113 protein-coding genes and 1 other RNA gene (2 of these 114 only partly in view) are annotated in these 115343 nt (G+C 33.6%); 62 read left to right on the top strand and 52 right to left on the bottom strand.

Annotation, left to right across the window (positions count from 1 at the left end):
• Positions 1 to 443, bottom strand: the 5' end (the start) of a protein-coding gene (locus tag GQ40_RS17365; protein WP_081990158.1) for an adenylate kinase. It extends 667 nt beyond the left edge of the window; 443 of the gene's 1110 nt are visible here — the first part of the coding sequence; the start codon lies at positions 441 to 443; its stop codon lies beyond the left edge, outside the window.
• 163 nt (positions 444 to 606) lie between these two features.
• Here GQ40_RS17365 and GQ40_RS01910 point away from each other — a divergent pair, with 163 nt between their 5' ends.
• The 13 genes from GQ40_RS01910 (at position 607) to GQ40_RS01850 (ending at position 9472) form a co-directional block, all read left to right on the top strand.
• On the top strand, positions 607 to 1764 hold the full coding sequence (locus GQ40_RS01910; RefSeq protein WP_047545253.1) for a 5-(carboxyamino)imidazole ribonucleotide synthase: 1158 nt from the start codon (positions 607 to 609) through the stop codon (positions 1762 to 1764).
• A 2-nt stretch (positions 1765 to 1766) separates the two neighbouring features.
• Positions 1767 to 2249, top strand: a complete 483-nt coding sequence (purE, locus tag GQ40_RS01905) for a 5-(carboxyamino)imidazole ribonucleotide mutase (RefSeq protein ID WP_047545251.1) — start codon at positions 1767 to 1769, stop codon at positions 2247 to 2249.
• A gap of 215 nt (positions 2250 to 2464) precedes the next feature.
• On the top strand, positions 2465 to 4501 hold the full coding sequence (locus tag GQ40_RS01900) for a M3 family metallopeptidase (protein ID WP_047545249.1): 2037 nt from the start codon (positions 2465 to 2467) through the stop codon (positions 4499 to 4501).
• A gap of 109 nt (positions 4502 to 4610) precedes the next feature.
• Positions 4611 to 5114 carry a GbsR/MarR family transcriptional regulator gene (locus tag GQ40_RS01895; RefSeq protein ID WP_047545247.1) on the top strand — a complete coding sequence of 168 codons (504 nt, stop codon included), beginning with the start codon at positions 4611 to 4613 and terminating at the stop codon, positions 5112 to 5114.
• 55 nt (positions 5115 to 5169) lie between these two features.
• The gene (locus GQ40_RS01890; protein ID WP_047545245.1) at positions 5170 to 5448 is read left to right on the top strand and encodes a hypothetical protein; all 279 of its coding nucleotides are present in this window, start codon (positions 5170 to 5172) and stop codon (positions 5446 to 5448) included.
• 42 nt (positions 5449 to 5490) lie between these two features.
• Positions 5491 to 5835, top strand: coding sequence for a hypothetical protein (locus GQ40_RS01885; RefSeq protein ID WP_047545243.1), 345 nt, complete (start codon positions 5491 to 5493; stop codon positions 5833 to 5835).
• Positions 5835 to 6197 (top strand): hypothetical protein, encoded by a 363-nt coding sequence (locus GQ40_RS01880; protein WP_047545242.1) that lies wholly within the window; start codon positions 5835 to 5837, stop codon positions 6195 to 6197. Before GQ40_RS01885 ends, GQ40_RS01880 begins: the two co-directional genes overlap by 1 nt.
• Positions 6198 to 6200: 3 nt before the next feature.
• Positions 6201 to 6611 (top strand): hypothetical protein, encoded by a 411-nt coding sequence (locus tag GQ40_RS01875; RefSeq protein WP_047545240.1) that lies wholly within the window; start codon positions 6201 to 6203, stop codon positions 6609 to 6611.
• 37 nt (positions 6612 to 6648) lie between these two features.
• Complete coding sequence (locus tag GQ40_RS01870; protein WP_156115499.1) at positions 6649 to 6996, top strand: hypothetical protein; 348 nt, start codon at positions 6649 to 6651, stop codon at positions 6994 to 6996.
• Between the two features lie 5 nt (positions 6997 to 7001).
• Positions 7002 to 7901 (top strand): TIGR01777 family oxidoreductase, encoded by a 900-nt coding sequence (locus tag GQ40_RS01865; RefSeq protein WP_047551272.1) that lies wholly within the window; start codon positions 7002 to 7004, stop codon positions 7899 to 7901.
• A gap of 4 nt (positions 7902 to 7905) precedes the next feature.
• The gene (locus GQ40_RS01860; protein WP_047545236.1) at positions 7906 to 8604 is read left to right on the top strand and encodes a YqjF family protein; all 699 of its coding nucleotides are present in this window, start codon (positions 7906 to 7908) and stop codon (positions 8602 to 8604) included.
• Between the two features lie 61 nt (positions 8605 to 8665).
• On the top strand, positions 8666 to 9217 hold the full coding sequence (locus tag GQ40_RS01855) for a sigma-70 family RNA polymerase sigma factor (RefSeq protein WP_047545234.1): 552 nt from the start codon (positions 8666 to 8668) through the stop codon (positions 9215 to 9217).
• 3 nt (positions 9218 to 9220) lie between these two features.
• On the top strand, positions 9221 to 9472 hold the full coding sequence (locus GQ40_RS01850; protein ID WP_047545232.1) for a hypothetical protein: 252 nt from the start codon (positions 9221 to 9223) through the stop codon (positions 9470 to 9472).
• On the opposite strand, the gene GQ40_RS01845 is transcribed toward GQ40_RS01850, so the two are convergent.
• Positions 9455 to 10288: a membrane protein gene (locus GQ40_RS01845; RefSeq protein ID WP_047545230.1), complete on the bottom strand. Its 834-nt coding sequence runs from the start codon at positions 10286 to 10288 to the stop codon at positions 9455 to 9457. The genes GQ40_RS01850 and GQ40_RS01845 overlap by 18 nt on opposite strands.
• A 121-nt stretch (positions 10289 to 10409) precedes the next feature.
• Between GQ40_RS01845 and gcvP the strand changes: the two genes are divergently transcribed.
• The 4 genes from gcvP (at position 10410) to GQ40_RS01825 (ending at position 16203) form a co-directional block, all read left to right on the top strand.
• Positions 10410 to 13262, top strand: a complete 2853-nt coding sequence (gene gcvP / locus GQ40_RS01840; protein WP_047545228.1) for an aminomethyl-transferring glycine dehydrogenase — start codon at positions 10410 to 10412, stop codon at positions 13260 to 13262.
• Positions 13263 to 13370: 108 nt separating this feature from the next.
• Positions 13371 to 14429 (top strand): 3-oxoacyl-ACP synthase III family protein, encoded by a 1059-nt coding sequence (locus tag GQ40_RS01835; RefSeq protein WP_047545226.1) that lies wholly within the window; start codon positions 13371 to 13373, stop codon positions 14427 to 14429.
• An 11-nt stretch (positions 14430 to 14440) separates the two neighbouring features.
• Entirely contained in the window at positions 14441 to 15340 is a 900-nt protein-coding gene (locus tag GQ40_RS01830) for an FkbM family methyltransferase (protein WP_081990157.1), read from the top strand.
• A gap of 5 nt (positions 15341 to 15345) precedes the next feature.
• Entirely contained in the window at positions 15346 to 16203 is an 858-nt protein-coding gene (locus tag GQ40_RS01825) for a glycosyltransferase family 2 protein (protein ID WP_047545221.1), read from the top strand.
• Positions 16204 to 16253: 50 nt separating this feature from the next.
• Here GQ40_RS01825 and GQ40_RS01820 read toward each other — a convergent pair whose 3' ends face one another.
• Together GQ40_RS01820 and pafA are read right to left on the bottom strand one after the other, a co-directional pair.
• Positions 16254 to 17063, bottom strand: a complete 810-nt coding sequence (locus tag GQ40_RS01820) for a DNA/RNA non-specific endonuclease (protein ID WP_047545220.1) — start codon at positions 17061 to 17063, stop codon at positions 16254 to 16256.
• A complete protein-coding gene (gene pafA, locus GQ40_RS01815; protein WP_047545218.1) occupies positions 17056 to 18729 on the bottom strand; it encodes an alkaline phosphatase PafA in 1674 nt (557 codons plus the stop codon). Before pafA ends, GQ40_RS01820 begins: the two co-directional genes overlap by 8 nt.
• Positions 18730 to 18840: 111 nt before the next feature.
• Between pafA and GQ40_RS01810 the strand changes: the two genes are divergently transcribed.
• Both GQ40_RS01810 and GQ40_RS01805 read left to right on the top strand, forming a co-directional pair.
• Positions 18841 to 19578 carry an MlaE family ABC transporter permease gene (locus tag GQ40_RS01810; protein WP_047545216.1) on the top strand — a complete coding sequence of 246 codons (738 nt, stop codon included), beginning with the start codon at positions 18841 to 18843 and terminating at the stop codon, positions 19576 to 19578.
• On the top strand, positions 19578 to 20345 hold the full coding sequence (locus GQ40_RS01805) for an ABC transporter ATP-binding protein (protein ID WP_047545214.1): 768 nt from the start codon (positions 19578 to 19580) through the stop codon (positions 20343 to 20345). Before GQ40_RS01810 ends, GQ40_RS01805 begins: the two co-directional genes overlap by 1 nt.
• Position 20346: 1 nt before the next feature.
• Here GQ40_RS01805 and GQ40_RS01800 read toward each other — a convergent pair whose 3' ends face one another.
• The 7 genes from GQ40_RS01800 to GQ40_RS01770 all read right to left on the bottom strand — a co-directional run bounded on the left by GQ40_RS01800 (position 20347) and on the right by GQ40_RS01770 (position 31392).
• Complete coding sequence (locus GQ40_RS01800) at positions 20347 to 21825, bottom strand: DUF389 domain-containing protein (protein ID WP_047545212.1); 1479 nt, start codon at positions 21823 to 21825, stop codon at positions 20347 to 20349.
• Positions 21826 to 21828: 3 nt separating this feature from the next.
• The gene (locus GQ40_RS01795) at positions 21829 to 22908 is read right to left on the bottom strand and encodes a mannose-1-phosphate guanylyltransferase (protein WP_047545209.1); all 1080 of its coding nucleotides are present in this window, start codon (positions 22906 to 22908) and stop codon (positions 21829 to 21831) included.
• A 1-nt stretch (position 22909) separates the two neighbouring features.
• Positions 22910 to 23509, bottom strand: coding sequence for a SprT-like domain-containing protein (locus GQ40_RS01790; protein WP_047545207.1), 600 nt, complete (start codon positions 23507 to 23509; stop codon positions 22910 to 22912).
• A gap of 29 nt (positions 23510 to 23538) precedes the next feature.
• Positions 23539 to 24555: a bestrophin family protein gene (locus GQ40_RS01785; protein WP_047545205.1), complete on the bottom strand. Its 1017-nt coding sequence runs from the start codon at positions 24553 to 24555 to the stop codon at positions 23539 to 23541.
• Positions 24556 to 24573: 18 nt separating this feature from the next.
• Positions 24574 to 28611 carry an FG-GAP-like repeat-containing protein gene (locus GQ40_RS01780; RefSeq protein WP_052184111.1) on the bottom strand — a complete coding sequence of 1346 codons (4038 nt, stop codon included), beginning with the start codon at positions 28609 to 28611 and terminating at the stop codon, positions 24574 to 24576.
• Between the two features lie 294 nt (positions 28612 to 28905).
• The gene (locus tag GQ40_RS01775) at positions 28906 to 29886 is read right to left on the bottom strand and encodes a PLP-dependent cysteine synthase family protein (protein ID WP_047545203.1); all 981 of its coding nucleotides are present in this window, start codon (positions 29884 to 29886) and stop codon (positions 28906 to 28908) included.
• Positions 29887 to 30153: 267 nt separating this feature from the next.
• Positions 30154 to 31392, bottom strand: a complete 1239-nt coding sequence (locus tag GQ40_RS01770; protein ID WP_047545201.1) for an ABC transporter permease — start codon at positions 31390 to 31392, stop codon at positions 30154 to 30156.
• A gap of 9 nt (positions 31393 to 31401) precedes the next feature.
• Here GQ40_RS01770 and GQ40_RS01765 point away from each other — a divergent pair, with 9 nt between their 5' ends.
• On the top strand, positions 31402 to 32712 hold the full coding sequence (locus tag GQ40_RS01765; RefSeq protein ID WP_047545199.1) for an exo-beta-N-acetylmuramidase NamZ domain-containing protein: 1311 nt from the start codon (positions 31402 to 31404) through the stop codon (positions 32710 to 32712).
• An 84-nt stretch (positions 32713 to 32796) separates the two neighbouring features.
• Here GQ40_RS01765 and GQ40_RS01760 read toward each other — a convergent pair whose 3' ends face one another.
• The 6 genes from GQ40_RS01760 to GQ40_RS01735 all read right to left on the bottom strand — a co-directional run bounded on the left by GQ40_RS01760 (position 32797) and on the right by GQ40_RS01735 (position 37448).
• Positions 32797 to 33192, bottom strand: coding sequence for a hypothetical protein (locus tag GQ40_RS01760; protein ID WP_047545197.1), 396 nt, complete (start codon positions 33190 to 33192; stop codon positions 32797 to 32799).
• 154 nt (positions 33193 to 33346) lie between these two features.
• On the bottom strand, positions 33347 to 33997 hold the full coding sequence (locus GQ40_RS01755; protein WP_156115498.1) for a hypothetical protein: 651 nt from the start codon (positions 33995 to 33997) through the stop codon (positions 33347 to 33349).
• 305 nt (positions 33998 to 34302) lie between these two features.
• Positions 34303 to 35166, bottom strand: a complete 864-nt coding sequence (locus GQ40_RS01750) for a glycerophosphodiester phosphodiesterase family protein (RefSeq protein WP_047545193.1) — start codon at positions 35164 to 35166, stop codon at positions 34303 to 34305.
• On the bottom strand, positions 35166 to 36005 hold the full coding sequence (locus GQ40_RS01745; RefSeq protein WP_047545192.1) for a sterol desaturase family protein: 840 nt from the start codon (positions 36003 to 36005) through the stop codon (positions 35166 to 35168). Before GQ40_RS01745 ends, GQ40_RS01750 begins: the two co-directional genes overlap by 1 nt.
• 33 nt (positions 36006 to 36038) lie before the next feature.
• Positions 36039 to 36944: a hypothetical protein gene (locus GQ40_RS01740; RefSeq protein WP_156115497.1), complete on the bottom strand. Its 906-nt coding sequence runs from the start codon at positions 36942 to 36944 to the stop codon at positions 36039 to 36041.
• Between the two features lie 9 nt (positions 36945 to 36953).
• Entirely contained in the window at positions 36954 to 37448 is a 495-nt protein-coding gene (locus tag GQ40_RS01735) for a YkgJ family cysteine cluster protein (RefSeq protein WP_047545189.1), read from the bottom strand.
• A 56-nt stretch (positions 37449 to 37504) separates the two neighbouring features.
• Between GQ40_RS01735 and GQ40_RS01730 the strand changes: the two genes are divergently transcribed.
• Positions 37505 to 38206, top strand: a complete 702-nt coding sequence (locus tag GQ40_RS01730; RefSeq protein ID WP_047551267.1) for a class I SAM-dependent methyltransferase — start codon at positions 37505 to 37507, stop codon at positions 38204 to 38206.
• Between the two features lie 59 nt (positions 38207 to 38265).
• Here GQ40_RS01730 and GQ40_RS01725 read toward each other — a convergent pair whose 3' ends face one another.
• From GQ40_RS01725 to GQ40_RS01705, 5 genes are all read right to left on the bottom strand, one after another.
• Positions 38266 to 38943, bottom strand: coding sequence for a hypothetical protein (locus GQ40_RS01725; RefSeq protein ID WP_047545187.1), 678 nt, complete (start codon positions 38941 to 38943; stop codon positions 38266 to 38268).
• A gap of 15 nt (positions 38944 to 38958) precedes the next feature.
• Entirely contained in the window at positions 38959 to 40596 is a 1638-nt protein-coding gene (locus GQ40_RS01720; RefSeq protein WP_047545185.1) for an amidohydrolase, read from the bottom strand.
• Positions 40597 to 40712: 116 nt separating this feature from the next.
• On the bottom strand, positions 40713 to 42431 hold the full coding sequence (locus tag GQ40_RS01715) for a TonB-dependent receptor (protein ID WP_047545183.1): 1719 nt from the start codon (positions 42429 to 42431) through the stop codon (positions 40713 to 40715).
• 23 nt (positions 42432 to 42454) lie between these two features.
• Positions 42455 to 42994 (bottom strand): gliding motility-associated C-terminal domain-containing protein, encoded by a 540-nt coding sequence (locus GQ40_RS01710; protein WP_047545180.1) that lies wholly within the window; start codon positions 42992 to 42994, stop codon positions 42455 to 42457.
• A gap of 52 nt (positions 42995 to 43046) precedes the next feature.
• Positions 43047 to 46067, bottom strand: a complete 3021-nt coding sequence (locus GQ40_RS01705) for a tetratricopeptide repeat protein (RefSeq protein WP_047545177.1) — start codon at positions 46065 to 46067, stop codon at positions 43047 to 43049.
• Positions 46068 to 46381: 314 nt separating this feature from the next.
• Between GQ40_RS01705 and GQ40_RS01700 the strand changes: the two genes are divergently transcribed.
• The 3 genes from GQ40_RS01700 (at position 46382) to GQ40_RS01690 (ending at position 49102) form a co-directional block, all read left to right on the top strand.
• On the top strand, positions 46382 to 47065 hold the full coding sequence (locus GQ40_RS01700) for a cell division ATP-binding protein FtsE (protein ID WP_047545176.1): 684 nt from the start codon (positions 46382 to 46384) through the stop codon (positions 47063 to 47065).
• 229 nt (positions 47066 to 47294) lie between these two features.
• On the top strand, positions 47295 to 48185 hold the full coding sequence (locus GQ40_RS01695) for a glycosyltransferase family 2 protein (RefSeq protein ID WP_047545174.1): 891 nt from the start codon (positions 47295 to 47297) through the stop codon (positions 48183 to 48185).
• On the top strand, positions 48182 to 49102 hold the full coding sequence (locus tag GQ40_RS01690; protein ID WP_047545172.1) for a glycosyltransferase family 2 protein: 921 nt from the start codon (positions 48182 to 48184) through the stop codon (positions 49100 to 49102). Before GQ40_RS01695 ends, GQ40_RS01690 begins: the two co-directional genes overlap by 4 nt.
• Here GQ40_RS01690 and GQ40_RS01685 read toward each other — a convergent pair.
• Together GQ40_RS01685 and GQ40_RS01680 are read right to left on the bottom strand one after the other, a co-directional pair.
• Positions 49090 to 49476, bottom strand: coding sequence for a sugar 3,4-ketoisomerase (locus tag GQ40_RS01685; protein ID WP_047545170.1), 387 nt, complete (start codon positions 49474 to 49476; stop codon positions 49090 to 49092). The two genes, GQ40_RS01690 and GQ40_RS01685, sit on opposite strands and share 13 nt — an antisense overlap.
• Positions 49466 to 50266: a hypothetical protein gene (locus GQ40_RS01680; RefSeq protein WP_047545169.1), complete on the bottom strand. Its 801-nt coding sequence runs from the start codon at positions 50264 to 50266 to the stop codon at positions 49466 to 49468. Before GQ40_RS01680 ends, GQ40_RS01685 begins: the two co-directional genes overlap by 11 nt.
• Before the next feature lie 91 nt (positions 50267 to 50357).
• Here GQ40_RS01680 and GQ40_RS01675 point away from each other — a divergent pair, with 91 nt between their 5' ends.
• A complete protein-coding gene (locus GQ40_RS01675) occupies positions 50358 to 51497 on the top strand; it encodes a glycosyltransferase (protein ID WP_047545167.1) in 1140 nt (379 codons plus the stop codon).
• On the top strand, positions 51485 to 52432 hold the full coding sequence (locus tag GQ40_RS01670) for a sulfotransferase domain-containing protein (RefSeq protein ID WP_047545165.1): 948 nt from the start codon (positions 51485 to 51487) through the stop codon (positions 52430 to 52432). The genes GQ40_RS01675 and GQ40_RS01670 overlap by 13 nt, the downstream gene beginning before the upstream one ends.
• A 67-nt stretch (positions 52433 to 52499) precedes the next feature.
• Here GQ40_RS01670 and GQ40_RS01665 read toward each other — a convergent pair whose 3' ends face one another.
• From GQ40_RS01665 to typA, 8 genes are all read right to left on the bottom strand, one after another.
• Positions 52500 to 53966, bottom strand: coding sequence for an oligosaccharide flippase family protein (locus tag GQ40_RS01665; RefSeq protein WP_047545163.1), 1467 nt, complete (start codon positions 53964 to 53966; stop codon positions 52500 to 52502).
• Positions 53967 to 53981: 15 nt separating this feature from the next.
• A complete protein-coding gene (locus GQ40_RS01660; RefSeq protein ID WP_231565531.1) occupies positions 53982 to 55280 on the bottom strand; it encodes an O-antigen translocase in 1299 nt (432 codons plus the stop codon).
• A gap of 9 nt (positions 55281 to 55289) precedes the next feature.
• The gene (locus GQ40_RS01655) at positions 55290 to 56393 is read right to left on the bottom strand and encodes a DegT/DnrJ/EryC1/StrS family aminotransferase (protein WP_047545159.1); all 1104 of its coding nucleotides are present in this window, start codon (positions 56391 to 56393) and stop codon (positions 55290 to 55292) included.
• Positions 56390 to 57262, bottom strand: coding sequence for a GNAT family N-acetyltransferase (locus GQ40_RS01650; protein WP_231565530.1), 873 nt, complete (start codon positions 57260 to 57262; stop codon positions 56390 to 56392). Before GQ40_RS01650 ends, GQ40_RS01655 begins: the two co-directional genes overlap by 4 nt.
• Positions 57263 to 57464: 202 nt before the next feature.
• A complete protein-coding gene (locus GQ40_RS01645) occupies positions 57465 to 58943 on the bottom strand; it encodes a sulfatase-like hydrolase/transferase (protein WP_047545155.1) in 1479 nt (492 codons plus the stop codon).
• The gene (locus tag GQ40_RS01640; protein WP_047545154.1) at positions 58940 to 60325 is read right to left on the bottom strand and encodes a hypothetical protein; all 1386 of its coding nucleotides are present in this window, start codon (positions 60323 to 60325) and stop codon (positions 58940 to 58942) included. Before GQ40_RS01640 ends, GQ40_RS01645 begins: the two co-directional genes overlap by 4 nt.
• A complete protein-coding gene (locus GQ40_RS01635; RefSeq protein WP_231565529.1) occupies positions 60309 to 60524 on the bottom strand; it encodes a hypothetical protein in 216 nt (71 codons plus the stop codon). Before GQ40_RS01635 ends, GQ40_RS01640 begins: the two co-directional genes overlap by 17 nt.
• An 85-nt stretch (positions 60525 to 60609) precedes the next feature.
• Positions 60610 to 62409, bottom strand: a complete 1800-nt coding sequence (typA, locus tag GQ40_RS01630; RefSeq protein WP_047545153.1) for a translational GTPase TypA — start codon at positions 62407 to 62409, stop codon at positions 60610 to 60612.
• A 279-nt stretch (positions 62410 to 62688) separates the two neighbouring features.
• On the opposite strand from typA, the gene GQ40_RS01625 reads away from it, so the two are divergent.
• The 3 genes from GQ40_RS01625 (at position 62689) to GQ40_RS01615 (ending at position 64481) form a co-directional block, all read left to right on the top strand.
• A complete protein-coding gene (locus GQ40_RS01625) occupies positions 62689 to 63048 on the top strand; it encodes a hypothetical protein (protein ID WP_047545152.1) in 360 nt (119 codons plus the stop codon).
• A 38-nt stretch (positions 63049 to 63086) separates the two neighbouring features.
• Positions 63087 to 63908, top strand: a complete 822-nt coding sequence (gene kdsA / locus GQ40_RS01620; RefSeq protein ID WP_047545150.1) for a 3-deoxy-8-phosphooctulonate synthase — start codon at positions 63087 to 63089, stop codon at positions 63906 to 63908.
• Between the two features lie 99 nt (positions 63909 to 64007).
• On the top strand, positions 64008 to 64481 hold the full coding sequence (locus tag GQ40_RS01615) for a GNAT family N-acetyltransferase (protein WP_052184109.1): 474 nt from the start codon (positions 64008 to 64010) through the stop codon (positions 64479 to 64481).
• 76 nt (positions 64482 to 64557) lie between these two features.
• Here the strand turns inward: GQ40_RS01615 and GQ40_RS01610 are convergent, their stop codons facing one another.
• Positions 64558 to 64917, bottom strand: a complete 360-nt coding sequence (locus GQ40_RS01610; RefSeq protein WP_047545149.1) for a DUF1801 domain-containing protein — start codon at positions 64915 to 64917, stop codon at positions 64558 to 64560.
• 30 nt (positions 64918 to 64947) lie between these two features.
• Between GQ40_RS01610 and GQ40_RS01605 the strand changes: the two genes are divergently transcribed.
• The 11 genes from GQ40_RS01605 (at position 64948) to GQ40_RS01550 (ending at position 73014) form a co-directional block, all read left to right on the top strand.
• Complete coding sequence (locus GQ40_RS01605) at positions 64948 to 65925, top strand: transglutaminase domain-containing protein (RefSeq protein ID WP_047545148.1); 978 nt, start codon at positions 64948 to 64950, stop codon at positions 65923 to 65925.
• 62 nt (positions 65926 to 65987) lie between these two features.
• The gene (locus GQ40_RS01600; protein ID WP_047545147.1) at positions 65988 to 66614 is read left to right on the top strand and encodes a hypothetical protein; all 627 of its coding nucleotides are present in this window, start codon (positions 65988 to 65990) and stop codon (positions 66612 to 66614) included.
• Between the two features lie 295 nt (positions 66615 to 66909).
• Positions 66910 to 67203: a winged helix-turn-helix domain-containing protein gene (locus GQ40_RS01590; RefSeq protein WP_047545144.1), complete on the top strand. Its 294-nt coding sequence runs from the start codon at positions 66910 to 66912 to the stop codon at positions 67201 to 67203.
• A gap of 62 nt (positions 67204 to 67265) precedes the next feature.
• The gene (locus GQ40_RS01585; protein ID WP_047545143.1) at positions 67266 to 68030 is read left to right on the top strand and encodes an oxygenase MpaB family protein; all 765 of its coding nucleotides are present in this window, start codon (positions 67266 to 67268) and stop codon (positions 68028 to 68030) included.
• Between the two features lie 55 nt (positions 68031 to 68085).
• Positions 68086 to 69483 (top strand): DUF4173 domain-containing protein, encoded by a 1398-nt coding sequence (locus tag GQ40_RS01580; protein ID WP_047545142.1) that lies wholly within the window; start codon positions 68086 to 68088, stop codon positions 69481 to 69483.
• Positions 69458 to 69859 (top strand): hypothetical protein, encoded by a 402-nt coding sequence (locus GQ40_RS01575; RefSeq protein ID WP_156115496.1) that lies wholly within the window; start codon positions 69458 to 69460, stop codon positions 69857 to 69859. The genes GQ40_RS01580 and GQ40_RS01575 overlap by 26 nt, the downstream gene beginning before the upstream one ends.
• Positions 69856 to 70353 carry a Coq4 family protein gene (locus GQ40_RS01570; RefSeq protein WP_047545139.1) on the top strand — a complete coding sequence of 166 codons (498 nt, stop codon included), beginning with the start codon at positions 69856 to 69858 and terminating at the stop codon, positions 70351 to 70353. Before GQ40_RS01575 ends, GQ40_RS01570 begins: the two co-directional genes overlap by 4 nt.
• A 277-nt stretch (positions 70354 to 70630) precedes the next feature.
• On the top strand, positions 70631 to 71278 hold the full coding sequence (locus GQ40_RS01565; RefSeq protein WP_047545138.1) for a vancomycin high temperature exclusion protein: 648 nt from the start codon (positions 70631 to 70633) through the stop codon (positions 71276 to 71278).
• Positions 71275 to 71658, top strand: coding sequence for a DUF2809 domain-containing protein (locus tag GQ40_RS01560; protein WP_047545137.1), 384 nt, complete (start codon positions 71275 to 71277; stop codon positions 71656 to 71658). The genes GQ40_RS01565 and GQ40_RS01560 overlap by 4 nt, the downstream gene beginning before the upstream one ends.
• The gene (locus GQ40_RS01555) at positions 71646 to 72302 is read left to right on the top strand and encodes a DUF1361 domain-containing protein (RefSeq protein ID WP_047545136.1); all 657 of its coding nucleotides are present in this window, start codon (positions 71646 to 71648) and stop codon (positions 72300 to 72302) included. The genes GQ40_RS01560 and GQ40_RS01555 overlap by 13 nt, the downstream gene beginning before the upstream one ends.
• Before the next feature lie 4 nt (positions 72303 to 72306).
• Positions 72307 to 73014, top strand: coding sequence for a hypothetical protein (locus tag GQ40_RS01550; RefSeq protein ID WP_047545134.1), 708 nt, complete (start codon positions 72307 to 72309; stop codon positions 73012 to 73014).
• On the opposite strand, the gene GQ40_RS01545 is transcribed toward GQ40_RS01550, so the two are convergent.
• Positions 73015 to 74220, bottom strand: coding sequence for an NAD(P)-dependent oxidoreductase (locus GQ40_RS01545; protein WP_047545133.1), 1206 nt, complete (start codon positions 74218 to 74220; stop codon positions 73015 to 73017).
• 92 nt (positions 74221 to 74312) lie between these two features.
• A complete protein-coding gene (locus GQ40_RS01540) occupies positions 74313 to 74525 on the bottom strand; it encodes a DUF2945 domain-containing protein (RefSeq protein WP_047545132.1) in 213 nt (70 codons plus the stop codon).
• Between the two features lie 146 nt (positions 74526 to 74671).
• Between GQ40_RS01540 and GQ40_RS01535 the strand changes: the two genes are divergently transcribed.
• From GQ40_RS01535 to uxuA, 5 genes are all read left to right on the top strand, one after another.
• Positions 74672 to 75448, top strand: a complete 777-nt coding sequence (locus GQ40_RS01535) for a DUF1206 domain-containing protein (protein WP_047545130.1) — start codon at positions 74672 to 74674, stop codon at positions 75446 to 75448.
• 209 nt (positions 75449 to 75657) lie between these two features.
• Positions 75658 to 76053, top strand: a transfer-messenger RNA (tmRNA) gene (gene ssrA / locus GQ40_RS17360).
• A 279-nt stretch (positions 76054 to 76332) separates the two neighbouring features.
• Positions 76333 to 76923, top strand: coding sequence for a CIA30 family protein (locus GQ40_RS01525; protein WP_081990154.1), 591 nt, complete (start codon positions 76333 to 76335; stop codon positions 76921 to 76923).
• Between the two features lie 124 nt (positions 76924 to 77047).
• A complete protein-coding gene (locus tag GQ40_RS01520; protein ID WP_047545128.1) occupies positions 77048 to 77875 on the top strand; it encodes an SDR family oxidoreductase in 828 nt (275 codons plus the stop codon).
• Positions 77876 to 77884: 9 nt separating this feature from the next.
• A complete protein-coding gene (gene uxuA, locus GQ40_RS01515; RefSeq protein ID WP_047545127.1) occupies positions 77885 to 79081 on the top strand; it encodes a mannonate dehydratase in 1197 nt (398 codons plus the stop codon).
• A 461-nt stretch (positions 79082 to 79542) separates the two neighbouring features.
• Here the strand turns inward: uxuA and GQ40_RS17355 are convergent, their stop codons facing one another.
• The 9 genes from GQ40_RS17355 to GQ40_RS01475 form a co-directional block, all read right to left on the bottom strand.
• Positions 79543 to 79710 carry a T9SS type A sorting domain-containing protein gene (locus GQ40_RS17355; RefSeq protein WP_081990153.1) on the bottom strand — a complete coding sequence of 56 codons (168 nt, stop codon included), beginning with the start codon at positions 79708 to 79710 and terminating at the stop codon, positions 79543 to 79545.
• 55 nt (positions 79711 to 79765) lie between these two features.
• The gene (locus tag GQ40_RS01510) at positions 79766 to 82735 is read right to left on the bottom strand and encodes an Ig-like domain-containing protein (protein WP_052184107.1); all 2970 of its coding nucleotides are present in this window, start codon (positions 82733 to 82735) and stop codon (positions 79766 to 79768) included.
• Positions 82736 to 82798: 63 nt separating this feature from the next.
• A complete protein-coding gene (locus tag GQ40_RS01505) occupies positions 82799 to 83614 on the bottom strand; it encodes a T9SS type A sorting domain-containing protein (protein WP_081990152.1) in 816 nt (271 codons plus the stop codon).
• 20 nt (positions 83615 to 83634) lie between these two features.
• Complete coding sequence (locus GQ40_RS01500; protein WP_047545124.1) at positions 83635 to 85134, bottom strand: glycoside hydrolase family 30 protein; 1500 nt, start codon at positions 85132 to 85134, stop codon at positions 83635 to 83637.
• Positions 85135 to 85146: 12 nt separating this feature from the next.
• Entirely contained in the window at positions 85147 to 86586 is a 1440-nt protein-coding gene (locus GQ40_RS01495) for a glycoside hydrolase family 30 protein (protein ID WP_047545121.1), read from the bottom strand.
• Between the two features lie 24 nt (positions 86587 to 86610).
• Complete coding sequence (locus GQ40_RS01490; RefSeq protein ID WP_047545119.1) at positions 86611 to 88335, bottom strand: SusE domain-containing protein; 1725 nt, start codon at positions 88333 to 88335, stop codon at positions 86611 to 86613.
• A 12-nt stretch (positions 88336 to 88347) separates the two neighbouring features.
• Positions 88348 to 89823 carry a RagB/SusD family nutrient uptake outer membrane protein gene (locus GQ40_RS01485; RefSeq protein ID WP_047545117.1) on the bottom strand — a complete coding sequence of 492 codons (1476 nt, stop codon included), beginning with the start codon at positions 89821 to 89823 and terminating at the stop codon, positions 88348 to 88350.
• A gap of 10 nt (positions 89824 to 89833) precedes the next feature.
• A complete protein-coding gene (locus tag GQ40_RS01480; RefSeq protein WP_047545115.1) occupies positions 89834 to 92785 on the bottom strand; it encodes a SusC/RagA family TonB-linked outer membrane protein in 2952 nt (983 codons plus the stop codon).
• 265 nt (positions 92786 to 93050) lie between these two features.
• Positions 93051 to 94682, bottom strand: a complete 1632-nt coding sequence (locus GQ40_RS01475; RefSeq protein ID WP_156115494.1) for a DUF6377 domain-containing protein — start codon at positions 94680 to 94682, stop codon at positions 93051 to 93053.
• Between the two features lie 456 nt (positions 94683 to 95138).
• Between GQ40_RS01475 and GQ40_RS17525 the strand changes: the two genes are divergently transcribed.
• A complete protein-coding gene (locus GQ40_RS17525; protein WP_156115493.1) occupies positions 95139 to 95291 on the top strand; it encodes a hypothetical protein in 153 nt (50 codons plus the stop codon).
• A gap of 20 nt (positions 95292 to 95311) precedes the next feature.
• A complete protein-coding gene (locus tag GQ40_RS17850; protein ID WP_262501125.1) occupies positions 95312 to 95446 on the top strand; it encodes a hypothetical protein in 135 nt (44 codons plus the stop codon).
• Between the two features lie 199 nt (positions 95447 to 95645).
• Here GQ40_RS17850 and GQ40_RS01470 read toward each other — a convergent pair whose 3' ends face one another.
• Both GQ40_RS01470 and GQ40_RS01465 read right to left on the bottom strand, forming a co-directional pair.
• The gene (locus GQ40_RS01470; RefSeq protein WP_047545111.1) at positions 95646 to 96128 is read right to left on the bottom strand and encodes a hypothetical protein; all 483 of its coding nucleotides are present in this window, start codon (positions 96126 to 96128) and stop codon (positions 95646 to 95648) included.
• 100 nt (positions 96129 to 96228) lie between these two features.
• Positions 96229 to 98544: a transglycosylase domain-containing protein gene (locus GQ40_RS01465; protein ID WP_047545109.1), complete on the bottom strand. Its 2316-nt coding sequence runs from the start codon at positions 98542 to 98544 to the stop codon at positions 96229 to 96231.
• 242 nt (positions 98545 to 98786) lie between these two features.
• Here GQ40_RS01465 and GQ40_RS01460 point away from each other — a divergent pair, with 242 nt between their 5' ends.
• From GQ40_RS01460 to msrA, 4 genes are all read left to right on the top strand, one after another.
• Entirely contained in the window at positions 98787 to 99317 is a 531-nt protein-coding gene (locus GQ40_RS01460) for a lipid-binding SYLF domain-containing protein (RefSeq protein WP_047545107.1), read from the top strand.
• Between the two features lie 118 nt (positions 99318 to 99435).
• On the top strand, positions 99436 to 99675 hold the full coding sequence (locus tag GQ40_RS01455) for a hypothetical protein (RefSeq protein WP_156115492.1): 240 nt from the start codon (positions 99436 to 99438) through the stop codon (positions 99673 to 99675).
• Between the two features lie 123 nt (positions 99676 to 99798).
• Entirely contained in the window at positions 99799 to 100260 is a 462-nt protein-coding gene (gene msrB / locus GQ40_RS01450; RefSeq protein ID WP_047545103.1) for a peptide-methionine (R)-S-oxide reductase MsrB, read from the top strand.
• The gene (gene msrA, locus GQ40_RS01445; protein WP_047545101.1) at positions 100260 to 100823 is read left to right on the top strand and encodes a peptide-methionine (S)-S-oxide reductase MsrA; all 564 of its coding nucleotides are present in this window, start codon (positions 100260 to 100262) and stop codon (positions 100821 to 100823) included. Before msrB ends, msrA begins: the two co-directional genes overlap by 1 nt.
• A 49-nt stretch (positions 100824 to 100872) precedes the next feature.
• Here the strand turns inward: msrA and GQ40_RS01440 are convergent, their stop codons facing one another.
• The 6 genes from GQ40_RS01440 to GQ40_RS01415 all read right to left on the bottom strand — a co-directional run bounded on the left by GQ40_RS01440 (position 100873) and on the right by GQ40_RS01415 (position 106210).
• Positions 100873 to 101718, bottom strand: a complete 846-nt coding sequence (locus GQ40_RS01440; RefSeq protein WP_047545099.1) for a hypothetical protein — start codon at positions 101716 to 101718, stop codon at positions 100873 to 100875.
• Positions 101719 to 101723: 5 nt separating this feature from the next.
• Entirely contained in the window at positions 101724 to 104090 is a 2367-nt protein-coding gene (locus GQ40_RS01435; protein ID WP_047545097.1) for a protein-disulfide reductase DsbD family protein, read from the bottom strand.
• A gap of 132 nt (positions 104091 to 104222) precedes the next feature.
• A complete protein-coding gene (locus GQ40_RS01430; protein ID WP_047545095.1) occupies positions 104223 to 104621 on the bottom strand; it encodes a rhodanese-like domain-containing protein in 399 nt (132 codons plus the stop codon).
• 18 nt (positions 104622 to 104639) lie between these two features.
• Positions 104640 to 104948 carry a rhodanese-like domain-containing protein gene (locus tag GQ40_RS01425; RefSeq protein ID WP_047545093.1) on the bottom strand — a complete coding sequence of 103 codons (309 nt, stop codon included), beginning with the start codon at positions 104946 to 104948 and terminating at the stop codon, positions 104640 to 104642.
• A 122-nt stretch (positions 104949 to 105070) separates the two neighbouring features.
• Positions 105071 to 105679 carry a thioredoxin family protein gene (locus GQ40_RS01420; protein WP_047545091.1) on the bottom strand — a complete coding sequence of 203 codons (609 nt, stop codon included), beginning with the start codon at positions 105677 to 105679 and terminating at the stop codon, positions 105071 to 105073.
• Between the two features lie 6 nt (positions 105680 to 105685).
• Positions 105686 to 106210, bottom strand: coding sequence for a TlpA family protein disulfide reductase (locus tag GQ40_RS01415; RefSeq protein ID WP_047545089.1), 525 nt, complete (start codon positions 106208 to 106210; stop codon positions 105686 to 105688).
• Positions 106211 to 106312: 102 nt separating this feature from the next.
• Between GQ40_RS01415 and GQ40_RS01410 the strand changes: the two genes are divergently transcribed.
• The 11 genes from GQ40_RS01410 to GQ40_RS01360 all read left to right on the top strand — a co-directional run.
• Positions 106313 to 106765 (top strand): MarR family winged helix-turn-helix transcriptional regulator, encoded by a 453-nt coding sequence (locus tag GQ40_RS01410; protein ID WP_047545087.1) that lies wholly within the window; start codon positions 106313 to 106315, stop codon positions 106763 to 106765.
• 29 nt (positions 106766 to 106794) lie between these two features.
• Complete coding sequence (locus GQ40_RS01405) at positions 106795 to 107367, top strand: YceI family protein (protein ID WP_047545085.1); 573 nt, start codon at positions 106795 to 106797, stop codon at positions 107365 to 107367.
• 331 nt (positions 107368 to 107698) lie between these two features.
• Positions 107699 to 109099: an anthranilate synthase component I family protein gene (locus GQ40_RS01400; protein ID WP_047545083.1), complete on the top strand. Its 1401-nt coding sequence runs from the start codon at positions 107699 to 107701 to the stop codon at positions 109097 to 109099.
• Between the two features lie 274 nt (positions 109100 to 109373).
• Positions 109374 to 109937 carry an anthranilate synthase component II gene (locus GQ40_RS01395; RefSeq protein WP_047545081.1) on the top strand — a complete coding sequence of 188 codons (564 nt, stop codon included), beginning with the start codon at positions 109374 to 109376 and terminating at the stop codon, positions 109935 to 109937.
• 85 nt (positions 109938 to 110022) lie between these two features.
• Positions 110023 to 111015 carry an anthranilate phosphoribosyltransferase gene (gene trpD / locus GQ40_RS01390; protein WP_047545079.1) on the top strand — a complete coding sequence of 331 codons (993 nt, stop codon included), beginning with the start codon at positions 110023 to 110025 and terminating at the stop codon, positions 111013 to 111015.
• Positions 111016 to 111084: 69 nt separating this feature from the next.
• Complete coding sequence (gene trpC / locus GQ40_RS01385; protein ID WP_047545077.1) at positions 111085 to 111867, top strand: indole-3-glycerol phosphate synthase TrpC; 783 nt, start codon at positions 111085 to 111087, stop codon at positions 111865 to 111867.
• Positions 111868 to 111886: 19 nt separating this feature from the next.
• Positions 111887 to 112540 carry a phosphoribosylanthranilate isomerase gene (locus GQ40_RS01380; protein ID WP_047545075.1) on the top strand — a complete coding sequence of 218 codons (654 nt, stop codon included), beginning with the start codon at positions 111887 to 111889 and terminating at the stop codon, positions 112538 to 112540.
• Positions 112541 to 112611: 71 nt separating this feature from the next.
• Positions 112612 to 113793: a tryptophan synthase subunit beta gene (gene trpB / locus GQ40_RS01375; protein WP_047545073.1), complete on the top strand. Its 1182-nt coding sequence runs from the start codon at positions 112612 to 112614 to the stop codon at positions 113791 to 113793.
• A gap of 94 nt (positions 113794 to 113887) precedes the next feature.
• Entirely contained in the window at positions 113888 to 114652 is a 765-nt protein-coding gene (gene trpA / locus GQ40_RS01370; protein ID WP_047545071.1) for a tryptophan synthase subunit alpha, read from the top strand.
• A 39-nt stretch (positions 114653 to 114691) separates the two neighbouring features.
• On the top strand, positions 114692 to 115099 hold the full coding sequence (locus GQ40_RS01365; protein WP_047545069.1) for a DUF805 domain-containing protein: 408 nt from the start codon (positions 114692 to 114694) through the stop codon (positions 115097 to 115099).
• Positions 115100 to 115213: 114 nt separating this feature from the next.
• Positions 115214 to 115343 carry the 5' end (the start) of a DUF805 domain-containing protein gene (locus tag GQ40_RS01360; protein WP_047545066.1) on the top strand. The gene runs 284 nt beyond the window's last position, so the window shows 130 of its 414 coding nt (coding positions 1-130); the start codon lies at positions 115214 to 115216; the stop codon falls past the right edge of the window.

Raw genomic sequence — 115343 nt, 5'->3', positions numbered from 1 at the left:
TCAATCCCAACATAATGTAATTTATAATCTTTTTTATACGCTTCTGGCTTGTAAAACAAAGTCGCTATTTTTAGTTCGTCGACATTTTCGTTCTCAAAAATACGATGGACTTCTTCTAACGTTTTTCCCGAATCTATGATATCTTCAAGAATCACCACTTTTCTACCTGTAAGATCCTGAGTCAATCCAATCAATCTTTGAATATCCTCTGTTGATTTCAAACCTTCATAGGATGCCAATTTAATAAATGTGACTTCACAGGGTTTAGGGTATTTTTTTACAAAATCACTCACAAACATAAATGAGCCATTTAAAATACCTACAAATACAGGAATCTCATCTTTTAAATCTGCCACAATCTCATCAACCAAACGTTGCACCGTTTTATCAACTTCCTGTTCAGAAATAAAAGGTTTAAAATATAAATCGTGTAGTTTAATCACCTGTTTTTGGTTTTAAAAAGCCAAAGATAAGCATTTGATTTACGTTTGCCGATTTTCGAATTATGATTTTAGAATATTGTTTTATAATTAGTGTATTTTTGTCTGGTAAATATCTAAATTTTTGCAAAAAAGCGTTTTAGAAACGTCCAATCTTATTTGATACATGAAAAATTATTTCTCCTCAAATTTTAAACTTGGCATTCTTGGTGGTGGTCAACTTGGTAAAATGATGTTGTACACCACCCGACAGTTTGATATTACGACCCACGTTATGGATGCAAGCGATGAAGCACCATGCAAAATTGCGTGCAATCAATTTACATTGGGCGACTTGATGGATTTTGACGTGGTTTATAACTTCGGGAAGCAAGTAGACCTGCTCACCTTTGAGATTGAAAATGTTAATGTGGATGCGCTTGAAAGACTTGAAAAAGAAGGCATAAAAGTTTATCCTTCATCAAAGAACCTTCGCATTATTCAAAATAAAGCCACACAAAAATTATTTTATAGAGATCACGATATCCCAACCTCAAACTTTACGCGTTTTGCTTATCTATCGGAAATTGAAGATGCTTTAGAAAATGGCGGACTGCAATTTCCGTTCGTTTGGAAAGCTGCCCAATTTGGTTACGATGGCAATGGAGTAAAAATGGTAAGGCAATTATCAGATTTAGAAAACCTTCCGAAAGGCGAATGTATTGCAGAGGATTTGGTTGCTTTTAAAAATGAACTGGCAGTAATCGTGGCGAGAAACCCAAGTGGTGAGGTTAAAACGTATCCGGTCGTAGAAATGGAATTTCATCCAGAAGCCAATCAAGTAGAGTATGTGATCTGTCCTGCCCGTATTGACCAAGCTGTTGCTGAAAAAGCAAAACTTGTGGCTCTTAAAGTTTCCGAAGCATTTAAACACGTGGGACTTTTAGCTGTAGAAATGTTTCAAACCGAAAGTGACGAGATCTTAGTAAATGAAGTCGCACCAAGACCTCATAATTCTGGGCATCAAACTATTGAAGCCAGCTATACCTCCCAATTTGAGCAACACATTAGAGCAATCATGAATCTTCCTTTAGGAAAAACCGAAAGCACTGTTGGTGGAATAATGGTTAATCTTGTTGGCGCAGAAGGTCATACAGGTGATGTTATTTATGAGAATATTGAAAAAATTATGCAATTAGAGGGTGTAAAACCACATATCTACGGAAAAAAACAAACACGACCATTTCGTAAAATGGGACATGTCACCATCGTAAATACCGATATTAATGAGGCTCGAAGAATTGCAGAAGAGGTAAAGAAAACAATTAAAGTTATAAGTAAATAATTATGAATAAAGTAGCAGTAATCATGGGAAGCAAAAGTGATCTTCCTGTTATGCAAGAAGCCATAGACATACTAAAAGAATTTGAGATTGAAGTTGAAGTCGATATCGTATCGGCACATCGTACTCCAGAAAAATTATTCGATTTTAGTAAAAATGCACACACTAGAGGCATCAAGGTCATCATTGCAGGTGCAGGAGGTGCAGCACATTTACCAGGCATGGTAGCTTCTTTATCGCCACTACCCGTCATAGGTGTTCCTGTAAAAAGCAGCAATTCTATAGATGGCTGGGATTCTATACTCTCAATTTTACAAATGCCCGGAGGTGTACCGGTTGCAACAGTAGCTTTAAATGGTGCCAAAAATGCTGGTATTTTAGCTACTCAAATTATTGCATCTTCAAATGAGAATGTTCTAAAAACAATCATCAACTATAAAGAAAGCTTAAAAACAAAAGTGATAGAGTCTGCCAAAGATTTAAACTAAAAAAGATTTAAACTAAATAAAATAAGCCTCGCTTTTACACGAGGCTTAAGAGCTATTAATCAATGTTATTAACTTTTGTAGATAACAAGCCAATAACTTTGCAAAGTTAGAGAATATTAACAGACTTAATTCTTAAGGTTTCGTTAATCATTTTTCAAGTATTTCAACTATTCTTAAATTGAATCTATTCACGATTTAAAACTTCAAAAAATAAAATGAATATTCTAAATTCAAAATTCAAAACACCCTACCATACAGCACCTTTTTCAAAAATAAAAGATGAAGATTATATGCCTGCTTTTTTAGAAGCGATTGAAAAAGCAAGAGCAGAAATTGATGCGATTACTTCTTCTTCGGAAAAGCCAACGTTCCAAAATACAATTGAATCCCTGGATTTTTCGGGAGAAGAACTGGACCGACTCTCGAGCATTTTTTTTAATTTAAATAGTGCCGAAACGAATGATACCATTCAAAAAATAGCGCAAGAGGTTTCTCCTTTACTTTCTGAATTCAGCAATGACATTACGCTCAATGAGGACCTTTTCAAACGTGTCAAAACGGTTTATGATCAAAAATCAAGTCTAGACTTAACGACAGAACAAAAGACGCTTCTAGATAAAAAATACAAAGGCTTTTCAAGAAATGGTGCTAATCTTTCCGAAGAAAAGAAAACCAGACTTAGAGAGATCGACAAACAATTGAGTCAATTGAAACTCAAATTTGGCGAGAATGTTTTAGCTGAAACCAACAAATTTGAAATGCATCTCACCAACGAAGAAGATCTTGCTGGACTACCAGAAGGTGCTAAGGAAGCTGCACAACAATTAGCAGAATCTAAAGATAAAACCGGTTGGTTGATTACTTTAGATTATCCTAGCTATATCCCGTTTATGACCTATGCCGAAAATCGTGAGTTAAGAAAAAAACTTTCCATTGCTGCAGGTGCAAAGGCGTTTAAAGATGACAAATTAGACAATAAGGATAATGTTTTGCAAATTGCAAAACTACGTCATGAACGTGCCAATTTGCTAGGCTACAAAACGCATGCACATTTTGTTTTAGAAGAGCGAATGGCAAAAACACCAGATGCTGTTGAGAATTTCTTGAACGAACTTTTAGAAAAAGCAAAGCCTGCTGCAAAAAATGAGTTTGAAGATCTGGAGCAATTTGCAAAAGACTTGGATGGCATTGAACAACTGCAAAAATGGGACGGTTCTTATTATGCCGAAAAACTGAAACAAAAAATGTTCAGTTTAGATGATGAGCAGTTGAAACCGTATTTCAAATTGGAGAATGTAATTGATGGTGCTTTTACAATTGCAGAACGCCTGTATGATTTGAAATTTGAAGAAATTGATACGATTGATAAATATCATAAAGATGTTTTAACCTATAAAGTGACCGATACAAAAGGTGAACTGGTTTCAATTTTCTATGCCGACTTTTTTCCTCGAGCTGGAAAAAGAAATGGTGCCTGGATGACGGTTTACAAACCACAATATATTAAAAATGAAGTTAATGATAGACCACATATTTCTATTGTTTGTAACTTTACAAAACCAACCAAAACAAAGCCTTCACTCCTAACCTTTAACGAGGTGACAACATTGTTTCATGAGTTTGGTCATGCATTACATGGTATGCTTGCCAATACAACCTACCCTAGTTTATCGGGAACAAGTGTATTTTGGGATTTTGTTGAATTACCATCACAAGTTTTAGAAAATTGGTGTTACGAGAGAGAAGCTTTAGAGTTATTTGCTACCCACTATGAGACTGGAGAAGTGATCCCAATGGAACTTATTGAGAAGATAAAAGCTTCCGCAACATTTCATGAAGGGATGCAAACGTTAAGACAAATTAGTTTTGGGCTTTTAGATATGTCGTGGCATGGCCAAGATCCCAGTTTAATTAAAGATGTAAAAGCACATGAGTTACAGGCTTTTGAAAACACTAAGCTTTATCCTGATGTTGCTGAAAATTGCATGAGCACCTCCTTTTCGCATATTTTTCAAGGTGGATACAGTTCTGGTTATTACAGTTATAAATGGGCGGAAGTTTTAGATGCAGATGCTTTTGAGTACTTCTTAGAAGAAGGCGTGTTTAGTAAAGACGTTGCTAAAAGATTTAAAGACAATGTACTCTCACAAGGTGGTATTGAAGATCCAATGGTATTGTATAAACGTTTTAGAGGAAAAGAGCCAAGACCAGATGCCTTGTTAAAGCGTGCTGGGTTGATGGAGAAATCATAATGATTAAAACCGAAGTTTAAATTCTTCGGTTTTATTTTTAAAATAAACTTTCAATAATTATTGAAAGTTTAAAATATTTAATATATTTGTCATGTAAAACAAAACGAACGTGAATTACGAAGAAGCTAAAATAAAATTTGTGAGTACTTGGGGAAGCTTAGGTACACTTTGGGGAATCAATAAAGCGATGGCTCAAATACAAGCGTTGCTTTTTATCTCTACACAGCCATTATCTATGGAAGATATTATGGAAGATTTAAAAATTTCTCGTGGTAATACGAGTATGAATTTGCGTCAGTTAATGGATTGGGGAATTGTGACCAAAGAAATCATTCCTGGTGAACGAAAAGAATATTTTACTACGGAAAAAGACGTTCAAGAATTAGCAAGAGTGATTGCTAAAGAGCGTAGTCGTAGAGAAATCCAACCTGTCATAAAAGTTTTAAAAGAAGTGTCTTCTATTAAAGATGACGGAACAGAAAAAACCAAAGAACTCATTAAACAAACCAAAGCACTTCACGATTTAACCGAAACTGCAGATGATATGATTAACAAACTCGTTAACCAAAAACAAAACTGGATCACTAAGTCTTTATTAAAACTTATAAAATAAAAAAATTTAGAAAATACTTTCAATATTTTCTGAAAGTTCTATAATAACACAAATTATGAAAAATCTATTACAAATCTCAAAAGTCACTAATATCATCGCACTCCTGTTCTTAATCTGGCTAGGTTATGGATTAATGTTCACAGGAGCTCTTCAAGTTTTAGCAGCAGTGTTGTTTGTGATCGCATTTCCGAGGGAAAAATTAATCTACCTCTATTTTGCAATTGTTGGTTTATTTTTTCTCATCTGGCAAGGCAACCCTTTTGGATGGCAGTTTGCTATAATAGTTGGCTTGATGATTTTATTAACCTACACGATTCACACCAAAAAAATTTAAAACTTACTTTCAATATTTTCTGAAAGTTTAAAATAACAAATAATGAACGCATTGTACAACATTAATAAAGTCTTATTTATAATTACTCTAGTATTATACCTCACTGTAGTATTTGGAATGGTGTCTCAAGTAATTCTTGGAGGATTTCAAATAATAACTGCTCTGATTCTGTTTTTATCTTGGAAAAAACTGTCTGCAAAAACAAAAAAGAAATTAAGCCTTTATTGGATTATCATTATAATTTATGGCATTTGCTGGATATTCTGGTTACATAAATGGGATTCTTTCAATGAAATTCTAATCACTATTATAACTATAATGGTTATCCCTATGTCAATTGCTGGATACTTTATATATATAATTGATCCTATAAAACACATCAAATAATGAACTACAACATCCTCACCTATTGCATTTACCTACCAATCATCGCTGTGATAATGGTAAAAGTAGGTTGGATGTTCTACACACATGGAGAAGTGTTTCTGCTTCATCTATATAAAAATGATGAAACCATTGTAAAACCTATCAACAATCTTTTGCTCATTGGCTATTACCTCACAAATCTTGGTTACGCAATTATCACGCTTGCCTATTGGGAAATCGTCAACAATCCAACCGAAATGTTGAGTACATTAAGCGAACATTTGGGCATCATCATACTTGGCTTAGCTATTTTACATTACAACAACGTGCTTTGCCTTAACTATCTCGTAAAATCAAAATTTTTAAAACAATCTAAATCTTAAATCATGGAAAATTCTAAAATCATCATCGGTTACTTCATTTATTTACCCCTCGTAATTGCACTTACAATCTACGTATCTAAAATGCTCTTTAAAAACGGAAAGTACTTTATGCTAGATATCTTTAAAGGCAAAGAAGATATCGCTTTGGCAACTAATAAACTCTTTGAGATTGGATTCTATCTCATCAATATTGGTTGGGCTTTACTCATACTCAAGATTGGATATTATAGCACTTCGGAAATGAGCACACAAACACTAATCGAGATATTAAGCAAGAAAATTGGAGGTTTCTCTATCTATTTGGGCGTAATGCTATTTATCAACTTATTCTTCTTTTTTAGAGGACGTCGCAAATCTAGACAGAGTTTAAAAACTGTAAATACTCCAGTTTATAATGTTAGGAATGAGCAGTAATTAGGTTACCAAAAACAAAAAAATAAAAATGCTTATTATGAAAAGCGCAAGAAGAAGTCTTTATGAACTAAACCGAAATCTAATAATATTCAACGCTATCCTATTTCTAAAAGTTTACTTTGGGATGATATTTCTAGTTGTTTTGGGATGTTTTCAGCTCATTTCAAGCATTACTATCGTTCAGGAAATCAAAAGTCTAACTACAAAATCTAAACGATTATTCATAATATATGCAGGAACTACACTAAGTTATTTTGTAATAATTTTTACAACAGATATTTTGAATCTTTCAAATGATTTTATCCCATTGCTATTCTGGCTAATAATTCTTGTGTCACTAGCATTTTTACACTTATACATCACCTATTTAATTCAAAAACAATGAAAAAAATGAAAACAATAACTATAGCTGGAGGCAGCGGATTTTTAGGACAAGTCCTTAAAGACTATTTCACAAAAAAAGGAGATACCGTTTACATCTTGACCCGAACTCCAAAACAAGAAAATGACATCTATTGGAATGCTAAGGATTTGGAAGATTGGACCACCATTCTCGAGCAAACCGATGTACTTATTAATCTTACCGGGAAATCTGTAGATTGCAGATATTCCGAAGAAAACAAAAAGCTAATTCTTGATTCACGTATCGACTCTACCCATGCTTTGGGATTGGCAATCAATCTTTGTGAGCATCCACCAAAAGTGTGGTTCAACTCCTCTACCGCGACCATTTACAGGCATTCAACCGACAAGAAAATGACTGAGGCTGCGGGAGAAATTGGTGATGACTTTTCTATGAACATCGCAAAATCCTGGGAAAAGGCATTTTACTCAATCACAAATCCCAAAACCAGAAAAATCGCACTGAGAACCTCAATCGTCATGGGAAAAGATGGTGGAGCAACCGAGCCTTTAAAAAATCTGGTTAAATTTGGCCTTGGAGGAAAACAAGCCTCAGGAAACCAAAAAGTAAGTTGGATTCATGAACTCGATTTTGCGAGAGCAATTGAGTTTTTAATCGAAAATGAGCAGTTAGATGGCAATTTTAATTTGGCGGTACCTCACCCGACGGATAATAAAACGCTCATGAAATCTTTGAGAAAAGTGATGCATGTTCCCTTTGGGATGTCACACCCAAAATGGCTCATCAAATTCGGTGCAAAACTTATTGGTACAGAACCAGAACTAGTTTTAAAAAGCAGAAATGTAATTCCAGAACGCTTATTAAATAACGAATTTAAATTCATACATACCGACATAGAAATAGCACTTGACGACTTAATACATTAACATTATGACATTTTTAAAAGCCTACTGGAAAAACCTAATCCTTATCAATTACGAAGTTGATCCAGCAATACTTGCTCCATACGTTCCGCTAGGTACAGAATTAGACAGTTACAATGGTAAATGCTTTGTGAGTATCGTTGGTTTCCTCTTTATGGATACGAAAGTTTTAGGCATTAAATTGCTAAACCATGTCAATTTTGAAGAGGTCAACCTTAGATTTTACGTTAAAAGAAATGGAGAACGTGGTGTGGTTTTTATTAAAGAAATAGTCCCTAAACCGCTCATCACCTTAGTTGCAAATTCGTTGTATCATGAACATTATTTTACTGCGGAAATGAAACATCTTTGGACAGAAAACGAACACTCCAAACATTTTGAATACCAATGGAAATTAGGAAACAACTGGCAATCTATTGCTGTTACGACAGAAAAGGAATTTATTGAGATTAAAGAAAATTCCGAAGAACAATTTATTACAGAGCATTATTACGGTTATACAAAACACAAATCAAAAACCTTTGAATACGAAGTTGTCCATCCTTCTTGGCGACAATTAAAAGTCAAGGATTACAAAATAAACATAGATTTTGATGGTAATTATGGATCATCATTTAAAAGTTTGCAAAATGCGAAGCCATCATCTGTTATTTTAGCCGAAGGGTCAGTTGCCAGCGTAAAAAACAAAAAAACCATACACAGGTAAAAGGTTAGATAAAATCATTTTTTTACATTATTTTTGATAGAATTTTTTTCAGAAAAAGAAAATGCCAAAACACACCATCGACCCAAATCAGTGGATAAAACTATATTCCGATTATCTTTTTAACTACACGATTACTCGTGTTAGTGATAGAGATATTGCACAAGATTTGATTCAAGATACGTTTATTGCAGGTTTAAAATCGATGAAGAATTTTAAGGGTGAAGCTAGTGAGCGCACCTGGCTCATTTCGATATTAAAAAGAAAAATTATTGATCATTATCGTAAAATAAACTCTAAAAAAGGCAAAGCCGAAGTTAGAATGAGCTACAATAATGATGAGAGTGAAGGCGATTGGCTGGAAGAACGCGTTTCAGATCCCTATGATAAAACTGCAGAAGACAACCTAGAAAACACAGAACTTGGTCTTGCCATACATGACTGTTTGGATAAGCTTCCAACAAAACAGGCTCAAGTTTTTAAAATGAAAACCCTATTGGATTATGAAACAGAAGCCATTTGTAATGAATTAAATATTACTGCGTCTAACTTATGGGTAATTATCCATAGGGCGAGAGTTGCTATGGCAAGTTGCATGGAAAAAAACTGGTTTTAAGTTATGAGTAAAATGAGATTAATATGTCAAGATGCAGAGCATATATGTGACAAAAATCAATATAAGGAAGCAGGCTTTTGGGAAAAAGTAAAACTCACCATACACTTAATTTACTGTCGTGCCTGTCAAAAATACACAAGCAGAAATAATAAACTTACCAAATTAGTTACAAATCCCAAAGTTGAAGTAATGCCTGTCACCGCTAAGGAAAAACTTAATGCTGCTTTTCAAAAGGAATTAGCCAATCAACAATAATATACCCAACCAAATTACAGGTAAACCTTCTACCCAAAACGCACTGTAATATTTATCTTGCTTCTTTTTAGAAAACACTAAAAACAATAGTGTAACGACCAAAATTACCGAAGAGCCTAGAAGATAATTTAAATTGACCTCATCTTTAAAAAACTCCAAAAAGTAAAATACAAACAGCAAAATCAAGCCAAGTATTTTAGTTTGTCTTACTCCTATTTTCTGCGGAATTGTCGCCAGTTTTAAACTATCATAATTCAAATCCCTTATTTCAAAAGGAAGCATTAAAACCAATACAAATAAAAACCGTTGAGCGAACGTTAAGATCACATCATCTGTGATATCATAATTTTGGTTTGCCAAAGGAAGAATCACTGTCACACCACTCCAAACTAAAGCGATGATGTACACCTTAAGTCCGCTAATGCTTCTCAAATTTTTTTGTTTATCCAGAAAAATTGCTCTTGGTAAAATAGGTATGGCATATAAAAAAGTAACTATAGAAAAAATGCCAATATAAAAGATAGTGTCTTCTTGCAGTTTAATTAAAAAATAGCAGAGTGAGATAAAACAAAATAAAGAGAAAATTTGAGTGATTCTAAGCCAACTGCTCAAACTGCGATGATGAAATTTTGCCAAACCAAAATACTTTACAAAATTATAACCTGTTATTGATGCAAAAAAGACAAATAATAAAATGTACTTATCAAACTTTAGATCAAATTCCAAAAGACTTATCCATGACAAGGCAACAACCGATAAAGCCACGTGAATACTACTATCTATATAGAAATCAAAGATGGATTTGATTGTTCTCATGTTACAAAAATAATTAAACTGTTAATAACCATTCTAAATGGTTGAAAAGTTTCATTTTCGTTAACAAAAAAAGGACAATAATTCATTAATTTTGCAAATTCAAACGCAACACATATTTTTGATGAATACAGCAGATTTTTCACTACGTCACATAGGTCCGAGAGAAGCGGATCAAAAATTAATGCTTGATGCCATTGGCGTTGATAGTTTAGAACAACTTATTTCTGAAACTATCCCAAATGACATCCGTTTAAAAAAAGATTTAGATCTAGATGCTGCCATCAGTGAATTTGAGTATTCGTCGCATATAAACGAATTATCAAAGCTCAACAAAATCTATAAGACTTATATTGGTTTAGGTTATCATCCTACCATTTTACCAGCAGTCATCCAACGTAATATTCTAGAAAATCCAGGCTGGTACACAGCTTATACACCTTATCAAGCAGAAATTGCACAAGGTAGACTGGAAGCGTTATTGAATTTCCAAACCATGGTCATCGACCTAACAGGGATGGAAATAGCAAACGCATCTCTGCTTGACGAAAGTACAGCAGCTGCAGAAGCTATGGGAATGCTTTTTGCGGTTAGAACACGTGAACAAAAGAAAGATAATGTAAATAAGTTTTTTGTTTCAGATTTAGTTCTACCACAAACTATTGATTTATTAGAAACTAGAGCAAATCCAATTGGTATAGAGTTAATCATTGGTAATGAAAAAGAATACAATTTATCTAATGAGTATTTTGGAGCACTGTTACAATATCCTGGAAAAAACGGTCAAATTACAGACATAAAATCATTCATCGAAAAAGCAAATGCAGAAGACATAAAAGTAGCAGTTGCAGCAGATATTTTAAGTTTGATCAAACTCGAAGCTCCTGGTAAATTTGGGGCAGACGTTGTTGTTGGCACAACGCAACGCTTTGGAATTCCAATGGGATATGGTGGTCCTCATGCAGCATATTTTGCAACTAAAGAAGCGTATAAGCGTGATGTACCTGGACGTATTATCGGCGTAACAAAAGACGTCAATGATAATCGTGCGTTACGTATGGCACTTCAAACGAGAGAGCAACATATTAAACGTGATAAAGCAACCTCTAATATTTGTACTGCCCAAGTACTTCTAGCTGTCATGGCTGGAATGTATGCGGTATATCATGGACCTAAAGGTTTAAATTTTATTGCAGACAAGGTTAAAGATTCAGCTTCTACTCTAGTCAAAGCTTTAGAGAAGCTAGAATTAGAACAAGTAAATTCTCATTATTTTGATACTATTCAAATTAAAGCAGATGCTGTAAAAACAAAATATGAAGCTGAAAAAAGGGAAGTTAATTTCCATTACCCAGATACAAATACGGTAACTATTTCAATTAATGAAACGACTTCAATTTCAGATTTAAATGAAATTATTGACATTTTTGAAAGTGTAACCGAACTTAGAACAGATCGTATTGAAACGATTTCATCAAATACAACAATTCCGAAGCACTTAAAACGTGAATCCGAATTTCTAACTGTTGATGTATTTAATACCTACCATTCTGAAACTGAATTGATGCGTTACATTAAATCTTTAGAACGTAAAGATTTAGCATTAAACCATTCAATGATCTCATTAGGCTCATGTACAATGAAACTAAATGCAGCTGCAGAAATGTTGCCATTAAGTATGCCAAATTGGGGAAGCATTCACCCGTTTGCTCCAGTAGACCAACCTATTGGTTACAAATTAATGCTTAATGCTTTAGAAAATCAACTTACTGAAATTACGGGCTTTTCAGCAACATCCTTACAACCAAACTCTGGAGCTCAAGGAGAGTTTGCTGGATTAATGGTCATCAAGGCCTATCACGAATCTCGTGGAGATCACCATCGTAATATTTGCTTAATTCCATCTTCTGCCCACGGTACAAATCCTGCAAGTGCAGTGATGGCTGGAATGAAAGTCGTGGTAACAAAAGCATCTGAAAATGGAAATATTGATGTCGATGATTTAAGAGAAAAAGCAGAATTGCATAAAGACAACCTATCTGCTTTAATGGTGACTTACCCATCAACTCATGGTGTTTACGAATCTGCAATTAAAGAAATAACACAGCTTATTCATGATAATGGCGGTCAAGTTTATATGGATGGAGCAAACATGAACGCGCAAGTAGGATTAACCAATCCAGGAAACATTGGTGCAGATGTTTGCCATTTAAATTTACATAAAACATTCGCAATTCCTCATGGAGGTGGTGGACCAGGAGTTGGGCCAATTTGCGTTGCAAAACAACTAGTCCCGTTTTTACCAGGCAATCCAATCATAAAAACTGGTGGTCATCAATCTATCTCAGCAATTTCTGCAGCACCTTATGGTTCTGCTTTGGCTTGCTTGATTTCTTATGGTTACATAAGAATGTTAGGTTACAGAGGTCTTAAAAAAGCAACCGAAGTTGCCATATTAAACGCTAACTATATTAAAGAGCGTTTAAAAGATCATTATCCAACGTTATATTCCGGAGAAAAAGGAAGAGCAGCTCACGAAATGATTATTGACTGTCGTAACTTTAAAGCAAATGGCATTGAAGTTGTTGATATCGCAAAACGATTAATGGACTATGGTTTCCATGCACCTACAGTGTCGTTTCCAGTTGCAGGAACTATGATGATTGAACCTACGGAAAGTGAAAGCAAACAAGAAATGGATCGCTTTTGTGACGCCATGATTTCCATTAAACAAGAGATTGACGAGACTTCAAAAGAAGATGAAAACAACCTCCTAAAAAATGCACCACATACATTAGAAATGATTACTAATGACGATTGGTCATTGCCTTACACGAGACAACAAGCTGCATTTCCGTTAGATTTTGTTAGAGATAATAAATTTTGGCCTAGTGTAAGACGAGTTGACGATGCGTATGGAGACAGAAACCTGATCTGTACATGTGCTCCAATAGAAGCATACATGGAAGAAGCCTAATTTTAAGTTTTTTGAACATCGTAAAAATTGTGTATTCAAAAATTAACATTTCATTAAATGTTAGTATATTGCCATGTTTGATTATGTCTTAAAAGGAAACCCTAATTTATGAGTGTTAAAATAACTGGTACAGGAAGCTTTATCCCTAGTGTTATAGAAAAGAATGAAAATTTTTATAATCACGAATTTTTAAATGCAGATGGCTCAACGATAAATAGCTCAAATGAGGTTATTGTTGACAAATTTAAAGCCATTACCGGTATCCAGGAAAGACGATATATTAAGGAAGAACTATTAAATTCTGACATTGCTTTTTTTGCTGCGGAAAAAGCTATCCAAGACGCAAAAATCGATAAAGAAACCCTAGATTACATTATTGTAGCTCACAATTATGGAGATGTAAAACATGATTCCGAACAGAGCGATACTGTACCAAGCATTGCTTCAAGAGTAAAACATCTTTTAAGAATCGCAAATCCAAAATGTGTAGGATACGATCTTCTCTTTGGATGTCCAGGTTGGATCGAAGGTGTCATACAAGCTAAAGCGTTTATAAATTCTGGTATTGCAAAACGCTGTTTGGTTATTGGTACCGAAACTTTGTCGCGCGTGGTCGATAAACATGATCGTGACTCTATGATTTACAGTGATGGCGCAGGAGCAGTTATCGTAGAAGAATCTTCAGAAGATGGCGGAATCATTACGCACGAAACCGCAACTTTCGCCCTTGATGAAGCGCATTTTATTTTCTTCGGAAAAACAAACCATCCAGAAATCACAGACCAACGTCGATATATTAAAATGTACGGTCGTAAAATCTATGAATTTGCGTTGACCAATGTGCCATTAGCCCTAAAAACCTGTTTAGAAAAAAGTGATTACAACATACATGACGTCAAGAAAATATTGATTCACCAAGCCAACGAAAAAATGGACGAAGCCATTGTAAAGCGTTTTTACAAACTTCATGGTTTACCAATGCCAGAAGGCGTTATGCCAATGACCATTAACTTACTTGGTAACTCTAGTGTTGCCACCATACCAACCTTATATGATATGATTTTAAAAGGCCAACTTGAAAATCAAGAAATCAAAAAAGGAGATGTTATTTTATTTGCTAGTGTTGGTGCAGGTATGAACATTAATGCTATTGTTTATAAGCAGTAAATCATAACGTATTGCAACTACTATATAGAATTATCTACAATCCTATTTTTAATTTTTTTCTTCGGAATTTAAACAAATTCATATCTCCTGTTTTGCCCAATAAAATAAAGATTCCGCCATCTGGAATTTTAAAATTAAAAACCAACTCGGGATTAATTAAATTGGCAACAAACCAAACAAGCTATCTCACACAACTATTGTTTTGGAACGGGTATAAACAATTTGAGTATTCTGAACTTTTCGAAGAGCTTTCTAAAAATACCAACAGCTTTTTAGACATTGGATCAAACATTGGCTATTATTCATTACTTGGGGTGAAATCTAATCCCAAAATGAAAGTTTTTGCCTTTGAGCCAGCATACGGTCCAAAATATTTTTTGACCAAAAACATAGAGCTAAATAACTTCTCTAAACAGATAAAGCCAATTGATTTAGCACTTTCAAACACCACAGGTAAAATTGATTTTTATGAAGTAGAAAGTTTAAAATACAAATACATAACGCATAATTTAGCTGGAGAAGGAAATGCGGGAACTAAAAAAACCTCTCGTAATTTCATTAAAAACACAGTTAAGGCAGATACACTTAAAAATTTTATTGAACAAAATGATATCAAGCAAATCGATTTAATAAAAATAGATACGGAAGGTACTGAAGTTGATATCTTAAAATCTGGCAAAGAATACATCCAACAATTTCAGCCTATAATTATTTGTGAAACATTGTTCAATGCTATTGAAGATCAATTAGAAGATTTTTTTGATGAACTCAATTATGATTTCTACAATCATGATGACGCTGGATTAAGAAAAGTAAAAACCATCAAACGTAATCAGGATGACGGTATCCGTAATTGTTTTTTTGTTCCTAAATCTAAAACAAAATTAATATCTAAATTTGTTCAAAACTAAAACTGTTGAACTTCTACATCATTATTCCTGCGCATAACGAAGCAGATTGTATCGCCAAAACCTTAGAGTCTTTGGCAAATCAATCTTTGCCCGCAAAACAGATTGTAGTTGTGAACGATAATTCCAGTGATGACACAACACAGGTTGTATTAGAATTTTCAGCTAAATATTCAAGCATTTCCCTTGTTGAAAATATCTCTTCAAATGCACATCTTCCAGGATCAAAGATCATCAATGCGTTTTATAAGGGTCTGGAAATTCTAGACCAAGACTATGATGTGATTTGCAAGTTTGATGCAGATTTGATATTTCCGAAGCATTATTTAAAACAATTAGCTTCTCATTTTCAAAATAACGAGCGCTTGGGAATGGCTGCTGGTTTTTGTTACATCGAAAAAAACAACGAATGGGTTTTAGAAAATCTCACGCGTAAAGACCACATTCGAGGTGCATTGAAAACCTACCGAAAACAGTGCTTTTTAGAGATAGGAAAATTGAAACCATCTATGGGTTGGGATACGGTTGATGAGTTGTTGGCCAAATACTACGATTGGGAATTATTGACCGATGAATCCCTTAAAGTCAAACACTTAAAACCAACAGGCGCAAGCTATAACAAAGCCTCTAAATACCTCCAAGGTGAAGCGATGTATAAAATGCGCTATGGGTTTTTGATTACGCTAATTTCCGCAGTAAAACTGGCTTTTAAAAAGAAAAGCTTTACACTATTTCGTAATTATATGTCTGGTTACTTTAGAGCAAAAAATCAAGGTATTGAACCTTTAGTTACTGAAGAACAGGGTGTTTTTATTAGGAAGTTGCGCTGGGATGGGATGAAAGGGAAATTGAAAAAATCTGATTAAAACCACTTTGGTGATGAGACCCTGAAACGAGTTCAGGGTGACGATTCGTGTTAATTAAAACTCCAACCTTTATAATCACTAGACGCTTCCAGTTCGTCTTCCAGAACGTCATCCAGTTCCGCAAAAAAGTCGATACCTGTTAGCTTTTCAATGTCATCAACAGACACTACAAATTTATACAAAGGTTGATTGGAATCTTGGTGTGGCAATAAAAAGGCAATCATTTTGGTTTTACCAGTGTTGGCATCAATCAAAACCTTATAAAATTGTTTGGGTACGCTTACCTCCTCTTCACCAATTGTTTTCATATCTCCGTTTAAAACACCTCCTGTGATCACAAATACGCCATCGTACTTACTTGCCCAGTAGCGTACTTTCTGCTCAAGCGTGTTCCAAATACCTGCATTAAAATCATGTTCTTGCGGACTAATATTACTGGTCAAAAATGTTTCATCATGAGCAAATTGACTATATCTTCTATCTCCTGCGGGACATAAGTGCCCACGATCATATCCAGATTGTTTATAATTGCGCCAATGGGCTGCTCCTGTTTTTACTGCATTATCTACTTCAAAATATGGTCTTTTAAAATTGGAGTTTGATAGATGGGATTTTTTTAATTCGTAAGCCACCCATTCTGCTTGTTCGTGAGGTTCACTGTATGAAAGAGAATAACCTTCGTGATGCACTATTTGACCGGTTGTGCTGGTTGGTAGAAAATATTCGTTGGTATCTGTTTTAGGGTTTTCTCCTTGTTGGACGATTGCTTCAGATTCTTCGATTTTCAAAAAGTTTTCGTAACCAAAAATCCCAACTATTAAAACAATGGCAATTATGGAATAGATTGTTTTTTTAGTCATTTTTATCTATCACAAATCCTAATGGTTGTCCTGTCGCAGCATTTGGAAAACTAATTCCTAATAATGCTGAAATGGTAGGAGCTATATCTGGAATGACTGTTTTATCGTAGGTCTCTCCATGATTGATCCCTTTTCCGAAGAACAAAAGAGGAACGTGCGTGTCGTAATTTAATCCGCTACCATGCGTAGAACCTGTTTTTCCGTAGGAAATATAAGCAGGATCTGCAACCAAAATGATATCTCCAGAGCGTTTTTGGTTGTAACCATTTTGCAATAGTGATTCAATACCAGTCGTAAAATCGGTCGTGGTCATCGTATGCGCAGAAAATACTTTTTCTACGTGTTTGTAACCAATCAACTCATTGACCATCGATTCTTGAACGTCGTTTATATTAAGACCTATGCTGTCTATGTACCTTCTGTTTAAGAAAATTTGATCGTTACTAATATTTTCGATTAGGTCTGATGATTTAAATTTTGCATTTAGATAATCTGTAAAACGAGTTCGGGTCTCGGTGTTGTTTAAATATCCCGAAGGTACTTTCATAGATTGTAAATAGGCAGGCACTTCTATTGCACCGTGATCTGCAGTTAGAAAAACTGTGTAATTAACTTTACCAACTTGGGCGTCTAAAAACTCAAAAAAACGTTCCAAATCCTTATCTAGCCTAATATAGGTGTCTTCAATTTCTTTAGAGCTTACGCCAAAATTATGGCCTACATAATCGGTTGCCGAAAAACTAACGGTTAGCAAATCTGTAATATTGTCTTCTCCCAGCTGCTCATTTTTTATGGCTTCTATAGCAAAATCTGTAGTTAGAGAGTTTCCGTAGGCAGTAGCTTTAAGGATATCGAAGCCTCGATTATCATCTTTGAGTTTTGCTAAATCATATGGAAATGTTGCTTTTTCCTTGCCTTTAAATCCGCCTTCGAAGAGGTTTTCGTCGTTTCCACTTTCAGTATATGTTGAAATATCATAATAGGTATCCCAAACTTTTAGGTAAGATTCTGCAACTCCTGAAGCATTAAAATCTAATACCCATTTTGGCAATTCTTCCATATAATATGTGCTAGTTATCCAAGCACCTTCATCCATACCATGAAACCAATATGCTGCGTTAGCTGTGTGGCCAGCTGGCAAGATTGCACCTCTATCCTTTAATGAAATACCAATTGTCTTTCCTTTCATTTGGGTGAACAATCTATTCTCATCACCAAAGGTGGTCGTTTTCATTCTTTTTGGTGACATTTTACCAGCATCATTGGTTGTTCCAACAGATTGTACGCTATCATCCTGAGCACAATATACCATTTCTTTAATTTCTTTGTCATACCAATTGTTACCAATAATGCCATGGTATTTTGGCGTTGTACCTGTATAAACTGAGGTATGGCCAGGACCTGTATACGTTGGGATATAATTAAAATGATTGTTTTTACAATTAAACCCTTCTTTGATCATGCGCTTAAAACCGCCATCTCCATATTTACTATCAAATCTCGTTAGATAATCATAACGCATTTGATCAACCACAATGCCAACCACCAATTTAGGATTGTTATTATCGTATTGAAATTCTTTGTTTTTTTCTTTGGAAACTTGATTTTGCGCTGTGCAAGACGTTACTATTAGAAACACAAAAAGGAGATTAATTATAACTTTCATAAGAGTTGTTATTTTATAGTTTCAAAAATACAGATTTTTGTTTAGCATCTTTTAACCTTAACATTAAAAAAGTCTCTGTAATTATTTACTTTTACGCTAACAAATTTTACTATGTCGTACCTTCATAATATTGGTGTCTATTTTTTAATGATTGCCGAAATGTTTCGCAAACCAACTAAATGGTCTGTGATGCGTAGACTCATATTAAAAGATATTGATGATCTAATTATAGGATCATTAGGCATTGTTGCTTTTATTTCCTTTTTTGTTGGAGGCGTTGTCACCATACAAACTGCGTTGAACATAAGCAACCCGCTAATCCCTAAATATCTTATTGGGTTTGCAACGAGACAATCTATAATATTAGAATTCGCACCTACTTTTATTTCTATTATTATGGCAGGAAAAGTGGGTTCATTTATAACATCAAGCATTGGTACTATGCGAGTTACAGAGCAAATTGATGCTTTGGAAGTTATGGGTATCAACTCTTTAAATTATCTTGTGTTTCCAAAATTTATAGCGCTCATGCTCTACCCATTTGTAATTTCGATTGCTATGTTTTTGGGAATTCTAGGTGGAATGGCTGCGGTTGTATTTGGTGGATTTGGAACTTTAGAAGATTTTATCACAGGTATTCAAATTGATTTTATTCCCTTTCATATCGTATATGCCTTTATTAAAACATTTGTTTTTGCATTTATACTTGCTACGATCCCATCCTACTTTGGATTTTATTTGAAGGGCGGAGCACTTGAAGTTGGTAAAGCCAGTACGACATCATTTGTTTGGACCAGTGTTGCGATTATCTTAATCAATTACATTTTAACCCAACTTTTATTAAGCTAATGATTGAAGTAAATAATATACATAAATCGTTTGGAGATGCGCATATCTTAAAAGGCGTTTCTACAACTTTTGAAAAAGGCAAAACGAGTTTAGTAATAGGACAAAGTGGATCTGGCAAAACAGTTTTTCTTAAATGTCTTTTGGGACTTTTTAAGCCAGAAGAAGGAGAAATTCTCTATGACAACAAAGCCTACTCTAGTCTTACAGATGACCAAAAGCGTAATCTAAGAGCAGAGATGGGCATGGTATTTCAAGGTAGTGCGTTATTTGATTCTATGACAATTATTGAAAATGTGATGTTTCCGCTTCGGATGTTTACAAAACAAAGTAAAAGTGAAATGAAGGACAGAGCAGATTTTGTTCTTAACCGCGTCAATCTATCTGATGCACATTTTAAAATGCCAAGCGAAGCCTCTGGAGGTATGCAAAAACGTGTTGCAATTGCAAGAGCCATCGTAAACAAACCTAAATATTTATTTTGCGATGAACCAAACTCTGGTTTAGATCCAAAAACCGCAATGGTTATTGATAATTTAATTCAGGAAATTACTCAAGAATATGAAATCACTACCATTATAAATTCTCATGACATGAACTCCGTTATGGAAATTGGACAAAAAATTGTGTTTTTGAAAGACGGACTCAAAGAATGGGAAGGTTCTAAAGAAAACATCTTTAAAACCGACAATGACGCTGTTACTAATTTCGTGTACTCTTCAGAATTATTTAAAAAAGTACGTCAAGCCTATTTGGATGAAAAAGGTTAATTTATTCAATTACAAGTGTATCTAACTTTAATTTATCTTTAAACCATAAGCGTAACTTTCTTAAGTCTTTTTGTTTTTGCTCTTTAGTTGTTAAAGAATCTACCCAATTAAAAGAAAATATATCTAAGGTATCTATTTTTGAAAAATTTGAAGTAATCCTTTTCGAGTAAGAAACAGCTTTTAGATTTTCATAATTTATTTTTGCCTCTCTTACTAAATCTTCAAAAGGAATTTGATCTCGTTCTAATCGAGATAATCTGGTCACTGTCTTTTCTAAATAAGCAATTTTTTCACCTTGAGATAACAAATCTATAGAGTCGCGAGTTCGTAACTCTTCCATATATTCAAGATTATTAATTGCTCTATTTTTAACCTGATTAACAAACAGCTTTGAATTTTTAAGTGCTGCATAATCTTTAAAACGCGATTCTAATAAAAGTCTTGTTCCTTCTGAAATTTCATCATTTCCAAAAGGAATCAACTCAATAAATGATTCTCCGTTTGGTTCGTAATTTATAGTTGCATTCTTTTCAATATATCCAGAATTAGGGAGTGCTTTCAATTCATTTTCAACAAATGACTTTGCATCTATTTCAAATCTGCTTTCCCTTAAAACATCAACAAACGTAAAACTTGCAGGAATCATAACTATTATCGCAACCAAAGAAGCCAATCTTGCAATTCGTTTTCTTTTAGCAGAGTTTGCATATTTAAGCATAGGAAAACGCAAAATCTTCAATACTAAAAATGTTGCCAAGGCGATAAAAATGGTATTGATAGTAAACAAATACATTGCCTGACCAAAATACTCCCAATTCGCTTTTGCCAAACCATAGCCAGCTGTACATAACGGTGGCATTAATGCTGTGGCAATTGCTACACCAAAAATAACAGAGGCAATAGTTCCTTTTTTAGTGCGCGCGATAATTAGGGCGAGACCACCAAAAAAGGCTATTAGAACATCTCTAATATCTGGTTTTACTCGACCTAAAAGCTCCGAAGTATCCTCACTTAAAGGGAAAAATCTAAAAAACAAAAACGCTGTTAATAAACTTAGAATAATCATGATCAACAAGTTTATTAGTGATCGCTTAAGTGTATCTATGTCATTAATAGCTATTGACAAACCAACCCCTAATATTGGTCCCATTAGCGGAGAAATTAACATCGCTCCAATAACCACTGCAGTAGAGTTTGCATTTAAACCAATGGAAGCTACAAAAATTGAACACACTAGAATCCAAGCTGTTGCGCCTTTAAAAGGGATGTCATTTTTGATTGCCAATATGGTAGCGTCACGATCTGTATCATCCCTAAAATCGAGAAGCTCATTCATGAAAGTCGTGAAACTTTTCCACAGGCCTTTGGCATCCTTCTTTACCGCTTCTTTTTTTTCATTAACAGCACCCTCTTTATTCATCTCATTGGTTATTTGAGACTGCTCTTCTTCAGAAAAATTAAATTTATTTTCGTCGCTCATATATTAACCGTAATGCTCTCCATAAGTATCTTTCACCTTTTGGAGTACTTTTTTAATGTCTTGTTCTTTTGTCTTGGGAAAGATAAGTAAAACTTCATCTTTATCTACTATAATATAATCATTGAGGCCATCAACAACAACAACCTTCTTACCTTTGGTTCTTATCATATTACCCGAACTATCCTCAGTCAAAGTTTGGGCATTGACTACCGCATTTCCGCTAGAATCTTTATCTAACTTATCGTATAAACTTCCCCAAGTACCTAGATCATTCCAGTCAAAAGTTGCAGGAATAACATACACATTTTGAGATGGCTCCATAATGGCATAATCTACAGACACATTTTCTGCTTTTGGATAATTCTCTTTTATAAAATCATCCTCTTGATTGGTATTATAGGCCTCAATCCCAGACCCGAACAACTCGTAGAGTTTTGGTTGGTTATTTTTAAATGCCTTTAAAACACTGTTAACGCTCCACATAAATATCCCAGCATTCCATAAAAAATTACCTTGCTCAATAAATGACTTGGCAGTTTCGTAATCTGGTTTTTCCCTAAATTGATTAACTGGTTTAATATTTTCTTCGGAAGTTTTATCAAACTCAATATACCCATAACCAGTATTTGGAAACGTTGGTGTAATCCCTAAAGTCATCAAAGCATCATTTTCTGCACAAAAATCAAATGCCTGCTGTACATTATTGGTAAAAGATTTTTCATCCTCAATCCAATGGTCACTTGGTGCAACAATCATAACAGCATCCTTATTTTCTTTCTGGATTTTCATCGCTGCATACAAAATACAAGGTGCAGTATTACGCATTGCAGGTTCTAAGACGACTTGTCGCTTAGTCACCTCTGGTAATTGTTCAAATACCAAATCGTTGTAACGCTCATTAGTTAAAATGAATATGTTTTCCTTCGGAATTATATTTGCAAGTCTATTAAACGTCTTTTGAATCAACGTATCTCCAGTTCCCAGCATATCGTGAAATTGCTTTGGAAAATCCTGTGTACTCACTGGCCAAAATCTTGACCCAACTCCTCCAGCCATTAAAATGGCATAATAATTCTTGTTCATTTTACGTATTTAATAATTCAACTTCTGCATTGGGATTGAACAAATAAGTTCTTCCCGTTTTTAGTTCTATACATTCAAAACGCTTGACACGTTTGTCTCCCATTTTAAATATTTTCCCGTTGTATAATTTAAAATCCTTTCCCTTCGGAATTTCAAAAATATAGGTTTTATCGTTAGGTTCATCAAATTGTTTTAAAGCTAATGCCAAATTTGCATCACTATCACTACTTGCTTTTGGGTTTTTAAAGTGTTTTGCCAATATTGGCAAAACTTCCGAAGGAAAAATTTCAGGATTAATAAATGGCAACATTAAATGCTGAAATGTGCGTTTCCATTCTATACCGTGAGGTTTTATGGACCTTCCGTAAATTTTATAAGCTTCAAAATGTGCTATCTCGTGGACTAATGTAATTAAAAACCGATAGTGATTTAAATTGGAATTTATGGTGATTTGATGATTTCCGTTAGGTAAACGCCTATAATCTCCATGGCGTGTCTTACGCTCATTTTTTATCTTAACGCTTAACTTATCATGATCTAAAAGTGCATTCACATTTGTGATCGCTGCTGCAGGAATGTAGGTTTCAAGGGTACTTGGCATAGGGCTTAATAAAATGCAAATCTACGGGTTTAATACAAAATATTGTCTTTTGGTTTCTCATTTTCCGGTAGATTTTCTTCATCTAAGATATCTCTTAAATCAATTTCGATGGTTTTACACAATGCAGTCATTGGCACATCGTTGATTCTACCTTCAAATGGGTCTTCACTATTATCTCCAATAATTTCCATAGTGGTAAAAATCCAAGAAATCAATACTGAAAAAGGTATCATTAAAAACATATACATATTTTCAATACCATCAACATTTGTAATTGAATTATCCTCAAAAACATCTAAAAGTCCAAAAGGTAAAAGCAATACAAAGATCCAAGTGAAGATTTTAGAAAAATAACCGTATTGTCTAGGAAACGGTGTGTTTTTTATACGCTCACACATCCCTTGTAAATTATAAAATTCTTCTAAACAGGATTGCAATTGGTCTTCTTGAAACCCATCTATGTAATCTTTTATTTTATAGGCCTTAAGATCTAAAGCCTGATTTTTTACAAGGTGAGTTGCGGGATTTACCCGTTTCTCTAAGTCACTAAATTCTTCGTTTGGAATTAACCCAATGGCAGCATTACAAGACGGGTTGCGCTCACCATGCTTATCAAAAAGTGACTCTACTGCTCTATTCTCTTTTATTGCCCAAGATTTTGGTTGTCTTAATTGAACGCGTAATGCGTTAATCCATGCGATATGTCTGTAAATTAATTTGGTGTGAATCTCATGATTGAGCTTCTCGTCATTGGTCTCCACAAAACTAATCACTTGTATTGCCCAAGTACGACTATAATTGACGATGCCTCCCCAAATTTTGCGAGCTTCCCAAAACCGATCATAACTTTGGCTATTTTTAAAACCGATGTAAAACGCAACTGCAATACCAATAATACTCAAAGGCTGAAATGGAATATTTATAAAGTCCATACCCAAATAATGATAAATATAAAAGATCAATGTGGCATAGACTGTGAAAATAATTAGATTTTTCCAAGCATACCGCAATATAAGTCCCCAACCAATATTTCTTTTTATGTACATTTCAAAATATTTTAATTATTAGTTTCCTGTTATTGTAAGCAGTTTTGAGTTTTCATTGATATTCAAAAAATACAACCCAGTTGCAGTTCCTTGAGGGATTACAAGTTTTGTAACACTCCCAAATTGATTGAAATCTTGCTCTAAAATATTCACTTTACGACCTCTAATATCAAACACGGTAATCACATCATCAACTGTTGTATTTGTAATAAATATTTCATTATTGGTCACTGGGTTTGGATATACAATTTGCTCAGCAGTTTCTTGAACGGTTATATTTCCGAAGAAATAAGGAACCGCAAACGAAAACGCATCGTTAGCCACTTTCTCACCAATTAATCGACCAGGAATATCATCTGCCGGCGGATGAATGCCTCCCCAAATTCTAGACAAACTCGTTTGATCTGAAGCATCACGATAGGTTGCCCATTGCAGTTTCACATCTACGGAAGGTCCTTGCTCAAACACTAAAAAGTCATTTTGCCTGGCAGTAAATTCTCCCAATCCACCTGGAAAAAACGGACTACCCGTTATTTTTGTCAATACTTCGGAAGCTGCGCGTGAAAATGTTGAATGTCCAGAAACAAAACCAGCAAATGGTGGTGTTACAAATGTTGGTCGTTGGTATGGCCACCAATTTTCGGCGAGAATCCATCCTACTCCTGCAACATCTGTACTTTCGTTTGTGATGTAATCTGGACCCCTCCAAGTGTATAATTTTATCTTTCCGAAGTTAATCCCTTCTTCACCAATAAGTGCATCACCCTCTCCAACAACCTCAACGAAACCGTCAACCAAAGGGATGCCTGCCACGTGATAGTTATCTAAAGTTGAATCTGTACTTTGACCTAATAGTGCCATATTTCTAATTGCTGAAATTGGCCTCAAATAATCATACCATCCTTTTACACTCCATGCTGAAATTGCGGAATCATGCATCGCACCTCCCAAGATAAAATACGCTTTTACGTCCCACTCCAGTTCATCTAACGTATCGCCTTCGCCCTCAAATTTCTTTTCTAATTGCGGGTGATCATTTACATAGTTCAATATTGTAAACCAATGTCCTGGAGGTGTTTCAGAATCTGGACCATCTGCCCAAAATTCTGCTAAAACTCTTGTATAATCCCCTCTAGGAACCATTTGAGGTTGATAAGCTTGACCTGTAACTGGATTAACTGGGTGTCCCTGACCAATGTCACCACCTTCTATTATATTATAGAAATTTGGATAGTCGTTATAGCTTGTTGGAAATTCACTAATAGTTGTATTACCAATACTAGCAGGTGAAATATCCCACATCACATTATCACTTGGGTCTAGATGGGATCCCCAAATAGATACCATAGAAAATCCTTGTTTATAGGCTGCGCTTGAGTCATCTTCCGAAGACAGATTTAAATATGGAGGATTACCAGGATCGTTATATACTTTAAACGAATTGCCATCTCTAGAATAGGTTAATAGATCATCATCGGTCATGGCAAACGGATGTACATTTCCCCACTCTGGACTTAAAAAGGCTATGGATGAACCCTCTATTAAATTACCACTTTGATCAATGTAAGTATCCAAACTAAGCGGTTGCCAACGGTTGGGATCTAACATTAGGTCTACAGTTGGAACTGCTGGTCCCAAAGGTGGATTCACAGAAGCGTAATACTCATTATTGAATAAATCGAGTTCTCTTGATCCGTCACCATTTCCGTAGGTGATTAACGTTTGTGCTACATAATTTCCTAATGCAGCAGCATTTCCAAATTGGTATAATGTGGATACTGCAAAAGTGGTGTCATAACCTAATTGCTGCATTATCAAATCAAAAAGTTGCTGCGATTCTTCAGCATTTGGAGAATTTTGAAAACGATAGGATAACAAGCGATACATGGCGTAGCTTATGGCTTTCTTTCGGGAATCCTCTATGCTTTCTACTGGTGTGAATTCTAATAATTCCGTAGAAAAATTATTTACCGTATTACCAATGAGATAAGGTTTGGCGACTTCATCATAAATTGCCCAAATGTCATACATCGCAACACTAGAATGGAACAAATTACGTGCATGAACGGTTGGTCTCGCAAAATCGTTTCTTATGGCGTGAAGTAAAACTTCGTTCCAAAGTCTTGCGATAGACACATCATCTGGTAATTGTGCAGCGCTCAATGCTACTGTAAATTGCTGTTCTTCGCTAAAACAACTGCCATTATTTTCTCTTACGGTAATTGTTCCTGCTTCGTTTAATCCCCATTTTATGGTTACGGTAGCTTCGTTTTGTCCGCTAATTATCTCACCTCCTACAACCGTCCAATTAGCTGTAGATCCTGGAGCAATTGGGTAATTATAATCTTCTACTGCTAGAAAGCCTGAACTTGTTGCTCCAGAAATAGAATTGGCATCTAGGTATGAACAACTTCCATCTTCTAATGTTGCGTCTGGATTATAGGTACATGAAAAAGGATCTGTACAACCATATATTTTTTGACTTGGCTCAATATCCTGAACTGAAAAACCTTGACCTTCTATCGCTAAAATGGTTGTGTTTTCTTCAAGACCTTGGTGGATTTCTACCAAGCCCGAAGGCCATTTGATTTCCAGTTCTAAAATTTCAATATCGTTTGAGAGTCCAAAATGCGAAGGCTTTAAGCTTTGCGATAAAAACCCAACACCTGTATGATGTCTTACATATGCTCGCTCGGTCGTTCTTAAGGTTAAGGTTGTACCAATAGCATCTCTATTTGAAATTGTGCCTTGAAGCTTGACCTTAAACCAATTTAAACTACTTTCCTCATCAAAATTGAGCAATTTATTCTCGTATAAAATCGATTGCTGGTCTGAGTTGGTGACGTAAATATCGAGATCGCCATCATTATCGTAATCCCAATCTATGGCTTCTACGCTTACGGTTAACGCGTTAAAGTTTAGTGCTTCGGAAACGTCTTCAAAACCAGTTAATCCTTCCGCAGTTAAATTTTTATAATACACATTATTTTGTGTGCTTATATCCTGAAAAACGAATCCGTTAACAATGATTAGATCCTCATCACTATCTAGATCAAAATCTGCAAATTTAGTTCCCCAGGACCATTGGGTTTGGGTGAGGTTATTATTTACGTTTGAATTGAAGAAATTGTTGGTCCCATCATTTTCCAAAAGGTCGTTCATTTGAATACCTGTAATAAAAAAATCGAATTTTTGATCGAGATTAAAATCGCCAATGGCAATTCCCATATCGTCAATCATATTATTTAAACCGTAATTGGCAGCTTGCTCGATGAAGGAATTTCCGTTTTGGTTCACGAACAAACTGTTGGGTTGGTTAAAGTCGTTAGAGACGTAAAGATCCATCCAGCCATCGTTATTTATATCAAAGGGAATTGCCATATAACTGGCATTGATGCCAGTATCCTGCATATTGGTCTCTACGGTAACATTGGTGAATGTACCATTGGTATTATTTAGATAGAGTGAATTGGTTTCGCAAGCGTCCCAATCGTTGACGTATAAATCAAGAAAGCCATCGTTGTTGTAATCAAACCAAGTGGCTCCAGTATGTCTACAGTCACTAAACTGGGTGAGACCTGCGCCTTCGGTAACTTCTGTAAAGACTCCGTTTTGGTTGATGAATAATTGGAGTTTACTGGAGTGTGTAAATACGATATCGGGAAAGCCATCATTATTATAATCTCCCCAAGATACACCATGTTTCTCACCTATTAAACCAAAAAACTCTTCGATCTCATCTATTACTGGATGTAGATTATCAAGTCCTACTTCTACAGTAACATCGGTAAACGAACCGTCATTATTATTTCTATATAATTTACTTTTGGTAGTTTCATCTCCCTCGACATCTTGAGCCCAAGCGACTACAAAAATATCGAGGTCATTATCGTTATCATAATCTGCAACAGCTACACCATTATTATTTTGTAAATTTCCTAATCCTGAAATATTTTGCGCTTGCTCAAAAATTTGGGCATTGAGCGAGGTTGTGGATAGTATAAATAATAAGATCAACACACCAAAGTGTGCGTTAGATTGTAATCTTAAATTCACGGTAGTAATTTTTTTATAAATATACGGATAAGAGTTTAAATAATTAATAGGTGTTAATTATACAAAATTTTTATATAAGTAATACTGTTTAAAATGACCTGCACCAATGATAATGCTTTAAAAAGTGACTTATAGAATTTAATTAAACAGTATCTTTACATTATAACAAAAACAGATTAATTGCTTTAACCTTAATTATTTACGGGCTATTAATGATAAAATGTTATACGATTAAAACACAAAAGCCTGAATATTTCAATTCAGGCTTTATAATTTTTATCTATTTATGATTGATTATTCAATATAACCCATTTTTTTCATCCATTCATTATTGAACATTTTCCCTACATAACGACTTCCGTGATCATGAAATAGTACCACAACAACATCATCTTTTGTAAAATGCTCTTTTAATTGCAACACACCTTTTATAGCTGCTCCTGCACTGTTTCCTAAAAACATACCTTCCTCTTTAGCAAGCTTTTGCGTGTAAACCGCAGCGTCTTTATCGGTTACTTTAGTGAAACCATCAATGATATCAAAATTCACATTTAAAGGTAAAATGTCTTCTCCAATACCTTCGGTTACATAAGGGTAGATTTCTTTTTCATCAAAAATTCCGGTTTCATGATATTTTTTAAATACCGAGCCATAAGTATCTATTCCCCAAATTTTAATGTTGGGATTCATCATTTTTAAATAGCTACCTACACCAGAAATCGTTCCTCCTGTACCAACACCTACTACAAAATGTGTGATTTTACCATCGGTTTGTTTCCAAATTTCTGGTCCTGTACTTTCAAAATGAGCCTTGCAGTTACTTGGATTGTCATATTGATTCACATACCAAGAATTTGGCGTTTCCTCAGCCAAACGTTTTGACACCGAATAATAGCTACGAGCATCTGTTGGCTCAACATCTGTTGGGCAAACCACCACTTCTGCTCCTACTGCTCGCAAAATATCCATCTTCTCTTTAGACTGCTTATCACTAATCACAAAAATACATTTGTATCCTTTAACGATGGCTGCCAAAGCGAGTCCCATACCTGTGTTTCCTGAGGTACCTTCAATGATGGTTCCTCCTGGTTTTAAACGTCCGTCAGCCTCTGCATCCTCAACCATCTTTAATGCCATACGGTCTTTTACAGAATTTCCTGGGTTAAAGGTCTCATATTTTGAGAGCACCAAACAAGGTAATTCTTTTGTGAGTTTATTGATCTTTACCAAAGGCGTATTACCTATGGTTTCTAATATATTTTCTGCGTATTGCATGTGTTTTATTTTAGGTTGCAAAAGTAAGGAAAAGTTAAGTTTTTTAAATACTTTCTTCGGAAATCTTAACACTTCAAGCCATTTCTAAGGCATGTTATTTGTTGCAAATTTCAATTCACTTGGCTCGAGTTAATCCCGATAGCTATCTGGAGAAAGTGGCATCCTTTTTTGAGGCAAGAAATAAAGATATAACGTACAGCCTGACGCTTTATCACCAGAACGTGATAAAGGGTAACCACCCAAATTATATACTAATATAGCGGAAGGCTATTCAAACCGGATCGCTTTTACAGGAGAAATCTTGGTAATGATGATTGATGGAATGAGCAACATTAAAAAACAAGCGACAAACGTCCCAATGTTAAGCAGTAAAATATAATCTATCGAAATATGGACTGGGATTATGGATACATAATATTGCTCTGGGTCTGGAAATTTTAATAATTCAAACTGTTGCTGGGCGAACAATAAGCCCAACCCGAGAAGATTCCCCCAAAACAGTCCCAAGCCAATTAGATAGGTTGCGTTGTAGAGAAATACTTTTCTAATACTCCAGTTGCTGCTACCCAATGCTTTTAAAATACCGATCATTTGGGTACGTTCTAAAATGAGTACCAAAAGGGCTGTGATCATGTTGATGCCTGCCACTACGATCATTATGGCTATGATTCCGTAGGTATTGTTATCAAAAATCTTGATCCATTCAAAGGTTGTGGCAAATTTTTCCTCAATGGTTTGTGTGTCTAAAAAAGAGGGTGTTTTTTCGCGAATTTGCTGTTCTTTTTCAAGCAATTCCGTAAAATCGTTGAGATAGACCTCGAAGTTTCCAACTTCGGTTTTTTCCCATTTGTTCATCCTCTGGATGTGGCTTATATCGCCTATCATGAAATTTTTATCGATATCCTGAAATCCGGAATTGAAAATACCGACCACCTTAAATTTTCGCTGAAAAGGAATATCATCAATACTCTCCTTTCCAAAAATCATTTCGAACCTATCCCCAACTTTAAACTGTAAGCGATTGGCTAGATAACTTGAAATCACCACATCGTTACTAAGATTTCCCTCGTAGGCTGGCAATTGACCTTCCACCAAAAAATCTTTGAGATATGACCAGTCATGATCTGCTCCAACACCTTTTAGTACGATCCCTTCAAAATCGGTTTCGGTTCTAATGACACCAAATTTTGTAGCAACAGCTTGAATATGCTTAATACCTTCCACGGAATTGAATTGCGGATAAAACGTCTGATCTGTAGAAATCGGGTTTATGGATTCATTAGAATCGTTGGTATCAAAATTATTGATCGTGATGTGACCATTAAACGCGACAACTTTTTCTCTTACTTTTTTTTGAAGTCCCAAACCGGTAGCAATAGCAATGAGCATCACAATTATGCCTATAGTAATTGCAGCAATCCCAATTTTTATTATCGGTGCCGAAACACTACTTTTATACGCTTTACTACCAATAATGCGTTTAGCTATAAAAAACTCGTAATTCAAAATTTTAATATGCGTTTAATGATGTTCAAAAATAGGGTTTTCCCGATAATTATAGTGTTTGTTTTGGTGTTGATTTCTTGTGGGTCAAAATCGAAAGATAATACAGCTCAAAATGATGAGATCCTGAAACAAGTTCAGGATGACGAAGTCTCAATACTAAATGACGAAATTATAGTTGGTGCCAACCGAACAGATGTGTATTTACCTCTATTAAAGGGGAAGCGTATTGGGATTGTGGCGAATCAAACTTCAGTATTTGAAGTTCGTGGAACGACAAGCGGTTTAAGAAATAGTGATGCTTCAGGTTTAGAGATAACTACATTTAGATACGAACATTTAGTGGATTCTTTAGTTGACTTAAAAGTCAATATCAAAAAAGTATTCGCTCCAGAGCATGGCTTTAGAGGTCAAGCAGATGCTGGAGAAATTGTAAAAGATGGCATAGACACCAAAACCAATTTACCTATTGTTTCTCTCTACGGAAAAAACAAAAAACCATCTCCAGAGCAATTAGCAGATTTAGATGTTGTGATTTTTGATATTCAAGATGTCGGCGCTCGCTTTTACACCTATATCTCAAGTTTACATTATGTGATGGAAGCTTGTGCGGAAGCAAAAATCCCGGTTATAATTTTAGATAGACCCAACCCAAATGGTCATTATGTGGATGGTCCAATTTTAGAGATGCAACATAACAGTTTTGTTGGGATGCATCCAATCCCAGTGGTTCACGGGATGACCATTGGCGAATATGCCAAAATGATAAATGGTGAGGGCTGGTTGAAGAATAAAACTAAATGTGAGCTTACGGTTATAGAAATGCAAAATTACACGCATGATCAACCTTATAATTTACCTATAAAACCATCACCTAATTTACCAAACCCACAATCCATAAACCTCTATCCTAGCCTTTGCTTTTTTGAAGGCACCAATGTCAATGCTGGACGTGGGACGTCTAAGCAGTTTCAGATTTATGGGAGCCCTTATTTGGATAAAACGTTTTATAATTTTAAATACATCCCAATGCCTAACGATGGTTCAAAATATCCTAAACACGAGGGTGTTTTGTGCTACGGTGAAGATTTGAGTAAAGTAGAAAAACTAAACCTATTAGATTTAAGTTATTTGATTAAAGCGTATCAAAACTCTATCGATAAAAAGGTCTTTTTTAATGACTTTTTCACAAAACTTGCTGGCACAAAAGCGTTACAAATGCAAATTGAATCTGGTGTTTCTGAAAATAACATTCGGGAGACTTGGGCTGAAGGCTTGAAAAACTTTCGGGTGACTCGTAGCAAATATTTAATTTACGAATAGTGTAAAAAATTTTAGTCGATTTCGCATCGTATGCGCAATGACAACTGAAAATTCTAAAATACAAATCATTCCAAGTTAATATATCTATTGCTTAACAACTAAATCGTCATCTGCAATAGCTAACAGCATTTCTTCATCATCTCTAAGTATTTTGATCACAAACACAATACGCATTGATGATTGGACTGCAACAAAAACATGTTTCCCTTTACTGAGTTGATTTAATGGAATTTTCACAAGCCTTTTATTGATATTCAAATCAACTTCACGCTCATAATTCATACTTACCGAATATATTTTTGTAATTAGTGTTTCACTCTTGAGAATTAATGTATCCTTTGAAGTATTGAGTTCATGGATTAAGCCTTTAGCTCTAATATTTACATTTTTCTCTAATATGGCTAAATCAGCTTGAGCTTGTGCAGTATAGTTTAATGATGTGATTAAACTAAAAAAGATTATAAAAATTATTGTTCTCATGTATACGCTAATTAACGTCAACACTATTGAACTAATAGCTAATTTTTATAATCCCCAGTCTTAAAACTAAGTTCTTTTTTCAATATTCAACAAAAGCATCCATGAACGGTCAATAAAACCGAAGTATGGACGTATATAATAAAAAGGCAATTAATTATTCGTAGGGTTTCCCGTTTGGCCTAAGATGTGTTCGTCTATAGTCCGCTCTTGTTTGCACATTAGATCTATTTGTTTTTGAAAGATTATATGAAAAATCTACTTGCTGTTCAAATGCTTCGAATTCTTTGTCTTTATTATTGTTAGAACGACTAAAATTAGAATTATCAAGCTCTAAATCAATACCTTTTACTTCTGTGCTTGCCACAGCAGTATTTAATTCAACATCCTTAAGATCTGATATAGCAACATCTGTTTCCCTTCTATTATTAAAATCAAATGGTAATACCCTATCTACCTGAAATACAATTATTTTATCTGCTTGATAAAACATCACTGTGTATTTCCCAACAGGTAGATCTGCCAAAGAAATTTTAGCACTTTTAACCGCTGGCGCAAAATCAAACACTTTTTCAGTTTCCTTACTTACAAAACGTACTTTTTTGAATAAATGCTTGTTTTCTAATATTAATGAATCCTGAGAATCTGACAGTTTATGATCTAGCTCATAAGCCAATACATTGATGTTCTTTTTAAGGGTAGTATAGATTTCGGTTTGTGCAGTAGCTTGGCTTTTGCACATAAGTAGAAATATCACTATAACGCAATGGCGAGTTATTGGCAGGCCAAGGATAGTTAACTTGTTCATGATTTGGGGTCATTTTAAGATTAAACTAAAATACATTCAAACTCTTTTTAAAGAGCTTGATCAATTCTATGTTAGATACAAAAATCGATTACATTTAAACAGAAAACCAACCTATGTACACTACAAAGTTAATGGCAATAGTTACTAAAAATTAATAATTGGGTTAAAAACAGAAAAAGAAACGATAAACGGAATACTCTTACAAAAATGATAGACCAACAACACGATTTTAAAAATTAAAAATAAATTCGATCTTCTTTAAGTCGCTTAAAACAAACACTTAAACGACTAGACGTTTTACTTTTTTAATGTTTTAGCTGAAGAACCCGATCTGGAAAATCGGAAATAATACCATCAACTTCGAAATCCATCATTAAGTTGATATCGCCAACTTCATTGACCGTCCATGGAATGATTTTAAATGCGTTTTCTTGGTATCTGGAAACCGATTTTTTATCTAGAAGTTTAAAATAAGGACTAATAATATCTGGAGAAAACGATAATTTCTGCAGTTTTTGGTCAATGCTTTCATTTTCATCAACCAAAAGAGCGGTTTTTATGTCTGGATTTTGAACTTTGATTTCTTCTAATGCTCTTACATCAAAAGACTGTAATATTGTTCTGTCTTTAATGCTTTTAGCTGTTATGATATCAATGACCAATTTCACATATTCTTGAAGTTGAGGCGAGTAAATACCATCATATTCTGGTTTACTTTTGATTTCTATGTTATAAAAAATCGTGCTACCAGATTTTCCTTCTGCTAAATCTATGACTTCAGTTAACAAGGGCTTATAGACTTTTTCTTTCTTCTGAAATGGGAATCTTGGGTGTTCTTTGCTTCCGCAGTCATATAATTTAATACTATCGTAGGGCATAGCGTATAAGTTGTATGATGTTTCTAATTGTGGAGCAATCTCATTTCCGAAGGGATCCAGAGCAATTTCATGACTCATAAATGGCTCGTGGGAAACAACGACTTTTTTATCCTTAGAAATAACAACGTCAAGTTCTAAAGTTTGAATATCCAGCGCTAGGGCCTTTTCAAAAGCGAGTAGCGAATTTTCGGGATATAGGCCTCTAAAACCTCTGTGACCTTGAATATCCATTGATTTTTCTTTGGTACAACTACACATTGAAATTAGCGCTAGTATGAATAAATATCGCATTAGTCTTGAGAATTTGATGTTGTTGGTTTTCGGTATTTGTGAAAGGGTTGTTTTAGTAATTCGCCAATTTTACCATTAGCAATTTCATCTGGAAATGTATCTACTCCATAAACGATATCCTCCCTATCCAGCGACATAAAGGTACCAAAGAGACGATCCCAAATGGAAAAGATGTTTCCGTAGTTAGAATCGGTATAGGGCAACATATAATGGTGATGGACCTTGTGCATATCTGGAGACACGAATACATAACTTAATGCTTTATCAAACATTTTTGGGAGCTTGATATTGGCATGGCTAAATTGGGTAGCCACCAATGATAATGACTGATATAAAAACACGATTGCAATTGGTGTACCTACAATAAATACGCCTAATAACGTGAATACAAACCTAATAACACTCTCTAATGGGTGATGCCTGTTTGCGGTTGTTGTGTCTACGTTATGATCGGTATGGTGTACTAAATGCACCATCCATAATGGTTTCACTTTGTGCTCTACATAGTGCGCCAAATAGGCTCCAAAAAAATCTAAAAGTAGAACTCCCAATAATACGTAAGCCCATAATGGAAGATTCGGAATCCAGTTAATAATGCCAAATCTTGTATCGTTTACCCATTGCGCTGTATTAATAAGTAAAAAGGCCAAGCCAAAATTTACAATTATGGTTGTGAGCGTAAAAAAGAGATTGGGAATGGCGTGATTCCATTTTTTATACTTAAAGTTGAATAATGGTAATGTGCCTTCCAATACCCAAAATAAAGTGAGACCTCCAACAAGAATCAAGCTTCTGTGAAGGGATGGTATGGTTTCAAAATATGTTATTAATTGTTCCATAAATTTAAGTCTAAACCTCTTGAGCCAATAGCATCAAAGCTTAACATAACTATTTATTATTGCAGATGCCCATTTTAAATCAATCAAAGAAATATCGCTTCTGTAGTTTGATGCGTTTGTTTCATCTTTTCTCATGAGGTACGATGTAAAATACAAAAAAGACACTAAAGTATTATTGATATCATTAATTTCAGTAGGATCTAATCTTTTTAATTTCCGAAGCACTTTTTTAGGATTACCCAATACTAGTTCTTGCTCTAATTGTTTTAATTCTATTTTTTGCTGAAATGCCTCTTGATTATCCATTGCCTCTTCAATTAGAAATTTTTCGGCTTCTTTGAGATAGATTGAAGATACATTTACAAATTCTTCTCTCGATTGACTAAACACGTAAGAAGCCATATCCAAATATCTTGAAGACAAGCGGAATGTGGTTACGAAATTTTGAACATCGTAGTAACTTTTCAGTTCCGCATTGATAAACTCTGTATTGATGGCATAATTTTGAATAAATGTGGCAATATCAAAAAATTCTTGATATGGGGCATCCACATTAACTATAGTACCGTTGGCATCCATTACTTTTAAGGAATCATCATTAAATTTATCGATATATGATGTAGATCTTTTATTTTCTATCTTTTCAATCATTTTAGGGTACTCACTTTCATTGACGCTCACAAGAATAAAATGCTCTTTAAGCAAATTTATCAAAATTCCATTTTTAAATAAATCGTCAATATATCTTCGTACTCCATTTTCGTCTTTTATAGTTACAGGGAGTGGTAATGTCATGGAATCTTCCCAAGTCATTACGATCATTTTATTTTGAATCAACGACAATCTTTGAGCTGCCTCTAAAGACGTCAACCATTCTACTGGTTGGGAAAAACCTATGGTAGACATTAGCATTAAGCAAACTATAATAAACTTTTTCATAAATGATTATTAAAATTTAATTCGTTGTTTCATGGCTTCCACAATATTGAAAGCTGCAGGACAAATAGCCACGTTTTTTAAGGTTAAATTTGATATTTGCTGAAATTTCTTCCTATCAGTATGCGGGAATTCCCTACATGCTTTCGGTCTTACCTCATAAATAGAGCAATAGTTATCTTCTCCCAAAAACGTGCATGGTACAGATTGTAATACGTAGTCATTCTCTTCATCTAATCTCAAATACGTTTCTATAAATTGCTGTGGCTTTAATTTAAAAAATTTTGAGATACGCTCAATATCTTTTTGGGTAAAAAGCGGTCCAGTGGTTTTACAGCAATTGGCACAATCCAAACAATCTGTTCTCTCAAACTCGGCATCATGAAGCTCTTGCATCAAATAATCCAATTGCTTGGGTGGCTTTTTTTTGAGCTTAGTAAAGAAGGTTTTATTTTCCTTATGCTTATCTTTGGCGAGTTTGGGAAGATTATTTATGAAGTCCTGCATAACACAAAAATACTACTTTTATAAGATGGTCAATCAAATTCCGCATGACAAAAAATATGAATAAAGACCTTTTTGGCAAAGCCCTTCAAGATTATTTCAACAATAATTATACCGAAGACCTCATCACTTCAACTAATATTTCTGGTGAAGATGAGTTACCGCTTCCCTATTTATTCCGAAGTTATGCTGAAATGCCCAAACTAGAACAAAAGGCTTTACAATTAGCAAAAGGTAAGATTTTAGATGTGGGTTGTGGCTCTGGAAGTCACAGTTTGTATCTTCAAGAAAAAGGATTGACTGTTAAAGCTATAGATATTTCCGAAGGTGCTGTAAATGTAGCAAAGCAAAGAGGTGTTACTCAAGTTGAGCAAAAAGATATCCTGGACGAGACTGAAACATTTGATACCATTTTATTATTGATGAATGGTACTGGAATTTTCCAAAAAACATCCCAAGTTTCAACATATCTGAATCATTTAAAATCGCTTTTAACTCCTACAGGTCAAATCTTAATCGATTCCTCAGATATTAAATATATGTATGAAGATGATGATGGTGGACTTTGGATTGACACAAACGCCAATTACTACGGAGAATTGGATTATTATCTAAGTTACAAAGGTGAAGACGAGGAGCCTATGAAATGGTTATATCTCGATTTTGAACAATTAAAATTGGCTTGCGAAGCTGTTGGGTTACAGTGTGAAAAAGTTATGGATGGTGAGCATTTTGATTATTTGGCAAGGATTAATCAATAACATTTTTATAAAAATTTGCTGTAAATTTTATCAGATAATTAGCATATCCTACAATTGATTTAATTACAAGACGAATTATAAAAATTAACTATATCCTGTAAATCTTCTTTTACAAATTCCTTCTTTTCAATTTTCGCTTTTAATACAGGACAATCTTCAAAATACTCCATTGCTCGTTTTCTGAATGATTTTGTTAAACTCACTTGATTGAAAATTTGAGGCTTACTTCCTTCTCTCAAAATCATTACCTGGTTGTGACTTCCCATATAACCAGGCATATAAACTGGTGCACTTAATCCACTTGGTCCCGCAACTCCTGGTTGCCAAGTTCCCGCATTTTGAACTCTAACCGTACGTCCAACTAACTGTAAATTACCATCAACCATAAGTTCTACAAATCCAATTCTTGTCTGTTTGTTGTTTAAAAAAACAGGTATGTATTTTTCTGTTCTGGTCTTTACTATTCTTTCTCCATTAACTCTTTCTCTGTAATTGATAGTAAAAATGACATAATCAATATCAGTTGGCTGAAATTTTGTTTTGTTCTTTTTGCTCTTAGTTCTATACTTAAGTTTTTCTTTAGACAAGTTAATACCTTGAGAGATCATCGTTAATTTAGCTTCACCATCAAATACTTTTCCATCTTTGGTATGAACTTCGGCATCCGTCCAACTATATTGGGCAAAAGCCATATTTGCAAATAAAACTACACTTATAAAAGATAAAAATTTCTTCATTTTACTATACTAAATTTATAATTGTTTTTCTCCGTTCAAAAAAGTCTGCTCTACCTTAGTTTTAGGGATCTCATTCTGTTCAACTTTCATAATATCTCGATCCAAGATAATAAAATCTGCAAACTTACCGGTTTCAATACTTCCTTTTTCGTTCTCTTCAAAGTTAGAATAGGCTGCCCAAATGGTCATTCCTTTTAGAGTTTCTTCTCTTGATAATCCGTTTTCTTTTTGAAACCCGCCTTCTGGAGACTGTTCCAAATCTTGTCTTGCTACAGCTGCGTAAAATGTTAAAAACGGACTCACCTGCTCCACCGGAAAATCGGTCCCTAAAGCTACTTTTCCGTAGGCATCTAACAATTCTTTATAAGCATAAGCTCCTTTCACACGATCATCTCCCAACCTCTCCTTTGCCCAATACATATCACTCGTTGCATGTGTTGGCTGTATAGATGGCATGACGTTTTTAAATAAATCGAAATCTTTGGGAGAAACGACTTGTGCATGCTCCACTCGCCATCGTCTATCTTTTTTACTTCCTAAAACTTTATTGTACGTCTGTAAAACCGCATGGTTGGCACTATCACCAATAGCATGTGTATTCATTTGAAATTCTGAATTTGATATGCGCTGAGCCGATTTATTTATATGTTCTAAGGACATCACGGGCAAACCATGAGAACTATGCTTATCTGTATAAGGTTCTCGTAACAATGCACCTCTAGAACCCAATGCTCCATCTGCATAAAACTTAAAGGATCGCACATTAAGTCTATCGGTTTTTGTAATTCCTTTAGATAAAAAATGGTCTAAATTTGGTTGAGTACCAGGAACCATCATATATAGTCTTATCTTCAAGTCACCTGATTTTTGAAGACTATCAATCACATCAATAGTTTCTATCCAAGGTGAAGTAAAAATATCTGGACCAGCATCAGAAATTGTAGTCAATCCATTTTCAAAACAGATCTTTTGTGCAGCCATTAAGGCTTCTATAAGTTGTTTTTTTTCAAAATCAGGCCAGTTATCCATGACCAATTGTTCCGCATTATCTAAGAGAATCCCTGTTAACTTGCCCTGTTTCACCTCTACTTCCCCTCCATCAATACTGCTTTTGACTGTAACATTCCCTAAATCTAGGGCAGCTTGATTACAAAAAGAAGCGTGACCATCAATTCGTGTTAAAGCTACTGGTGTGTTTGGAAATAACTTATTTAAAATCGTATTATCTGGCATGTCTTTATCCTCCCAGTCATTTTGATCCCAACCTCTACCTTTAATAAATGGCATGTTATGTTTTTTCTGAAAGTCTAAAACACGTTTAACCATGTCTTCAAAACTTTTAACACCTACTAGGTTCACTTGTTTTTGTAATTGCCCCAAGGTTAGAAAATGAGCATGCGCATCAATTAAGCCAGGCAAAATTGTTTTACCATTGGCATCGATGACATTTTCCGAAGAAAATTTACTTTTTATCTCTTCGGAAGTTCCCACTTCCAAAAACCTTCCATCTTTTATGGCGAAGGCTTCTGCTTTTCCGAAGTTATCATCAACCGTATATATGTTAGCGTTGAATACGATAGCATCTACTTGTTGCTTTTCTTTAGAACATGAGAAGATGGTAAGTAATGCGATTAGGCAGAGTAGGTTTTTCATTAGTTGATTATTTTTGATTCGTTAAAAATACGAAAAGCATTCATTCTAAAAATTTAAGAATGAATGCTTTTAAATAGTAATGAGATCCTGAATCAAGTTCAGGATGACATACTGAGTTAAAAATCAAACTGATACGTTGCTCCAGCCAAAAACTGAATACCTTGAACGGGATAATTTAACCAACGGTTATAATTTTGATTGGCGATGTTATTCACTTTTGCAAAAGCAGAGAGTTGATCTGTAATTTTGTAACCTACATGTGCGTTGGCATCAAAATAACTATCTAAATTAATTGTTTGTGGAATTATCTCTACTGTACTTCCGCCAATTGGTATAAATAAATCTTTGCGCTCTCCTACAAAAAACACATTTGCACCAGCAAACCAATGTTCATCTATTTGATAGTCTAAAAATGCTGAGGCTTCTATGTCTGGAAGGTTCCATGCTTCAGCTTCGTTATCTGTATTGTAGGCAAAATAATCAGCTTTCAATCCGAGTTTGAAATTTCGGTTGATGTCCACATTCAATTCTCCTCCAATAGCGAAGGTTTTAACGTCGTCGTACGCTATTCCGAAGGAATTTCCAAATTGATAATTCTCTTGTTCTATACCCGAATCTGGATTAGATTTAAACAACCCTTTATTGTTTTCTGCCATGTATTGACCGCTCACATTATAGCTCATGCTATTTGAGAGTTTACCTTTAATTCCTACGGTTGCGCTATAAGCTTGATCTGTTGGTGCAATAAATAATGTTGGTGAAACGAACGGATTTTCTTGTGCAAAACCATAATATGAATTTTGATTGAGATCGCCTTTTAGGCTTCCGTAGGCAATGAGCAATTCATCCACCAAACGGTAACTCGCTGTAATATTTGGGTAGATAAAGAACTTGCCATCACTAGCTTCTGTATCGTTAAGATATACTAAATTAACACCCAAATCTAGGGTTAAATCGTCTTGTGTCATTTTATAGGTTGGCGATAATCCAAAAATAATATTGCTATAATTGAGCTCTTCGTTACCAAAGTAACTTTTATCGAAAGAACCACCAATGTAGTCAATTTTAACTTCAGCATTTACTATCTCATCTGCAACGGGAACATCAAAACCAGATTTTAAAATAAACCGATTTTCTCCGGAATCTTGATCATCACCAAATCTTCTAAATAAGACACTTCCTTTTTTGAAAATAGCATCATCAAATTTTATGTTTCCGCCAATATTTGCTGTGTAAAACGAATGACCAACATCAAAGGTTGGGATGGTTTGATCTGGCAAACCGTACCAATTATAAGATTGTAATTGAAAACCTCCTTCGACCTTCCAAGCGTAATCTCTCATTTTTTGGCTGTAATGTGCATTGAGGCCAGTTTCAGAAAAATTATTGTCAAAATTTACACCTTCAATGTCGCCTGCGGAAGAGTGATGGCTAAAATAACCGCCTACACGCTCTGTTCTGCTTATGGCATGATTGAGATATACTTCTCCAAGAATTGTGGTGTATGTACCCAAGCCTAAAGATGCATAATTATCGTACAGTTTTACTTGTTTTTCTTTATCTACGGTTGCTGCTTTTCCTTTTGCAGGCGTAAATGTTGATGCTACGGGAATTGAGAAAATATTATACTTAATTTCCTTTTTCTTTATTGTGGTAGAATCGTTTAACGTTGGTGTTTCCTTGATTTTAAAAGCATCTGAAATGGTTGGTGTATATGGTTTTACCACATTTACCACATCTGTATCAATCGTGTCTTTTTCACGTTCTTGGGCGAATGTGATGGCGAAGTTGCACGTTATAATTAATAGGATTATATATTTGAGTTTGTTTTTCATTGTTTTGATTTTGATTTGATGAATTAATTTGGCGGAAATGCTATTATTGGATCAAATTGACTACGTAGATTGCAACCATCAAAATTTGGCTCTGGATCTGCCCAAGTATATACACAAAATGATCCTGATTTACGAAAAGTCTCTTCATTTTCAATAACTATTTTGTATTTATAAGTTCCGTTAGAAACACCTGCTGCACCATTATTTTCATCTTGTGGATATCCTGGGAATAAATTTAAAATATCTGTGTAATCTGTGTTTTGAAATATTTCCTCATTATCGGAATTATAAATAGTTACTGTATGATTAGGATACAGGTCTATATTTCTAATTGAAAACATATCATTGTATGCATCTCCATTTTGGGTTACAATCGTGAACACTTCAATTTCTCCAGCAGATTGATCCAAATTATCAACATTTGCTCCAAAAACAGGATCTGTTGAACAACATCCTGCATATTTATTAATTACTTCTTCTTGATTATTATTGTCATCATCTCCGCATGAAAATATGGTGAAAATTGAAATCGCAATTATTGAAAATCTTAGTTTTTTAATCATCTTAATATTAGTTTGTTTTTCTATGAGATTCCTGCTTCCGCAGGAATTGGGTTTAATTTTTAGGTTGTACCGATGAATTCGTTTTCGCAGCTTTTGTTTTGATTCTGTCTAATTCTTGTTGTGCTTCAGCCACGACATCATCAAATTCTGGGAAATTATTAATCACACTTTCCAGAATGTAAGTCGCCTGGAAAGCATCACCTAAAGCATCATAATTTTTTGCCATGACAACTAATCCTTTTGCACTGTAATATTTGTAGCTACTATAATCTCTCGCCAATTTTTGAACGGTCGTATTTGAAGATTCGTAGTTACCATCTTTATTTTTGAAATAGGCATTGTAGAACAACGCTTCTGCTGCCAAAGCACCTGTTGCAATTTTTTCAACCTCAGCATACGCGATTTTTGCTTTACTCTCATTACCCGTTTTAATAGCAGAACGTGCTATTATAATTTGCGCATCACTTTTTACCTTATTATCAATTTTAGAATTTTGAAGTGATTTTTCAGCATAGTTAACTGCTTCACTGTAATTCTCTTTTTGGTAAAAGGCATTCATTAAATTGGATTGGGCGTAAGTGATATTTTGCGGATAATCGGCTTCATTTTCCAAACGCTTTAATAATGGGATTGCTTTATCCCAGTTTTTGTTACTTAAATAAATTTCAGAAAGTTTAACCAAAGCTTGTTCAGTAAATTCTCCTTTTTGCTTGTTTACAACATATTCATAATGCGGTTTTGCATTATCTGGCAATTCTTTTTTGGAGTACATTTCAGCTAAATAAAAATGTGATTTTAGAGCATGCATTCCGTTAGGAAACTCATTTAAATATTTATTGAATTGACGAATTGCGTTATCTGTATTGTTATCCAGATATTGTTTTTCTGCAGCTAAATAAGATGTATTATCCAATTCTGCATCTGTCACATCAATATAATCCAAGGTTTTTACCCAAGCTGCATAGTCTTCAACGCGACCTAAATCAATATAGATCAATCGCGCAGTTGCTACCGCTTGATTAGCTTCCGCAGTAGACGGAAAATCTTTTGCTACTGTTTTAAATTTATTCAAAGCACGCTCATTATCGCTCGTATTATAATACGATAATCCCTGTCTCAACAACGCTTTTGGAATAAAAACACTGGTACTGTATTCTTGATTTAAGCGATCGTACATCGCCATCGCCTTATCTGTTTCATTAGCTTTTATATACGAATTTGCCAGTTCATACATGGCGTCATCGCGTAATGAGGAATTCTTAAAATTATTTATAAAAGCCACCAGACCCTTGATTTTATTGGAGCCTTCACCAATATAACCGTAACTCATCGTTTTTTGAAACGTCGCATAGTCAGCTTCAATTTCATTGATTGCAATCGCTTTTTCATAAGCAGAAATCGCATTACTGTAATTACTCGAAACGAAATATCCATCGCCAAGTCTTAAATACGCATCATTTAAACGCAATTTATCCTCTTTATGCTTATCAATAAATTTCTGGAAACTCTCTGTTGACTTTGTGTAATTTTTCAGTTTAAAGTAGGTGTAACCAATATTGTAGTCGATATTATTGATTTCATTTACTTCGGAAGCTTCGCCTTGTTGCTCAAATTGTTTAAAGCCTATTAAGGCATTGTCGTAATTATTGAGATGGTAATCTGTCTCTGCTTCCCAAAACGTTCCTCTTGCAGTAAATACAGGATCTTTAGCTTCTTTAACAGATGCATTAAACAATTTTTTAGCCTCATTATAATCACCTTCATTATAAACCTCAATACCTCTGTAAAAGGCTACTTTTTGAAATGCTACTCTATTTTCAAAACTCTTTTTACCTTCTAATAGTTTGATAGCTTCCTTGTAGTTTTTTGACGTGATGTAGGAGTCAATCAATAAGGTTTCAATCTCTTCTTTATAACCTGTCTCTGGATATTTCTCTAAATAACTTGTCAAAATCTGCGGAACCGATTGATACGGATTCCCAATTTCATAACTAATCTTGGCATAGTTTAACCAAGCATCTTCCTGGATTTTTAGATCATAGTCCATTTGCGACGCATTACGAAATGCATTCAATGCTTCTTGTTTTTTATTAAGATTGATGTAGCTCTCACCCAAATGATAGTATGCGTTTTGAGCAACACTGTTATCTCCACCTATAATTTTATTAAATTCTGAAACTGCAGCTTCAAAATCGTTTTGTTTGTAATAGGCATATCCCAATTGGTAATAATCGATGTTATTCCATTTGCCACGTTGACCTTTATAATCCTTTAGATACGGGATTGCTTCAGCATATTGCTCCAGATTAAAATAGCTTTCTCCTATAATTTTTGAAAGCTCAGATTTCTCTTGCGGACTACTTTTACTCATTTGTGCTTTAGCAAGTTCGATAGCCTTTTCGAATTTACCGAGCTTAAAATTTAAGTCGGCTTGGTAGTAGGATAGCTTTTCCTGGTATTTTTCCTCTTCACTAACCTGATCAAAATATTCGTTTGCCTTATCATAATCATCACCTTCATAGGCCATAAAACCAATGTAATATTTTGCTTGAGAACCATATTCTTTTGAAGTGACAACACGATTGAGATAGGTATTGGCACCTGCTTCGTCATCTGTAGAATAGAGCGTATAACCGTAATTAAAATTAAATTTATCACGCTCAGATCTTGCAATACTATTCTCATCTACTTTATCATACCATTTTCTTGCGTATGCATATTTTCCGTTGGCAAAATAATAGTCTGCTACATCTAAAAAAGCAGTATTTCTTTTGGTGCTGGTTGGATAATCCTCTACAAAATCCTGAATAAGATCATCTGCATTTTGCTGATTCAATCGCACCGCACAATTGGCAATGTAATATGCGCAATCTGACTCTAAGGTCTCGTTTGGAGCGTCTTCTTTTATGGTTTCAAATAAAGATTGTGCTGCTTGATATTGTTGATTGTTATAAAGGGTAAGTGCTTTTTGATACTCGACCAAATCACTGGTATATGTTGCAGATTGTTGTGCTTGCACGTGCAAAGCAAATAGAAAAAAGCCAAGTACAATGCTTAGTTTTTTAAAAGTCATAAAGTTCGATTTTTAATTGATGCCAAAGATAATTTATCTTCAAACCTATAACGTAACATTTATGCTATAATTATACACAAGGTTATTAATAATTTGATGTTTTGCGAAAACTGAAGTTTATTTCTCATCCTCAATTTTATATAGATATTCATTAAAGAAAATGTACTTTCCCTTCTTTTTTGAGAATTCCAATTTCCGAAGTGATAAAATCACACCTTAATTTTTTAATTAATTTCAGGAATTTGATTTGTAAGAATTAGAATTTGATTTTTTTTATAATACTTTTACAATTCAATATAAATTCTCTTTTCCGAATGTCTGAAACTGTTTTACAACTCAAAAATGCATCTATCTATCAAGGCGATAGTTTGGTATTGGCTGATGTTAATTTTGAAATGAATAAAGGTGATTTTGTTTATCTTATTGGTAAAACAGGAAGTGGGAAAAGTAGTTTTATGAAAACGCTCTATGGCGATCTTCAACTTACCGAGGGCGAAGGGCATATTGTTGATTATGACTTGCGCACAATGAAAGAGAAGGACATTCCTTTTTTGAGGCGTAAATTGGGAATCGTGTTTCAGGATTTTAAATTGTTACCAGATAGAACTATCAATAACAACCTAGAATTCGTTTTAAAAGCTACAGGCTGGAAAGATAAAACTAAAATAAAGGAGCGTATCGAATCTGTTTTGGATAAGGTTGCGATGAAAACCAAAGGGTTTAAATTTCCGCATGAATTATCTGGTGGAGAACAACAACGTATTGCTATTGCTAGAGCGTTATTGAATAACCCAGAATTAATCCTGGCAGATGAGCCAACAGGTAATCTTGATCCTCAAACCAGTATTGAGGTCATGGAAGTTTTACGTGACATCAACAATAACGGTAACACGATTTTAATGGCAACCCATGACTATGCATTGTTACTTAAATACCCTAGCAAAACACTAAAATGTGATGATAACAAGGTGTTTGAAGTCGTACAGAGAAAAGGTTGAATTATTTATGTTTTTTTCTGAACAATAATACAAATCCATCAATAACGGGTAAACTTGTTATTGTTTTTTTAAATGAGGTTTCTTGGTTTAAAGGGAAAGGACTCATAAAGCAATCAACATATTACATATATCCTATCTTAACTCAACAATTCCAAATACATTAGCAAAAGTAGTCACTCCACGATCTTACTATCATAAAAAGTGTATTTTTGATTAATTACAAATCTTTATGCTCTCTGTATTAATTCCTGTTTACAATTATGATATAACAAGGTTGGTGAATCGACTTCACGAGCAACTCATCGCTAATGACATCATTTTTGAGATCATAATTTTAGATGATGGTTCCACTAATGATTGTCATATTATTAATGCTGAAATCGAAAAACTATCCCATACGTGCCATATCATTTCAAGTTCTAACTGCGGAAGAGTTGCTACGAGACAAAAGCTCGCAGAACAAGCCAAGCACGAATGGCTTTTATTTTTGGATGCAGATGTGATGCCAAAAACGCAAGATTTCATTTCCAATTATATAAACTATACTCCTAGAAATCATGATGCTATTTATGGCGGATTTGCATATAATGAAGAAAAACCTAGAGATGAATTCATCTTACGCTGGACCTACGGAAGATCTAACGAACAAGTACCTGCATCCCTTCGTAATAAGACACCTTACAAAATAGTGATATCGGCTAATTTTATGATTAAGAAAGCTGTATTTAAAAGATTAAATTCTAAAATAACCCAAAAAGGTTATGGTTATGACAATTACTTTGGTGCGTTATTAAAAACGGAAAATGTCAATGTACTTCACATTGACAATGAGGTTATACATAATGGTTTAGAAGATAATTTGATTTATCTAAATAAAATAGAGAAATCTGTAGATACACTATTAAAGCTCGATAGACAAAACAAACTTGAAAAAACAGAAAACAGCTTAATTACAACCTTTAGATCATTAAAAAAATGGAGGCTCAATTACCCTATCTCATGGATTTACAGGTTTTCCAATTCCATTTTGAGAAAGCATTTATTGAGTCAAAACCCGAAAGTTATGGTATTACAATTCTATAAATTGGGTTACATTTGTTATCAAGATTTAAATTCATGAATCCATTTTTTTCTGTAGTCATATCTGTTTACAACAAAGAAGATTATATTTCTGGGACTATACGATCTGTAATCAATCAAACCTTTCAAGATTTTGAGGTTATTATAGTTAACGATGGTTCGACAGATAAAAGTCTGAAGATTATAAATCAATTTGATGATCCTAGAATCATTATTATAAATCAAGAAAATAAGGGTGCCTCTCATGCCAGGAATCAAGGTATAAAATCTGCTAAAGGAACTTTTATTGCTTTATTGGATGGTGATGATCTTTGGGATGAGAAATTTCTAGAAAACATTCATAAAGCTATTTATCAATATCCTGACGAATCTGTTTTCACTTCCGCAATTGCACATAAATATAATACTGAAATTCAACCCGTAAGCTATAGTTTTAATTCTAAAAAAGAGATTTTAATTCTTGACTATTTTGAAGCAAGTCAAGACCATACCATATTATCAGGTTCAAGTACTGTTTTTAGAAAAAGCATAATTGCTGTTACCGGTAATTTTGATGAAAGTATTACATCTGGCGAAGACACAGATTTATGGATACGCTTTGGCATACATCACAAAATAATATTCATAAATAAAATTTTAGTTTATTATATTTTTATCAATGATAGTTTATCGAATTCTGATTATAATTTGAAAATGAAACCTAAATTTGATAAATATATTGAAGAAGAAAAAAATAATCATTACCTCAAAAAATTTCTAGATAGAAACCGCTTTTCGCTATCTATTTTGAGTAAATTACATAATGACAAAGACTCTTTTGAGTTTTATAAAAACTCTCTTTCAGTAAAAAATTTAACTTTTAAAAGACAAGTTTTATTGAACAGTCCAAAATGGTTAATTTTAGCTTTGTTAAAATTAAAATCATTAACCGGGAAAAAGTTGTATTATAAATCTTGAAACTCAATGTAGTCTCTTATATAATCATTTTCATCAAACTCTCCAGAAGCTAAGACCAAACACACTGCTCCAGAAGAAAAATTATCTAATTCTCTCCAAATACCGCTAGGAATCAACAAACCCTTATTGGGTTTATTAAGCATTACTCGTTTTTTAAATTTTCCGTCGTCAAGTACAACTTCAAAACTACCACTAAGTGCTACTAAAAACTCTTGTTGTTCTTTATGGGAATGACCTCCACGAAACGCATCACTAGGCACATCATATAAATAGTAAACTCTTTTTACAGGATAAGGAATACAATCTTTCTCAATGACCGCTAGATTACCTCGTGGATCTGAAATTTTTGGAATGTCAATTATGTTAATTTTCATGTAATTGGTCTATTATTCCCTTACGTTTTAATTCTTTATATTTTTTTATACCTTTTAAGCCTACTGATAATTTATACGTAACATCACTTAATCCAATATATTTATTATCTAAAAGGAAATAAATATATTTTAATAACCAAAGATAACTCAAATTTCCATGAAACCTTTGGTGCATTGCTGCTCTAGTATATATTGCATTATCACTTCCCATTTTACGACCAGAACTTTCATTTGGGTGCATCACTATGGTTTTAGAAACATGCTGCATTAATAAGCCTTTATCAAGAGCATTTCTTAAAAAAACATATTCCGTAGCGCCTTTGAAAGTTGATCCAACTCCAAAATAATAATTAAAATAGACAGTATTTTCTTTAAAAACAGATCTTCTAAATGTTATTACCCAAGTGTAAATTTTTTTTAAGGTCTGTTTATTATGCACACCTTGATTGTAGTAATTGGTATAGAGTTTTCCTTGCTCATCAATTGCCTCAAAAGATATTAAGGAAGCTCTGGGAAATTCAATGTAAGCGCTTTGAAGAATCGAAAATAATTTGGATTGATATACAATATCGTCATCAGACATTAAACAAATGTCTTTTGAAGCATTCCTTATTGCTAAATTTCTACTAGCAGGCGAACCTCTTTCAAATGAGTTGATAACCTTAATTTTGGAATTATTAGAAACAAGAAGTTTATCTTCATTGGTTTGATTTATAATGATAATATAGAAATCATCAATGTCATTATGTTGAAACATGGGCTTAAGAAAATCTAAATCTTCTTTAAACATCGTTGATATTAAAATTTCAATACTTAATGACATTAACTAATAAACTGCTATGTGAGAGGAATTCTTATTTTTGCTTAAAAGTAATATTTTTATGCGAATATTGTTGGTTGGAGAATATAGCAGACTTCATAATTCTCTTAAGGAAGGATTGATTGAGCTAGGTCACGAAGTTGTTATCGTTGGTAATGGTGATGGGTTTAAAAAATATCCAGTTGATATATTCTTAGATCATTCTTTCCACAGCCCTTTTTTGAAAAAGATTAAAGTCGCATTTTATAAACTAACATCAATTAATCTTGGCGCCTTAGAAGTTTACTTAAAAGCCCTTTTCAAAATGAATAAAATGAAAGGTTTTGATGTAGTTCAGCTTATAAATGAATCGCCATTGGCCATACAAGCAAAATATGAAAAACGATTTATAAAAAAATTGCTTGCAAACAATAAAAAGTTATTCTTATTATCTTGCGGTATTGATTATCAATGCATGACATTTATGATGGAAGGTAAATTTAAATATAGCATCATGAGTCCTTTTCTAGAAGATAAATCACTATTTGAGTTGTATAAATTTCAGTTACAATATTTAACCCCAGAGTTTACAGATTTACACCATTTTATTTATGAAAATTGCGATGGTGTTATTTCTACAGATATGGATTATCATTTACCTCTATTGGGAAATAAGAAATATTTAGGATTAATACCTAATGCTATAAACACAAACAAAATAAAATTCATACCTATTAATGCTAATAGTGGGAAAATTAAAATTTTTCATGGCATCAATACATCTGCTGTAGTAAAAAAAGGAAACCATTATTTCACTGGGGCTTTAAAAATTATTGAACAAAAATATCCAGATAATGTAGAAATCATTACAACTTACAGCATACCATATAATGAATATATAAAATATTATGACGGTTGTCATATTTTATTAGATCAAGCTTATGGTTACGATCAAGGGTATAATGCCCTGGAAGCTATGGCTAAAGGAAAAGTTGTTTTTACAGGTGCAGAGCAGGAATGGTTAGATTATTATGGATTAGAGAAAAATACAGTAGCTATAAATGCAGAACCAAGTGTAAATAATATTGTCGAAAATTTAGAATGGTTGATTAATAATCCTGAGCAGATTGAAACAATATCAAAAAATGCTCGTGAATTTATTGAGAAAGAACATGATTATTTGAGCATAACAAAAAAATATCTCTCGACTTGGAAAAACTAAAAACAAATAATTTTCCAAACCTTTTTATTCCAGGAGCTGCAAAATCTGGAACAAGTACTTTATATGACTTGTTAAATCAACATCCTGAAATTAGTATGTCATCAACTAAAGAACCTTTTTATATGGTTCACGAAGATTTTGATTCGAAAATCAATTTATTAAATTCAAAATACAAAGAACTTTTTAATACTGAAGATACTATAAAATATAGAGGAGACGCTAGTACCGCATATATGCTCTTTCCTAATTTTATTGAAAGAGCAAAAACGCAACTTAACTTCCAAAAAAAATTCATCTTTATCTTAAGAAATCCCGTAGATCGAATTTATTCAGCCTATTGGTACATTAAGGGATTAGGAAGTGAGTCACTTGACTTTAAAAACGCTGTACTCAAAGATATACACGATGAACCATCTATCAAATCAATGCTTCCCGAGGGTAAGTTCAAACATTATTTTCAATATGGACTGTACGGAAAATGGATTAAAAGATTTTATGACAATTTTGACTCTAAAGACATTAAAATCATATTATTCGAAGACTTAAAGGAAGATCCTTTGAAAATAGCAAACGAATGTTTTAGATTTTTGAATTTATATGAAATAGATTCAATTGATGAATTCAAATCAAATGAAACTATAATTTTAAAATATCCTTACATTCATAAAAATGCTATGAAAATAATTAGAGGTAAAGTTAAATTTCTTAAACCATTAAAATTCATTATCCCTAAAAAATTTAAAATATATATTAAAAACAATGTTCCTAACTTAATTATTAGCAAAACTAAATCTAATAAAAAATACCCAAAATTATCAACAGAAGAACGAAATTGGTTAGCAGAACTTTACAAAGATGACTTCTTAGTACTTCAAAAAAAAACTAATCTGGATTTTAGAAAATGGAAAGATTTTCATCAAGATGTTGAAATCTAACCTTAAATGAAGCTTTAATTATTTATAAATAGAATGAGTTATAGAAATTAACCATTTTAAATTTAAATTATTTCTTCAATATTGATTTAAACTCTACTCTTTTATCCAACTCACGATATGAATAAACTATTGTGACAATTATTAAGATAAAGAACGTCAAATATCTTATAATAAGTTGGTTTATATAGGTTGCAAAAAAAGTCGCAATTGAAAGCCCAAAAAGTATGAGAAATATTTTAATTAAATTTTTATCTAAACTAATTTGATAATTCTTTGTTGTAATTATTTTAATTCCAAAGAAATGTATAATATAGTACAAAAAGAAACTAATCCCCAAACCTTCCAAGCCATAAAAATAATAGCCTGAAATATTCAATCCAAGCATTATAGTATTAAAAAAAATAGCAGTTTTTAAAAATAACCTGGAATCACCTTTAGCGAGTATCACATAACCCATCGAAAATGATACTGTTTTAAATAAGACACCAAGAATTGCCCAAGACACAAATGGAGTAATCACTAAGAATGATTCTGTGTAAAGCAATCTGACAATTATTGGTAAAAATGATAAAAAGGCTACAACTAAAGGACCAATGATCAATATACCAATAACAGATTGATTAGTCACAATTGTATTTACTTCTTTTAAATTATCGATTACACCTGATAGCTTAGGAAAATAGTCTGTACGCATAGCATTAAAAATCATCCCAACGTAAGAGTTTATAATCATAAATCCAGCCACATAAAAACCCACAATATCAACACCTCCAACATGACTTAAATACAACTGAAATACATAAGCTGCGACAAGTGTTATTGAGCCTCTTAGACTTAGCATCAACCCTAAACTTAACATGTCTTTGGCCTTTTTAAATGCTTCTTTATTGGATAATGGAGTGGTAACCAATTTTATCTTCTTTGAATAGAACCGACTTACTAAAAGCGCTCCAAGTGAGGAAATAATGATAACTGGAACAATCGCATCTAATCTATAAAAATAATAAAGTGGTAGGCTTACAAGAAGTCCTATAAAATTACCTAGCAAATTAGCTTTGGCTAGTAACTTAAGCTTTCTAAAACCTTGGAGTTTAGCTAATTGTCCTGCTGTAAGTTGATTGAACAATAACGAAACTGAAAGCCACATAAAAGCAATCGTATATTGGTAACCGTCAAAAGCCAAATAACTTAGCAATGGAGAAAACATTAGTGTTACAATAACTCCCAAAAGCCCAGTAAACCAAACAACCTTTCTAATGGTAGCAATGATGAGATTGGTTTCTTTGGAGTCTCCTTTACTTTCGGTAAGTGCGATTTCTCTAACAGCAGTTGTACTTAATCCTAGTTTTGTAAACTCACCGATAACATTCAAGGTAGAGGATAGAAGTCCCAAAATTCCCATTCCCGTCGGACCAATCCAAATCGCAACTACTTTTGACCTAATTATTGAAATTAAGATATTAAATACTTGTACAGCACCAAAAAGGGAAGTAGATTTTAAAATGCTGGTATAGTCATTTTTATTTTTTGACATGTATCTGTGACCATTTTATGTCCTAGTAGAATCTTCTGGAATTATTCCAAAAAGCGATGTTCCAAAAATAAGCAACACAATTCCATAATGCATTACATAACTTAAAAAATGTCCTATTACCGCTCCTTTCACTCCAAAAATATCAATAAGATAAATACTGGATACATAAAGTATTATCACTAAAAACACTTCAATAACTATAAAATGAGCAAACATTTTTTTAGCTAAAAACTGATACAATATAACAAGTGACAAAACCTTTACAAAATCACCCAAAAGTTGCCATAAAAAGAGATCTTCAACAGGTATGAATTCTTCGGAAAACACAAGCAGCACCACAAAATGCTTCAAAAGATAGATTATTACCAAGCCTAATCCAAAAATTGGTATTACAGATTTATAAAAACTCAAAATCTCTTTCTTAAAAGCGCTCTTAGTATTTATTTTGCTGAATTTTGGCACAATATACAACGTGATTATAGACGTAATAAACATCAAATAATAACTAGAAATCCTGTTCATGGATTCCCAATAACCAGCCTCATTAATACCAACCTCAACTTTAATATAATTACGAATATATATAGAAACCAAAGGTAAAGCTACAGCTGTGACTAAAGCCATAGCAGCATAAGGCCCAAAAGATTTTAAAATATCAGAACTAATATGATCAATTTTGATATATGTCATTAAATTTCTTCGGTTAATAATCCCAACCAACGTAATTAAAAAAATTAAAGAAGGTGCCAAAACTGCCGAAATTAAAGCACCATCAATATGATGCTTGTAAATCAAAACCAACGTCACCAACAAGCCTAAAATTTGACCTATAATATTGATTATAAGAAGCATTTTAAAATTTCCAAATCCATTCATAATAGCAAAACTCATCATATTCAAAGAATAAAATGGCAATGCCAATGCCATTATTTTAATGACATATGCAAAATCATAGTATGAAGAGAAGAGAAAATCATTGATGGATTGTGCATTGTAATAACATACAAATGCAACTAAAACTGTAGAAAAAAAACAAAAATAATATGCAGTAGATAACGTTTTGCTCAAGTTGATACTATCGTCCTTAAATTTAGCAATTGCTTTTACAGCACCATTATAAAACCCAAGAATAGAAAAAGATTGTATCGCGCTTAAAAAATTCCGAAGGTTGCCAATAAGAGCCATTCCTTCAACACCAATAAATATAGCGATAGCCTTAGATGTTAGAACACCTGCGATAATTCTGGTTAAAATGGTCGCAGAGTTAAGATGCGCAACTTTATACAATACATTTGTGTTAATGTATTTAATCAAGTTTTTCAATTAATATAGGTTTAGGGCATTAATAACTGTTTGCACCTCTGCATTTGTCATAACAGGACTTAACGGTATGCTTATCACGCTGTCATGAATAACTTCGGTAACGGGTAAATATAAAGATTTATATTTTATCAGTGCCTTTTGTTGATGTGGCGCAATAGGATAATGGATCAAATAGCCAATTTTACTGTTCTCTAAATAATCCATAAAATGCGATCTATTTTCTACCCTAACTACAAACACATGAAATACATGATTATCTGTCCCATCATAATAAGGTAACTTAATCTTAGGGTTTTTTATAGACTCAAGGTATAGATTTGCAATAGCTCGCCTCCTATCGTTCTGCTCATCTAAAAATTTTAGCTTTATATTCAAAAAAGTAGCCTGTAGTTCATCCAACCTACTATTGAAACCCAGTTTCTCGTTGACATATTTTTTAGAACTGCCATAATTGTGCAATAATTTTATGCAATGTGCCAGCTCATCATCATTTGTGGTAACTGCTCCAGCATCACCAAGCGCGCCCAAATTTTTAGTAGGATAAAAACTAAACCCAGCAGCATCGCTCAAATTACCAGCCTTTTTTCCTTCGGAAATTGAAAATGCTCCATGAGCTTGGGCTGCATCCTCAATTACCAAAAGTGCATTTTGTTTTGCAATGGCATTGATTTCGGTCATATTAGCTAGTTGTCCATATAAATGAACGACCAATATGGCTTTAACGGAAGGTTTGATGTGTTTTAAAATTTCCGAAGGAGATATATTAAAAGTGTTCTCGTCTGGTTCAATAAAAATTGGTATCAACCCAGCATTTATGACTGATAAAATGGAGGCTATATACGTATTTGCAGGTACTAATACTTCGTCTCCAACATTCAATTTACCTAGTTCAATATAAGCTTTGAAAATCAACGTCAATGCGTCCAGACCATTAGCAACTCCAATACAATGTTTGGTGCCACAGTAATCTGCAAAAGACTTTTCAAATTGCTCTACCTGTGTTCCTTTTATGTAATAACCTTTTTTTAAAAATGATTTAAACTGAGAAGAAAATTCATCTTCAAATCTTGCGTTTAGCTTATTTAAATTTAGAAATTCAATCATATCATAACATCGTCTAGAAGTTTATAGTTTTCGGTTTTTAAACTGTAAAAATCTTGGGTTATTGTTCGTGCGCCAAAACCTTCTTTCCAATATTGAAGACCACTATTAACCTGTTTGCCATTGTTTTCGTTAGAAATTCCGAAGTCAAAATAATTTTTATCCTTAAATATTGTATCGATTAGATGAATATGTAAAAAATCCAAACTCCCCAAACTATTTTTTTCTGTATTACCAGAGATGTATTGGGAATGCGCAACATGAGGAGTTTCAAAAATTGTCGTTCCAGCCACGATTTTATTTTGATAATAAACATTAAACTGTCTAATATTATTAGGAAACATTTTTTTTAATTTTATAATCTCCTCCAAAGAATGTACAGGATGGGTTTGATGTTTTTTTTGCAAATTTTTAATTAGAATATCATTCCAAAACTCATCAAAACTCTTAACTTCTTTAACAATTAAATTATTTTTGACACCTCGTTTATAACCATTTATTCTATCTTTTGATCGTTTCGGCTGGCTTTTTAAATTTAAAACCGATAGTGCATCTCTTCTAATCAAATTAGCGTTTGTAAGAAACATTAAATATGATAGCTCATCACTAGGTTGAACATTATAGATCGTAGGTAATATTTTAAACTCTACAGTCTTAACAGAGTTTAAATAAAGAAAATTTAATATAGATTTTAAAACTTTTAATACATTTTTAAATTTCAAATTAGAATCTAATATTAAACCTCCGTAACTTAATCCTTTATGAGAGAAAACAGTATTCCCTAATCTATTAGCTGGCAATAAAGCTACTAATTTTTCACCTTTATAAACCATCAATGAAAAATCTTCAAAGCGGTCTTGGTGATAGTCCATAAAGTCTCTCAAAAACAAAAACGTAGAGTTCTTAGATTGCTTTACGAAAGCATCCCAATATATTTTATTTTCAGGTATATATTTTTTTACTTTGATTTTAGAAGTAGCTTTAAAGTTTTTAAATTAAATACATTAAAGATAGTATAATATAAAGATGGATTTATATTCCAATCACTATCTTAAATTTTAAACAGTTTGAAAACTATTTATCCATTTTTTCATGTGTTATATTTCTATTGTCATCAATACACTTATAGTAATTAAATTTACCGTCTTCCCTTAAAGGTATATAACTTTCATTTTTTTCTTTATTTTTTAATAAAATTCCCTCTTCACTTAAATTATAAAATATAGATCTAAATAAATTTACATTAGATCGAAATTCTAAATTATTTGTTTTTATGTCCCTAGGCCACTTAATACTTAGAATACTACTAAAACAAGATAAAGTTTCTATTGGGCTCATTTCCCTTTCTATAGCTTCCATAGTGTAATCAAAACCAACATATCCACCATGGTCTGCAACAATTATTACTAAAGCTTCACTATCATAATCCTCAATTGTCTCTATCAAACCAGTAAGCCAATCATTTGCCTCTTGCAAACGGTTAGCGTAACGTTCTCTTTCTTTTAATGCCCCTAACGAACTTGCTTTGCTATGTCTAATGTGTGATGGAATGGTTTTTTCAATAAAGAAGAAATTTCGTGAAGATGAAATTGTATCCAATACATTACCTAAATCAATTTCAATATTTACATTAACTTTTCCAGTATGAACAAATGGCAATTGATATGGTTTTACATTAATAAAATCAAAATTAGAAATCTTTCTATCAATTAAAAAAAAAGAATTATCTGTCATCAAATGAGAGGAATAGCCATTATTCTTTAATATATTTAAGACGTTGTTATACTTACCCACAATAGCTTCATTAGCATTAAAGGTTTTCCCTGTTTTACTAAAAGTATTGGAATAATAATGATGCTTCATTGCAAACATAGAAGCATTTGACGTCATTGTAGAATAATAATTACTTCGGAAATTCTCAAAATCCATAAACCCTTTTTTTTCTAGATAATTATAGAAGTATTCATTATCCAATTCATAAGGTTTACTATTTATTTCAGATCGATTAACATATCCATCTGGCTGAATGACAAATATATTGGGTGTCTTTTGTAATTTAATTTTCAAAATATCATCTTCTAAAATAGCCCAATCTTTATTATTTTGCTGAAAGGCAAATATCATCACAGGAACCAAAGTAAATGCACTTACTAATGATATTATTAATTGGGAAACAACTATTTTTTTTATATGCTTATAGAGAATCAATCCTAATATAAAAGATAACACAATAACTAAAACAGTTACTTTTTTTTTATAATTGAAAACCAAGAACCCAATAAGGACTAAGAAAATAGTAATATTTAAAATCGCCAATCTTTGGGATTCAAATCTTTCTAAAAACTTTAACTTAAAAATGAACTTACTAAGTTTTAATAAAATAATAGGGATTACAAAACATAATCCAAGCATAAAAACCAATTGCTGCCAAGAATTAGAAATATGAAGATTACTATTAAAATAATGCAAAAAAGGATATAACCCAGCAGCAAATATTGTTAAGTATTTGTAGTCTGTATTTGACTCTACAAATGTTCTAATTTTAGATATCAATTTTTTTTATTTTTATAAAAATACATCACACGATCAGAATTATCAATCGCCAACTTCTCTATAAATTCAAAATATTTTGAGTAGTTAGCTTCAAAATTTCCAATATTATAAAAATCAAAATGAGCTTTGAACTCCCCTTTGGTTTTTAATAATCTTTTTACCCATGAGTCATTTCTCTTCGGAAATTCTATAATCAAATATTTAGAGAAGGATGAAAAAAATTCCGCAGACATCTCAAAAGGAATATTACCGCTTAGCGTCATATGGTGAATAACTGCCAATGCCATTGTGGCATCTGGAGCATAGTTTTTAATTCGTTTTAGAAACGAATCTCTCTCTGTGTTATTAAACCCTATGTTTGCTGAAGGATTTAAGATATCAAAAACAAAAGGCAACATAAAAGTCTCCTTGTTTGTCTTGACGTATTTATGGTTGGCATCAACAGCATTATAATCTATATCACAAACCAATGCCTCTTTTAATTCTTGATTTATTTTCCTGACAAAAGTACCATCGTTACCTCCAATATCAATAACCGTTTTAGCTTTTAATTGATTGATCCAGTTATCTATAATCGTTGCCTTTTGGTCAAAAGCATCATTGGCGTAATTGGTTTTGTCATAATAATCACCCCATTCACTAGACCTTTCTAATGACATCTTTTTTATAAAATCATAAAGTCCCTTTATGATATTTAATTGTGCCTTTTTAGATAAATTACTAGATCTTGATTCTCCCTTATAATCTTCATTATGTTTGTCCTCAAATTTAGCAAGTAAGTGTATGTTAGAATACAAAAAAGGGTGTATTCTAGTTTTAAATGGCAACATAGATGACACCATTTTAATTGGCACACCATCAATGAAACTGTTCATTAATTTTAAAGATTCTAACCCGTTGTATTTTGCCAACAGTAATGGTCCAAAAAAATGAGAAATAAACTGTTTATAGGCTCTCCAGGGCGAGTTTTCAGTATAAAAATCAAATGATAAAGTATCAATAAATATCATTTTCCCTTTCTGAAATGTAACATTAAATGCAGATGCGTCTTTTAAAGAAAAACCGTTCTCAAGCGCAAACTTTTGAATTTTCAATGTCAGTAAAGCTGCTTCCTTATATTGGTTAAAACTCCATTCATAAGGATAATTGATAAATGAAATTTGCTCGGGCTGTATAATAATTTCCTCTTCGGAAGCAAGTAGCTCCTCATGAGGAATTAACAATCCAGCATTTTGGAGTTTCTTAAAAAACCCTGTTGATTTAAGTAAATTATATTGTTCAAAGTATAGTGGAGAGATAGACCTTTTTATAATGTCATTATTAACAAATACAAAACCTGAAGGATCTCTAAAGGATGAGGAATGTCTATTTTGTGATGTCACTTTTTGATTTGCTTTCTAGATCAGAATCCTTAACATCAATATCATCAAATACATCATCCTCCTGTTTAGCAATCCCTAAAAACGTCTTTATCTTAAACATTAAGTTTTTAGAAAACAAAATTACACCAGCTACTGCAGCAACAATGGCTTGAATAATCATTGCACCTAAACCTGGATCAAAATAGAGGAAATGTATCATTTGATAATTTTTGTAAATATAGAAAACTAAAAACAAAAAAGGAACCCAAATATGGATTCCTGTATTATAATAAATTTAAAATATTCTACATACTCTTGTTACGCTTACGCTCAACTTCAGTAAGGTATATTTTACGTAATCTTAAGTGGTTTGGTGTCACCTCAACGTATTCATCTTTTTGGATGTATTCAAGCGCTTCTTCCAAAGAAAATTTAATTGCTGGTACAATCTTAGCCTTATCATCTGCTCCAGAACTACGTACGTTACTTAACTTTTTAGTTTTTGTGACGTTAACAGCCATATCATCACCACGAGAATTCTCTCCAATAACCTGACCTTCATAAATATCTTCTCCTGGATCAACAAAGAACTTACCTCTATCCTGTAGTTTATCAATAGAGTAAGGGATTGCCTGACCTTTTTCCATAGAAACCAAAGACCCATTTTGACGTTCTGGAATTCCACCTTTTAATGGTTGGTATTCTTTAAAACGGTGCGCCATAATCGCCTCACCTGCAGTTGCAGTCAATAATTGGTTACGTAAGCCAATGATACCACGTGATGGCACCATGAATTGACAAACCATACGTTCACCTTTTGCTTCCATACTCAACATTTCACCTTTACGCATGGTCACCATTTCTATAGCTTTACCAGATACATGCTCTGGTAAATCAATCGTCATTTCTTCAATTGGCTCACATTTTACACCATCAATTTCTTTAATGATTACTTGTGGCTGACCAATTTGCATTTCATAACCTTCACGACGCATCGTTTCTATCAAAACCGATAAGTGCAATACACCACGACCAAAAACCATAAATTTATCTGCACTATCAGTCTCTTCAACTCTTAATGCTAAATTCTTCTCTAATTCTTTGGTCAACCTGTCTTTAATATGACGAGAGGTTACGAATTTTCCATCTTTTCCGAAGAAAGGAGAATCATTGATCGTAAATAACATACTCATCGTTGGCTCATCAATAGCGATGGTCTTAAGACCTTCTGGATTTTCCCAATCGGCAACAGTATCACCAATTTCAAAACCTTCTAATCCAACAATGGCACAAATATCTCCTGTTTGAACTTCTTCTACCTTTAAACGACCTAAGCCCTCAAAAATATGAAGTTCCTTAATTTTAGATTTTACAACTTTCTTATCACGTTTTACCAATGATATATTTTGACCAACCTTTAACTCTCCACGCGTTAAACGACCAATCGCAATACGACCTGTAAACGAAGAGAAATCTAAGGATGTGATTAACATTTGAGTTGTTCCTTCCTCGATTTTTGGTGCAGGTATATGCTCAATCACCATATCTAAAAGTGGCTCAATGTTTTCAGTTTCATTTTTCCAGTCATCACTCATCCAGTTGTTCTTTGCAGAACCATAAACTGTTGGAAAATCCAACTGCCACTCCTCTGCTCCAAGCTCAAACATTAAGTCAAATACTTTTTCATGGACTTCTTCTGGTGTACAGTTTTCCTTATCCACTTTATTGATTACCACACAAGGTTTTAATCCTAAATCAATCGCTTTTTGCAATACAAAACGAGTTTGTGGCATTGGGCCTTCAAAAGCATCCACTAATAACAAAACACCATCTGCCATGTTTAAAACGCGCTCTACTTCACCACCAAAATCGGCGTGACCAGGTGTGTCAATGATATTGATTTTTGTGTCTTTGTAAATTACAGATACGTTTTTTGATGTAATCGTAATTCCTCTTTCACGTTCTAAATCATTATTATCAAGTATTAAATCCCCTGTATTCTCGTTCTCACGAAATAACTGACAGTGATACATGATTTTATCAACCAGAGTAGTCTTACCGTGATCGACGTGTGCAATAATTGCAATGTTTTTAATATTAGCCATAATAGACGCCTTGTTTTAAGCGTGCAAAGGTACGTTATTTTCCGTATAAAAACTTAAACTTATTTATAAATTAAATTCACGTTTTTTTTATCTTCTTCTGAAAGTTGCCAAACCTCCCATTTTCAGGTTAACGTATTGATAATTAATATTTTTCAAGTTGAAATCTTGAAGTGTTAAATTTTCCGAAGCAATCGTTAATTAAATGTTATACACTGTAATTAATATAATTTGGGATTGTATCTTTCGTTTTAGAATTTCATAACGGTTAATAGCAAACTAATGGAAACTATCAATAAGTACTCAAAATTTGTACCTTACCTCTATTTCTTGGCGGTAATTGTATACTGGTTTACAGAAGTAAACCAAAGCAACGGTATCACTGCATATCCAATATTATTATTTGGAATCCCATTTATTTGGCAAATAGTCAAGCCTAATCGAAAGTTGAACTTTACGTTAGGTATTACTTTTGTTTGTCTATCCTCTTATATTATAGTCGCTTATCTATCTGATGTACTCAACATCGTCAACCTATCAAACCAAACCAAACAATTTATGGTTTATGGAGGCTTTTTTGTAGTTGCTAATCTAATTATGGCGTTATGGATGATTAAAAATAGTCTTAATAAAAGCTTTTAATATGTATCTTTGCTGCTGAAATTTGAAACCAAAAGCAAATGCAATTACGAGACGTCCCTAAACTGAAACACACCAATTCCAACAATTTCTTTCTACTTTGTGGCCCATGCGCTATTGAGGGTGAGGATATGGCTTTGAGAATTGCAGAAAAAGTATTGTCTATTACAGATAAGTTGCAAATTCCCTATGTTTTCAAAGGGAGCTTTAAAAAAGCCAACCGAAGTAGAATTGATAGTTTTACAGGTATTGGTGATGAGAAGGCTTTAAAAATTCTACAAAAGGTCTCGCAAACTTTTGACATCCCAACTGTGACCGATATACATGAAGTATCAGACGCAAATAAAGCTGCAGAATATGTTGATGTACTTCAAATCCCTGCATTTTTGGTTAGACAAACAGATTTGGTTGTATCTGCTGCTGAAACTGGAAAGATCGTAAATCTCAAAAAAGGGCAATTTATGAGCCCAGAAGCGATGAAACATGCGGTCCAAAAAGTTAAGGATACTGGCAGTGATAAAGTTTGGATTACAGATCGTGGGACGATGTTTGGCTACCAAGATATGATTGTAGATTTTAGAGGCATTCCAACCATGCGTGATTACGCACCAACTGTTTTAGATGTCACCCACTCCTTACAGCAACCCAACCAAAGTGTGGGTGTTACAGGCGGACGACCAGATATGATTGAAACCATTGCAAGAGCTGGCGTTGTAAATCATGTTGACGGACTTTTTATCGAAACACATTTTGATCCTGCAAATGCCAAAAGTGATGGTGCCAATATGCTACACTTAGATAATCTTGAAAAATTATTAACTAATCTAGTTGCGATTAGAAAGACCGTTAATAGTTTTAAGTAAGCTTTAGATTTCAAATACAGTTTTAAGTATATAAATATTATATTTTTAGTTTCGACTTCAATTTAGTTTTCGACTTTAAATTCAAATTCAATTTCAAACATGATTAAAGACATCGAAATAAGAGAAGCAACATTAGACGATATACCAGAAATCACGTCCATTTTTAGAAACACAATTAGAGCGGTCAACGCAAAGCACTATTCTGAAAAGCAAATAAGAATTTGGTCTTCGGGAGCAGATGATATTGAGGTTTGGGAAGAACGTATCAACAATCTTTATTTTATAGTCGCAGAGTATAAAGATATGATTGTTGGATTTGCACATATTAAAAAAGGCTGTCATTTAGATGGACTTTATGTTCACAAAGATTTCCAAAGACGAACAATAGGCTCTAAATTATTACGAATTGCAGAATCTCAAATAATGGCAGAAGGCTACGAAATTATAAATGCTGATTCCAGTATTTCTTCGGTCGATTTTTTTGATTCCCATTACTTTGAGCAAATCAGAAAACACAAGACATCCTATAAGGGAATGGAGTTTAAGTCATCCATTTTTTCTAAGGAATTGTAAATAACCTCATGGCTAAGTTGCATGTATTTGAGTTGAAATAACCCTTGACTTTTTTCTAAAAACTAAAGACTAAATCTTATTTCAAAAAAGACTTATTCTTATATTTCTCTACTTCTTTGAGGATATTTACAAACAATTGGTCATCAATATCATCTAAGTTCTTATAACGCATAGAGCGAACTTTCTTTCTATTTTCAGAAACCAGAAACTCGCTGTATTTTTTAAGATGTGCCGAATGCCAAAAACCGACATCAACATAATCTTTACTCTGGTTGAGATAGCAAATAGGACGTTTCCCAATATAATAGCAAGGTAATTTCCATTTGTACTCTAAATGAGCATTTGAGAATGTATGCTCAATCAAAATTTGCAAATGCAATAAAATGGATTTGTAAGGTTCTGCTTGATTTAATATGTATGCTTCTGTTGGTTTCAAATGTGAAAAATTTTTGATTAATTTAGCGTAATGAAAATATTTACATTTATTCTTTGCTTATTCTTATCTCTTGAAATAGCATATACTCAGAATTTCGCTTTGGTTGATAAAACTGTCTCAAAATATCCTTCCAAATTTAAATCAATTAAACAATTTTCCAATAGGGTTGACGAGGATTTTAATACAGATTTGGATAAAATTAGAGCAGTATATTTTTGGATTTCCAACAATATCACATATGATTATAAATCTTTGAAAAACAATACTAACGGATATAAAAAGATTAAATCAAAAAGTAAAGATGATTATGAAATTCGTTTTTTAAATATGCAGAAAAAGTATGCTGAGCGTGCGCTAAAAAGAAAATTGGCTGTTTGTGAAGGCTATTCTCAGCTATTAAAATTCACACTTATTGAATTAGATATTGAAACAGAAGTTATTACTGGATTCGCTAAATCAAAAGCATATGAAATAGGAAGAATAACAAATAGAACTAACCATGCGTGGAATGCAGTTAAAATCAATGATACTTGGAAATTAATTGATGCGACATGGTCAGCTGGAAAAGAAGAAAGGTCCGATAGAGAATATGATTTTACAGATATCTTTTTTTTGATTAAGCCCGAAAAATTGATTTTGACACACTTGCCAAAAGATGAAAAATGGCAACTATTAGAAAAACCTATTTCTAAAGCTAATTATTTTTTTAAACCACTTTTTTATGAAGCATATCATAAATCAGGATTAAAATTAAGTCAAGATCAGCTTGGTCTAATAAAATTAGAAAATAATGATTTTATAGAAATTAAATTTGATTCAATTAATAAAATAGATGATAATTATTATTATTCATTCTTAGGTAGTAATTCTTCAAAAAGATTATTTTTTAAAGAGAAAGACGGGAAATTCGTTACTAAAATCCCTGTAAAATCAAATCGTAAAACTGTTTTAGCAATTCACAACCACTTTTATACAGTTTTAGAATTCATGATTATTAATCAAAATTAACTAAAATTTAATTCAAAATATTCAATTATTTTTATTTACTTTGTAATTCAAAGTACTTTAAGATGAAATCAAATAATTATCTAAATGACATAAGTGAAATTAAAAACATGATGAATAGATCATCACGTTTTTTATCTATTAGTGGAATCTCAGGAATCCTTGCAGGAATCTATGCACTTATTGGCGCCTATTTTGGTTATACGATTATTTATGAAAATAATCTATTCACAGCAGATGGTTACAGAACCATAATCTTAACTGAAGATAGTCTAGTCAATATATTTATAGTTGCCATGACTGTCGTTGGATTAGCGATTATAACCGGTGTAGTAATGAGTTATGCCAAAGCCAAAAAACAGAATGAAAATGTTTGGGATGCAACATCAAAGCGACTAATCATCAATTTTTTGATTCCGTTAGTGACTGGTGGTTTTTTTATAATGCTTTTAATTGAAAAAAATGTATACGCCTTTGTAGCTCCCTTAACGCTTATTTTTTATGGTTTAGCTTGTGTCAACGCCAGTAAATACACTTTGGGATATATACGCTACTTAGGAATCACTATGATTATAATTGGGCTTTTATCCACTTATTTTTTAGGCTACGGATTGTTATTTTGGGCTTTAGGATTTGGTTTTTGTCATATTATCTACGGAACAATTATGCATTTTAAGTATGACTCAAAATAAAATTATGTTTCCGAAGAAAAGATTAAAAACGTATTCATTTTGGGTTGTAGCCTTATTGACTATTTTTTTTATAAGCATTCAAGTATCAAATCATTTGATTTGGAATTTAAATGATTTTCTCAAAATAGCCTTAGTTTTGATTGGTATTATCGTATCGATTGAAATATCAATTGTTTTTTTCAAGAAAGGGTTCCATAGATTTCTATTTGTCATTTTCGCTATTTTTTTAATTATTGCGATCTGGGCAGAATTACAAGCTAACTTTTTCTCTAATGGTTTTTAAATTAACTGAAATTTGAGCATAATTAATAACATCAACAAAGCATTTGACCACCGTATTAGACTGGGCATCATGTCCATTTTAATGGTCAATGAATATGCAGATTTTAATATGCTGAAAGAACTCTTGGGTGCCACAGATGGAAATTTAGCAAGTCATACAAAAGCTTTGGAAAATGCAGAATACATAAAAGTAGAAAAACAGTTTATAGGCAGAAAGCCAAACACACGTTACTCTACCACTAATCTAGGACGATTAGAATTTAAAAAACATATTGAAGCTCTAGAAAAATTAATCAACAAACAATAAAAACGAATATTAAAAAAATTTAGAAATCTACTTTGAAATTCAAAGTAAAACTTAATAATATCATGGACTATTTTGTAGAAAAAAATTCTATTGTAAGAGAGATCTGGGGAAAGAGCGACACCATTCTTTTGGTATTTGCTGGAGCATCTGCAGAGTTTGCGCTTAGCGTGGCTGTAGATTGGTTGTATTTTACAGGAAAAATCCCAAATGATCCTTTAGGACGCTTATTCTCTACTGTTGCTTATGCGAGAGATATTGTATTTTCTGAAAAAGAAAAAGCACATCAAGCAATTGATCGCATAAACCAGATTCATGGTGCTGTAGAGGAAAAACGTGGAGAGGATATTCCTAATTGGGCTTATCAAGATGTGTTATTCATGCTCATAGATTACTCCATTAGAGCTTATGAAATTTTAGAACGTCCGCTTAAAATAAAGGAGTGTAACGAAGTTTTTGAAGTCTTTCTTGAAGTTGGTAAACGCATGAACATAAAAGATCTACCGCAAACCTATGAGCAATTTAAAAAGGTTAGAAATAAGCACCTAAACACTAATTATTACAACGGAGATTTCACAAAAGATCTTTACAAACAATATCGAAAACATTTAGGTATTGTGCGCTATAATTTACTTATAGAAACCCAGATTATGCTTACACCAAAATCTATAAATCAACTTTTGAATAAACGTCAAACCACTTTAATAAAGCCTCTCATTTCAATTTATAAATTAAGTAGGACTATCTACTTTGACAGCTTTTTAAAAGCTATGGTTTTACCTAATGAATACCAGGCTCAAATAAAATCAATGAACACAGTAACTCAATAAAACTATTTTTTTAACCATTTACTTTGAAATACAAAGTACTTTAAACAAATAAACCATGAAACAAATCACTACCATCATCGCGTCGCTATTATTTAGTATTATTTTTTTTCAGCAAAACGTAGGATTGAACCTGCTCCTATTTACTAGTATCACTATTGCCTTTTTAATTATAAGTGTTCGTCAAAAAGTTCTAAAAAAACGGACTCTTCTCCTGGCTTTTGCATATATCATAAGCGGTGTTTTGGTATTTGTACATAATTCTGGATTATCGATAATTACAAATTGCGCTTTGTTCTTTTCATTGATTGGCTCTATTTCAGAACATAAAACATCTGTTTATGTCAAATGGCTCAATGGGATTTACACCTCAATTGCTGGAACGCTGCAACGAAATTTTGAAACTGATAATGACACAGAAAACGTCAATAAAAAAACAAATATTGACGCTCTCCATCTCACAAAACTCATCGCCATCCCGCTTGTATTTATAACTATTTTCGTTTTGCTTTATAAAAATGGAAATCCGGTATTTAATGATTTAGTTTCAAAAATAAGTTTTGAGTTCATCAACCTTCAATGGATTCTGTTTACCGTTTTAGGTTATTTCCTTTTCAGTAATATTTCAAAGCCTATGGTTGTAGAACCTGCAACAACTCTAGATTTAAAAACTGGCAACGAGTTGTTCAAAACAGAGACGTTTTCCGAAGATAAGTTAAAAAAAGAGAAACAGTTGGGCACAACATTACTTGGTTTGCTCAATGTGCTTTTAGTGTTTTTTATCGTGACAGATATCATGTCTTTGATGACGATGGACACTTCAAAAGCTTCAGAATTATCAGATCTTGTTCACAGCGGGATCAATACCCTAATCGCTTCAATTCTCATTGCAATCGCTATTATTCTCTACTTCTTTCGTGGAAATCTCAATTTTTATTCTGAAAATAGAATTCTTAAACATCTTACTTTTATTTGGATTGCCCTTAACATCATGCTTATTGTTTTAATTGCTATTAAAAACCAGAATTACATCACTTCATTTGGCTTGACCTATAAAAGAATTGGTGTTCATATCTATATATTCTTAACACTTGTTGGTTTGATTACAACACTTTTAAAAGTGCTAAACATTAAAAACTTAGTGTTTCTTTTTAGAAAAAATACGCAAATCGCATTTGCTACTTTAGTCATTCTTAGCACTGTAAATTGGGACAATATCATCACCAATTACAACCTAAGCCAAGCCAGCTCTTATGACATTGGATACCTTATCGATCTTTCAGATCGTAATGCTATTTTACTTCATGATAAAAAAGATGACGTCGAAATCTCTACGCATAACAGAAATAGAATCATAACTAAATATTCTAGACATATCAAAAATTTAGAATCCCAAAACTGGCAGGAACTCACTTTTGAAAAACTAACATTTGATAAAAACCATAATACCTACTAATATGAATCTCCCAAGTAATCTAGCAAAATCGAGCGTTTTGGCTTTCGTGATATTTTGGGTCATCATTGGCTCAAAAGATTATGAGAGCGAGGTGTTGCCTTACGTGATGCTATCTTATATTCCGGTTTTTCTTTGTGTTCTCATCGTGATTATTGGTACTATTTGTCCGTTTTTCTGGTCTGCAAAAAACACTGGTTTTAATAACCAAAACGTATTTAAAACCTGTTTTCCATATTATGCTATCGTAGTTTTTGGTATTTGTGTCTTCGGAATTTCAACATCAGACTTTGACAATATGGCCATTGCGTTTTTTACATCTGTTTTTATAACCACGAGCCAATCCTGGATTTGGTTCGCTAAAGAAAAAACCAAATGAGCGTATTAAGAAAAAAACTGATAGAATGGTTGTTTGAACATTCTCAAAATGTATATACTAAACTTTTCAAAAACCATGAGGCCTGGGGAATTTCTAGAGCAGAGCTACTCTCCTATCCACAATCTAGTTTTGGCAAGCATTTAGGTGAATTTTTAGAGCTAAATAATTTTGAACTCATCGCCAAGGTCGAGCGTCACGATGCCTATCACACACTTACTGGTTATGGCACAAAAGTAGAGGATGAAATTGCTCTACAATGTCTTTGCTTTGGTAATGGCAAACGCAGCATTTACCTCTATGGAGCGATGATTTTGGGTATCATTATTCTGCCAGATTATTACTGTTATTATTATAGATCCTTCAAAATTGGCAAAAACGCCAATCCCTTTCACCATTTTGATTATAAGCAGTTGTTGATCATAAATATGGAAGATTTTAGGCAGGCGATTTTCAGCAAAAAAACAATAAGAGATCTCAATCCGCAAACACAATGAATCAATTAAAATTTTCAAAAATCATATTTTTCATTTTTTTCTCAATAGGTACGGTATTGTTAATCCTACAATTTTGTTTTCGAAATGAGTTTGTAATTGCAATAATGGGACTCTATTATGTATTATTCTCAATAGCAATCAACCTGGTCATCGTTTTAGTTTTTTTGGGATCATTAATTTTTAAAAATGACCTGTCAACAATTTTAAAATCTATTGGGATTATCTCCTTAAATGCACCAATTGCTTACATTTATTTTCTAATTGTAATAGAAACAGTATGATATTAAAAAAATACATCAAGAAACTCCGCATTTTACTATTGTTGGGAATCCTTTTAGTCTGTGGACTTTTATTAATCAATTATTGGATTAGAGAACAGGCCAAAGAAAACATCTATGATGCGGTGACAGAAATTCCTAAAAACAAAGTGGGATTGCTTTTAGGCACTTCAAAGTTTTTAACTAACGGAAACGTTAACCTCTATTACCGTTATCGTATTAAAGCAACTGTAGATCTTTATAAAGCCAATAAAATTGAGTTTGTTTTGATAAGTGGCGATAACGGAAGTAAAAGCTACGATGAACCTACCACTTTCAAAAAAGACCTTATTGCAGAGGGCATTCCGGAGGAAAAGATCTTTTTGGATTATGCAGGTTTTAGAACACTTGATTCCGTAATTAGAGCTAAAGAAATATTTGGGCAGACCTCAATTACGATTATCTCACAAGAGTTCCATAACGAGCGAGCCATTTATTTGGCAAAATACAACGGTGTAAAAGCTGTGGCTTTCAATGCAAAAGATGTACCTGGACGTTATGGTTTAAAAGTTCAGCTTAGAGAATATCTCGCGAGAGCCAAAGCATCTTTGGACGTGCTCTTTAAGGTAAAGCCAAAATTTTTAGGAAAACCAATAGAAATAAAATGACCATAGCATTCAACAAAGCCTTTTTTGCCTCAAGTCTATTACTTTTTTCTACGGAAATCTGCATCGCAGCATTTTTGACCGAAGGATTTATAAGACACACTTTTGGTGATTATTTAGCCACTATGTTGTTGTATTGTGCCATTAGAAGTTTTGTAAAAGCGAAACCCATATATGTTGCATTAGCAGTATTACTATTCTCTTTTGGCATTGAATTTTTACAATTATTTAATCTTTTAGACCATTTAAACCTAAGACATAATAATCTCGCAGTCATTATTTCAGGAAGCACTTTTAGTGTTTCAGACCTTGTAGCGTATAGCTTGGGCACCCTTACCATTTTTTTAATAGATATTAAAACCAAAACCTTATGGAAACTATAAAGACACTCCTTTTTAATAGATTTAAAATCCTGTCATTACTAACCGTTTCAATGGCATTGAGTATTGTACTCTTAATGATTAGAATGAAATTTCACCAGTCGTTTTATCTGCTATTTTTAGTATGGAATTTATTTCTGGCCATCATCCCATTTGCAATCACAACAGGATTAACGAGTTCTGTAAAAACACATAAGATTTCATTTCTTTTTTTCTTCTTGATTTGGCTATTGTTCCTCCCAAATGCACCCTATATTGTCACAGATCTATTGCACCTTCACAATGGCGAGAAACATTTGATGTGGCTCGATGTGCTTGTCATTACCTCATTTGCGTTTAACGGACTTATTTTGTTTTTCCTTTCATTATCAGATATGGAAAAACTTTTAAAACAACACATCAACACAAAACTGATAACTCCAACGCTACTTTCTATTTTTGGACTGACTGCTTTTGGTATTTTCCTCGGAAGATTCTTGCGCTATAATTCTTGGGAGATTATTAATAATCCGTTTGCACTGTTCGCAGATATTTTTGAGATTATTTTCAGTCCAAATATTGAAGCTTGCGTCTTTACATTAACTTTTGGGAGCTTTTTGTCGATTTCTTATTGGATGCTGAAGGCTTTTTCTAATTCTAAACATTAACACCATGAAACATTATATTTTAATACTCATTGCTATTCTTTCGTTGAACGCTTGTAAAAAACGAGATAACAGAAAAGTCATTGAAACTAAGATGACACCTTCCGCAGTAAAAAAAGAAGATAATACTGTTGATATTGCAGATTTACCAATCTATATCGACAGCACAAACTATATCATTCACCCAATTGGTAATTATAAAATTCAGAAATCACGAGCAGAATATTTTAGTGGAGCGGATTATTATTCTGGAGATTATCGTGTTGCCAATTTTAATGGATATAAAATTGCAGGAGATTTATCTAATGTGAAGTTTCAAAAAGTAAATTCAGATGTTTTAAAACCACTTACAAATGAGGTTATTAAGATACATCAAATGTCTTTTCTTTTTATGATTTTTGAAGATACGAAAAATGGCTTTTACGTTTATGATGTTATTGATAAAGATACAAATGCCAACGGAAAATTGGATCAAAAGGATTTAAAGTCGATTTACGTTAGTGATATTGATGGCTCAATTTTTAAAAGAATTTCACCACAATTACAAGATTTAGTGCAATGGAAAGAAATGGTTATAAATAAAAGGCTTTATTTCAAAACTTTAGAAGACACCGATAATAATGGTGAATTTAATAAAAAGGACACCATGCACTATTTCTATTTAGAGCTTAATAAAGCTGATTTTGAGGTTGTGGAGTATTTTCCTATTGACTAATTATTCCCCATCCACATAATCCTGCAAATACTTAAAACGCTCGGTGAGCTTACCTTCCGAAGTTGTGATTTTTGCTCGTTTTAAAATTCCGCGAGCATCGCCATTAAAAAATGCTGGGATGACGTTTTCTAAAAACATATCTCCAAACCCTTCACTGGCATCTTTTGGCAATTCACACGGTAAATTATCTACAGCCATAACTGTAATAGCACCTTTAGCATCAAAAGCAACTTCTTTTTCAGTAAGTGGATCGTAACCATAAAAAGGATCTGCAATGGTTGACGGTTTTATTGTGCTCGCTACAGGACCGTCAATATCACATGAAATGTCTGCCACTAAATTTATTCTAAAATCTGGATGTTTTGCATCCTCTCTTGTGAATAGATAGGGTGCATTATTTCCGTAAAAATGACCAGCTATAAAATAGTCGGTTTCTTTGGCATAAGGCATAAAATTGCTTTCGTAATCACTTGGGTCTTTATAAAACTCCCACTTGTCACCTACTTTTCCATATTTTCGTTTTGCGTATTCCATAACGTCTGCCATGACGTAGACCGGTTCTGTAAATTGAGAGGTGAGGTACAAAGCATCACTAACTTCTTTAATCTCCAAATGATCTAAAATCTCTTTGGCGCCAAGTGCTACTTTGCCTGTACCTGTAAGTAAAATTTTTATGTTTGGTAGTTTTATTTTATCTAATTCTGCCTTAACAGCGTTCAAATCTGCAAGCGTTTCTACTTTTGGTAGTTTGAATAATCCGTCACGCAAACCCAGAGCCCTAAACCCATTGTAAGCCCCAACAAGTCCAGCATATCGACCAAAACCTATCAATCTTGCTCCACTTTGCTTGACAATGGTTTCATGATCGTACATCTCGATTTGCTTATTTAGCATATCAACAAGCAATTCTCTGTTATAAGGTTGTTTTTTTATGGTATGCGAAAAGAAAAAGTATTTTTTCTTCGGAAGCAATGCCTCAACAGGCACTTCTTTAACACCAATCATTACATCACAATCTGAAACATCATCTGTTACCGTGAATCCTTTTTCACGATAGGCATCGTCAGAGAACACACGAATGTCTGATGATTCAACCACAAATTGAGCTTCTGGAAATTGAAGTTGTGCCTCTGCCAGTTTTTCGGGTGAGAATACCACACGTCTATCTGGTGGGTTTTTGCGTTCTTTGATAATGGCAAATTTCATTGAAAATTTATTTTCATTTCCGTGAAAACGGAAAACTAGTTTCTTCCTACGAAAATAAGTTGATTTTTAAATCTTAACAAACAATTGGCCATTCAATCTGCGCGCTCTACTTCACTTTCAGATTTTAAAACGTAATCACCATCTTCTTGTTGTATGTAAAGTGCTTTGTCGCCTTCTTCTCCGTTTCTGGTGACCTCGTTTCCTTTGATGGTTTTAGTGACTTTTTTTGTGTAGGTTTCCTGGACTTTTCCTGTTGCTGTCCCTTTTCCCCATTTCCATTTAACTTTTGTGCCTTCCTGTATCATTATCTAAAAAATTTATAGCATTAAAAATAAACATAACGTTGTTAAAAAGAAAAGGATGTCTCTTTTGCGTTACTAAATTTTTTAAAACAGTTAATAAACCTCAACAGTATTACAGATATTAAGGATGTAACCAACATAAAAACAAAATGAGTTCAAAAAAAGAAATGATAGCCCGTTTGGGAATGGGCGCGAAAGGAATTGTGTATTTACTAATTGGTGTACTTACTGCACTCGCTGCTTTTGGACAAGGAGGAAGTAAAAGTGGTAAAGATGGCATTCTAAAATTTTTAGCAGAGCAGTCTTATGGAAAAGTATTGCTCGCTATTTTAGGATTAGGCCTCGTTTGCTATATGTTATACCGACTCTATCAGGCCTTTGCAAACCCAAAGAATCTTGATGATGATGCTAAGGGTTATTTTAAACGTGTGGCTTATGGGGCAAGTGGTGTAGTTTATGGATTTTTTGCATATTCTGCTTTAAAAATGGCATTTGGCGGTTCTTCTGGAGGTTCTGGTTCTAGTTCTAGTTCTAAATTACTTAATTCAGATTATGGTAACATTATCGCTTTTGTGATTGCCATTATATTATTGGGTAAGGCGATATATGAATTATATGTGGCATATTCAGGCAAGTACAAAGAGGATGTGGAGCATGCTGGTATTGATAGTGACGCACAAAGTTTATTAATAAAATCTGGAAAAATGGGTTTTACAGCTAGAGGAATAGTTATTGGTATCATGGCATATTTATTTTTTAAGGCTGGCATGAGCAATTCTAGTGGAGATATTAACAGAACCGATGCTTTTAACTTATTGCAGAACGAATTTGGAACTATAGTATTAGGTATTGTTGCTGTGGGTGTGGCACTTTATGGTGTTTTCATGCTAATAAAATCTAAATATCCAGATACTAACGTTAGATAGGATAAAACATACTCTTTGCGCCATATTTCCAAATATTGATTTTGGTATAACTTTTGTACAATAAATTTTAGTAGTTTTGCACTCCTTTTACTGTTATTACAGTACATTGGGTAAGCGCGTTAAGGATTGAACGGTTTGTTTGAGCTCCTCGTAGAGAGCGAGTAGTGAAAGCCTGACCTGAAAGGTAACGCCAAAATTATCACTAAAATGGGGTCGACTGGTTTTGACAGCGAGACTTATTGAACGGTAAGCACGTCGTGTAATGACTTTGAAACACGTAAAAGGCTAGGTCAACTTTTTAATCGGCGAGAATAACTACGCTTTAGCTGCCTAATCTGAATTATAGTAAGATTAAGCTAGTTCCTACTAGGTAGGAAGGCTAAATGTCTCCAGAAAGCCTTGGTTAATGGCGTTCTTATTAGAGGCATCGAAAATATTGACTTAGATCGTGTGGCGCTTTGACGCACTTTCGAGATTAAAAAGATAAGTGTTGAGTGGGTTGTCTTTTGCCAGCTCAGCATCGAAAAACCAATGAAAGACTAAACGTGTAGAAGGCTCTTTAATAGCTTGTTTGGACGAGAGTTCGATTCTCTCCGACTCCACAATTAACCCTGTAAATGACTTATTTACAGGGTTTTGTATTTTTAAGCGATATTTTACAATAAGCAAATCCATCTCTTTAATTCAAAATTAGCGCACAACTAACCATAAACTATCAAAGTGTAACCAATTAGAGTAAATATAATTTGATTTGAGCTAAATTGCTACGGGATTTTTTATCATCTTCAACCAATATTCTGAAGATTCTAGCGGTTAGTAAATACATTAAATAAGCTGCTCAATTTTTCAATAATTATATCTCTTATTTATAAAATAGTAGTGTGATGAAAACAATAATTTTTATAATTTTAATAACGTCTTGTATGTCCAATCAAAATAAAGCAACAGAAAACCAGAATAATTCTAAAAAAGATCAAACTGAAACAACACTTTACAGTTTTCCTGAACAGGGTAAAGGTAAATGGCGTATACAGGATGATGTCGTTATGGGTGGTAGATCAGATAGCAACCTCAAAATGACAGATGACAGTTATGCACATTTTTCTGGTAAGGTTTCTTTAGAAAATGATGGTGGATTTTGTTCAATTCACCAAACTGTAGAAAAGGATCCTTACATTATCCCTAATAATTCAGAATCTTTCTTATTACGCTTAAAAGGAGATGGCAAAGATTACAACTTTCGCGTTAGAGCGCCAAAGGGTCGTCATTCTTACGCTTATACTTTTCCTACCAAGGGTGACGGTAAATGGGAAACCATCAGTATCCCTTTTAATAAGATGGAGGCAACATATCACGGTGAACCAGTAAACGTACCAAATTATGACGGTGAAGATGTTGTTGAAATGCAGTTATTAATTGGTAATGGTAAAGAAGAAACTTTCGAAATATTTATAGAATTCATAGAGGTTATATAATGTCCAGAATTGGTAATACAGTTGTTCCAAATCCAATAAACCACCTATTCTCCTTGATATTTTAATCAAACTTATTTATTTTGAGGTTGATTTAGACAACAAACTATAAACTAATCAAAATTTAATGGGTAAAACAATAGTAGTAACTGGTGCTGGAGGTGTTTTATGTAGCACTTTAGCAGAAGCATTAGCAAAAGAGGGACACAATATTGCTGTGTTAGATTTAAGAAAAGAAGCAGCCAATCAAGTTGCAGAAAAAATTAATGAAAATGGTGGAAAAGCAATTGGTGTAGCTGCTAACGTTTTGGAAAAAGATTCCTTAATAGAAGCTAAAAAAGAAATCAATTCAGCATTTGGAAAATGTGATATCCTATTAAATGGAGCAGGTGGAAATCATCCATTGGGAACGACCTCTAATCCTTTTTTTGAAATGGTAGATTTAAAAAACACAACAGAAGGATTTAAAACCTTTTTTGACCTAGACCCAAAAGGAATCGAATTCACGTTTAACCTAAATTTTTTGGGAACATTAATACCAACTCAGGTATTCGCAGAAGATATGGTTGGCAGAGACGGTTGCAGTGTTTTGAATATTTCTTCCATGAATGCTTTTACACCTCTAACCAAAATTCCAGCTTATAGCGGTGCAAAAGCTGCTGTATCAAATTTCACACAGTGGCTGGCTGTTCACTTTTCTAAAGTTGGTATTCGAGTTAATGCTCTGGCTCCTGGTTTTTTCTTGACAGATCAAAACCAATCCCTATTAACTAATGACGACGGAAGTCTAACAAAACGCGGACAACAGATTATAGACCAAACACCAATGGGTCGCTACGGTGAACCAGAAGATTTGGTGGGCACGACATTATGGTTGTGTGGAGAAGGTTCGAAATTTGTAACAGGTGTTGTTGTACCAATTGATGGAGGATTTGCTGCTTACAGTGGTGTTTAAATAGAGATTATGAGTTTAAAACTAGAGCAAACATGGAGATGGTATGGTCCAAATGACCCAGTCTCTCTTTTAGATATAAAACAATCTGGAGCAACAGGTGTTGTTTCAGCGTTACACCAAGTTCCAAACGGTCAAGTTTGGACTATTGCCGATATTAAAAAACGTAAATCTGAAATTGAAAGCGTTGGGTTGACGTGGTCTGTTGTAGAAAGCGTACCAATTCACGAAAACATAAAGACAAAATCTGGAGATTATAAAGCCTACATCAAAAATTACAAACAAACACTTTTAAATCTAGGCGAGTGTGGTATTGACATTGTATGCTATAATTTTATGCCAGTTTTAGACTGGACGCGTACCAATCTCGATTATGAAATTGAAGATAAATCGACTGCTCTTCGTTTTGAAGCTGCAGCATTTGCAGCTTTTGAATTATTTCTTCTGAAACGTCCCGGAGCAGAACATGATTACAACCAGAAACAACAGGAAGACGCTAAACTTTTCCTTCAGAATGCTTCCGAAGAAGTACAAAAACAATTAATAAATAATATCATTGCTGGACTACCTGGTGCAGAAGAAGGCTACACACTAAAGGAATTCAACCAAATTCTATCGACCTATAAAGGTATTGGTACTCACGAATTGAAAGCAAATCTATTTTATTTCCTATCGGAAATTATGCCTTCCGCAGAAAAAGCAGGCATTTTGATGTGTATCCATCCAGACGATCCACCTTTTTCAATTCTTGGATTGCCAAGAGTTGTAAGTACAGAACAGGATATTGTAGATTTATACGAGGCAGTTAAGAGCCCAAACAACGGGCTCACATTTTGCACAGGATCTTTTGGAGTAAGAGCCGACAATGATTTGGTGGGCATGGTTGAACGCTTGGGAGATCGTATTCATTTTATTCATTTAAGAGCTACAAAACGGGATGACTATGGCAACTTCCATGAAGCAGATCATCTAGATGGCGACGTCGATATGTTTGGTGTTATGAAAGCATTGATTGAACAACAATTAGAGCGTAAAAAGAATGGAAGAAAAGATTTTCGAATGCCATTTAGACCAGATCATGGCCACAAAATGCTGGATGATCTTAAAAAGAAAACAAATCCGGGATATTCTGGTATTGGACGTTTAAGAGGTCTTGCAGAATTGCGAGGTTTAGAACTGGGAATTAGACGTTCCTTATATAATCATTAGATAAAATATGTCAACAACATTCAAAACGTGATATGTTTCAATCCCAAAAGCAATAAAATTCAATATGGATTCTGCGCCAGTACATTAATCATATTCAACAAAAAAACAAGTTTAGCAGAAGCTAATAAAATAGGACTAAAAATTTTAGGGCTATAAATCAAAGAATAATTAGCCAAGTTATTACTTGAGATATTATTACGACTAGCCAATTGTAAATGGGGATGACGGAGTTAAAAAAATGCAATCTCTGGAACTCCATCCCAGCTCACGTTTAAAATTGCAGTATGTAAACCGGCTGCTATCATTTAAATCTTAGTTCACTTTTTATTGTACCCAAAACCATTCATATTGGATTGACCGCCAAGGAAAAACAATCTGATGGTTTCGGTTTTATTCTGACTAAGAACAAGATACGGAATGATAAGCAAAGCAAATAACAAACTCTTTTTCATAACTTTTAATTACTCTTTAATAATCTTCAAAGTATGAAGTCCTGTTGATGTTTCAATTTCAACCATGTACAAACCTGAATCATAAGTGCTTAAATTCACAGAATTATTGAGCTTTACAGTATTCAACAAACTTCCTGTAAGACTGTAAATACTTATTTGGTTAACTATTTGTGTCAATTATGCCATGATATAAAACATTAAACTTTATATAGATTTTCGCTTTTTTTAGCAACTATTCCTTAATAATTTTAAAAGTTTGAGATCCTAAAGACGTTTCAACTTTAACTACATATAAGCCTGTGGTATAATCTTTAAAGCTTATTTGCTTATTAGAATTTATGGTATTTAGCAAAACGCCTGTAAGACTATACACATTTACTTCTTTTATATTTTCAGCAGTATTTATGTTCAATACATTTTTGACAGGATTGGGATGAATTTGAATAAGATTTCTCTTATCAATATCCATCGCTCCTAAAGTAAAATTTGTAGCATCAACAGTATTTGTGCTTTGAGCAAGATTTGCATAAGGATCATCACCCAAAACTCCCGCTTCGTCTAAAGGCGCATAAAGCTCTAGACTAGATTTTAGCAATGTACCGTTGTGAACCGTTGTGATTTCTTCTGAAGTCATACCTGACCGATAGAACAACCAGTTTTTGTAACTCACATTTGCAGGTGATGAAGAACCGTGAACATTAAACGTATCTGTCTCTAATTGCTCTGCATAAGATCCTACTAAATTAGCATCTCTATATAAAAAAGTTTCTCCTCTTGCATAATAATGTGTAAGCGTTACATTATGCCAAGTATTATCATTAACTGTAATATTATCTGTAATTGTAGCACCAGTAGGTGAAGTGTACTTTAAATATCCATTTGCGTCTATTCCAACAGTTCCATTAGATGTATTATCTGTTGAATAGGCTATAATTTGTCCGTTATTATTTGTTTTAAAATCTAAAGACACTGTAAATGGATGCACTATATTTTCAGGTGTAAACGCTAAACTATTGATGGATGAAGGAGATAAAGAAATCTCTGTGGCATCAGTAAATACCGGTTGTGGTTTGTTGGCTTCTAAAGCATCAAATAACGATGGTACCATAGCATAAAAAAACTCAGTATGACCAGCGTCGTTTGGATGTAAATAATCATCTTCGTAACCTGTGGCCCAATTACCAGTGCCATTATCAACTGCTCCTAAAAGGTTAACACTTGGTAAATCCCATTGGCCAATTAATAAATTCATTTGCTTAATGAAGTTATAATCTGATGCATTATAATCTCCACGTGTATAGTTATTCATGATCACAGGAACTCTACCGTCATCAATTGCCTTCTGAATTAAAATTTGAAGATTAGTCTCAAATTGATCAAAAGCAGACTGTCCGTTTTCATGAACACCCTCGTTTCCTAATGATAACCCATAGACCACGTAGGTACCACAATCTCCAATCAAATCTTTTTCATACCTATTTAAAACTGCAACAGTATTATTTCCGCTTACAGAAATATTAGATCTGTAAAATGGTGAACTTCCATTAGATGCTCTTTGTGATAACAATACATCATATTGGTAAGCATATCCTTCTTGATTTGTGGCTCCAACACCTCTAGCAACAGAAGATCCCATAAATGACACTTTATAATCATCAATATCATCACATTCTACGCTATATGTGTAATCTGATAGATTTAAAGTAATTAGAAAAGTTCCGTAGTTTAAGTCGATATCTTGTAAAAGAATACCAAATTGATTGCCTTGAGATTCTGAAACAACGGATTGTGTTCCTGCAATTTTCTTAATTACATAGCTCCAATTTTGATTTCCTTTAAATATAAATCTAGGGTTAGTATCGCTATTTACAGTAGTCATATCTATAGTTGCAGACCAAATACCATCTCCCTGATATGTTAAAGGTTCATCTCCGCTCCAACTATTAGGGATTGAGCTACCTACGACACTCCAATTTATTGGTAAAATTGAATAGGTATTATCATCTAAGTTAACAGTTATTAAAACTGGTCCACTTTCCGAAGCATCAATTCCAGCTCCATTAATTTGAAGTTCTCCAGTGCTAGATCCAGCTCCATAAATTTGAGCACTTCCATCTTGAGAAGTATAAAAACTGAAATTTCCCGTCTCGTTTAAAGAGGTGTAAATTTCGAAAATAGGAGTTACTGCATTATCTACACCAGTAACCATTTTCATTGGAATTGCTGTGGAAACATTATCTCCATTTTCGGTAGCTGTTCCTGAAAAATACAGTTCGGTAGTTTGGTTTGAAACTGTAATAGTCAAATCGCCAAATATTGAAGGATTATCTACACTTGTAGCTTTTACAGTGACAGTTCCGTTAGATACTGGTGCTAGCAAACCATTACTGTTAATTACTGCAATAGATTCATCATCTACACTCCAAATTACTGATGGATCTGTAGCATTTGCTGGTAATACCTCAGCAGTCATTTGAGATGTTTGTCCGGTTTGGTTAATATCATTACCTGCAACACTAATGGATGCAACATCCACGAAAGTCACATTGCTGTATTCTTCAAACTTTAAGGTGTTAATATAACCAAAACCTCCTTGAGCAATAGACAAACCTATCGTAATCTCGCCACTTGCATTAGGAAGTAAAAGTTGCGTTTCCAATACATTATCTAAATTTCCCGAGCCTCCATCACTAGTTTGAACTGTTGCATTAAATATCTCATCACCAGTAAAAATATAATTTGTTATTCTTGTGCTTCCCGTCGGTCTTGAAGCAAATACATAAAATTTATAAGCGTTATTTACATCTAAACCCGAAAACGTTAATTGCCCAGTATTGTTACCCGATGCACTAGTTTCTAAATAAAAATAATCTTGGGTTGCTGATTGTATGGACAAATCCCCTAGTTGCGAAGCATCTGTTGTTGTTGGACCATAGTTTACAGAGTTATTTACAATAAAACTATCGGTCACTTCCATGGTAAAACCAGAAGCTGCATTTAGAGTATTGACTAAACTTATACTAGTTCCCAAAGTACCAGATGTGGCATTGTTCCAATAATTTCCATTGGAGTCTGGACTTGCTGTTACTGCACCATTTGTTCCACCAGTTGGACCAAAATCTATGGTTGCACTTTGTTCTAAATTTTGTGCGCTAACGCCTAAGCCTATAAATAGGCTGAAAACAAAAAGTATTTTTTTCATGATTTTCTTTTGCTTAATTACAAGTCACTAAATCCTTAAAAATAAAGGAACTAACCATGTAGTTTAGTATACAAGCACTCTTTTTACAACTTGTTGATTGTTATTTAGATCAATCTTTACAAAATAGAGACCATTCGCATTTTCTTTAAAATCTAAATTTGCTTGATTATTATCGATAACGTTATCTGTATTTATTAGCCTTCCATTTAAATCAAAAATCTGAATGTTTGAAATAGAAATATTAGTATTGGCACTTAAAGTAAAAACTCTACTACTCTTATGATAATGTGAATTAATTTCCGATTGAAAATTAAGATCGTCTGTACTTAATGAGCCTGGTAAAACAATTTTAAATTGCTGATTAGGGTTTCCTGTATTAATATCAAACGTTTGAATCTTAGCACCAGAATTTCCACCATCAATATCAAAACATTTTATTGGGTCGTTTGTTGAACCAAAATTACAGCTCGCATCAAAAGCGATTTCAAAAACATAAGTGTCCATTGCATCTGCTGCAGATACTTTAATAAGAACGTATGGATTAGAGGCATCAAACCCAACTTGTACATCCCCAAATTGACCACACCATCCATCTTTTACACCCAAAGTAGAGCCATCTCCAACATTTTGAATCTTATAAACATCTCCACCTTGATGCATAAACGACCAAAGTTGTAAATCATCTGTAGAATTTGGTACTGCCATAATAGCTCTACCAACAATAAGATCTCCCGCAACGGTGTTTATGCTCATTACTTCAGAATGAACATCATTTAAAATTTTATAAGTTCCATCTGCAATAATTTGTGCAAATGACAGTGCACTCATACTCAAAGTTAAGATGAGCATTACTAATTGTTTTGTGTAATTTTTTTTCATAATATTTATTTTTTTTATGATTAATAGATTAATGATTGCATAGCATGAGGAGGGATATTGAGACTAATGGTCTCATTCGCTACTATTAATTTGTAATTGATAGCCTCATCAGTTTTATTCATAACAACAGTTGTGATCTTACCATCCAAATTTTGAAAAGAAGTACTTTCTAGAGTACTCCTGCTCACTGTCGTGCTTATTCGTTTTGCTTTTGGGGTTATAAATTTTGAAAAATGCCCAATGTAGTAATAACTAGGCGTAAAAATCAACTCATTGTTTTTAGTGTCTGCATGAATTGGTGCAAAGCAGAAATTTTGTACATGGTTTGGTCCACCATTTTCGTTTAGAAGAATATTCCAATCTGTCCAACCCACTGTACCACTATTAAAATCGTTGATCATTGAATTACCATAACGCTCTGCATTAGACCATCTTTGGTATTGAGTGGCATCAAATTTCTCTTGGCATCCCTCTGTAAACAATAAGTTTTTCGTCGGAAAAGATTCTTTGATATTTTTTAGATTATCATATTTCGGCTCTCCTCCAGTCCAAGTTTCATACCAATGAAACCCAATACCCCAAGCATACTTTGAAGCTTCTTCATCTTCAAAAATAGTATTGGCTCTATGTGAAATAAGATCACGGTTATGATCCCAAACCACTATATTCTTATCTGACAGTCCGTTTTTTTCAAAAGTTGGTCCCAAATTATTTTTTAGAAAGTCACGCTCATCTTCCGCAGAATAAATACAAGATTCCCAACGTTGTGTAGCCATGGGCTCATTTTGAATGGTCACTCCCCAAACCGGGATTCCCTCATCCTCATAAGCTTTTATAAACTTCACAAAATAGTCTGCCCAGGTTTGATAATATTCTGGCAATAACTTACCGCCTTTAAGCATATGATTATTGGTTTTCATAAACGCTGGAGGACTCCATGGACTTGCATAAAAAACGAGGTCTTCATCAACAAGTTCGATTGCTCTTTTGATTAAAGGAATACGCTTTTCACGATCTTTCTCAATAGAAAAACTTTTTAATTCCTTATCCCCTTCATCGATGTAAGTAAAGCTTCCTAAACCAAAATCACTACTATGGATACTGGTTCTAATAATATTGTAATTAATACCTTCTTCGGAAAAATAAGCCTTCAAAAACTCCTCCTGCTTGTCTGTGCTTAATTGCGAAAAGACCTCAGCAGAAGCATCGGTAATTGCGCCACCTATACCCAGGAATTCTTGGAATTGTTTCTCAGGATTTACAAATACTCCAATCTCTGTTTCTAGAGGTTGTTTAGATTTTGAAAATGTGTACGTCTCATTTTCTAATGATAATTTTTTATCTGTGTCCTGGGCAGTTGTATAAACCTTTACTTCTTTTCCTAAAAACGAGATTTTTTCTTTCTCTGCTTTAGTTTCAGTTTCAACTTCATTTAATGCGACATCATTACTATTCGACTTGGTATTGCACGAGTACAATACAAAAGAAATAGATGATATTATGATATATTTTTTTAACATATATAATTTAAATTACCAAACATAAGTCCCAACAGAACCTGCAGGCAATATTGTTGTGACTGGTTCGGATTGTACGTTAATATTAAAATTCTTTTGCGTATCTGTATTGTTTAATACAATGACAACTATTTGGTCATCTGGAGTTAAAAACGCTACGTTTGGAAGATCAGTAATGTAGTTAGACTCTATTCGTTTAGAATTGGCAGGTACAAATTTTGAAGCTTGTCCCACTATGTAATATGCTGAGTTTTTAGTCACGTTATTTCCATCTATGGTAATTGCTCCCAAACATTCTGTACAACCACCATCTGTATATGGACCATTGTTTGGATTTGCTGCTAAATTCCATTCTAAAACTGTTTTACTCCAATTTCTTGTCGCGCCAATTATTAGCTCCCTAAGATGCCATCTAATATCACTATCAAAATCTCCTGGTGCTTGGATCCATTGCTCTGTGAAATAGATGTTTTTATCTGGATGCGCATTTTTGACTACACTTAGATCGCTAATTTGACCTGCATATAAGTGAAATGCAGATCCATCAATATACTCTCTTGCTGTATCGTCATTAAGTACTGCTATTGGATAATTTGTGTTGTCTGGATTATGATCAAATGCAATGATTTTAGTAGAAATATTAGCACTTGCAAATGCAGGACCAACATGATTGCCAATAAAATCTATTTGCTGAGCTGCATTCATTACCATACTTGGATTGTTGAATGGGTTTTCAGGTTCGTTTTGAACAGTAATCGCATCAATTGTAATACCTTGAGATTGCATCGCTTGGATGTACTTTACAAAGTAATTTGCGTACGTGGAGTAATATTGTGGTTTCAACTCTCCTCCAACAGAACTTTCATTTGTTTTCATCCATAAAGGTGCTGTCCAAGGTGATCCCAAAATTTTGATATTAGGATTGATTTCTAATATTTGATTAAGTACAGGTACTAAATCTGCCATATCTGGGTTGATGGAAAAATTATCCAAGTTTTCATCGGTTTCTCCTGATGGTAAATCATTGTATGTAAATACATTATCATCTAAATCTGAAGCTCCAATACTTATTCTCAAATAAGACGTAGCTATACTGTTTGGCCCATTTCCGAAGAGCTCATTTAGTAAATTGTTTCTATCTATAGAAGACATATTATTAATAAGTTGAGCGCTTCCACCCGTTAAACAGAACCCAAACCCGTCCATTTCTTGATATGTCTGGTTCTCATTTACAGAGATTGTTACATTATTATTTTGAGATAACGGGAATATATTATTAGTCTGTAATTGGATGAGACTTGACTTATCTGCTGTTGTCAAATAGAATTCAACGTCAACATCTGCCTGCTCAGGTGGCAAGTAGTTTGGTGTTTCATCATCATTACAGGATTGCGCTAAACATATAAATAGAGTAACAATTAAAAATTTCATAGTATTGATATTAAGTAGTTTCATTTTTTAAACTCTTATTTAATTTGATTATTGAATAAACTCGTAAGTCCCTGTTTGGTAATCATTTTCTAATATGATCGTAGAGGTATAAGTGCCATCTTCATCAATGTTTAAAAGATTAGATCCACCAGCATTTATAAGGTTTCCTGTTGAAGCACTTGGATCATCACTCCCTAGATCATAATCATAAGGACTAATAAACTTGGTATCAAAGCCCGCATTTAAACTTGTGGTCACTGTAAATGTATTTGGATGTAAATAGGTCATTAATGTTTCTGTACGTTCTTCCCAAACTTGCCAATGGAACAACTTGAAATTGTAATACGTCCAACTCAATTGTGGTACACTAAAATCTATATTAAGCCTTAATGCTCTATCGGTCACTAAAGTGAAGGTATTGGAATTTTCAACCAGCGTTATAGCGTCTGACACACTATCTCCATCTGGTGTTGCGCTATCTGCAAGAATTCCGTTTACAGAATAAGAAATACCTGAACCATCCATTGCACTATTTAGACTATAGGTACTACTTGCTTGCATTGGTAAAAATTCACTGATGCTAAACACATCTCCACTTTTTGAAAATTCCATGACCATTGTTCCATTTTCAAAAAGAAACAACTGCTCTGGAGTTGCTATTGGCTCTACCACTGTATTATCTTCTTCGAATGAAAAGGAATAATTTTCTGCGGAAAGATCTAAAGTCACAACATATAAACCAATTTGGTTATTTGGAATATCCTCTACCATAACACCTTGATTTTCTGCATCACTCTCTAGAACTACCGTATTTGGAGTTCCAACTTCTCGTTTTAGTAAATATGCCCAGTCTCCGTTTGCTCTAAACGCGAATCCGCCAGTTTCTAAAAGATTTATAGATGCACTCCAAATACCGTTACCTTGATAATTTAAAGGTTGGTCTCCTCCCCAACCTCCTAAGACCGGTGTACCTACCATGCTCCAAAAATCAATTTGCAACAACTCGTATGTGTTTGTATCTAGATTTACTCTTATTCTATATTGCCCAGAATTTTCTGCAACAATACCTGATCCAAATAATTCTAAAGCACCATCACTCCCTCCATATTGTAATGCAGGTAAAGAACGTTCGCTGTAAAATTTATAGGTTTCGCCAGCTACAAGACTAGTATACACTTCATGAATATTTGAGTTTGTTCCGTTAGCATCTGTAAGGCGTTTTAAAGCTATAGCTTCAGAGAGTATATTATTATTCTCTGTTGCGGTTCCAGAAATGAAAAGCCTAGGAGCTATTTCATCATTTTCAAAACGAATAACATTCAATCCACCTGTAGATTGAGCAGATTTACTTAAACTATTGGCTCTAACCGCAAATGAGACACTCGCTTCTGCGTTAGCTTGATATCCAGAATACGATAGTAATTGATCAATCGTTTCGTAACTTATAGAAACAGAAGTTTCTGTACCATTATTTGAAGATTCAATAGATAAAATTGGTGTACTAAAATCTGTCGTGCCTAGAGTATCAATCAAAACCTCATAGGTCACTGCATAGCCTGCAGATGATTGCGAAGCTTCCCAGTTGAAAGTAATAGTTTCATTAGGAGTAGTTTCATCTAAAACGATAACATCGTCTGACGTTGGTGCCAAAATGTTTGGCATACTCAGCGTCCATTGTCCTTCTGGTTGAAGGTTATCCTCAGTGTCACAAGACACTAAAGCGATTAATGCAATTACAACTAACGTTGCAATGTGTAAATATTTATTTTTCATAGGAATTATTTTTTATAATGGATTTTGAACTAATGCAGGATTTCTATCCAACTCCTGCTGTGGTATTGGTAAAAGTTTCTTTGCTTCGGTCATGTTATAATTAACTGCATTTCCGTTTCTTAAATCAATTTCTTCTAAGTTGTTCATAGTTGAGACCAACACGTTGTAACGCGCTAGATCATCCCATCTATGGCCTTCTACAAATAATTCTAATCGACGTTCTTTAAGAATGGTATTTCTCAAAGTTTCTTGTGAGTTACTTTGAGCCTCTGTAAGATCAGGCAAATCTGCACGGTCTCTAATTCTATTGACTTCGGAAATTGCAGAACCCAATTGATTGAGTTCATTGAAAGCCTCTGCTTTTAAAAGAACAATGTCTCCATATCGCAATAAATACTGTCGGTCTGAACTTGCAAACCCATCTGCATTTTTCCACTTATAGCTAAACGGTATCGAACTACCTGGATTATTACCCCAAAATTCATCAACCCATTGTACACTTTCAAATAGGATTGAAGCATTTTTTCTTACGGTATCGCCTTCAGCATCAAAAGCATTTACGATATCTACTGATGGTGTCACAAACTTTCTCCAGCTATCGCCACTTATAGATGGTGGCAATAATAATTGTGGCCCATAATTACCTTCGTTACCTCCCAAATATTGCACTTCAATAATCGACTCTGCATTATTGTAGTTATTACCATCAAAAAGCTGACTATACTCAATCAATACATAATTTGCTGCGCTACTCTCCACATCATTTATATGTTGCAACACTGCTGTATAATCTGGGGAAGGTTGTTGTGCATATGCTTTTGCTGCCAATGCATGCGCTGCTCCAGCTGTAGCCCTTGCCTTATTGATGTTTGCATCACTTCCATAAACGTCTGGAAGCAACGTTGCAGCTAGTTCCAAATCTGAAGTAATTTGAGCATACACCTCTTCAATTGAAGATCGAGGTATGTTTACACTTTCTGCTTCTGTTGATGTTACTGGACTTAATATCAAAGGTACGCCTCCCCAAAGTTTAACCAATGTGAAATAATGGTATGATCTTAAAAAATAAGCTTCACCTTTTATTTGTTCTCTTCGCTCATCTGTCAATAGTTGATCTTCAACTAAGTCTACACGGTCCAAAACCAAATTTGCTTTAGAAATAGCATTGTATATATTAGACCAATGTGTAAATAAACGAGAATGTGTTGGCTCAATATCTAAATAATCGATTTGAAATATCTCTGGGTTATCTCCGCCTGCATAGCAATTATCTGATCGTACATCCTGAAATAAAATATTGTCCCAAACATAATACTCTGAAGATTGAAAGGACTCATACGCTCCAACCAATGCAGCTTCAATTTGAGTTGCGCTATCATATGCGTTTGCACTTGTTTCTTCGGAAATTGGCTCTAAATCTAAATAATCATCACACGAAAATGTTACGATTGTTATTAGAAAAAAGATTAAGATTTTTAATGTTTTCATAGCTTTTTTTTTAAAATGTAACGTTTAAACCAAAAATTAAATTTCTAGTTTGAGGATAGGTTCCAAAATCGATTCCCCTAACTGTATTGCTTCCACCAAAGGCGTTTACCTCTGGGTCAAACCCAGAATAATCTGTAATAGTAAAAATATTTTCTCCTGTAGCATAAATTTTAAGATTACTTATGTTTAAAGTTTCCAATACACTTTGCGGTAGGCTATAACTTAAGGTAATTGCTTTCATCCTTAAGTAAGATGCATCTTCTATAAATCTTGTAGATACTCTAGAATTATCACTGTTTCCAAAACTTGCTCTAGGAATATCTGTGATATCTCCTGGTTGTCTCCAACGATTTAAAACGGTTATGGATTGGTTTTTAGGATCAATCATTCCTTCAGTTTCTATGCGTGTTGCGTTTAACAGATCATTTCCTTGTGATCCTTGAAGAAAAACAAAAAGACCAAAACCTTTATAATTGAATGTATTTGTTATTCCGTAGAAAAAATCAGGATTTGCATCTCCTATGATTGTTCTATCATCTTCACTAGGTGTAAAAGTTGAATTTCCATCTCGATCGATGTAAAAGGCATCTCCCGTTGCTGGATCTACACCTCCAAAAATATAACCAAATAAGGATCCTAAAGGCTCTCCTACTCGCACTAGACTAGCTTCACCTCTACCTCCTGCAATACTTCCTCCCAAAAGTTCTGTACCTGCAAGACTGATGACTTCATTTCTATTAAATGAAATATTGAAACCTGTGTTCCAAGAAAAATTATCTTTTTTAAAGTTGACGGTATTTACTGAAAACTCAATTCCTTTATTTTGAAGTTCCCCAATATTTTGAAATGCACTGCTAAAACCTGTCGATGTTGGCAAAGGTGCATCCAGCAACAAATCTGTTGTATTCTTAACGTAGGCATCTGCAGTAAGGCTTACGCGATTATCAAAAATACTAAGATCTAAACCTATATTGGTTTGTTGGGATTCTTCCCATTTTAATTTTAGATTTTCTAAGGATGCTGGGAATGTTCCTGACTGCGCACTAGTACCAAATGGGTAATTTGCACCACTACCAACAAGACCTAAATAGGCGTAATTTCTAATTTGATCATTTCCTACTATTCCCCAACCTGCTCTAAACTTTAAGTCGTTAATAAAAGAATCGTCTGCTATAAAGTTTTCATTTGAAACTCTCCAACCTAAAGAGAACGAAGGGAAATATCCCCAACGATTATTTGGTCCAAATACACTTGAGCCATCTGCTCTAAAATTAGCTGTTAGTAAATACTTGTCGTCATAACTGTAATTCACTCTACTTAAAAAAGAGGAGTTTGCCTTTTCAGATTTACTAGCTGATGAAGAGAAAGGAATACCAGCATTTGGTGTCGTAATTGCTGCACTAGCATAACCTCGTGCTTGTATAGAGCTATTCTCAAAAAGAAACTTTTGATTTACAGATCCTATAAGTGCTTCAACATTATGTTTGCCAAAAACGCTCTTATAGTTTAATGTGTTTTCTACGATATAATAAGAAGTTTTATTTGTATTATTAATACTTTGACCTTCAATAGCAACACCAAATCCCGTTCTAAAGGGATCTAAGAACGAATCGAATATTCCATTATTATTGTCAATACCGTAATTGATTCTATAAGATAGACCTTTTGCGATTTGAGCTTCTACATAAATATTTCCTAAAAAACGCTGACTTCTAAATTCCCTATCCAGACCATCTGTACTTGCCAAAGGATTTTCCCAATTTTGAAATGGGTTACTAGTAAACATACCTGCATCGTTAAAAACACCAATGATTGAAGGAGTGGTTAAAGCTCCTAAAAGCACACCTCCTGAATTCACATTATTATTGTCATTAACATCTACATCTCTATACTCTGTATAAGCAATTCTAGATCCCACTTTAAGCCAATCATTAACTTGTTGATCTATATTTATCTTAAAATTTGTTCTGTTAAGTTCTGCACTTTTTACTGCACCTTCTTGAGATAGATAACCTGCAGATATATAATAGTTTGTTGATTCCGTTCTACCAGATATGGATGTTTGATAGTTTTGAGAAAATCCATTTTGAAAGATTTCATCTTGCCAATCTGTTCGCTCTGTATAGCTATCCCAACCTCCTGGTGGTGTCAAACCTAGTTCTGTCATTAAATCCCTATACTGCTCTCCATTTAATACTGGTAAAGTATTCCACACTTGTGCAAACCCTGTATACATATCCAATGTTACTTTTGGTTTAGATGTTGTACCACGTTTTGTGGTTATCAATACAACACCATTGGCACCTTGTGCTCCATAAATAGCGGTAGATGAAGCATCTTTTAAAATGGTTATGGCATCAATATCAGTAGGGTTAATTGATCTTGTATCTGTAGTAGGAACGCCATCAACAACATATAAAGGCTCACTACCAGCGTTAATAGAATTCGTACCTCTAATTCTTATACTAAATCCTGCTGAAGGCTTTCCTGAATTAGGCACTATCTGCACTCCTGCAGACTGCCCTTGTATTAAAGATCCCACTTGAGTATTTGGTCTTGATTCAAAAGATTCACCGTCTATAGTTGAAACAGATCCCGTAATATCTTTTTTAAGCTGAGAACCATAACCAACTAGCACCACTTCGTCTAGCGCGCTAACGTCTTCTTCTAAGGTAACATCGATTTTTGATTGCCCATTTATGGGTACGTCTTGAGCTATATATCCTAAATAGCTAAATGTTAATATTGAGTCTTCTGAAAAATCAGAGTTAATGGTATATATACCATCAAAATCGGTACTCATTCCTGTTGTTGTACCTTTTACGATCACTGAAACGCCTGGTAAGGGAACTCCATTAACATCTGTTACTTTACCCGACACAGTATTTTGTGCATTTGCTACAATTCCCTGAAATATAAAAATCGAAAGAATTGAAATAAATTTTAGTCCTTTAATGTTCATTGATATTAGCGTTTCATTTTTGGTTAATTAGTATTTCGAAAACGTTGTAGCAATTTACACACATTGAGTGCTCATAACAATACTATTATACAAAAAAGTGGAATTTCAGAATAAATAATATTGCACAACCTACTAATATTCAATTATTTATAAAAAACACTTATAATCAAATAAGTGGATTTTGTTTATGAATAATACACAATAATAGATGGGTATTTTAATGGATAATGGATATTTTGGAAGAAAAAAAATTAATTATGAAATTTTATTGAATACTTTTTATCATATCCTCAAAGATAAGCTTGTCTTTAGAAGCACTTTTTACAGCTGCGCGATAGTTGTAAATTGTATTAACTGAGTATCTTAAAATCTTGGCTATTCTAGAACTGTTTGTAATTCCCAATTTTATAAGTGCCAATATTCTAAGTTCTGTATTAAGTGCACTCGAGTCTTCTAAAATGATTTGTTCGTCAGGTTTTAGTAATTCATTGACGCGTTTTACAAAATCTGGATAGATATGCAAAAAGGAGCTATCAAAATTTTTATTGAATATTTCTAATTCTTCATCTACAAACTGTTTTGATTTTGATAACTCCAGTAATGCATTCATTTGATTTGCATTAACATATTTTCTAACTAGTTTTCTATAGACATCCAATTTTGTGATGTATTCTGAATATAGATTTAAGAATGTGCCAATGTAGTGTTCCTTCACTTTATCAGATTCTGAAAGTTCTTCATAAAGACGTTTTAAATCTTCATTAGATGCATTTAGTTTTAAATTGAATTCATTCAGTTTTTTATTGGCAGATTTTAATTTATTTCTGGCAACTGATAATTTTTTCAACTGCTTAAACACCAAATAAATTGCAATAGTTAAAAATACTGCCAGTACACTTATAAACAATAATGAATTTTGAAGTTTATCCTTTTGCATTTCACTTCTTTCCTCATATGCTTTCGTGATCATGGGTAAACTATTGGCAATATTCACAAAACGAATCTGGGAATTATAATATTGGGCATCATCAAATGAAAAATTTATATAATCATGTGCACGATCAATATCTCCTTCAGCAAACATTATTTTGGCCAAATTACCAATTGAGGCATTATCTTTTACAGAGGCCTCTATATCTGATATAGCAGATAAAATTAAATACTCTTTTTGTTTTTCAGGATTATTTTTGAGTTCATACAATAATGAGCGCTCAAATGTGATTAATGAAAAACCACGAACACCAATTTTTAAATCCTTCAAGCGCTGGGAATTTACTTTTAAAGCCTCATCTAGTTTTCTGGAATCCCTTAACTGTTTTTCCTTTAATCGTAAAGCTTCTTCAGATTTTGCATCCAATCTAGAATATAAAGAATCTTGATAGGCTGCATATAATTTAGAATAGCGAATTTTAGCTCGTTTAACAGTGGTATTATATTCTAAACCAGAATATCCCTCTTTATAAGCTATGTAATAATCGTTCTCCAGGGAAGTTGGAAGAGAATCCCTATTAATCTCGTTTAAAGCATCAATAGACTCTTTATACCTTCCTGAATCTACTAACAACAAACTTAACTCAAGTTTGGTTTTGGTTAAATACAAACTATTGTCGAGTGTTTCGGCAATCTCAATTGCTTTTTCAATATACTCAAGAGCCTTATCAAAACTATAAAATCTATATTCATCAATAATATCACTTAGAATATTATATTTTTCTTGGCTATTTGTTGTAGAAAGTAAAAGCGCTTCGAGATTTTTTATGCGTATTTTTTTTTCTTGATCAAAAACAGCTCTCTTATCCATCTTAAATTCAAGTACACCAATAAGAGAATCCAAACTGGATTGCGCGTGTAAAACACTGCAAACTAATAAAGTTATAAAAAAGAGGATTTTTTTCAAATTCTTCAATTAGTAATAAAATGAAAGTATTGCGATTGGTTAGATGAAGCCAAATTACAAATTAATAGATACAATCTAAAAACTCAACTTGTTAATCTTTGTCTTTCCACATTAAAAAATCCAAATGCTCCTTTTTTTCTTTTCTTTCATTTTCTTCGGAAGACAAATCAAGCTCACCTTCATTTTAATCTATTTAGTAAATCATTCATGCTTTATAAAACACTATTATAAACAAGCATATAATTATGTTTTAAGGCTAAAACCTAAAATTGTGTTCATTAAAAGAACAAAAAACTAGTAGCTTTTCTCGATTGTGCTTTATTCTAAAAAAATGTAACTCAAACGAGTTTACATCAATATTTTATAGAAAAATCAGCTTAATAAACGTAACTTTAAAAATATACGTATCAAAAATCAGTCAATTAAACTCAGTTCTCTAATTTAAATATCAAAGAAATGGAAAAAGACGAAAGCAATAAAAAAACATCTGGAAGCGATATTCCCGATTCAAGTACCAAAACCGCACGCGGAAGCAAGAAAGTACACAGCGAAAAAGATCAATCCACCAAAGATGGTGTAGACCCTAGCTTCACAGATTCAGAAGAGTAATAAACTTTAAAAATAATATTATGAAAGATCCAAATTACGAAGAGACCGTTGGAAAGCATCCAATACCTCACGCAAAAGACATTGCAAAATCAGATAAAAAGCAAGACAAGAAAATCACAGAGTACGATAAAAAAGGAAGTAAGGAAGAAGAGTGAGAAACTCGTTTTAAGTAATTAGTATCAACTAAATGCTTTTTTAAAATTCTCGCTAGATAATGATTTCTTTTTCTTCGGAAAATTGAAGAATTATAATCCCATTTAAATGATCAATAAAGAAAAAGGGCAATTCCCAAATTAGGAATTGCCCTTTTAATATACTCAATTACGACACAGTTTAAAATGTCGTATTATCTGTCTAGTCTATAGTAAATCCTCTAAAAGAACCGTTCTCAAGAGTAATTGTTTCACTATCGCTGTTAGTTATTGTAGCTGTAAATGTACCTTCAAAGTATTCTCCAGTTACTTGGGTAAATGTAATCGTTCCACTTTCAGCAAAATCAAAACCAAACCCTAAAGAATCTGATGTAAATGATACTTGATGTGTCGATTCAAAGGTATCATCAACATCAAAAGTTCCAATTTCAGCATCTACAGGAAACCATAATGCTACTTGGGTATCTCCAGAATTGGATATTCCATCTCCATTATTTCCATTTAAAGTTACCACTGAGGACTCTGCTGTTGCTATATTTGTAAAGTTATACTCTGTTCCATCAATTGTGATTCTAATAAACGTATCAGAATCTACAGTTCCAGCATCATCGTCAGAACTACAAGATGTAACGCCGATGCTAAAAATCACTAATAACGCTAGCAAGTTAAATTTAAAATTTTTCATAAAGTTTTGGGGTCTGTACTCAATTCCTTTTTCTCAAGGTTATTGAGCGTGAGTTAATAATATATTTTTTTGAAGTTGCAAATGTAATAAAGAATTCCAGTTAATCGTCATTTTTATTTTTCTTCTTCAAGAAACCAAATAACCCTTTTTTATTTTTCTTTTCCTTTTCTTCGGAAGACGTATCAAACTCACGTTCCTTTTGGTCTTTTGTGAATAAACGTTTTAGAAAACCGTCGCGTTTTTCAGTCTCACAAGCTAAGGCGTTTATAACATCTTCTGATGGTTTCTCAAAAGTAGCAGAGGTTATGTCATTAAACTTTTTATCTGCATTCATTTGCTTTAAAAACAGCGCCACCGTTGGCAATGCAGAATTTGCACCTTGACCAATCCCAGTGTTGCTAAAACCGATACGATGATCATCGTTACCAACCCAAGACAGCATTACAAGTTTAGGGCTTACACCTACAAACCAACCATCTTTATTGTCCTGCGTTGTACCCGTTTTTCCTGCCAGATCATTTTTCAATCCATATTGTGAACGCATTCGTTTTGCTGTTCCCGCATTGATTGTAGATTTCATCATTTCTACCATTAATTGTCGAGTATCTTGAGAAAAAGCCTCAGGCAATGCTTCTTTGGTTTTACTTTCATAAATAACCGTCCCAAATTTATCTTCTATTTTAGTGATATAAAATGGTTTTGAAACTCTCCCGTCATTTGCAAAACTTGTGTAAGCGCCAATTAATTCTAGCATTGACATTTCCGCAGTACCTAAGGCTAAAGAGGGCACTTCTGGCAAATCTGAGGTAATTCCCATTTTTCTAGCTTGATCTATTACAGTTTTGATCCCAACGTCTTCCAGCACTTTTACCGCAATGGTATTTACAGATTCGCTCAACGCTTTTTCTAATGAATAATTGAGATGTCTATCGGTTTCTTCTTTTCCGCCATTGGTTGGTGTCCAGTTTTTTTGATTGGTGTAAGTCACTTCTTTTACAGGATAATATGTGCAAGGTTCTATCCCGTTCTCTAAAGCTGTAGTGTAAACAATAGGCTTAAATGTAGAACCAACTTGGCGTTTCGAAACAGATACGTGGTCATATTTAAAATGCTCAAAATCTATACCTCCAACATAGGCCTTAATCGCTCCCGTTTTTGGATCTACAGCAACAAAACCAGCATTTAGAAATTTTAAGTTGTGCTTTAAACTATCTAAAACCGAACCTTCAAAAACCGCGTTTTCATCCCAGGAAAAACCAGTGAACTTGGTCTTCACATTTAGGCTATCCATAATCTCTTTATCAGATAGATTTTTCTTTTTTAGTTTTTTATATAAAGCTAAACTCTTGATTTGTTTCTCTATAAAGTTGTTGTTCTTTAACCAAGGTGCATTTTTTCCGTAGGCATCCTCATATTGCTTTTGCAGTTTTTTCATATGCTCTTTCATAGCATTTTCTGCATAGCGCTGCATGTTTATATCAAGTGTGGTGTGTATTTTTAATCCGTCTTTATACAGATCAAAAGTGGTTTTGTCTGCAGTATTTAAACTATCGAGCAAGGTTTTTACTTCTAATCGTATTTTCTCTCTAAAGTAAGGTGCAGTACCATCGGTATAGCTGAATTTTTTATAATCTGTTTCTAAAGGCATATCGCTGGACGTCTTTTTAACTGCCTCGTCGATATAGCCATATTTCTCCATTTGCTGTAAAACCACATCGCGTCGCAGTTGGCTTCGCTCGGGAAATAATCTGGGATTATAACCATGGGGAGCTTTAAGCGTACCAACCAAAGTTGCAGATTGTTCTAATGTTAAATCACTTGTTTTTTTACTGAAAAAACGCTGGGAAGCACTTTCAATTCCGAAGACATTTTCACTAAAGGGAACCGTGTTTAAATACAACGCTATGATGTCTTGCTTAGAGTAAATGCGCTCAAAACGCTTAGCGATGATCATCTCCTTAACCTTATTTACAGGCATGGTAAACCACCCGTGACGCTCTCTTCCGTAGATATTTTTGGAGAGTTGCTGGCTTATCGTACTCCCTCCTCCCGAAGAATTATCTTGTAATAGAATGGACTTAAAAAACACACGGAACAAACTTGTGTAATCGACACCGCTATGTTCGTAAAAGCGCGAATCTTCAGTAGCAACCAAGGCGTCAACCAAATGTTTTGGCAAATCCTCATACTTCACAACTTGTCTATCAAAAATAAAGTATTTACCGAGGAGTTCACTTTCAGCATCTAAAAGAAGTGACGCTTCAGCTTGTTTAATGTCCTTTAGATTTTCTTCGGAAGGCAATGCACCCCAAAGACCGATATAAACCGATATGTAAAAAAGGAACACTGATAAAATTCCGAAGGAAAAAAAATATAATAATCGTTTAAGCCACTTGGACTTGAAATTGATTTTCATAACAGTTTTGATTGATTCAATTTATATACGAACGAAATTATAGAATCGATGTTTTACAAGATTTGTTTTTTTTTAGAGCCTATGCAATAAATTTTCAATTGGCTAAAAACAAAATCCACACCCAATGTACTGTTAATGAACAGTTAAATTAGCAAATACGTTAGTTTTAAATGTGATTGTGACAGCCTTTCTATCAAATGATGAGTAGTTTTAAGTATTAAATTTAAACAATAACAAATAACATGAAAACTTTAAAAACATTTTTAATAGTTGCGACATTGCTTTTTGCGAGTAATGGTATAGCACAAAACGAGGACGACAAGAAAATAATGAGCGATGCAGAAAACGCTAAAATGAAAATCCTGGACGCTAACAGCGCCATGCAGGACTTATTTGATAATTCTGCAGGTTATGTTATTTTCCCAAACGTTGGTAAGGGTGGTTTAATAATTGGGGCTGCTGCAGGTAATGGTGTGCTTTATGAGGACGGTGTCGCACAAGGGATGGCAAAATTAAAAAAACTGAACATTGGCTTACAAGCTGGCGGACAAGCAATAATTGAGGTCATATTTTTTGAGGATGAAACTGCTTTGGCAAAATTTAAGGATGGTGATTTTGAATTTGACGCTGGAGTTTCTGCAGTTGTTCTAGAATCTGGAAAAGCAAAAAAAGCAAAATATAAAAATGGAGTTGCAGTAATTGCACTCCCAAAAGCAGGATTGATGGCAGAAGCATCGGTTGGCGGACAAAAATTTAGTTACGAAAGCTTCTAAAAGAACTTGAAAAATTATAGAAAAGGATGGCATTCGCCATCCTTTAATTATTATGAAGATAAACGTTACTTCAAAATTGGTGATGTTTATCTTTATTAGCAGATCAAAACCAACATCTATGATCAAACTATATATAATCGGGATTTGTATTTTAATTATCGCCATAATCGCCAATGGTGTTATTGTGAAAGTAGGATTAAAATCATGGTATGATTTTATAGAATTGCTCAGTAATAATGGTTGGAACGCTTTTATTCAAATTAACATTATAGACTATTTATGGCTGTTCATTGGGTATCCACTAGTTTTGAGCTTAGGTTATCTTATTGGCGAAAAACTCTACCATGCAATTTCTTAAATTTTATGATTTTATAAAGAATGCTCCATATAATATCCCGTAACTTTATTTGTAATAAAACAATAGATTTTACGACTTAAAAGAGATTAAAATAAATTTAACAAAACAGAAAGAAAAACACATATGTTAACTTGGAAAGACATTATCAACTTCTCAGTAAATGGAAATCCTGAGCCAGATCACAAAGTTGAAAAAACCGATGCCGAATGGCGTCAACAATTAACTCCAGAACAATTTAGAATCACACGTCAAAAAGGAACAGAAAGACCTCACAGTGGCGCACTATGTAGTATTTATGATGAAGGCCAATACAACTGTATTTGTTGTGACACACCTTTATTTGATTCGACTATAAAATTTGAATCTGGAACGGGTTGGCCTAGTTTTACCCAACCTATAAAAAATAATGCCATTAAATACCATAAAGATTCGTCTTTAGGGATGGTTCGCGTTGAAGTGATGTGCAATACATGTGATGCACATTTGGGTCACGTATTTCCTGATGGTCCAGAACCAAGCGGATTGCGTTATTGTATAAATTCTGAATCTATGCAACTGGATTCTAAAGTAGAGGAGACTAAATAATGACAGATCATAAAAAAGATAAAAAAATAGAACAATTAACCGTAGGTTGCGGTTGCTTTTGGTGCATTGAAACCATTTATAACCAAATTAAAGGCGTTGAAAAAGTGGTCTCAGGTTATTCTGGAGGAACAGTTCCTGGAAAACCAACATACAGAGAAATTTGTTCTGGATTAACAGGACATGCCGAAGTTGTGCAAGTGACTTACGATGCTAATGTTATTTCTTATGAAGACCTACTTGTTATTTTCATGACGAGTCACGACCCAACAACTTTGAACCGTCAAGGTGGTGATGTAGGCACGCAGTATCGCTCTGTGATTTTTTATCACGATGACAAGCAAAAAGAAATTGCAGAAGTTATAGTGAAAGAAGTTTCATCATACTACGAAAATCCAATTGTTACAGAAATCAGCGAACTAGGTGAGTTTTTTGAAGCCGAAGCAGAACATCAAGATTTCTACAATAGTAATCAAAGACGAGACTATTGCACATTTGTAATTGACCCTAAATTGGCAAAGCTTAAAAAAATGCATGCGGATAAGTTGAAGAAGCAGACTGCTTAAATTTAAATTAAGCATCAAAAAAAGGCAATCTAAGTAAATTGCCTTTTTTTTATTTATTCAAATAGGCTTCCAAATTTTTATAAAACCAGATGTTTTTTAGTTGGTCGAATTCTGTTAGACCTTTTGACTTATTATAATACCAAAAAATCCCTGAAAAACCATCAACATCGATTTTGTAATTTAAATACTGAAAATTAGAGAGTGATTTATTGTTGTTTTCAACAAAGCTACCCTCTAACTGAGAAAAAGTTTTTAATAAATCTTCTTTAGAATAATTTTCAGCTAAGACCTCTACCAATTCTTTTGAAAACTTTTTATTATTTAATAAATATTTGAAACCATATATTAGAGTTTCATCAGTATAATTTAAATTTCTATATGTTTCAAAAAACAGAGAACCAACTTTATTATAATGTATTTTAGCTCCATTTCCGCAAGTGAAATTTTTATGTTTTTCAATAACCTTTTTATGTTTTTCAAGAATTGATAATGCCAAATGATATTTACCAATTTCATTATAAGTTGATACCAAATCATATATTACGTCAAATATATAATACCTATAACTGACATCGTCAGAAATATAACTATATAGTTTCTCAGAATACTCAAGCGTTTCCTTATTTAGAAAACTACTCATGTCTAATATCTGTTTGTAAGAATTAATTTTATTTAATAAAATTGTGTCATCGGAATAAAAATAATTTTTATGAGTTTCAAGAGCTTTGACCATCATTGTTTTTTGTTCTTCTGTAATTTCTTCTTCAATATTATAATAATCATAAAATGAATCTGTAAGATAGATTAATCCATTTTCATCAGTATAAAAGAAAATATCGCTCTGCGAAAAACAAAGACAAGGAAATATCAATAAAATGACAAAAATCTTTTTCATAAGTTTTACTCAAACTTCCCAATCCCATCCTCTAACCACTTATAATATTCATCTGCATCTGGCGTATATGCAACAGGTTCATTGAGATTATTCTCATCATGATCCATCAATACATAATACGGTTGTGTATTGGTTTTATATTTTATGGTCTGGAGCTCACTCCATTTTTGACCTATATATTTTAGTTTTTTTCCTGGTTTTAATTGAGAATCAGTAACCTCATCGTCTTCTAGTTTTCGTTTATCATCCACATATAAAGAAATAAGTACAACGTCGTTTTTAAGTTTATCAAGAATTCTGGGCTCTATCCAAACGTTTTGTTCCATTTTACGACAATTCACACAAGCCCAACCTGTAAAATCGATCATCACTGGTTTTCCAACAGATTTTGCATACGCTAACCCTTTGTCATAATCATTGAACGCTAAAATATCATGTGGTGCCAATAGATGTCCTCCATCTGGCAAGTCCCCATGATCTGCGGTACTTGATGCAGCTCCTCCTCTACTATTTCCAACTCCGTAAGGTGACTCACTATAATCTAAAGGTGGCGGAAAAGCACTAATGAGATTTAAAGGCGCTCCCCAAAGTCCCGGGATTAAATAGACCGTAAACGTAAGTGTCAACAGTCCCAATAAAAGTCTTCCTACGGAAATATGCTTCAAAGGAGAATCGTGCGGAAGTTGGATTTTTCCGAAGAGATATAACGCCATCGCTCCAAAAATCGCAATCCAAATCGCGATAAATACTTCTCTTTCCAAAATGTGCCACTGTGAAACCAAATCTGCATTTGACAAAAACTTAAAAGCAAACGCCAACTCTAAAAACCCGAGAACAACTTTTACTGTATTTAACCAACCTCCAGATTTTGGCAGTGAGTTCATCCAACCTGGAAATGCTGCGAACAATGCAAACGGTAAAGCCAATGCTAGAGAGAAACCAAACATCCCGATCATTGGCGCCAATCCACCTTCTGAAGCAGAGAGTACAATAATATTTCCTACAAACGGTCCTGTACATGAAAACGATACGATTGCTAATGCCAATGCCATAAAAAATATGCCTGTATAACCGCCTTTATCTGCTTTTCTATCTATTTTATTAGCCCAAGAATTTGGCAGCATAATTTCAAAAGCTCCCAAAAAGGAAATGGCAAAAATCATGAGAATAACAAAGAATATAAGATTAAAAGCTACACTGGTAGAAAACTCATTAATTGCGCTCGCACCAAATATAGCAACGACACCTGTTCCCAATATCACATAGATAACGATGATGCTTAACCCATAGATAATTGCATTTTTTATGCCTTCAGCCTTATTTTTACTTTGCTTTGTAAAAAAGCTAACTGTCATTGGTATTAACGGGAAAACACATGGTGTAAATAAAGCGATAAAACCTGCACCTAATCCTAAAAGGAAAATCGTCCATAAGCCTTCTTTATTACTATCGTTTTTATCAACTCCAGAAGTCATAACACTCTTTGCAACACTACTTTTGGTGAGGTCAAATTCTAAATCTACGTAACTTGGAGCCAGACATTTTTCGTCATCGCAAGCCATAAATCCAATTTCGGCTTTTACTGTTTTGAGATCTTTGTTAGACAACTTAATCTTCTGTCTAAATTCAGCAGAATTTTCAAAAAACTTCACCTTCATCTCAAAGACCTTATCATCTACTGTGATGCCTTTTTCCTCTATAGTTTCTCCAACGAGTTCTGCGCCTTCTCCCAACATATAATCAAATGTGGTTGGAATTGGTCCATCTTCTGGCACATCTTGAGAGTATAAATGCCAATGGTCATCAACAGTTGCTTTTGACACTAAAATGTATTCGGTATCTGATATTTTTTCTACGGAAGAGGTCCATTTTACAGGTTCTAAAATCCCAGGATTTTCGTTTTGACCTAAACTATTGTCTGACTTTATAATAAACTGTAAATCAACATAATCTGGCGGAAGGCATTTCTCATCATCACATGCCATGAACTCAACCTCACCTTCTACGACAGATAGTTCTTGATTTAAGATTTTGATGCGTTGTCTAAACTCTGCTTTGTCCTCAAAAAATTTAATCTTCATCTGAAAAACAGGATCTTGAACAGTGTGACCTTCTTCTTCCGAAGTGTTTCCGATTATTTCAAAATCTGAATTTGGCTTATATGAGAATGTTGTTGGGATTGGCCCATCTTCTGGCACGTTTTGGGAATACAAGTGCCAACCAGATTCAATTGTTGTGGACGATATGAGATCATACTCGGTATCTGATATTTTCTCTACGGTAGTTTTCCATTTAACGGGCTCTAAAATTTGAGAATTTACAGTGTTTGAATACACTAATAAACTAAAAATCAAGATAATTAAATTCTTCATTAGATATGATTAGGTTTTGAAAGAGGCTAATTTAAAAAAAACTAAAGGATTAATCGATTTCATTTGGACTTGATTAACATATACCCCAGATTATAAAATAAAAAAACCGAACGTTATGTTCGGTTCTTTTAATTATTCATTTTTTTTAATTTCGAGATCATGAAATTTCCATTGGGCTATGCCTCCTTCCAAATCGTAAATCTTAACAAATCCTGCCTCTTGTAATTTCTTTGTGCATTTTCCGCTTCGTCCACCAGACTTGCAGTATACAAGTATTGGTTTAGACTTATCCAGTTTAGTCAAATCCTCTTCAAACGTTGGTGAGAGGTAATCTATATTTTGCGAATGCGCAATAAAGCCTGTTTTATATTCTTCTGAAGTTCTTACATCTACAACTTGAATATCCTCAAGTTCTATGAGTTCTTGCATTTGTTCCGCAGAAACCATTATTACCTCGTTTTGAGTTGCTTTCTCACAACTAAATGTTAGTGCAAAAAGCACTATACAATACATTAAAATCTTGTTTTTCATATTGATTGATTTTTGAGTTTAAGCGACTTCACCTTGCCATTCCATAAAGCCACCTGTAAGGTTGTATGCATTTTTAAATCCTAATTGATTCATGACACTGCAAGCTTGACCGCTTCGTGCACCAGATCTACAATACACATAATACGTTTTGGTTTTATCTAATTTTTCAATCTCATCAATAAAACCTTGACCTTTATAAATATCGATTGCCATAGCATTTGGGATCATTCCTTGCGCTACTTCTTCTGGTGTTCTAACATCTAGAATTACTGCATTTTCATCTGCATTTAATTTAGAGGTCCATTCTTGTTGTGATAAATCTGCCATACTTTTTTATACATCAATAATCATGCAAAATTAACGTTTCTTTATGATATTTTAATTTAAAGACGAAAAAAAAATCCGAAGTGTTACACTTCGGATTCTTAAATTCTAATATTTTGGTCTCTTTAAACCTTAATAGAGCATCCAATTGCTCTCGTTTTTTTCTCAGGAACTTCATTGCCAGATAGTAAAGCGTCAACTGCATCTTCAGCATATGTTTCTGTAACTGCACTTGCATCTTGGTAATTATCGTCAATTGCTCCAATATATTTTACTTCATGACCTTTTGTCGTACGCTCCAAAATATAGACATGAGGGGTTTTTGTTGCTCCATATTGTGGGTAGATTTTTTGTCCTTCATCCATCAAGTATGGAAATGTAAATCCTTTTGCTTTGGCTCTTGCCTTCATAGCTTCCATGCTATCACCAGGTTTTACATCAGTATTATTTGGCATGATCGCTATAACTGGGTAACCTTTATCTTCGTATTTTTTGTTTAATGCCTCAATACGATCCTCATAAGCTACTGCATAAGGGCATGTATTGCATGTAAATACAATGATGAATCCTTTGGCATCTCCATAATCTGCCATTGAGACCTCTGTCCCATCTATATTATTTAATTTAAAATCTGTTGCAATATCTCCAATATCGTAACCTTGAGCTGATGCTGTAAAAACAGATGTAGTAAGCATTACAACTAATGCCATTGCTATTTTAAAAGTATTTTTCATAGTTTTTTATTTAATAAATTGTTTTAATTCATTTTCTAATTCTTCGTAATTAAAAGAACGCTCATAAAACGTTGTCTTGTTACTATTGTATATAATTGTTGCTGGTATTGCCCCAGACCAGTTTTTATCTACTTTGGGAATCCATGTATTTGAATCCACATCATTTAATACGATTACTTCACTTTTTAAATGTCGTTTTTCAAGAAAAGATTTGAGCTTTGTTTCTATTTGCTTCGGAAAATCAAGACTCACCAAAATAACCTCAACATTTTTACTGGAGTAATTTGAATTTAAATCTTCAAAATAAGGCAACTCCTTAACACATGGTGCACACCACGTTGCCCAAAAATTAACGACATAAGTTTTATTATCATCTTTAGACTTTAGGTATGACTCCAGCTCATTAAAGTTAAGAACCTTCAAATCTTTTACGGTCGCTATTTTCATTTTTTCTTCGGAAGGATTTACCTGAGCGGTCACATTTCCGAAGTAAAAAAACAGAAGCACTAAAGTGATAATTTTCAATTTCATACTCTAAAGTTAATCATCAAAACTATCACGATATTAAATTTAACATAATATTAGAATCTACATTCAAAAATCGCATTACATTTGTCTATACAATTGTTGTATATGAAGGAGTTAAATGAAAGATTAAAAACGAAAGTCGATTTGCCATTATCAAGGCAAACCGTAATCAATGTTTTTTTGGCGAACACTGCAATCAAAACAGAATTATTAGCGGTTTTAAAACCTCATGACTTATCAATGGAACAGTTTAATGTATTGCGCATTTTGAGAGGTCAAAAAGGCAATCCCATGAATTTACAAGATGTGCAAGAGCGCATGGTAAATAAAATGAGTAACACAACACGTTTGATCGATAAGTTAATTTTAAAAGACTTTGTTAAGCGCACCGAATGTAAAAACAATAGAAGAAAAATTGAAATTTACATTACAAAAACAGGTCTTGATAAATTAACAGAGCTTGATGGCATCGTTAATTCTACCGAAGAAAATGTGACATCAAATCTCACTTCAAGTGAACTAACTGAATTAAATAGATTATTACATAAAATTCAATAAAACCAAAAACAAACTTAAATTACAAAACAATGAAAATGAACATTTTAAAACCAACAGGCATCGTAGTATTAGCATTATCTTTTGCTTCATTTACTACAATTCTTAAGAAAGAAGTAAAAGTTAAGGAATCAACAATTTCCTGGAAGGGTTATAAAGTAACTGGTTCTCATGAAGGTACAATCAATCTTACTGATGGTACTTTATCTTTTGAGGATGACAAATTAGTTGGTGGAAATTTCACAATTGACATGTCTACTATTACGGTAACAGATTTGGAGGCTGGAAGTGGTAAAGAAAAACTAGAAGGCCATTTAAAGTCTGATGATTTCTTTGGTACAGCAGATCATTCTAATGCGACTTTTAACATTACAGATGTTAATGGAAAAGACGGAAACTATAAAGTTACCGGAGATTTAACCATTAAAGGCAACACAAACCCTATTACTTTTGACATGATCGTTACAGATGATACTGCCACTGCCAACCTTAAAGTTGACAGATCAAAATATGATGTAAGATATGGTTCGCCTAGCTTTTTTAACGATTTAAAAGACAAAGCTATTTATGATGAGTTTGATTTAAACGTTATGCTTAAATTTTAACACTAAAGATTAATAGCAATAATTGAAAAAAGAGATTCTAAGCATATTTAGCATCTCTTTTTTTTACTAAATAAATTTGAATTGTAATATTTGATTTCTATCTTTGAACTTTACAATTAGAATCCTGCTTTAGCTGGAAATTTAATATGAACACAAATTTAAATCATACTTGGTGGTGGAACTCTCGAAAAGCAAACTTCGTGAACTAACCCTATGCGTATTATTTAATTAACTATACAAAAAAAGGCTTGTCATTCACGACAAGCCTTTTTTTATTTACCCATTCTCTAAGTTTTTAGAAATAACAGAAAAAAACATACATCAAAAAAACATGAAGACGTTTAGCCTTTACACTCATTATAAAAAAATTCTTGCAGATACCATTACACCCGTAAGCATTTACCTAAAAATTAGAGACAAATACCCTAATAGTATTTTATTGGAGAGTAGTGATTATCATGCCAACGATAACAGTTTTTCCTATATCTGCTTTAACCCAATTGCATCCATTAAAGTTGATAAGGATTTCATCGAGCAAACCTATCCTGATGGTAGTACCAAAACAAACAATGCTCTAAACATTTCGGTAACCGAAGAAATCCATAAGTTCACAAAACGTTTTAAGGTAAATTCCGAAGAACGATTTAAATTCATCAATAATGGGATTTTTGGTTACACAGCGTACGATGCTGTAAAATATTTTGAGGATATTGAAATTTCCAAAAAGCCAGATTCCTTAGATATCCCAGATATTTATTACGCAGTATATCAAAACATTATTGCTATAAATCATTTCAAGAACGAAGCCTATATTTTTGCACATTGTTTTGAGGCCGAAAATAATATTGATGAAGTTTTACAACTTATAAGCTCTAAAAACTTTGCCTCTTATAACTTTAAAACAAACTCCGATATCTCATCTAATTTAACAGATGACGATTATAAAAAACAAGTAGAATTGGCAAAACAACATTGCGCTCGTGGTGATGTATTTCAACTCGTACTCTCAAAAAAATTCTCACAAGCCTTCAAAGGTGACGAGTTTAATGTTTACAGAGCTCTGAGAAGTATCAATCCTTCGCCATATCTCTTTTATTTTGATTACGGAAATTTTAAAATCTTCGGAAGTTCGCCAGAAGCACAATTAGTAGTAAGTGACGGAAAAGCAGAAATCCATCCAATCGCTGGCACGTTTAAACGAACAGGAAACGATGAAGAAGACCAAAAACTGGCAAAAAAATTAGCGGAAGACGCCAAAGAAAACGCAGAGCACGTCATGCTAGTGGATTTAGCAAGGAATGATCTTAGCAGGCACGGTAGTCAAGTAAAAGTAGACACCTATAGAGAAGCACAATTTTTCTCTCATGTTATTCACCTAGTAAGTAAAGTTACCGGTAAAGTTCACGACAAAACACCAACAATGCAAGTTGTGGCAGATACATTTCCTGCAGGAACTTTAAGCGGTGCACCAAAGCACAAAGCTATGCAGCTTATAGAAAAATATGAAAAAACCAGCAGAGCCTTTTATGGTGGAGCAATCGGTTTTATGGATTTCAACGGAAATTACAACCACGCCATAATGATTAGAACCTTTATGAGCAAAAACCATAAACTTCATTGGCAGGCAGGTGCAGGATTAGTATCGAAATCTGTACCTGAAAATGAGCTACAAGAAGTGTATAATAAACTGGGAGCCTTAACAAAAGCTATTGAAATGGCTGAGGAAATATGAATTAAAAGTTAAAAGAAATTAAGTAAAGTTCATGTCCCAAATCAATTCGGAGAATTGAATAAGTTAATCTGCAGAAATTAATGAACGAAAAACGTAACTGCATTAAGCAGGAAGTTTTAAAAGTGAATGCTATGCAGAAACTTCCTCAGATGGACTTAATTTTTTGGTTCGTTTTGCATCAAGGCTAAATGAACAGATAAAACACAACAAATAAATTCCTGCTTTTGCAAGAATAAAGTTTAACAAATAGATACCTGCATTAGCAGGCATTGATATGAAAGTATTAGTAATAGATAATTACGACAGTTTTACGTATAACCTCGTCCACTATTTAGAAGATTTAGGGTGCGAGGTGACCGTAAAACGAAATGATAAATTAACAATTGAAGACGTTGCTGCATTTCAAAAAATAGTGTTGTCTCCAGGTCCAGGAATTCCCGATGAGGCTGGATTATTAAAGGAAATTATAAAAACCTATGCGCCAACCAAAAGTATTTTAGGCGTATGTTTAGGGCAACAAGCAATTGGTGAGGTCTTTGGAGGTGAACTGATTAATTTGGATGAAGTCCATCATGGTGTAGCCACAAAGGTTGATATTATAGTTGATGACGAACCGCTCTTTAAAGACATGGGTAAAAACATAGAAGTAGGTCGCTACCATTCTTGGGTTGTTGATCCTCAATTGCCTGATGTTTTAGAGGCAACTTCAATGGATAGCAACGGACAAATAATGTCTTTGCGCCATAAAGTTTACGACGTTAAAGGTGTTCAATATCATCCTGAAAGTGTTTTAACACCAAACGGAAAGCAGATATTAAAAAATTGGATCAATCACTAAGCGATTTTTACTGGTTATTGATATAGATCAAAAGAATAAATAATATAATAGATCTCTTTTTTTTTGGAAAGAGTTAGCAATAGAAATGAAAGATATTTTAAACAGATTAATAAACCAAGAAAGCATTTCAAGTAAAGAAGCAAAAAGCGTGCTGGTTAATATTTCCGAAGGAAAATATAATAAAAGCCAAATTGCATCTTTTCTTACTATTTACATGATGCGAAGTATCACTTTAGAAGAACTTCAAGGTTTTAGAGATGCTTTATTGGAATTGTGTATTTCAGTAAACTTATCAGATTTTAATACTATCGATCTCTGCGGAACTGGAGGTGACGGTAAAGATACCTTTAACATCTCAACTTTGGCGTCGTTTGTAACTGCTGGTGCAGGCGTAAAAGTGGCTAAGCATGGTAATTATGGAGTGTCATCTGCTTCAGGATCATCAAACGTTATGGAGGCTCTAGGGATTCATTTTTCTAACAAATCAGATTTTTTAAAGTACTCGATTGACCAAGCAGGAATTTGTGTGTTGCACGCGCCATTATTTCATCCTGCTATGAAAAATGTAGCCCCAATTAGAAAGGAACTGGGTGTGAAAACATTTTTCAATATGCTTGGACCAATGGTAAATCCAGCGTTTCCGCAAAATCAAATGGTTGGTGTTTTCAATTTAGAATTGCAGCGTATTTACGGGTATCTTTATCAAAACACAGATAAAAACTACAGCATCGTCCATGCACTAGACGGTTATGATGAAATTTCCCTTACCGGAAATACGAAGATCATTTCAAATTCGAAAGAGACGATGTTGAGTCCGTCAGATTTAAACGTTGCTCAAATTGAACAATCTGAAATATTTGGAGGCTCAACCGTAAAACAAGCAGCAAAAATTTTCAAACACATAATTGAAGGAAAAGGGACTGAAGCTCAAAACAATGTCGTTTGCGCCAATGCTGGATTAGCAATTGCAACAGTAAATAACATTTCGCATCAAGACGGATTTCACTTAGCAAAAGAAAGTCTAGAAAGCGGAAAAGCAAAAGCAAGTTTAGATCGATTAGTACAAATGAGCAGATAACAGCATGCTCAACTTTTTTAAGCATCACACAAATTATGAGAACCTGTAACAAGTTCAGGTTGACGAGATATGAATATTTTAGATAAAATAACAAAAGACAAACGTATTGAAGTCCATCTTCGTAAAAATCTCATCCCAATAAAACAATTAGAGCAATCTGTTTTATTTGAAAAAGAAACAATTTCATTAGCTAAAAAACTAAAAGAAAGTGATACTGGTATCATTGCAGAACACAAAAGGCGATCACCTTCAAAACAAGTTATAAATCATGATTTAAATGTATTTGATGTTGCTAAAGGTTACGAAGATGCAGGTGTTTGCGGTATGTCGATCTTAACAGATGGCAAATATTTTGGTGGCAGTTTAGATGATCTTTTAACTGCTCGCGCCAGTTGCAATTTGCCTCTATTGAGAAAAGAATTTATCATTGACGAGTACCAAATCATAGAAGCAAAAGCCCACGGAGCAGACGTTATTTTATTGATAGCAGCTATTTTGACGAGAGCTGAGATCAAACAATTTTCAGAATTAGCCAAGAAATTACAACTCGATGTGTTACTAGAAGTTCACAATGAAGAAGAACTAAAAAAATCAATAATGCCAAGCTTAGATATGCTAGGTGTCAATAATAGAAACCTTAAAACCTTCGAGGTTAGCTTAGAAATCAGCAAACAATTAAGTGAGCTTATTCCAAATGATTTTGTAAAAGTTTCAGAAAGCGGAATTAGTAGTATAGATGCTATAAAAAAATTACAACCTTATGGTTACAAAGGTTTTTTAATTGGAGAAAATTTTATGAAAACCGATGATGCAGGCAAAAGTGCAAAACAATTTATAAAAGAATTAAAATAAATTATACTGAATTAAAATAATGAAACTGAAAATCTGCGGAATGAAATACCCGAAAAATATGACTGAAGTCGCAAAACTTCAACCAGATTATATGGGTTTTATTTTCTACGGAAAATCGAGTCGGTTCTTTGAAGGAGAGATTCCAGATTTACCAAAAAACATTAAAAAAACAGGAGTTTTTGTCGACGCGAAAATAGAATTTGTTTTAGAAAAAATTGAATTACATAATTTACAAGCAGTTCAGCTACATGGTATTGAAACACCAGAATATTGCGAAGAATTAAATAATCGTTATGCTGAATTTGTTTCAGCATCACATCAAAAAAAGATAGAAATCATAAAAGTATTTAGCATAAAGGACAATTTTAATTTTTCAATATTAGAACCATACGAAGCTGTTTGCGATTACTTTTTATTTGATACCAAAGGAAAATTACCTGGCGGAAATGGATACACTTTTAACTGGGACGTATTAAAGGACTATCCGTCAACGAAACCTTATTTTTTAAGTGGTGGCATTGGATTAAATGAAGTTGATGATATTATGTCTTTTATAAAAAGACACGAATCAAAATATTGCCACGCTATTGATGTGAACAGCAAATTTGAGGTTAAAGCAGGATTAAAAAATAGTTTTGAATTAGAAAAGTTTACAAATCAACTTAAAAGATAATATGACGTTATGCTGAACTTGTTTCAGCATCTCAAAAGATGAAAATAAAATCCGGGTAAAGAAAAAAAACTATGAAATACAACATCAACGACAAAGGTTATTACGGAGAATTTGGCGGTGCATACATTCCAGAAATGCTCTATCCAAATGTAGAGGAATTACGCCAAAACTATCTCAAAATCATGGCAGAACCGTCTTTCAAAAAAGAGTTTGACCAATTACTCAAAGATTATGTTGGTCGTCCCTCTCCTCTTTATTTCGCAAAGCGACTTTCAGAAAAATACAATACAAAAATCTACCTCAAGCGTGAAGATTTAAATCATACTGGTGCCCATAAAGTGAATAATACTATTGGACAAATCTTGATGGCGCAACGTTTGAACAAAACAAGAATCATTGCAGAAACTGGTGCTGGTCAACATGGTGTTGCCACAGCAACGGTTTGTGCTTTAATGGGCATGGAATGCATTGTTTACATGGGTGAAATCGACATTGCGAGACAAGCTCCAAATGTGGCACGTATGAAAATGTTGGGTGCAGAAGTTCGTCCAGCCTTATCAGGAAGTCGTACGTTAAAAGACGCTACCAACGAGGCTATTCGTGATTGGATCAATAATCCTGTGGACACCCATTATATTATTGGAAGTGTTGTTGGTCCGCATCCTTATCCAGATATGGTTGCTCGTTTTCAAGCGGTCGTTTCCGAAGAAATCCAATGGCAACTTAAAGAAAAAGAAGGTACTACCAAACCAGATTATGTTGTTGCCTGTGTTGGTGGTGGCAGTAATGCTGCGGGCGCTTTTTACCATTATTTAGAGGATACAGACGTCAAATTAATTGCGGTTGAAGCTGCAGGAAAAGGAATCCATAGTGGTGAAAGTGCTGCGACTTCTGTTTTGGGTCGTGAAGGCATAATACATGGAAGTAAAACGTTGTTAATGCAGACCAATGACGGACAAATAACCGAGCCTTATTCTATTTCGGCAGGACTGGATTACCCAGGAGTTGGACCTATGCATGCTCATTTATATAAAACCGGTCGTGCAGAATTCATCTCCATTACAGATGATGAAGCTATGGTAGCTGGACTAGAATTGAGCCAAATGGAAGGGATCATTCCCGCAATAGAAACCTCGCACTCTCTGGCAATTTTTGATCAAAAGAAATTTAAAGAGGATGATATTGTCGTGATCAATTTATCTGGTCGTGGCGATAAAGATTTACAGAATTATATCGATTATTTTAAGTTGTAAACTTAAGTCATGCTGAAATTGTTTCAGCATCACACACGAAACAAAAATAATAATGTGACCCTGAAATAAATTCAGGGTGACGACTTAATAAAATATGAACAGAATAAACCAAAAACTAAAAGAAGACAAAAAGCTGTTGTCCATTTATTTTTCCGCAGGATATCCAAACCTCAACGATACCGTTTCAATCATTGAAAATCTCGAAAATAGCGGAGTTGACATGATTGAGATAGGATTACCGTTTAGTGATCCTTTAGCAGATGGACCGACAATACAAGCTAGTTCAACACAGGCTTTAAAAAATGGAATGACCACGGAAATTCTCTTTAACCAATTAAAGGATATTCGTAAAACAGTATCCATCCCATTGATTATTATGGGATATTTTAATCCCATGCTACAATATGGTGTTGAGACGTTCTGCAAAAAATGTGAAGACATTGGTATTGACGGTCTTATAATCCCAGATTTACCTGTAGATGTCTATAATGAACAATACAGACAGATTTTTCAAAAATATGGATTGATCAATGTGTTCTTGATTACACCGCAAACTTCTAAAGAAAGAATTCGTTTTATTGATTCTATATCTGAAGGGTTTATATATATGGTCAGTAGCGCAAGCGTTACTGGTGGTAGCTCTGGTTTTGGTGATGCTCAAACCAATTACTTCAAACGTATTGCAGATATGCATCTAGAAAATCCGCAAATCGTTGGTTTTGGGATTTCAAACCATGAGACATTTACTCAGGCTACTAAATATTCAAAAGGTGCGATTATTGGAAGTGCTTTTATTAAATTTCTAGCAGACAACCATTTGTCTAAAATCTCAAAGTTTACAACTTCAATATTAGATTAAATTTTATATTTGGCAATAACTAACCAATAAATTAAGAATATGAAATGGTATTTAAAAGTCGTAAGAGATAATTACGCAAATTTTAACGGAAGAGCAAGAAGAGAAGAATATTGGATGTTTGTTTTATTCAATATGATATTTATTATTGCTATTGCATTGGTGTCTGGTTTATTAGCTGGATTATTTGATGCACCTGCAATTATGGGATTATATATGATCTATGTCCTTGCTGTATTTATACCTAGTTTAGCTGTAGCTGTTAGACGCTTGCATGATGTAGGTAAAAGTGGTTGGTTTTACCTTATAGGTTTAATACCAATTATTGGAAGTATCTGGCTTATCGTTTTATTTATTACAGAAGGTGACAGAGGAACTAACGAATATGGTCCTGATCCAAAATCGGCAGATAACGAAGAAATTAATACAATTGGAACAACAGAAATTTAATAATTCTAATTTTAACAATACTAACCTACTCCTTATAAGAGTAGGTTTTTTTATTCAAAATTTCATGTAACTCTTAGATTTATTTTTGATATTTATATCCTAAAAAAATTAAACATGTACTGGTATTTACAAGTGATTAGATATAATTATGCAAATTTCTCAGGACGTGCTAGACGTAAGGAATATTGGATGTTTGTATTGGTGCAGCTCATCATTGTTGGATTAACCATATCGTATGCCTCAT

The organism is Psychroserpens sp. Hel_I_66, assembly GCF_000799465.1.
Taxonomy (GTDB): Bacteria; Bacteroidota; Bacteroidia; order Flavobacteriales; family Flavobacteriaceae; genus Psychroserpens.
This window is presented reverse-complemented; position numbering and strand designations above follow the sequence as displayed.

Coding starts and splice junctions, on each gene's coding strand:
- gcvP (WP_047545228.1), top strand. CDS start 10,410: ATGAATACAGCAGATTTTTCACTACGTCACATAGGTCCGAGAGAAGCG.
- GQ40_RS01605 (WP_047545148.1), top strand. CDS start 64,948: ATGAAAATATTTACATTTATTCTTTGCTTATTCTTATCTCTTGAAATA.
- GQ40_RS01725 (WP_047545187.1), bottom strand. CDS start 38,943: ATGAAGAAATTTTTATCTTTTATAAGTGTAGTTTTATTTGCAAATATG.
- GQ40_RS01480 (WP_047545115.1), bottom strand. CDS start 92,785: ATGAACATTAAAGGACTAAAATTTATTTCAATTCTTTCGATTTTTATA.
- GQ40_RS01665 (WP_047545163.1), bottom strand. CDS start 53,966: ATGTCAAAAAATAAAAATGACTATACCAGCATTTTAAAATCTACTTCC.
- GQ40_RS01900 (WP_047545249.1), top strand. CDS start 2,465: ATGAATATTCTAAATTCAAAATTCAAAACACCCTACCATACAGCACCT.
- trpC (WP_047545077.1), top strand. CDS start 111,085: ATGAATATTTTAGATAAAATAACAAAAGACAAACGTATTGAAGTCCAT.
- GQ40_RS01490 (WP_047545119.1), bottom strand. CDS start 88,335: ATGAAAAATAAATATTTACACATTGCAACGTTAGTTGTAATTGCATTA.
- GQ40_RS01795 (WP_047545209.1), bottom strand. CDS start 22,908: ATGAACAAGAATTATTATGCCATTTTAATGGCTGGAGGAGTTGGGTCA.
- GQ40_RS01415 (WP_047545089.1), bottom strand. CDS start 106,210: ATGAAATTGAAAATTATCACTTTAGTGCTTCTGTTTTTTTACTTCGGA.
- purE (WP_047545251.1), top strand. CDS start 1,767: ATGAATAAAGTAGCAGTAATCATGGGAAGCAAAAGTGATCTTCCTGTT.
- GQ40_RS01820 (WP_047545220.1), bottom strand. CDS start 17,063: ATGACTAAAAAAACAATCTATTCCATAATTGCCATTGTTTTAATAGTT.
- GQ40_RS01865 (WP_047551272.1), top strand. CDS start 7,002: ATGAAAACAATAACTATAGCTGGAGGCAGCGGATTTTTAGGACAAGTC.
- GQ40_RS01675 (WP_047545167.1), top strand. CDS start 50,358: ATGCGAATATTGTTGGTTGGAGAATATAGCAGACTTCATAATTCTCTT.
- msrA (WP_047545101.1), top strand. CDS start 100,260: ATGACAGATCATAAAAAAGATAAAAAAATAGAACAATTAACCGTAGGT.
- GQ40_RS01545 (WP_047545133.1), bottom strand. CDS start 74,220: ATGAAATTTGCCATTATCAAAGAACGCAAAAACCCACCAGATAGACGT.
- trpB (WP_047545073.1), top strand. CDS start 112,612: ATGAAATACAACATCAACGACAAAGGTTATTACGGAGAATTTGGCGGT.
- GQ40_RS01785 (WP_047545205.1), bottom strand. CDS start 24,555: ATGTACATAAAAAGAAATATTGGTTGGGGACTTATATTGCGGTATGCT.
- GQ40_RS01560 (WP_047545137.1), top strand. CDS start 71,275: ATGACCATAGCATTCAACAAAGCCTTTTTTGCCTCAAGTCTATTACTT.
- GQ40_RS01650 (WP_231565530.1), bottom strand. CDS start 57,262: ATGGACTATCACCAAGACCGCTTTGAAGATTTTTCATTGATGGTTTAT.
- GQ40_RS01885 (WP_047545243.1), top strand. CDS start 5,491: ATGAACGCATTGTACAACATTAATAAAGTCTTATTTATAATTACTCTA.
- msrB (WP_047545103.1), top strand. CDS start 99,799: ATGTTAACTTGGAAAGACATTATCAACTTCTCAGTAAATGGAAATCCT.
- trpD (WP_047545079.1), top strand. CDS start 110,023: ATGAAAGATATTTTAAACAGATTAATAAACCAAGAAAGCATTTCAAGT.
- GQ40_RS01400 (WP_047545083.1), top strand. CDS start 107,699: ATGAAGACGTTTAGCCTTTACACTCATTATAAAAAAATTCTTGCAGAT.
- GQ40_RS01710 (WP_047545180.1), bottom strand. CDS start 42,994: ATGATTAAAAAACTAAGATTTTCAATAATTGCGATTTCAATTTTCACC.
- GQ40_RS01740 (WP_156115497.1), bottom strand. CDS start 36,944: ATGAAAAAGTTTATTATAGTTTGCTTAATGCTAATGTCTACCATAGGT.
- GQ40_RS01625 (WP_047545152.1), top strand. CDS start 62,689: ATGGAAACTATCAATAAGTACTCAAAATTTGTACCTTACCTCTATTTC.
- GQ40_RS01460 (WP_047545107.1), top strand. CDS start 98,787: ATGAAAACTTTAAAAACATTTTTAATAGTTGCGACATTGCTTTTTGCG.
- GQ40_RS01395 (WP_047545081.1), top strand. CDS start 109,374: ATGAAAGTATTAGTAATAGATAATTACGACAGTTTTACGTATAACCTC.
- GQ40_RS01505 (WP_081990152.1), bottom strand. CDS start 83,614: ATGAAAAAAAATTACACAAAACAATTAGTAATGCTCATCTTAACTTTG.
- GQ40_RS01880 (WP_047545242.1), top strand. CDS start 5,835: ATGAACTACAACATCCTCACCTATTGCATTTACCTACCAATCATCGCT.
- GQ40_RS01890 (WP_047545245.1), top strand. CDS start 5,170: ATGAAAAATCTATTACAAATCTCAAAAGTCACTAATATCATCGCACTC.
- GQ40_RS01440 (WP_047545099.1), bottom strand. CDS start 101,718: ATGAAAAAGATTTTTGTCATTTTATTGATATTTCCTTGTCTTTGTTTT.
- GQ40_RS01470 (WP_047545111.1), bottom strand. CDS start 96,128: ATGAAAAATTTTAAATTTAACTTGCTAGCGTTATTAGTGATTTTTAGC.
- GQ40_RS01730 (WP_047551267.1), top strand. CDS start 37,505: ATGAATAAAGACCTTTTTGGCAAAGCCCTTCAAGATTATTTCAACAAT.
- GQ40_RS01720 (WP_047545185.1), bottom strand. CDS start 40,596: ATGAAAAACCTACTCTGCCTAATCGCATTACTTACCATCTTCTCATGT.
- GQ40_RS01430 (WP_047545095.1), bottom strand. CDS start 104,621: ATGAAAAACAAGATTTTAATGTATTGTATAGTGCTTTTTGCACTAACA.
- GQ40_RS01565 (WP_047545138.1), top strand. CDS start 70,631: ATGATATTAAAAAAATACATCAAGAAACTCCGCATTTTACTATTGTTG.
- GQ40_RS01755 (WP_156115498.1), bottom strand. CDS start 33,997: ATGAACAAGTTAACTATCCTTGGCCTGCCAATAACTCGCCATTGCGTT.
- GQ40_RS01495 (WP_047545121.1), bottom strand. CDS start 86,586: ATGAAACTACTTAATATCAATACTATGAAATTTTTAATTGTTACTCTA.
- GQ40_RS01855 (WP_047545234.1), top strand. CDS start 8,666: ATGCCAAAACACACCATCGACCCAAATCAGTGGATAAAACTATATTCC.
- GQ40_RS01500 (WP_047545124.1), bottom strand. CDS start 85,134: ATGTTAAAAAAATATATCATAATATCATCTATTTCTTTTGTATTGTAC.
- GQ40_RS01760 (WP_047545197.1), bottom strand. CDS start 33,192: ATGAGAACAATAATTTTTATAATCTTTTTTAGTTTAATCACATCATTA.
- GQ40_RS01525 (WP_081990154.1), top strand. CDS start 76,333: ATGAAAACAATAATTTTTATAATTTTAATAACGTCTTGTATGTCCAAT.
- GQ40_RS01600 (WP_047545147.1), top strand. CDS start 65,988: ATGAAATCAAATAATTATCTAAATGACATAAGTGAAATTAAAAACATG.
- kdsA (WP_047545150.1), top strand. CDS start 63,087: ATGCAATTACGAGACGTCCCTAAACTGAAACACACCAATTCCAACAAT.
- GQ40_RS17525 (WP_156115493.1), top strand. CDS start 95,139: ATGGAAAAAGACGAAAGCAATAAAAAAACATCTGGAAGCGATATTCCC.
- trpA (WP_047545071.1), top strand. CDS start 113,888: ATGAACAGAATAAACCAAAAACTAAAAGAAGACAAAAAGCTGTTGTCC.
- GQ40_RS01535 (WP_047545130.1), top strand. CDS start 74,672: ATGAGTTCAAAAAAAGAAATGATAGCCCGTTTGGGAATGGGCGCGAAA.
- GQ40_RS01695 (WP_047545174.1), top strand. CDS start 47,295: ATGCTCTCTGTATTAATTCCTGTTTACAATTATGATATAACAAGGTTG.
- GQ40_RS01405 (WP_047545085.1), top strand. CDS start 106,795: ATGAAAATGAACATTTTAAAACCAACAGGCATCGTAGTATTAGCATTA.
- GQ40_RS01765 (WP_047545199.1), top strand. CDS start 31,402: ATGCGTTTAATGATGTTCAAAAATAGGGTTTTCCCGATAATTATAGTG.
- GQ40_RS01850 (WP_047545232.1), top strand. CDS start 9,221: ATGAGTAAAATGAGATTAATATGTCAAGATGCAGAGCATATATGTGAC.
- typA (WP_047545153.1), bottom strand. CDS start 62,409: ATGGCTAATATTAAAAACATTGCAATTATTGCACACGTCGATCACGGT.
- GQ40_RS01790 (WP_047545207.1), bottom strand. CDS start 23,509: ATGCCAAGTACCCTTGAAACCTACATTCCTGCAGCAGCGATCACAAAT.
- GQ40_RS01715 (WP_047545183.1), bottom strand. CDS start 42,431: ATGAAAAACAAACTCAAATATATAATCCTATTAATTATAACGTGCAAC.
- GQ40_RS01860 (WP_047545236.1), top strand. CDS start 7,906: ATGACATTTTTAAAAGCCTACTGGAAAAACCTAATCCTTATCAATTAC.
- GQ40_RS01845 (WP_047545230.1), bottom strand. CDS start 10,288: ATGAGAACAATCAAATCCATCTTTGATTTCTATATAGATAGTAGTATT.
- GQ40_RS01550 (WP_047545134.1), top strand. CDS start 72,307: ATGAAACATTATATTTTAATACTCATTGCTATTCTTTCGTTGAACGCT.
- GQ40_RS01805 (WP_047545214.1), top strand. CDS start 19,578: ATGATTGAAGTAAATAATATACATAAATCGTTTGGAGATGCGCATATC.
- GQ40_RS01365 (WP_047545069.1), top strand. CDS start 114,692: ATGAAATGGTATTTAAAAGTCGTAAGAGATAATTACGCAAATTTTAAC.
- GQ40_RS01635 (WP_231565529.1), bottom strand. CDS start 60,524: ATGATACATTTCCTCTATTTTGATCCAGGTTTAGGTGCAATGATTATT.
- GQ40_RS01555 (WP_047545136.1), top strand. CDS start 71,646: ATGGAAACTATAAAGACACTCCTTTTTAATAGATTTAAAATCCTGTCA.
- GQ40_RS01510 (WP_052184107.1), bottom strand. CDS start 82,735: ATGAAAAAAATACTTTTTGTTTTCAGCCTATTTATAGGCTTAGGCGTT.
- GQ40_RS01680 (WP_047545169.1), bottom strand. CDS start 50,266: ATGTTTAAAGAAGATTTAGATTTTCTTAAGCCCATGTTTCAACATAAT.
- GQ40_RS01835 (WP_047545226.1), top strand. CDS start 13,371: ATGAGTGTTAAAATAACTGGTACAGGAAGCTTTATCCCTAGTGTTATA.
- GQ40_RS01465 (WP_047545109.1), bottom strand. CDS start 98,544: ATGAAAATCAATTTCAAGTCCAAGTGGCTTAAACGATTATTATATTTT.
- pafA (WP_047545218.1), bottom strand. CDS start 18,729: ATGAAAGTTATAATTAATCTCCTTTTTGTGTTTCTAATAGTAACGTCT.
- GQ40_RS01520 (WP_047545128.1), top strand. CDS start 77,048: ATGGGTAAAACAATAGTAGTAACTGGTGCTGGAGGTGTTTTATGTAGC.
- GQ40_RS01420 (WP_047545091.1), bottom strand. CDS start 105,679: ATGAAAAATACTTTTAAAATAGCAATGGCATTAGTTGTAATGCTTACT.
- GQ40_RS01685 (WP_047545170.1), bottom strand. CDS start 49,476: ATGAAAATTAACATAATTGACATTCCAAAAATTTCAGATCCACGAGGT.
- GQ40_RS01910 (WP_047545253.1), top strand. CDS start 607: ATGAAAAATTATTTCTCCTCAAATTTTAAACTTGGCATTCTTGGTGGT.
- GQ40_RS17850 (WP_262501125.1), top strand. CDS start 95,312: ATGAAAGATCCAAATTACGAAGAGACCGTTGGAAAGCATCCAATACCT.
- GQ40_RS01570 (WP_047545139.1), top strand. CDS start 69,856: ATGAGCGTATTAAGAAAAAAACTGATAGAATGGTTGTTTGAACATTCT.
- GQ40_RS01735 (WP_047545189.1), bottom strand. CDS start 37,448: ATGCAGGACTTCATAAATAATCTTCCCAAACTCGCCAAAGATAAGCAT.
- GQ40_RS01745 (WP_047545192.1), bottom strand. CDS start 36,005: ATGGAACAATTAATAACATATTTTGAAACCATACCATCCCTTCACAGA.
- GQ40_RS01540 (WP_047545132.1), bottom strand. CDS start 74,525: ATGATACAGGAAGGCACAAAAGTTAAATGGAAATGGGGAAAAGGGACA.
- GQ40_RS01870 (WP_156115499.1), top strand. CDS start 6,649: ATGAAAAGCGCAAGAAGAAGTCTTTATGAACTAAACCGAAATCTAATA.
- GQ40_RS01455 (WP_156115492.1), top strand. CDS start 99,436: ATGATCAAACTATATATAATCGGGATTTGTATTTTAATTATCGCCATA.
- GQ40_RS01875 (WP_047545240.1), top strand. CDS start 6,201: ATGGAAAATTCTAAAATCATCATCGGTTACTTCATTTATTTACCCCTC.
- GQ40_RS01690 (WP_047545172.1), top strand. CDS start 48,182: ATGAATCCATTTTTTTCTGTAGTCATATCTGTTTACAACAAAGAAGAT.
- GQ40_RS01410 (WP_047545087.1), top strand. CDS start 106,313: ATGAAGGAGTTAAATGAAAGATTAAAAACGAAAGTCGATTTGCCATTA.
- GQ40_RS01800 (WP_047545212.1), bottom strand. CDS start 21,825: ATGAGCGACGAAAATAAATTTAATTTTTCTGAAGAAGAGCAGTCTCAA.
- GQ40_RS01810 (WP_047545216.1), top strand. CDS start 18,841: ATGTCGTACCTTCATAATATTGGTGTCTATTTTTTAATGATTGCCGAA.
- GQ40_RS01425 (WP_047545093.1), bottom strand. CDS start 104,948: ATGGCAGATTTATCACAACAAGAATGGACCTCTAAATTAAATGCAGAT.
- GQ40_RS01705 (WP_047545177.1), bottom strand. CDS start 46,067: ATGACTTTTAAAAAACTAAGCATTGTACTTGGCTTTTTTCTATTTGCT.
- GQ40_RS01700 (WP_047545176.1), top strand. CDS start 46,382: ATGTCTGAAACTGTTTTACAACTCAAAAATGCATCTATCTATCAAGGC.
- GQ40_RS01485 (WP_047545117.1), bottom strand. CDS start 89,823: ATGAAAACATTAAAAATCTTAATCTTTTTTCTAATAACAATCGTAACA.
- GQ40_RS01775 (WP_047545203.1), bottom strand. CDS start 29,886: ATGCAATACGCAGAAAATATATTAGAAACCATAGGTAATACGCCTTTG.
- uxuA (WP_047545127.1), top strand. CDS start 77,885: ATGAGTTTAAAACTAGAGCAAACATGGAGATGGTATGGTCCAAATGAC.
- GQ40_RS01585 (WP_047545143.1), top strand. CDS start 67,266: ATGGACTATTTTGTAGAAAAAAATTCTATTGTAAGAGAGATCTGGGGA.
- GQ40_RS01380 (WP_047545075.1), top strand. CDS start 111,887: ATGAAACTGAAAATCTGCGGAATGAAATACCCGAAAAATATGACTGAA.
- GQ40_RS01435 (WP_047545097.1), bottom strand. CDS start 104,090: ATGAAGAATTTAATTATCTTGATTTTTAGTTTATTAGTGTATTCAAAC.
- GQ40_RS01655 (WP_047545159.1), bottom strand. CDS start 56,393: ATGATTGAATTTCTAAATTTAAATAAGCTAAACGCAAGATTTGAAGAT.
- GQ40_RS01580 (WP_047545142.1), top strand. CDS start 68,086: ATGAAACAAATCACTACCATCATCGCGTCGCTATTATTTAGTATTATT.
- GQ40_RS01750 (WP_047545193.1), bottom strand. CDS start 35,166: ATGCGATATTTATTCATACTAGCGCTAATTTCAATGTGTAGTTGTACC.
- GQ40_RS01615 (WP_052184109.1), top strand. CDS start 64,008: ATGATTAAAGACATCGAAATAAGAGAAGCAACATTAGACGATATACCA.